At 69.1% G+C, this 87307-nt stretch carries 68 protein-coding genes, 2 tRNA genes and 2 pseudogenes (1 of these 72 cut by a window edge); 40 read left to right on the plus strand and 32 right to left on the minus strand.

Annotated elements, in window-relative coordinates; translation table 11 throughout:
* Positions 1-629, minus strand: the 5' end (the start) of a protein-coding gene (gene eccD / locus NRB56_RS03025; protein ID WP_227837076.1) for a type VII secretion integral membrane protein EccD. 946 nt of this gene lie to the left of the window's left edge; only the first 629 of its 1575 coding nucleotides appear in the window; the start codon lies at positions 627-629; its stop codon lies beyond the left edge, outside the window.
* 72 nt (positions 630-701) lie between these two features.
* Here eccD and eccCa point away from each other — a divergent pair, with 72 nt between their 5' ends.
* The 3 genes from eccCa (at position 702) to NRB56_RS03040 (ending at position 5534) form a co-directional block, all read left to right on the plus strand.
* Positions 702-4721 carry a type VII secretion protein EccCa gene (eccCa, locus tag NRB56_RS03030; RefSeq protein WP_153338880.1) on the plus strand — a complete coding sequence of 1340 codons (4020 nt, stop codon included), beginning with the start codon at positions 702-704 and terminating at the stop codon, positions 4719-4721.
* Positions 4722-4864: 143 nt separating this feature from the next.
* Positions 4865-5179 (plus strand): WXG100 family type VII secretion target, encoded by a 315-nt coding sequence (locus NRB56_RS03035; protein ID WP_019929478.1) that lies wholly within the window; start codon positions 4865-4867, stop codon positions 5177-5179.
* 43 nt (positions 5180-5222) lie between these two features.
* The gene (locus tag NRB56_RS03040) at positions 5223-5534 is read left to right on the plus strand and encodes a WXG100 family type VII secretion target (protein ID WP_153338881.1); all 312 of its coding nucleotides are present in this window, start codon (positions 5223-5225) and stop codon (positions 5532-5534) included.
* Between the two features lie 88 nt (positions 5535-5622).
* Here the strand turns inward: NRB56_RS03040 and NRB56_RS03045 are convergent, their stop codons facing one another.
* The 4 genes from NRB56_RS03045 to NRB56_RS03060 form a co-directional block, all read right to left on the minus strand.
* Entirely contained in the window at positions 5623-7143 is a 1521-nt protein-coding gene (locus tag NRB56_RS03045) for a serine/threonine-protein kinase (protein ID WP_153338882.1), read from the minus strand.
* Between the two features lie 71 nt (positions 7144-7214).
* Positions 7215-8438 (minus strand): DUF7373 family lipoprotein, encoded by a 1224-nt coding sequence (locus NRB56_RS03050; RefSeq protein WP_153338883.1) that lies wholly within the window; start codon positions 8436-8438, stop codon positions 7215-7217.
* Positions 8439-8442: 4 nt separating this feature from the next.
* Positions 8443-9684 carry a DUF7373 family lipoprotein gene (locus tag NRB56_RS03055; protein WP_194290702.1) on the minus strand — a complete coding sequence of 414 codons (1242 nt, stop codon included), beginning with the start codon at positions 9682-9684 and terminating at the stop codon, positions 8443-8445.
* Between the two features lie 14 nt (positions 9685-9698).
* Positions 9699-10910 (minus strand): DUF7373 family lipoprotein, encoded by a 1212-nt coding sequence (locus NRB56_RS03060; protein ID WP_153338884.1) that lies wholly within the window; start codon positions 10908-10910, stop codon positions 9699-9701.
* Between the two features lie 280 nt (positions 10911-11190).
* On the opposite strand from NRB56_RS03060, the gene NRB56_RS03065 reads away from it, so the two are divergent.
* Positions 11191-12303 carry a metallophosphoesterase gene (locus tag NRB56_RS03065; RefSeq protein ID WP_319942467.1) on the plus strand — a complete coding sequence of 371 codons (1113 nt, stop codon included), beginning with the start codon at positions 11191-11193 and terminating at the stop codon, positions 12301-12303.
* A gap of 126 nt (positions 12304-12429) precedes the next feature.
* On the opposite strand, the gene NRB56_RS40010 is transcribed toward NRB56_RS03065, so the two are convergent.
* From NRB56_RS40010 to NRB56_RS03080, 3 genes are all read right to left on the minus strand, one after another.
* A complete protein-coding gene (locus NRB56_RS40010) occupies positions 12430-14127 on the minus strand; it encodes a type VII secretion-associated protein (protein ID WP_153338886.1) in 1698 nt (565 codons plus the stop codon).
* A 68-nt stretch (positions 14128-14195) separates the two neighbouring features.
* Positions 14196-15389, minus strand: coding sequence for a DUF7373 family lipoprotein (locus NRB56_RS03075; protein ID WP_227837077.1), 1194 nt, complete (start codon positions 15387-15389; stop codon positions 14196-14198).
* Between the two features lie 30 nt (positions 15390-15419).
* Entirely contained in the window at positions 15420-16628 is a 1209-nt protein-coding gene (locus NRB56_RS03080; protein WP_227837078.1) for a DUF7373 family lipoprotein, read from the minus strand.
* Between the two features lie 152 nt (positions 16629-16780).
* On the opposite strand from NRB56_RS03080, the gene NRB56_RS38655 reads away from it, so the two are divergent.
* Positions 16781-19501: an FHA domain-containing protein gene (locus tag NRB56_RS38655; protein ID WP_227837079.1), complete on the plus strand. Its 2721-nt coding sequence runs from the start codon at positions 16781-16783 to the stop codon at positions 19499-19501.
* 10 nt (positions 19502-19511) lie between these two features.
* On the opposite strand, the gene NRB56_RS03090 is transcribed toward NRB56_RS38655, so the two are convergent.
* Positions 19512-20960: a neutral zinc metallopeptidase gene (locus NRB56_RS03090; protein WP_153338887.1), complete on the minus strand. Its 1449-nt coding sequence runs from the start codon at positions 20958-20960 to the stop codon at positions 19512-19514.
* Between the two features lie 329 nt (positions 20961-21289).
* On the opposite strand from NRB56_RS03090, the gene NRB56_RS03095 reads away from it, so the two are divergent.
* The 8 genes from NRB56_RS03095 to NRB56_RS03130 all read left to right on the plus strand — a co-directional run bounded on the left by NRB56_RS03095 (position 21290) and on the right by NRB56_RS03130 (position 32830).
* Positions 21290-23887, plus strand: coding sequence for an FHA domain-containing protein (locus NRB56_RS03095; protein ID WP_153338888.1), 2598 nt, complete (start codon positions 21290-21292; stop codon positions 23885-23887).
* Positions 23888-23945: 58 nt separating this feature from the next.
* Positions 23946-26111 (plus strand): hypothetical protein, encoded by a 2166-nt coding sequence (locus tag NRB56_RS38660; protein WP_227837080.1) that lies wholly within the window; start codon positions 23946-23948, stop codon positions 26109-26111.
* A gap of 168 nt (positions 26112-26279) precedes the next feature.
* Entirely contained in the window at positions 26280-26723 is a 444-nt protein-coding gene (gene rplM, locus NRB56_RS03105; RefSeq protein WP_319942468.1) for a 50S ribosomal protein L13, read from the plus strand.
* Positions 26720-27250 (plus strand): 30S ribosomal protein S9, encoded by a 531-nt coding sequence (gene rpsI, locus NRB56_RS03110; protein WP_319942469.1) that lies wholly within the window; start codon positions 26720-26722, stop codon positions 27248-27250. Before rplM ends, rpsI begins: the two co-directional genes overlap by 4 nt.
* 155 nt (positions 27251-27405) lie before the next feature.
* Positions 27406-28773 (plus strand): phosphoglucosamine mutase, encoded by a 1368-nt coding sequence (glmM, locus tag NRB56_RS03115; protein WP_153338889.1) that lies wholly within the window; start codon positions 27406-27408, stop codon positions 28771-28773.
* Positions 28774-28959: 186 nt separating this feature from the next.
* Positions 28960-29283 (plus strand): hypothetical protein, encoded by a 324-nt coding sequence (locus tag NRB56_RS03120; RefSeq protein WP_319942470.1) that lies wholly within the window; start codon positions 28960-28962, stop codon positions 29281-29283.
* Complete coding sequence (locus NRB56_RS03125) at positions 29280-30674, plus strand: hypothetical protein (protein ID WP_319942471.1); 1395 nt, start codon at positions 29280-29282, stop codon at positions 30672-30674. The genes NRB56_RS03120 and NRB56_RS03125 overlap by 4 nt, the downstream gene beginning before the upstream one ends.
* A complete protein-coding gene (locus NRB56_RS03130) occupies positions 30674-32830 on the plus strand; it encodes a hypothetical protein (RefSeq protein WP_153338890.1) in 2157 nt (718 codons plus the stop codon). Before NRB56_RS03125 ends, NRB56_RS03130 begins: the two co-directional genes overlap by 1 nt.
* Before the next feature lie 4 nt (positions 32831-32834).
* Here the strand turns inward: NRB56_RS03130 and NRB56_RS03135 are convergent, their stop codons facing one another.
* Positions 32835-34490: an ABC-F family ATP-binding cassette domain-containing protein gene (locus tag NRB56_RS03135; RefSeq protein ID WP_319942472.1), complete on the minus strand. Its 1656-nt coding sequence runs from the start codon at positions 34488-34490 to the stop codon at positions 32835-32837.
* 100 nt (positions 34491-34590) lie between these two features.
* Between NRB56_RS03135 and NRB56_RS03140 the strand changes: the two genes are divergently transcribed.
* The 3 genes from NRB56_RS03140 (at position 34591) to NRB56_RS03150 (ending at position 37169) form a co-directional block, all read left to right on the plus strand.
* Complete coding sequence (locus NRB56_RS03140) at positions 34591-34917, plus strand: DUF6802 family protein (protein ID WP_153338891.1); 327 nt, start codon at positions 34591-34593, stop codon at positions 34915-34917.
* Between the two features lie 460 nt (positions 34918-35377).
* A complete protein-coding gene (locus tag NRB56_RS03145) occupies positions 35378-35698 on the plus strand; it encodes a hypothetical protein (RefSeq protein WP_153338892.1) in 321 nt (106 codons plus the stop codon).
* Between the two features lie 25 nt (positions 35699-35723).
* Positions 35724-37169 carry a hypothetical protein gene (locus NRB56_RS03150; protein ID WP_153338893.1) on the plus strand — a complete coding sequence of 482 codons (1446 nt, stop codon included), beginning with the start codon at positions 35724-35726 and terminating at the stop codon, positions 37167-37169.
* 687 nt (positions 37170-37856) lie between these two features.
* On the opposite strand, the gene NRB56_RS03155 is transcribed toward NRB56_RS03150, so the two are convergent.
* Positions 37857-38741: an alpha/beta hydrolase gene (locus NRB56_RS03155; protein ID WP_319942473.1), complete on the minus strand. Its 885-nt coding sequence runs from the start codon at positions 38739-38741 to the stop codon at positions 37857-37859.
* 84 nt (positions 38742-38825) lie between these two features.
* Here NRB56_RS03155 and glmS point away from each other — a divergent pair, with 84 nt between their 5' ends.
* The 3 genes from glmS (at position 38826) to pth (ending at position 42246) form a co-directional block, all read left to right on the plus strand.
* Positions 38826-40688 (plus strand): glutamine--fructose-6-phosphate transaminase (isomerizing), encoded by a 1863-nt coding sequence (glmS, locus tag NRB56_RS03160; RefSeq protein WP_153338894.1) that lies wholly within the window; start codon positions 38826-38828, stop codon positions 40686-40688.
* Positions 40689-41022: 334 nt separating this feature from the next.
* Positions 41023-41640 carry a 50S ribosomal protein L25/general stress protein Ctc gene (locus NRB56_RS03165; RefSeq protein WP_153338895.1) on the plus strand — a complete coding sequence of 206 codons (618 nt, stop codon included), beginning with the start codon at positions 41023-41025 and terminating at the stop codon, positions 41638-41640.
* Between the two features lie 21 nt (positions 41641-41661).
* Positions 41662-42246: an aminoacyl-tRNA hydrolase gene (pth, locus tag NRB56_RS03170; protein ID WP_153338896.1), complete on the plus strand. Its 585-nt coding sequence runs from the start codon at positions 41662-41664 to the stop codon at positions 42244-42246.
* Positions 42247-42249: 3 nt separating this feature from the next.
* On the opposite strand, the gene NRB56_RS03175 is transcribed toward pth, so the two are convergent.
* From NRB56_RS03175 to NRB56_RS03185, 3 genes are all read right to left on the minus strand, one after another.
* The gene (locus tag NRB56_RS03175; RefSeq protein ID WP_153338897.1) at positions 42250-42777 is read right to left on the minus strand and encodes a pyridoxamine 5'-phosphate oxidase family protein; all 528 of its coding nucleotides are present in this window, start codon (positions 42775-42777) and stop codon (positions 42250-42252) included.
* Between the two features lie 80 nt (positions 42778-42857).
* Positions 42858-44054, minus strand: a complete 1197-nt coding sequence (locus NRB56_RS03180) for an aminotransferase class V-fold PLP-dependent enzyme (RefSeq protein ID WP_319942474.1) — start codon at positions 44052-44054, stop codon at positions 42858-42860.
* A 44-nt stretch (positions 44055-44098) separates the two neighbouring features.
* Positions 44099-44653: a TetR/AcrR family transcriptional regulator gene (locus NRB56_RS03185; protein WP_153338898.1), complete on the minus strand. Its 555-nt coding sequence runs from the start codon at positions 44651-44653 to the stop codon at positions 44099-44101.
* A gap of 149 nt (positions 44654-44802) precedes the next feature.
* Here NRB56_RS03185 and NRB56_RS03190 point away from each other — a divergent pair, with 149 nt between their 5' ends.
* From NRB56_RS03190 to egtD, 5 genes and pseudogenes are all read left to right on the plus strand, one after another.
* Positions 44803-45774: a zinc-binding dehydrogenase gene (locus tag NRB56_RS03190; protein WP_153338899.1), complete on the plus strand. Its 972-nt coding sequence runs from the start codon at positions 44803-44805 to the stop codon at positions 45772-45774.
* Positions 45775-46000: 226 nt separating this feature from the next.
* Positions 46001-47275 (plus strand): ergothioneine biosynthesis glutamate--cysteine ligase EgtA, encoded by a 1275-nt coding sequence (egtA, locus tag NRB56_RS03195; protein WP_153338900.1) that lies wholly within the window; start codon positions 46001-46003, stop codon positions 47273-47275.
* Positions 47276-47393: 118 nt separating this feature from the next.
* Positions 47394-48734 carry an ergothioneine biosynthesis protein EgtB gene (egtB, locus tag NRB56_RS03200; RefSeq protein ID WP_153338901.1) on the plus strand — a complete coding sequence of 447 codons (1341 nt, stop codon included), beginning with the start codon at positions 47394-47396 and terminating at the stop codon, positions 48732-48734.
* Positions 48734-49312: pseudogene (locus NRB56_RS40400) on the plus strand (class II glutamine amidotransferase); the annotation flags it as partial. The gene egtB and the pseudogene NRB56_RS40400, both read left to right, overlap by 1 nt.
* 599 nt (positions 49313-49911) lie before the next feature.
* Positions 49912-50883, plus strand: a complete 972-nt coding sequence (gene egtD, locus NRB56_RS03215; protein ID WP_153338902.1) for an L-histidine N(alpha)-methyltransferase — start codon at positions 49912-49914, stop codon at positions 50881-50883.
* Between the two features lie 45 nt (positions 50884-50928).
* Here the strand turns inward: egtD and NRB56_RS03220 are convergent, their stop codons facing one another.
* From NRB56_RS03220 to NRB56_RS03240, 5 genes are all read right to left on the minus strand, one after another.
* Positions 50929-51570, minus strand: coding sequence for a DUF2461 domain-containing protein (locus NRB56_RS03220; protein ID WP_319942475.1), 642 nt, complete (start codon positions 51568-51570; stop codon positions 50929-50931).
* A 6-nt stretch (positions 51571-51576) separates the two neighbouring features.
* Complete coding sequence (locus NRB56_RS03225; protein ID WP_319942476.1) at positions 51577-51903, minus strand: hypothetical protein; 327 nt, start codon at positions 51901-51903, stop codon at positions 51577-51579.
* 297 nt (positions 51904-52200) lie between these two features.
* Positions 52201-53181 (minus strand): ribose-phosphate diphosphokinase, encoded by a 981-nt coding sequence (locus NRB56_RS03230; protein WP_319942477.1) that lies wholly within the window; start codon positions 53179-53181, stop codon positions 52201-52203.
* Entirely contained in the window at positions 53178-54668 is a 1491-nt protein-coding gene (gene glmU / locus NRB56_RS03235; protein ID WP_153338903.1) for a bifunctional UDP-N-acetylglucosamine diphosphorylase/glucosamine-1-phosphate N-acetyltransferase GlmU, read from the minus strand. Before glmU ends, NRB56_RS03230 begins: the two co-directional genes overlap by 4 nt.
* Positions 54669-54720: 52 nt before the next feature.
* A tRNA-Gln gene (locus NRB56_RS03240) sits at positions 54721-54791 on the minus strand.
* Positions 54792-55116: 325 nt separating this feature from the next.
* Here NRB56_RS03240 and NRB56_RS03245 point away from each other — a divergent pair.
* From NRB56_RS03245 to NRB56_RS03260, 4 genes are all read left to right on the plus strand, one after another.
* Positions 55117-55731: a TetR/AcrR family transcriptional regulator gene (locus NRB56_RS03245; RefSeq protein ID WP_019929438.1), complete on the plus strand. Its 615-nt coding sequence runs from the start codon at positions 55117-55119 to the stop codon at positions 55729-55731.
* A gap of 245 nt (positions 55732-55976) precedes the next feature.
* Positions 55977-56624: a TetR/AcrR family transcriptional regulator gene (locus tag NRB56_RS03250; protein ID WP_153338904.1), complete on the plus strand. Its 648-nt coding sequence runs from the start codon at positions 55977-55979 to the stop codon at positions 56622-56624.
* A 469-nt stretch (positions 56625-57093) separates the two neighbouring features.
* Positions 57094-60750 (plus strand): transcription-repair coupling factor, encoded by a 3657-nt coding sequence (gene mfd, locus NRB56_RS03255; RefSeq protein ID WP_153338905.1) that lies wholly within the window; start codon positions 57094-57096, stop codon positions 60748-60750.
* A 398-nt stretch (positions 60751-61148) separates the two neighbouring features.
* A complete protein-coding gene (locus NRB56_RS03260; protein WP_153339065.1) occupies positions 61149-61829 on the plus strand; it encodes a MazG family protein in 681 nt (226 codons plus the stop codon).
* A 15-nt stretch (positions 61830-61844) separates the two neighbouring features.
* On the opposite strand, the gene NRB56_RS03265 is transcribed toward NRB56_RS03260, so the two are convergent.
* From NRB56_RS03265 to NRB56_RS03275, 3 genes are all read right to left on the minus strand, one after another.
* Positions 61845-64181, minus strand: a complete 2337-nt coding sequence (locus NRB56_RS03265) for a hypothetical protein (RefSeq protein WP_153338906.1) — start codon at positions 64179-64181, stop codon at positions 61845-61847.
* Positions 64182-64608: 427 nt separating this feature from the next.
* Positions 64609-64905, minus strand: coding sequence for an MTH1187 family thiamine-binding protein (locus NRB56_RS03270; RefSeq protein WP_153338907.1), 297 nt, complete (start codon positions 64903-64905; stop codon positions 64609-64611).
* Positions 64906-64909: 4 nt separating this feature from the next.
* Positions 64910-65386, minus strand: a complete 477-nt coding sequence (locus NRB56_RS03275; RefSeq protein ID WP_153338908.1) for a hypothetical protein — start codon at positions 65384-65386, stop codon at positions 64910-64912.
* A gap of 640 nt (positions 65387-66026) precedes the next feature.
* Here NRB56_RS03275 and NRB56_RS03280 point away from each other — a divergent pair.
* Positions 66027-67472, plus strand: coding sequence for a stealth family protein (locus NRB56_RS03280; RefSeq protein ID WP_153338909.1), 1446 nt, complete (start codon positions 66027-66029; stop codon positions 67470-67472).
* 10 nt (positions 67473-67482) lie between these two features.
* Here the strand turns inward: NRB56_RS03280 and NRB56_RS03285 are convergent, their stop codons facing one another.
* The 6 genes from NRB56_RS03285 to NRB56_RS03310 form a co-directional block, all read right to left on the minus strand.
* Positions 67483-68436, minus strand: coding sequence for a metallophosphoesterase (locus NRB56_RS03285; protein ID WP_319942478.1), 954 nt, complete (start codon positions 68434-68436; stop codon positions 67483-67485).
* Between the two features lie 134 nt (positions 68437-68570).
* Positions 68571-70001 (minus strand): MATE family efflux transporter, encoded by a 1431-nt coding sequence (locus tag NRB56_RS03290; RefSeq protein ID WP_153338910.1) that lies wholly within the window; start codon positions 69999-70001, stop codon positions 68571-68573.
* A 29-nt stretch (positions 70002-70030) separates the two neighbouring features.
* The gene (locus NRB56_RS03295; protein ID WP_153338911.1) at positions 70031-71059 is read right to left on the minus strand and encodes a PLP-dependent cysteine synthase family protein; all 1029 of its coding nucleotides are present in this window, start codon (positions 71057-71059) and stop codon (positions 70031-70033) included.
* Between the two features lie 68 nt (positions 71060-71127).
* A complete protein-coding gene (locus NRB56_RS03300) occupies positions 71128-72819 on the minus strand; it encodes a type III PLP-dependent enzyme domain-containing protein (protein WP_319942479.1) in 1692 nt (563 codons plus the stop codon).
* A gap of 173 nt (positions 72820-72992) precedes the next feature.
* Positions 72993-73982, minus strand: a complete 990-nt coding sequence (locus tag NRB56_RS03305; RefSeq protein ID WP_153338912.1) for an ornithine cyclodeaminase family protein — start codon at positions 73980-73982, stop codon at positions 72993-72995.
* Between the two features lie 13 nt (positions 73983-73995).
* Positions 73996-75096, minus strand: coding sequence for a TauD/TfdA family dioxygenase (locus tag NRB56_RS03310; RefSeq protein ID WP_319942480.1), 1101 nt, complete (start codon positions 75094-75096; stop codon positions 73996-73998).
* Positions 75097-75295: 199 nt separating this feature from the next.
* Between NRB56_RS03310 and NRB56_RS03315 the strand changes: the two genes are divergently transcribed.
* The 7 genes from NRB56_RS03315 (at position 75296) to NRB56_RS03345 (ending at position 81423) form a co-directional block, all read left to right on the plus strand.
* A complete protein-coding gene (locus NRB56_RS03315; protein WP_319942481.1) occupies positions 75296-76057 on the plus strand; it encodes a lytic transglycosylase domain-containing protein in 762 nt (253 codons plus the stop codon).
* A 194-nt stretch (positions 76058-76251) separates the two neighbouring features.
* Positions 76252-77541, plus strand: a complete 1290-nt coding sequence (eno, locus tag NRB56_RS03320) for a phosphopyruvate hydratase (protein ID WP_319942482.1) — start codon at positions 76252-76254, stop codon at positions 77539-77541.
* A 65-nt stretch (positions 77542-77606) separates the two neighbouring features.
* Positions 77607-78245 carry an FtsB family cell division protein gene (locus NRB56_RS03325; RefSeq protein ID WP_153338914.1) on the plus strand — a complete coding sequence of 213 codons (639 nt, stop codon included), beginning with the start codon at positions 77607-77609 and terminating at the stop codon, positions 78243-78245.
* On the plus strand, positions 78242-78805 hold the full coding sequence (locus NRB56_RS03330) for a DUF501 domain-containing protein (RefSeq protein ID WP_319942483.1): 564 nt from the start codon (positions 78242-78244) through the stop codon (positions 78803-78805). Before NRB56_RS03325 ends, NRB56_RS03330 begins: the two co-directional genes overlap by 4 nt.
* Positions 78798-79748, plus strand: coding sequence for a Ppx/GppA phosphatase family protein (locus NRB56_RS03335; protein WP_153338915.1), 951 nt, complete (start codon positions 78798-78800; stop codon positions 79746-79748). The genes NRB56_RS03330 and NRB56_RS03335 overlap by 8 nt, the downstream gene beginning before the upstream one ends.
* Positions 79749-79829: 81 nt before the next feature.
* Positions 79830-81293 carry a peptide MFS transporter gene (locus tag NRB56_RS03340; protein ID WP_153338916.1) on the plus strand — a complete coding sequence of 488 codons (1464 nt, stop codon included), beginning with the start codon at positions 79830-79832 and terminating at the stop codon, positions 81291-81293.
* A gap of 56 nt (positions 81294-81349) precedes the next feature.
* Positions 81350-81423 (plus strand) — tRNA-Leu (locus tag NRB56_RS03345).
* A gap of 81 nt (positions 81424-81504) precedes the next feature.
* Here NRB56_RS03345 and NRB56_RS03350 read toward each other — a convergent pair.
* Positions 81505-81651, minus strand: coding sequence for a hypothetical protein (locus NRB56_RS03350; RefSeq protein WP_153338917.1), 147 nt, complete (start codon positions 81649-81651; stop codon positions 81505-81507).
* Between the two features lie 7 nt (positions 81652-81658).
* Complete coding sequence (locus NRB56_RS03355) at positions 81659-81886, minus strand: hypothetical protein (RefSeq protein WP_153338918.1); 228 nt, start codon at positions 81884-81886, stop codon at positions 81659-81661.
* Positions 81887-82081: 195 nt separating this feature from the next.
* On the opposite strand from NRB56_RS03355, the gene NRB56_RS03360 reads away from it, so the two are divergent.
* The 4 genes from NRB56_RS03360 to NRB56_RS03375 all read left to right on the plus strand — a co-directional run bounded on the left by NRB56_RS03360 (position 82082) and on the right by NRB56_RS03375 (position 84518).
* Entirely contained in the window at positions 82082-82408 is a 327-nt protein-coding gene (locus NRB56_RS03360) for a hypothetical protein (protein WP_194290703.1), read from the plus strand.
* Positions 82389-82904 carry a DUF6879 family protein gene (locus NRB56_RS03365; protein ID WP_153338920.1) on the plus strand — a complete coding sequence of 172 codons (516 nt, stop codon included), beginning with the start codon at positions 82389-82391 and terminating at the stop codon, positions 82902-82904. The genes NRB56_RS03360 and NRB56_RS03365 overlap by 20 nt, the downstream gene beginning before the upstream one ends.
* Positions 82901-83740: a helix-turn-helix domain-containing protein gene (locus NRB56_RS03370; RefSeq protein WP_319942484.1), complete on the plus strand. Its 840-nt coding sequence runs from the start codon at positions 82901-82903 to the stop codon at positions 83738-83740. Before NRB56_RS03365 ends, NRB56_RS03370 begins: the two co-directional genes overlap by 4 nt.
* A 97-nt stretch (positions 83741-83837) precedes the next feature.
* Positions 83838-84518, plus strand: a complete 681-nt coding sequence (locus NRB56_RS03375) for a hypothetical protein (RefSeq protein ID WP_153338921.1) — start codon at positions 83838-83840, stop codon at positions 84516-84518.
* A 144-nt stretch (positions 84519-84662) separates the two neighbouring features.
* Here the strand turns inward: NRB56_RS03375 and NRB56_RS03380 are convergent, their stop codons facing one another.
* Entirely contained in the window at positions 84663-86069 is a 1407-nt protein-coding gene (locus NRB56_RS03380) for a tyrosine-type recombinase/integrase (protein ID WP_319942485.1), read from the minus strand.
* A 145-nt stretch (positions 86070-86214) separates the two neighbouring features.
* Positions 86215-86963: pseudogene (locus tag NRB56_RS03385) on the minus strand (IS5 family transposase); the annotation flags it as partial.
* Between the last annotated feature and the right edge of the window lie 344 nt (positions 86964-87307).

The following is an 87307-nucleotide window of genomic DNA, read 5'->3' on the forward strand; positions in this document are numbered from 1 at the left end:
GCGGCCACCGAGCCGGTGAGCCAGCCCGGCATCGCGGTCGGGGCGGCCAGCAGCCCGGCGCAGCCGGCGAGCATGGCCAGCACCGCGACGACCGCGCCGGTGACCCGCGCGACGCGCGGCGACCAGGCGCGGAAATGGTCGGCGTCGGCGATGGCGACGTTGTACATGATGTCGTCGAACAGCGGCGGCGGCGCCACGTGGTCGGCGTTCTCCAGCATGAGCAGTTCGCCGTCGCGCACCCCGTGCTCACCGAGGCTCAGCGAACTGGAGAACGGGGGACGGCCGATGCGGGCCAGCACCCATTCGGCGGGCTCGAATTGCTCTCCGGTGTGGTCGAAGTCGTTGCTGCGGCTGTGCTGCGCGACCATGTCGACGACACTGGGGATGACCAGCGCGACCGGGACATCGACCGGAATCGCCATGTCGACCTGGGTGTGTTTGGCGAGGATGGTCACCCGGGCCAGGTCCGGCGCCCGCACGATGCCGCGGGCCGGATCCCCGTCCAGATGGTCCAGTCGTGCGTGGGTCACACCTTCCCCCAACTTCTGATCTATCTCGGGTTCTCGTCGGCGTTCGCGCTGTCGCCGACCGGGGCTCACCTGCTGGATGCTGTCCGAACTGTACGTCATCGTGGCTGCTGCCTCTACACTGAGTCCGCAGCACGGCAGTGAAAAGGGGACGCGAAAGGGGGCTTTCGTCCGATGAGCACGGTCCGGTTCCAGCGCCGGCAGCGCCGAGAGGTTCCGCGCATTCCGGGCGGCGAGGTCACCCTGCAACCGCCGCCGGAGATTCCGCGCGCGATCCCCGCGAGCCTGCTGTCGAAGTTGATGCCGTTCGTCATGGTCGTCGGCATGGTCGGCATGATGGCGATCATGTTCACGCACGGTGGGGGCATCGCCTCCAACCCGATGAGCATGATGTTCCCGATGATGATGGTCTTCTCGATGGTCGGCATGTTCGCCGGCCAGGGCGGCCGGGGGCAGAAGGCGGCCGAGGCCAACGAGGATCGCAAGGACTATCTGCGCTACCTCGATCAGGTTCGCCGGGATGTGGAGGAGACGGCCCGGCAGCAGCGCGCCGCCGTCGAATGGAGCCATCCCGAACCGGGTCTGGTCTGGATGCTGGCCGGTACCAGCCGCATGTGGGAACGCCGCCCCGGCGACAAGGACTTCTGCCACGCGCGGATCGGCCTCGGCGGCCAGCGCCTGGCGACGCGGCTGGTCTCGCCGGAGACGGGTCCGGTGGAGGAACTGGAGCCGATCGCGGCGGTCTCGTTGCGGCGCTTCGTCCGTACCCATTCCACGGTGCCGGACCTGCCCACCGCCATCGCGGTGAAGGGTTTCGCCGCGATCCAGCTCAACGGCGACCGCGGCCAGGCGCGGGACATGACCCGTGCGATGTTGTTGCAGCTGTGCATGTTCCAGGCCCCGGATCAGGTGCTGGTCGCGGTGGTCTGCGGTACCGACACCGCGCGCGAGTGGGAGTGGACCAAATGGCTGCCGCACACCCAGCATCCGGAGAGTCAGGACGGGATCGGCACCGAGCGCATGGTGTACGGGTCGGTCCGGGAGATGAACGCGGGACTGGCTCCGCTGCTGCACAACCGGGCTCGCTATTCGCGTAATCAGCCGGCCAACCAGAATCTGGTGCACGTGCTGGTCGTGGTCGACGGCGGACTGCTGGAGGCGGAGGAGGATCCGCTGCGGGAGTCCGGGTTCGAGGGCGTCACCATCATCGATCTGTGCAATTACGCACCGCGCCTTGCGGTTTCGCGCGGCATTCAGATGGTGATCGAGAACGGCGACTGCGTCGGCCGCGGCGCCACCGGCAATATGGAACGTTTCGCGATCATCGATCGGATCAGCGCGCGGCAGGCCGAGCAGACCGCGCGCCGGCTGGCCCCGTATCGGGCCGCGGTGCAGCGCGGCGGCGAGGTCGTGGAGGAGAGCGGCGAGGCCATCTCCTCGTGGGCGCAGTTGATGGGCCTCGGCGACATCGGCGTCTTCAATCCCGAATCCACCTGGCGGCCGCGTTACGGCCGCGACCGGCTGCGGGTCCCGTTCGGGGTGGGGGCCGACGGGCTGCCGGTGTTCATCGATATCAAGGAGGCCGCCGAGAACGGGATGGGCCCGCACGGCCTGTGCATCGGCGCCACCGGTTCGGGTAAGTCGGAATTCCTGCGCACGCTGGTGCTTTCGCTGCTGGCCACCCATTCGCCGGATCAGCTGAATCTGGTGCTGGTCGACTTCAAGGGCGGCGCGACCTTCCTGGGGCTGGAGGGGGTGCCGCATGTCGCGGCCATCATCACCAACCTGGAGGAGGAGGCCGATCTCGTCGAGCGTATGCGCGACGCGCTGGCCGGTGAGATGAACCGCCGCCAGGAACTGCTGCGCGCCTCCGGCAATTTCGCGAACGTGAGCGATTACGAGAAGGCGCGCGCCGCGGGCGCCGAACTCGATCCGCTGCCGGCGTTGTTCGTGGTGCTCGACGAATTCTCCGAATTGCTCTCGCAGCACCCGGATTTCGCGGAGTTGTTCCTGCAGATCGGCCGGCTCGGCCGCTCGCTGCACGTCCATCTGCTGCTCGCCTCACAGCGGCTGGAGGAGGGACGGCTGAAGGGGCTGGAATCCCATCTGTCGTATCGCATCGGCCTGAAGACGTTCTCCGCCAACGAATCTCGGCAGGTGCTCGGCGTGCCGGACGCCTACAACCTGCCCGCCAATCCCGGCGGCGGTTATCTGAAGGCGGACTCCGGGGAGATCCAGCGGTTCCAGGCGGCGTACGTGTCCGGGCCCTATCTCGGCGCCGGTGCGCAGCGCGAGGTGACCCCGGACGATGTCATCGGCGGCGAGATCGACGTCACGGCACGGCCGTTCACGGCCGACATGGTGAATTTCCGGGACAGCGACCGGCTTCCGGTGCCCACGGCGCCGGCGATCGTGGAGGACGCCCAGGACGAGAGCGAGAAGATCTCCAACCTGCTGATGATGGTGTCCCGCATCCGCGGCCACGGCCGGCCCGCGCACGCGATCTGGCTGCCGCCGCTGGGCGCGCCGCCCACGCTGGACGCCCTGGTGCCGCGCGGAATCCTCACCGGCGACGTGAATCCGGCGGCGCCGTTGCGGGCCGTCATCGGCATCGTGGACCGGCCCTTCGACCAGCGCCGCGATCCGCTGCTGGTGGATCTGTCCACGAACGCGGGCAACGTCGCGGTGGTCGGCGGCCCGCAGTCGGGCAAGTCGACGGTGCTGCGCACGCTGATCATGTCGATGGCGCTGACCCACACCGCGGAGCAGGTGCAGTTCTACTGCCTGGATTTCGGCGGCGGCACGCTGACCGCGCTGGAGGGACTGCCGCATGTGGGTTCGGTGGCGACCCGCCAGGACGTGGACAAGGTCCGCCGCACGGTCGCGGAGATGACGACAATCGTGCGGCAGCGCGAGATGCGGTTCCGGGCACTGGGTATCGACCTCTCCGAATTCCGGCGGCTGCGGGCGCTGGATCCGGCGAGCAGCCCGGCGGCCGCGGGCGCGCACGAGGACCCGTTCGGCGACGTGTTCCTCGTGATCGACGGATTCGGTTCGATCCGTGAGGATTTCGAGGCCCTGGAGGGCCCGATCATGAACCTCGCCATCCAGGGTCTGTCCTACGGCGTACACGTGGTCATCGCGCTGAACCGCTGGGCGCAGGCGCGTCCGGCGCTGAAGGATCAGATCATGACCCGGGTCGAATTGCGGCTCGGCGATCCGATGGATTCCGATCTGGGCCGCAAGATCGCCTCGCTGGTGCCGATCGGGCGGCCGGGCCGCGGTATCACCCGCGACGGCCTGCACATGCTGACCGCGCTGCCGCGGATCGACGGCGTCTCGGATCCGGTCAGCCTGGGTCCGGCGGTGGTCGCGGCGGTCCGGACCATCGCGGCCGCGAACCGTGGCCGGCCGGCCACGGCGGTACGCATGCTGCCGGAACGCATGGCCCGCACCGAACTGCTGGAGCTGGTGAATGCGGCGCCGGTCGACGCCGACCGCCGGAGTTCGCGAATCCCCATCGGTATCAACGAATCCGAACTCGCTCCCGTGTTCCTCGATTTCGTCGAGAGTCCGCATTTCCTGGTGTTCGGCGACACCGCCTGCGGCAAGAGCACGCTGTTGCGGAACATCGTCACCGGAATCTGCGCGGTCAATACGCCGGATCAGGCGCGAATCATCCTGTCCGACTATCGGCGCAGCCTGATCGACCTCGCCGGAATTCCGAACGAGGCCGCCTACGCGTCGTCGGCGCAGATGCTGACCACCAACATCAACGATCTGGTGGGCGTGCTGCAGCGCCGGATGCCGGACGCGAACGTGACTCCGCAGCAACTGCGGGAGCGGTCGTGGTGGAGCGGGCCCGACGTCTACGTGGTGGTCGACGATTACGACCTGGTCGCCACCTCCACCGGGAATCCGCTCGCGGTTCTGGTCGAATTCCTGCCCCTGGCACGGGATCTCGGTCTGCACATGATCGTCGCGCGCCGTTCCGGCGGCGCCGCCCGCGCGATGTACGACCCCGTGATCTCCCGGCTGAAGGACTTGGCGAGCGCCGGTCTCATCATGAGCGGCAACCGAGAGGAGGGGAATCTGATCGGAGGTGTCAGGCCCAGTGCCATGCCCGACGGCCGCGGCACGCTGGTGACTCGAAATGGAATTGACCTTATTCAGACGGCATGGACACCGGCATGATGTGCGTATCCTGTGATACGAACGGCGCCGGAACCGTCCGGGCGCTTCGAGCGTCGAAGCATCTGTACGACAGATTCGGGTGACATCACAATGCGTTCCGAAAAGGATCGGATGAATCCCGTTCGAAACCGTTAGGAGTAGCAATGGCCGGTATGAAGCAGACGGAACAGGTTGTCGGTCTGTCGACCTATATGGCCGACAAGCGGGCGGAGATCGACGGCCTGCTCGCGGCCCTCGAGGTCCAGAAGGAAAGTCTGGTGGCGAATTGGCGGTCCCCGGCCGCCCGAATGATCTTCGACCGGGTCATCCAGGAGTATCGGGACGAGGCGCACGCCATGGTGAACGCGTTGCAGCAGCACGCGGACAACGTGAAGGACGCGTCCGTCAAGGTCACCAACGCGGACAGTCTGCTGTCGGATTCGCTGAACAGCGCCGCGGCCTCGCTCAAGGGCCTGTAGAAACCACCGACAGTCGTACTTCATTTTTCGAAAGGTGCTGAAAATGGCTGGAGAAACCACCGGCGAGATCTTCCACAATTTTTCCGCGGTGGACGCCCATTCGATCGATATCCAGGCCACGGCCGGAAAGATCCTGACCGCGATCGAGGAGTTGAAGGACAAGGTCACTTCGGTCGCCGGCACGGATTGGGACGGCTCCGCGAACGACGCCTTCAACGCGCTGCACACGAAGTGGCAGGACCGGTCGAACCAGCTGCAGGAGACGCTGCGCAAGCTCGGCGCCACCGTGCAGGAGGGCAATGCCCACATGCAGTCGACCGACAACGGGAACGCCCAGATCTTCATGGGTGCCTGATACATCGGCGAAGGGGCCACGCGCACCGGACCTCTCGGTGCTCGGGCCCCTTCGTCGTGTCCGGGGACGGGCTCGTGCGCGGCCGGGGCTACTTCACCGATTTGGCGATGGTCGGGACCATCTTGTCGACCAGGGCGGCGGTCGACTGGTCGGTCCACACCTGGAATGCCTGGATGGTGGCCGGATCGTCGACCACCACGATCGTGGCCGAACTCGCGAGCAGCGCGGCAGGCACGCCGCGCAATCCGCCGTTGCCGGCCTGACTGTCGGTGCGCAGCACCATGATCACGTCGGTGTGGCTGGTGTCGGTGAGTCCGGCATACGACAGCTGCCGCGGTGATTTCTCGTCGCCGACGGCCTTGTAGTTGTCGTTGTACCGGAAACCGATGGCCTGCAGGAATTTCGACTGATCGCTGGGCGTGAGATCGACCGAGAGCGTCGAATCCCCCACGTTGAAGGCGGTGACCGTCTTCCCGTCGAATTGCGGATATTTGCTGCGGACCTGGCTGAGCTGGTCGCCGCCGGGGGTGCTCGGCGAACTGCCGCCGCCCTGCACCGCGAAGAAGATGCCGGCGGCCGCGACGACCGCCACCACCACCGCGGCGCCGATGATCCAGGGCCGCCGGGATTTCGGCTTCGTGGTCGACAGCACCGGTTCGGTCCGGGCGAGGCGGGCCGCCGTCTCCGGGGACCGGGGTCCGAAACCGTTGATCGACACCCGTGGATCGGTCGAATAGCCCGGCGGCGGAGCGTGGTAGCCGCGCTGCGTGCCGTACATGGCCGCCTCGGCGTCCCGGACGAATTCGCGGCAACTGCCGTAGCGGTCGGCCGGATTCTTCGCCATCACCTTCGCGATGACGTGATCCAGAGCCGGCGGCAGATCGGGGCGCAGAGGGCTCACCCGCGGCGGCGGATCGTTGAGGTGACCCATCATGACCAGGGCGGGCGCGGTGGCGGGATAGGGGTTCTGGCCGGTCAGCAGCCGGAAGAAGGCGCAGCCGAGACTGTAGATGTCCGAACGGTGGTCGAGTGCCTCGCCGGTCAGCTGCTCCGGCGACGCGTAGGCGACGGTCGCCATGAACTGCCCGGTCGCCGTCAGATCCTGACCGTCCTCGGCCGATTTCGCGACCCCGAAATCGGTGAGGAAAACTCGCTCGTCCTCACCGGCGCTCTGCGACAGCAGGAAATTCGCCGGCTTCACGTCGCGGTGCAGCAGGCCGCGGCGGTGGGCGTAATCCAGGCCCTTGCCGACCTCCGACACGATGCGCAGGGCCCGCTGGGCCGTCATGATCGACGGGCCCTTGCGGGCCTCCTCGGCCGCGTCGGTGCCCTCGACGAATTGCATCGCGATCCAGAGCTGACCGTTCTCCTCGCCACGGTTGTAGACGGCGACGATATTGGGATGATCCAGTCCCGCAGCGAGATTCGCCTCCCGCTCGAATCGCGCGCGGAACTCGGGATCGACCGACAACTCGGCACTGAGGACCTTCAGGGCGTCCCGGCGGGGGAGGGTGGGATTGCGGGCCAGATACACCGTGCCCATTCCGCCGCTGCCCAGGACACCGAGCACCTGATAGCCACCCACGATCGCGCCGGGTTGCAACGGCATTCGGTCCTCCTCGTATTCACGTCAGACGCAAGGAATCTAGCAAGCCGGCCGACCCGGCACGAGTGCGCCGTTCACTTGCCCGGGTGCCCGTACGCGAGCAACTTGTACTGGGCAGCGGTGCGTTGGTAGAGCTCCTGGACGTTGAATGCGTAGATCTTCGCGGCGAAGCGATCGTAGGTCACGAAGCAGGCCGGCGGTGCGGTCCAATCGGTGTCACCGCCCTGCGGCTGTTTGAAACAGCGCACCCCGGGCATGTTCGGCGGACCGTCGATCGGGGCCCAGACATCGTCGTGTTCCTTCGCCAGGGCGGCGACCAGCCGGGCCGCCGCCGCGGCGTCGCGGGTGCGGTACACGTAGGTCGACGCGACGGCGACGGAGTCGACGCCGGCATCGTCGAACGCGGCCTTGACCAGGTCGGGGCGGTTGGTGATGTGCAGCGCCGCCTGCCGCGGGTACACCCCCTGCGGGTCGACTCCGCTCGGTTTCGTGTTCTTGTCGAAAGGCAATGTGCGGCTGAGCATTTCGTCGGTGTCGAGCGGGAGTGAGCCGAATTTGTCGAGCGGCGTCTCGGTGTAGGCCGCGATGGTCGCGTCCCATTTGTCGATGGCCTTCTTCGAGATGTCCGCCAGCGGAGCCACATCGAACGGGATGCTGATCGGATCGATCAGTTGCACGATGAACACCAGGTCGTTCCGCTGATACCACACCGTCAGGACATTGCTGTCGAGAATCGTGGTGGTGACATTCGCCGTGGCCGTGGGATAACCGGGTATGGTCGCCGGCCGGCCCGGCACCACGCCGGACATGTTCCGGATCGCGGCGGCCGCGTGGTCGGCGTCGGTGAAACGCAGTGTGTCCATGTCGAACACCCGGCCCATGGTCGGATCCGTGCGCCGCTGACCGAGAGTGGCCCAGCCCACGACGAATCCCGGTGCGAGAGCGTTGAAATTGTCGTCGACGCCGATTCCCGTGTAGGAGGGGTGACTCTTCACCGTGAGCGTGCGGGTGATGTAGGCCTTCGGGTCGAAGACGTATTTGCTGTCGACGTCGATCGCGAGCGGTACGGCGTTCCCGATCCGGATGGATTCCCGTACGTATCCCGAGGATTCGGTTCTGGTCTTCTCGATGTCGACCGGTGCGACGGGGAAGTTCCCGGAATCGATCTTGGAGATGTCGAGGGCGGGCGGGGCGGCGGCGTCCTTGTGGTCGTCGCCGCAGGCGGTTCCGGTGAGCAGAACGGTCACGGCGGTGATCCCGGCGAGTGCGACACGGGTGACGCGGTTGAGAGGATTCATCGGTTCACTCGCTCCTCGCCAGGATCGCGTACTGGGCGCCGGTGCGTTCGTACAGCGCGGTGGGACTGGGCCTGGCGACCGGGAACCGGTCGACCACCATGGCGACGTAGCGGCCGTACACGACCACACAGAACGCGTCGTAGTCCCGGTTCGAATCCCGCAGGTCCAGCCGCACACAGGTGGCGTCCGGCAGGCCCGGCGGCGGATTCAGCAGGTCGTCGTCCTTACCGGTCCGGGTCAGCGTGTTCTGCAGCCGGAACGAGGCGGCCAGATCGCGGGTCCGGTACAGCACGCCGGTGCGCCGGGCGACCGCGTCCACCCCGTCCTCCCGGAACGCGTTGCGAACATCGATCGGATTGCGCTCGTAGTGCAGATCTGCCGCCGGATCGTAGGTGCCGAAATCGTCGGTGTCGTAGAACGGGTCGCTGTAGTCCTTCGCCTGCGGCGCGGCGCGGCGCATCAGGCCCTCGGGATCCGCGGCGAGGTCGAGCAGATCGTCCAGCGGGGTGGGCTGCAACGTCGCCATCGCGGCCAGCTGCAGGTCGATGGTCCGCTTGGTGAGCGCGGCGAGTGCGGCCTGATCCGGTGCGGGGACCCGGGTGCTGGCGAGCACCACATACGGACCGTGCGCGAGGAAGGCCGTCGCCGAGGCGTCCTCACCCGAACTGGCATGTGCGTCGGGATGATCGGCGATCGTGATCGGATGCCGGCCCGGGTTGCTGTCGTTCTCGATCGTGCCGAACTGATCGGCCGCCTGCCGGGCCGCGTCCTCGGTGGGGAAACGCAGCAGGCCGACGATCACCTTCTTCCGGCTGCGGAGGTTGCCGTTGGTCCGGGACACGTACACGCCCGCCAGTACGTTGAAGGTCTGGCCGATCGGGGCGAAAGCCTTCGGGATGCCGTCGTCCGAGGTCATGTCCGTGCCGGAGGAGATGAGCTTCACCGTCGACGGGGCGCTGTCGTCGGGATCCACATCGAAGGGATGGACGAGATAGCCGAGCATGCGCCGCGCCTCGATCAGCCGGAAGTCCGTCGAATTACGGAATTTCGGTTTGTACGCGGTCGGTTGCGCGGCGAACGAGCCGGTCCGCAGTGTGCCGATGTCGACGGCGGTCAGACCCGGTCCGGCGTGCCCGGTGACGCCGGGGCCGCAACTCTGTACGGAGAGCGCGATGATCACCGTCACGAGCGCGAGAACGCCGATGGCGTAGAGGGATCGCTTGGTGCGCGGTTCGAGGGTATCCACGGTGCCGGCCTCCACTACCGGTCCGTCAGGAGGACGTACTGGGCGGCGATCTTCTGGTGCAGATCCTGCAGGTTCTTCGCCGCCGCCTCCGCCGTGTAGCGATCCACCTGGAGGTAGCACAGATTCATGATCGGGTCGCCCTTGTCGGTGAGGTCCGTGAAGCATTCGACGTTGGCGCTCAAGCCCTTCGGGGCTTCCGCCATCCGCTGGGTCGGTTTGAGATGGGTGGAGGGCTGTTCGTCCTGCCACAGCGCCAGCGCGCCCTTGGAGGTCCGGCTGCGGAAAACGCCGCCGTCGCCGAAGGCCACCAGGTCGACGTCACCGGTTTTCAGGAAGTTCAGGCCCGCGCTCTGCATACCGCTGGCCGCGCCGCGGCCGGTGTAGATTCCGTCGACGTCGGCGCGCAGCGGAATTTCCGGATTCGACGGCAGCGTGCGGCCGAGCAGCCCGTCGGGATCCATGTCGATGTTCATGATCTGATCGGCCGGCGTGGGAACGAACGTGTCCAGCAGCGGCAGTTGGGTGTCGAGCATGGTGTCGGTGAAGGACACCAGCGCGGGCAGATCGGGTGCGGCGGTGTCGTCGACCACCTTGATGAAGACGACGTACCGGTCGTGCACGGTCCAGGAACCGATCGACGAGATCGCCGGCCGCCAATGTGCCTTGCCCTCGGGATGTTTCACCAGATCGACGGGCACGTTGTCGACGTTGTAGGTGAAATCGTCGTTCTCCAGGGTCGGCCCGACGTCCGCGGCGATCTTCGCGCTGGGGAACTCCAGCACCGCGAGGCTCAGCGTGCGGGCGTTCCCGTTCGGATCGGCGGCGGTCGACATGGCGTTCTGCCAGCCCGCGACCAGATCCTTCGCGACATCGTTGAACGTGTCGTTGATGACGAGTTTGCCCATGCCGTGGCGGTTCAGGACCACGTGCTGGGACAGGCCCAGCGCGTCGTCGGTGTAGGCCGGATCGGCCTCCGACGGCAGCGCGACGAAATCGGCCAGCCGCTGCGACTCTCGCGTGCGGGCCTGTTTCAGCGTCTTGGCGTGGCCGATCACCCGGCGCTTCGTCGGATAGTTCCCCACATCGAGATTCGTGGTGTCGGCCGCTTGGCGCGCGGCATGCCCCTGGACCTCGGCGCCGCAGGCGGCGGCGGTCGGCACGAGCAGCGCGGCGGCCAGCAGCAGACCCGCCGCGCGGACGGCTCGGGACCCGGCGACGACTGTCATTTCCCCTCCGGCGGACGGCCGGTGCGCGCGAATCGAGGATTCGGCCTGCCCGGTCCGCTGTGCGGCATGCGCGCCCATGACCCGTCGCTCGTCACGATTCCCCTCCCTCGCCCGGCCTCGGGAGCCGGACCTCCGCGCCCGAGGGTAGCGAACCGGTCGGCTCCGCGCTCGGGGATATGCCCCGCGGTGGCGGTGTGGACGGCTGTGCACAACTCGGCGGCGGCGACCGATCGGTCCGTGCTGCTATCGTCGAAATTCCCCCCTCGATGAGGATGACCTGGTGAAGTACGTCCCCCGTGTGTTGCTGTTCGTGTCGATTCCGGCGTTGTTGTTCGTCGTTCCCTGGTGGGTGCTGATCGGCGCCGCGACCACCGGGCCGGTGTTCTGGATCGGTTCGGCGCTGTTCCTGCTCGCCTGTGCCGCGTTGCCGGCGGGCATGCTGCTCGGGCACGGCCCGGCGGAGTCGGATGCCGCCGTGCTGATCGGTGACACCCTGCTCGGGGTCGGGTGGGTGCTGTTCACCTGGTCGGCGCTCGGCGTGGTGGCGCGCGGGGTGCTGGCCCTGGCCGGGGTGCACGATACGGCCGGGCCGATCGCGTGGGCCGTGTTCGCGGTATCCGCGGTACTGGTGGCGTACGGCGTCTTCGAGGCCCGGCGGGTGCCGCGGGTGCGAACGGTCGAGGTGCCGATCGCGGGGCTCGGGCAGGGGCTCGACGGCCTGCGGGTGGTCCTGCTGACCGACACCCACTACGCGGCGACGAACCGGCTGCGCTGGTCCGAGCGGGTGGTCGAGGTGGTGAACGCGCAGCGGCCCGATATCGCCTGTCACACCGGCGATCTCGCGGACGGGTCGGTGGCGCGGCGCAGTCGTCAGGTCGATCCGCTGGGCAAGGTGTCGGCGGAGTACGGGCGGTTCTACATCACCGGCAATCACGAATACTTCGGGGACGCGCCCGGCTGGATCGAGCACATGCGCTCGCTCGGCTGGCAGCCGCTGCACAACCAGCACGAGGTGGTCGAGCGCGGCGGTGATCGGCTGGTGCTGGCGGGGATCGACGATCCGACCGGCACCGGGCTGGCGGGCCACGGACCGAATATCGCCGCGGCACTGGCCGATTCCCCGGACGTGCCGGTGGTGCTGCTGGCGCATCAGCCCAAGCAGATCGGCACGGCGGTGGAAGCGGGTGTGGCGCTGCAACTCTCCGGGCACACCCACGGCGGTCAGATCTGGCCGTTCCACTACCTGGTGCGACTGGATCAGCCGGTGGTCGCGGGGCTGAGCCGGCACGGCGGCACGCAGTTGTACACCAGTCGCGGCACCGGATTCTGGGGGCCGCAGTTGCGAGTGTTCGCGCCCAGCGAGATCTCCGTGCTGGTGTTGCGCAGCGCCTGACGGCCGTGCCGGGGGCACCTGACTGCCGGTGTCGCAAGGCCGCACTGGCCGGTGTGGGAGCGCCGGTCGGGCCGCGTCGCCGCGTCCGACTTGCCGGTGTCGGGCCGACATCGCGGCGGCCAAAGGCTAGGCGCCGACGTGTACGCTGCGCACGAACCGTTCGCATTCGCCGGCCGCGGCCGGCCAGGAATGCGATTCGTACTGGCAACCGACGCTGACCTGTACGCCGGAATCGACCAGCACCTGCCAGCGCACCGTCGTGCCGTCGCCGGGGTACTCCTCGTACGTCAGGCCGGGGCGGTCACCGAATACGCTGTCGCGCTGCAATTCTCCGACACTGCCCGGTGGGCGCTGGGCGATCTGCTGGTCCAGGGTGGCGGCGACGTCGCCCAGGGTCGCGCCGGGGGACAGCTGCCGCTGGGTAACGGTGATCCGTTGCCGTGCACCGTTGTCCGGGACGAGGTCGACGCGGGCGTCGGTGCGCGAGCCCGGGTGCCAGCCCGGGGGGATGTCCGCTCGGACCAGGTCGAACAACTGGGTACCGGCGCCGGGCGCGGGAATCGGTGATGCACCCGGGGCGGTCGAGAGTCCCGGCGGCGGTGGGGGTCCCGCCGGGGCGCCGGGCGTGCCGGGGGCGGTCGGCAGCACACCGGGGGTGGTCGTGCGTTCGGCCGGAGCGTTCGGTCGCACGGCCGGCGCGGATTCCGGTGCTGCGGCAACCGTTCCGGGAGAACCGGAGGGGTGCTGTTTCAGTGCCGAACTCGCTTGCGCGGCAGGCGAACCGGTGGCTGCGGAAGGCCGGTGCGCCACACCCACCGCGATTCCGGTGACCGCGACGATCGCGACCGCGATCACGGCGGCCGGCAGCAGGACGCGGCGGGTTCGGGAACGGCGCAGCGATGCGGCATGGTCGCGCAATGAGCCGGTGGCGCGTGCGGTGGGAAGTGAAAAGCGTTGCATCGCAGCATTTTCGAGCGTACCCGGCGGCCGGAGGAGATCGGCTCCGGAGACCGTACGGATATCCGCGGGACAGCCCGGCAGCGCTTCCAGTGCGGCCCGCACCGCGGCGCGCGTGTCCGGCGCGATCGGTCCCGTCACGAGAACGTGGTCCGCCCGGGCGAAGTCGGGCAACCGCGCCGCCACCGCGGCTGTCGCCGCGCCGTCCTCGTCGTCGGTGCCCACGGTCGGATCGTGCTCGCACGCCTCGATCCAGGTGCGCGTCCCCGATCGGCCGACGAGGGTGACGGTCGTGGTCAGGGGATTCGCCTCCAGCACGGCGATTCGCTGTCCCGGCCCGCTACTCGCGCCGAGCGACACCGCGCGCTGTGCCAGTGACTCGAGGGAGACATCGGCGGCGATGCGCCGCGCGGCGGTGTCGACCGTGTCCCGGCGGCGCTTCCCCCACTCGGTCGGAACCACCACCGTCAGCCGCCGGCACGGTCCGAGCAGGCGCAGCTGGTCCGGGAGCGCGGCGAAAAGCTCGGCGAACGCCTCGGCCGGGGTCGGCACCGGCGAAAGTCCTTGTGGGGTGACCGGATCGAAGGCGATCCGCTCGGCCGACGCCATCCGGGGCACCGAGACCGCCGGCGACGACGGGCGCAACGGCACACCCACGACGAAGCCGTCACCGGCGGGCATGATCGACGCCGGTCTGTCCCAGTGGGTCGACTCGGCTTCGTGCGTCGTGAACACGTTGTCCCACCGCGTGTTCGGTGTACGAGTGCGCAGCGGGGCGGCGTCCGGCGGGCGTCCCGCGGGCGCGGCCCCCGGGTAGCCGCGGGCCCACAGCCGCGCATCCGTGAGGACGACATCGATGTCCGCCACGCTCGACCTCCCCTCGTCGTGTCGCCGGAGCGCGACGGCCACGCAGCATATACCGGCCGCGCCGGGTGTCACATGCTGTTCGCCAGCAGGGCGTACTGCGCGGCGGTCTTCTGCTTGATGTCGGTCGTGTCGTCGGCGGAGACCTCCGCGACATACCGCCGATACGGCACGTAGCAGCGGTAGGCCGGACCGGTGCCGCTGCGGCTGGTGCGCTGCAGGCAGGTGACGCCGGGCGCCCGGCTGCCGAGCGCCCCGGCGGACCCGTATCCGGTGGTGCGGGCCGCGATCAGAGCCCGGATCAGCCGGTCGGCGGCGGCCTGGTCGCGGGCGCGGATCACCCGGCCGTCGTCGGCCTGCGCGACGGCGTCGACACCGGCGTCGATCACGGCCGCCTGCACGGCCGGTTCGTCCTCGGCCTCCGACACCAGCACCACCGGCGCGTAGACAGCGAAGTCGAGTGGATCGGGCGCCCGGTCGTCGCGGCTGCCGACGACCACCCGGGCGAGCAGGCCGTCCGGATCGACTCGCAGCGAATCGATCCGATCCGTGGGCGTCGACCGGAAGGCGTCCAGCGCCGGGATCTCGGCGTCGAACGTCTGCTGCACCAGGCCGAGCAGCGTTGCCGGATCGGCCACCGGCGCCTGGATATAGGGCGCGAGCACGAATTCGTTGTGCGGGAGGAAGGCGCCGATGGTCGGCACCCCGGGCCGGTAGTGGATGTCGGCCTCCGGGTAGCGCGGCAGGGTGAGCAGTGTGTTCTGGCCCGGCGCCACCAGGAAATCCGCGGTCTCGAGCGCCGACGACGCACGTTGCGCCGTGTTGGCGTCCGGGAAACGGAGCACCAGATTGCGGACGATCGTGGCCGCGGGTCCGGGATCGGTTCCGCCCGGCGGGATCCCGCGATCGGCGCCGACGGTGGCGAATCCGCCGATCAGCTTGTACTGGTCGAGCACCGGCTTGTCGGCCGCCGCGAGGTAGTTACCGGAGTCGTCCTCGGTGTCGGCCCCGGATTCGAGCCCCACGTCGAGCTGCGGATTGATCGCCATGCTGGGCACCACCGCCGCGGACATCCGCATCGCCTCGAGCACCCCGCCGTCGCCGGCGTTCTGCGGATAGCTGTGCCGGTCGACCGCGTAGGTGCCGACATCGAGTGTGCGGACATCCATTTCGGCGGCGACCGGCCGCCCGGGTTGGGTGCACGCGGTCAGGGCGGCCGCGCAGGCACCGGCTGCGACGAGGCGAATCAGCGACGAGCGAACCATCTCGGACCCCGGGGATCTCGGCGGTGCGGGTCAGAAGTTGTTGGCCAGCAAGGCATATGCCGCCGCCAGCCGGTACCGGATGTCGGTGGCGTCGTCACTGCTGATCACCTGGACGTAGCGGTGATAGGGAACGTAACAGCGGTAACGGCTTTCGTGCGCGGCGTCCCCACGCGCGTTGAGCTTCAGGCATTTCGCGCCGGGAACGGAGGTCGGGATGTCGGTGCCGTCGTACTCCGTGCCCGCCGACGCGATCAGGCCCTCGACCAGCCGGCCGGTCGCCGCCGGATCGCGTACGCGCAGTACCGAACTGGTATCGCCGACGGCCAGCGCGTCCAGGCCGGTGTCGTCCACCAAGCGCTGCCGGGTGGCCTCGTCGCCGGAGATGTCGACCATCGCCGGTGCGCCGTAGAAGGCGAACTTGTCCGGATCCGGCACCCGATCGGAACGGTCCTTCACCAGCGTCTTGGCCAGCAGGCCTTCGGGATCCACCGGCAGTGCGTTCAGCCGGTCCGGCGGGGTGGCCTCGAACCGGTCCAGCGCCGGAACCTGGGCGTCCAGGGTCTTCCGCACCCAGTCGAGCAGGTCGGTCTCGTTCGGGGAAGGCCGCTGGATGAACAGCGAGATGACGAATTCCTTGTGCGCCATGAAGGTTCCGACGCTGGCGACCCCGGGGCGATAGTGGATGTAGGCGCTCGGATATTGCGGCAGCGTGAGTTTGCGGTTCATGTCCGGCGCGACGGCGAAATCGGAATCCTCGAGCTGGGTCGCGGCCTGCTTGGCGGCGTCGGCGCTCGGGAAACGCAGCACCAGCGTGGTGACCGCGGTCGCGCCGGGGCCGGGACCGTCGGCGCCGGGTGCGTCGGGCTGATCGGCGCCGGCCGTGACGTAGCCGGTCACCAGCTTGTTCTTGTCCAGGGCCGGTTTGGAGACCCCGGCCAGCAGGTGCGCGGTGGCGTCACGGCTGTCGACGATGACCCGGCCACCCTGCCCGACCGTCAGCGAGGGGTCGATGTGGACTGTCGGCACCACGGCCGCGGACATCCGCATGCCCTCCAGCAGCCCGCCTTTGGCGCCGCCGGTCTGGTCGTAATGGTGCCGGTCGACCGGATACGGTCCGGCGTCGAGCGTGCGGACGTCGAGCTCGCCCGCCAGCGGAGTGCCGGTCACTCCGCAGCCGGTCAGGAGCGCGACCGCGGCGGCACCGGCCAGTACGAGTGGTGTGCGAATCTTGCGGCCCATGGAACCGCCCCCGTTCCTGCTGTTTTCCTGCCCCTGAAATTTACCCGAGCGCGGGCGCCGACGGCGACCACTCGAAATCCGGCGTCGTACCGATGCCCTAACCTGGTTCCTATGATGAGGACGGCGCGCGCCCGCTGCGGGAGCTGATTCGGTTGCTGGATCGGCAGGTCGAGGTTGTTCCGGGCAGGCACGTCGTGGTCCGCGTCGCGGGGGCGGTCGTGCTGGTGGCCCGGCACGAGCCCGGCCCGGTCACCGCGGATTCCACCGAGATGCGGGTGGCGGAGGCGCTGGCCCAACTTGTTTCGGAGGCCGCCGAGCAGGACGCGGCCGGGCCGGGTCGTGCGGTGGCGCGGGCGGCGACCCAGTGGCTGATGCGCGATGCCGACCAGCTGTCCGGTGGGCGGCCGATCCATCTGGGGATCCTGTCCCGGGCCGACGGCGACGGTCTGGCGATCTTCCTGCACGGCGCGGTGACCGCCTTGCTCGCCGGGGAACACGGCATCGACCAGCTCCGAGGCGTGGACGCGGCGTTCACCGTCGACCGGGTGGTGGCGTCGCCGCAGCAGGCCGCGGTGTTGTTCGCCGACGATCAGCCCGGCCGGTTGCCCGAGTTGCCGCCGCAGGGTATCGGCTCGCTGGTCGAGGGCGTGGCCGCGGGGTCGGCGGCGATCGTCTGGTTCGAGCGGGAGCGTTCGCGGGCACGTGATCGAGCCCGGCCGGACGCCGAAATCGGTCAGGCGGAACAGTTTTCGCCGGGTCGGCCTGCCACCGGTCAACAGCCCGCGATCGGGCAGCCGCTGACCGGACAGCCGTCGGTGGTGGGGCCGTTCACGTCGAGCGGGTCGTCGCCCTCGGCGGGGCAGTTCTCCGCTGCGGAGCAGTTCACTCCGGCAGGGCAGCCACCCGGTGCGGGGCAGTTCGCTCCGGTGGGGCAGCCTTCCGGTGCGGGGCAGTTCACTCCGGTGGGGCAGTCATCCGGGGCGGAACAATTCGCTCCGGTGGGGCAGTCATCCGGGGCGGAACAATTCGCTCCGGTGGGGCAGTCATCCGGGGCGGAGCAGTTCACTCCGGTGGGGCAGTCATCCGGGGCGGAGCAGTTCGCTCCGGATGGGCAGCCATATGGGGCGGAGCAATTCACCCCGACGGGGCAGCCACCCCGGGTGGAACAGTTCACTCCGAGCGGGCAGCCACCCGGGGCAGAGCAGTTCTCCCCGGCGGAGCGGGCTGCGGCGGAGCGGTTCGCATCCGCCGAGCAGGCGTCGTCGGCTGGGCAATTTGCTTCGGGCGAGCAGCAATCCGCAGCTGGGCATTTCGGTTCCGCTGAGCAGGAGGTTTCTGCCGGTGGGTTCCCTTCCGGTGGGCAGTCTTCCGTGGCCGGGCAATTCGCTCCATCCGGCCAGCAACCCGTGGCTGGACAGTTCACGTCTGCCGGGCCGCCGACGGCCGGGCAATTCTCCGTTGCCGAACAGGCGTCGGCTGTTTCCGCCGCCGAGCAGGTCTCGGCTGCCGGTCAATCCGTTCGGACCGGGCAGCCGCCAGTAGCGGGACAGTTCGCCTCCGCCGGGCACGAATCCTCGGCCGGTCGATTTCCTTCCGGTGGGCAGCCTTCCGTGACGGGGCAGCCGCCGGTCGCCGGACAGTTTCCTGCGGGCGGGCGGCCGGCGACCTCCGGACAGTTCGAGCAGGCTGGGCGGCCAGTTGGCTCTGAACAGTTCGAGCAGGTCGGGCATCCTGGCGGCGGCGGACAGTTCGAGCAGGCCGGGCGGCCAGGTGGCCCTGGACAGTTCGAGGCCGGACATCCGGGTGGATCCGGACAGTTCGAGCAGGCCGGGCGGCCAGCCGGCTCCGGCCAGTTCGAGCAGGTCGGACATCCAGGTGGCCCTGGCCAGTTCGAGCAGGCGGGGAGGCCGGGTGGTTCCGGCCAGTTCGAGCAGGTCGGAAGCCTGGGTGGTTCCGACCAGTTCGACCAGGTCGGAAACCCTGGTGGCTCAGGGCAATTCGAGCAGGTCGGGCAGCCGGGTAGGTCGGGACAGTTCGAGCAGGTGGGTGAGGCGGGTCGATTCGATCCGGGTCAGCAGGCACCCGCCGGAGAGTTCGGGGTGGCGGGGCAGCGGGCTCCGGCGGGGCAGGTCTCCTCGAGTTCGTTGCCGGTGCAAGGGTTCTCGGCCGGGAGTCAGTTGCCGCCGACGGCGCAGATGGCCGAGGCCGATCATTTCCCGCCGACCGATCAGCTGCCGCAGGACGCGGGGCAGGCCGGCCCGGCCTTCGATCCGTTCCTCGATCCGACCGAGCTGTCGGCGCCTCGGCCGGTGGCGCAGCGCGGGACCAATCCGTCCCCGATGCCGGATCCGGATCTGGAGCGCCGCATCGAGGAGACCGCCAAGGCCACCAAGCTGACCGCGAAGGTGCTCGGATTCACTTGTGCGCGAGCGCACCCCACCGATCCGCGGGCGGCGTTCTGTACGGTCTGCGGGATGCCGGTGGACCAGACCCAGCAGCTGATCGAAGTGTTGCGGCCGCCGTTGGGTGTCCTCGTGCTCGACGACGGCACGACGTTCCCGGTCGCCGCCGACGCGGTGCTGGGCCGCGATCCGGATCATTCGGAGCCGGCTCGACAGGGCTTGCTGCCGTGGAAGATCGAGGACGCCTCCGGGGGAATGTCCCGCGCGCACGCCGAGATCCGGTTGGCCAACTGGGATGTCACGGTCGTCGATCGCGGCTCCACCAACGGGACCCGGGCCCGGCTGCCGGGCTACCGGGATTGGATTCGGCTGCAACCCAATCAGCCGTTGACGCTGGTGTTCGGAGCGGAGATCATGCTCGGCAACCGGATGGTGCGCTTCGAGCCGGCCGCGCCGCCGCCGTTCGGCTGACGGAACCGGTTCAGGCGTAGCGGGATTCGCAGGTCTGGCGGCTGCCGAGCACGCCCGCGCGGAAGGCGTCGACCCGGGAGAATCCGCTCGGCACCGTGCGGCCGTCCACGTCGCTGGCCGCGAGGCCGTCGGTGAGCAGGCCCGATACCGCCTTGTCCAGGTCGCCGACCGATAGTGAGATATCGCCTTGGCCGGCAGCGCGTTTCGGGTCGGCCAGCTTCGCGGTGATCACCCCGGACAGGCAGGCCGCCCGCAGCGCGGGCTTCGGACCGGCCAGTTGCTGGTGGGCGCTCTCCTGTACCGCCAGCGCGTATCTCGACACCAGGACCACGTAGGCGTTGTAGTCGCCGCCGACGTGGGTCGGGAAGCCGTCCCGCTCCGGATCGTCCGGGGCGCCGCGCCGAGCCAGCGCGGGCAGGTCGATGCCGATGGTGTTGGTGGCCGGGCAGTAGGTCACCGGCCGGGTGTCGGCGCCGTCGAGGCAGTGCAGAGTGGCGCCGTGATAGTCGTAGGTGGGCTCCTTCGAGATGGGCAGGACCGCCGCCATCGCCTTGGTGAGTTCCACCAGATTGCTCTTGGAGACCTCGGTTTCGCCGGAGTCGTCGACACCGAAGTTCTGCGGCAGATTCTTTCGGCGGCGGTTGACGTCGCGCACGTCGATCGCCTTGCAGGACTTGGGTCCGTCGGTGAATCCGATCTGCACGGCCGTGACCCGTTCGAACGCCGAACCGTGCACCGCCTCCGGGTCACCGGGATTCGCGTCGCGAATGGCGACCGTGGCGGCCAGCACCTTGTTGAGGCCGTCGGAGGTGTTGATCGTGAAATGCTGTGCCCCACCCTCGGCGACGTGCCGCATGAACACCCCGGCGAAACAGTCCGCCTGCTGCTCCTTCACCAGCACCGGGTCACCGCCGGCGACCAGGTGCGCCATGTTCTGCACGGCGTGGCCGTACTCGTGGGCGAGCACCATCACCACGGCCATCGGGCCGAAGTCGTCGTTCATCATCGGCAGCAGTACGCCGCGATCCCAGCCGATGGTGTTGTCCAGCCGGCAATATGCGGCGTTGATCACCTGATACGTGCTCTCCCCGCAGAATTGGAGGTCGTCGCGCTGCGGCGCCCTGGCGTCCCAGGACCGGAAGGTGGTCAGCGGCGCGAAGGCGCCGTCGAAATTTCGCGCGAAGGCGCCCTGCCAGAAGGTCTGGATGTCGTCGAGGGCGTCGAGGGCGAGCCGGTCCAGGTCGCCGTGATCGCCGCCGACGGCGGTCAGACCGGTGCCGGGGACGCCGGGCCGAGGACCGCTGGGCCCGCTGGTGGTGGGCAATCCGGCCACCTGGAAGGGGTCGTCGTAGACGGACACCGCGCGGCCGCTCACCGTCGACGCACAACCGGACAGCACCGCGACCGCTGCCAGCAGTCCGGCGAGCGCCGATTTCACCTGGCGTTTCGCCACCTTCATCGATCCCCCGGGGCCGAACGTGTATCGAGCACGGCCGTACAGGGCGGTCGGGTGGAACTTCCTGTCCGGGCCAGCGATCAGGCTACGACATATTCCGGTGCCCGGCCTGTCGTGCCGATCACACGGTCCGCGCGATGATCACCCGCCGGACCGTTAACTTCGGCGGCCGGAATCATGAAGAGTCAGGTGAGAGCAGCAAGTAGGCTCCACCTTCGACTGGAACTTCCGCACCTGCCAGCGCTTTCGAGGAACTTCCGGCACCCGGCCGGGAGTCGTCGCGAAATCGCTTGTGGCCTGCGGATATACACCCACTGATAGGCTTCGACACTATGTCACAACCGGGGGCGCCGAAGATCACTGTGCGCTATGAGGGAACCGACCGCACATTCGACGGCGGTCAGCAGATCACGCTCGGCCGCGCACCGGAGGTGACCCTGTTCGTCGACAGCCCGCTGGTGTCGCGGGTGCACGCCACGCTGGTCTGGCAGGGCAGTGCCTGGGTGCTCACGGACAACGGCAGCACCAACGGGGTCTTCGTGGACGCGCAGCGACTGACCCGGCCGGTGTCGGTGGATCGCCCGATGCTGGTGCGGCTGGGCGACGCCATCAACGGCCCGCTGCTGCATCTGGTGCCGCAGACGCCGGCCCGGCCGCCGCTGCGGCCCGATCGGTCGGGCCCGCCCTCACAGCCACAGCCGCACTACGCGCCCGCACCGGGTCGCGGCGCGCCCACGCCGGCCCGGCCGATGCCGCCGCAGCGGCCGCAGCACGACCCGCGGTCCGATCGGCTGCCGCGCCCGGATCCCGCGCGGTACGCCAATCCGCCGCAGCGGCAGCCGGTTCCGTCGAGCTCCGGGGCGTCGGGGCCGGAGAGTTCGGTGCCGACCGGCATGGCCCCGAACATCAACATGACGACGAAGGCCGACACCTCGAATCGGCCGCCGGTCCGGGCCCGGCACTCGACGGCGCCGGTCGCGCGGGCGGACCGGATCCCGGCGGGCGGGCTGACCATCGGCCGTACCAGCGACAACCAGATCGTGGTCAACGATCCGCTGGCCTCGCGCCGGCACGCCCGCCTGATCCGCGGCGACGCCGGGCTGACGATCGAGGATCTCGGTTCGGCCAATGGCACATTTGTGAACGGCCGCCGGGAATCGCGAACGGGGTTGCGGGAACGCGACATCGTCACGATCGGCAACATCGACTTCGTCGTCACCGAGGGCACGCTGAAGCACCGGCAGAAGCCGGTCGCCGAACAGGGCCTGACCGTCCACGGCATCGGATTCACCGTGGAGGGCAACAAACAACTGCTCGTCGACGTCAACATGTCGGCCGGGCGCGGCACCCTCACCGCGCTGATCGGCCCGTCCGGCGCGGGCAAGTCCACATTGTCGAAGCTGGTCGCGGGGGCCGTGCACCCCTCGGCCGGTGTGGTCACCTTCGAGGGCCGCGACCTGCATGCCGAATACAGCGCCATGCGCAGCCGAATCGGCATGGTGCCGCAGGACGACGTGCTGCACCGGCAGCTGACCGTGCGGCAGGCGCTCGGCTTCGCCGCCGAACTCCGGTTGCCGCCCGACACCAGCAAGGAGGACCGTCGCCAGGTCATCGACGGTGTGCTGGAGGAACTCTCGCTGACCGAGCACGCCGAGACCCGGGTCGATCGGCTGTCCGGCGGCCAGCGCAAGCGCGCGTCGGTGGCGCTGGAACTGCTCACCGGTCCGTCGCTGCTGATCCTCGACGAGCCCACCTCCGGCCTGGATCCGGCGCTGGACCGCCAGGTCATGATCATGCTGCGCGAGCTGGCCGACGCGGGTCGCACGGTGATCGTCGTGACCCACTCGGTGGCCTGCCTGGACATGTGCGATCAGGTGCTGTTGCTGGCGCCCGGCGGCAAGACGGCGTTCTGCGGGCATCCGGGTGCGGTCGGCGACTTCCTCGGGACCAGCGACTGGGCGGAGATCTTCGCGCGGGTCGCCGCCGACCCCGATCGGGCTTTCGCGAATTATCGCTCCCGGCAGTCCGCGGTGCCACCGCCGCCGCCCGCCGCACCCCGCGGTGAGACCGGCCGGCCGCCGAAATCCGGTAACTGGAAACAGTTCTCGACCCTGTCGCGAAGACAGATCCGATTGATCCTGGCCGACCGCGGCTACCTGGCCTTCCTGGTGGTGCTGCCGTTCGTGCTGGGCGTGCTGTCGCTGGTCGTGCCCGGTAAGAACGGTTTCGCGCCCGGACCGCTGGTGCCGCTGCCGGACGGCACGATGATCCGCAGCGGCGGCGGGGAGACCCAGCAGCTGCTGGTCGTGCTGATCCTCGGCGCCTGCTTCATGGGATCCACGCTCACCGTGCGCGATCTCGTGGGCGAGCGGCCGATCTTCTACCGGGAGCGGGCCGTCGGCCTGTTGCCGTCGGCGTATCTGATGGCGAAGGTCGTGGTGTTCGGGTCGGCGGCGCTGCTGCAGGCGGCGGTGCTGGTGGCCATCGTGCTGTTCGGCAAGCAGCCGCCCGGCAAGGGGGCGCTGATTCCGTCGGGAAGCGCCGAGCTCTACATCGATCTGGCGTTCACGGCCGTGACCTGCGTGGTGATCGGACTGCTGCTGTCCACGCTGGCCAAATCCAGCGAGCAGGTCATGCCGCTGCTGGTCGTGGTGATCATGTGCCAGCTGGTGATGGCCGGCGGCATGATCCCGGTGACCAACCGGGTGGTGCTGGAGCAGCTGTCCTATCTCTTCCCGTCCCGGTGGGGTTTCGCGGCGGGGGCGTCGACGGTCGATCTGCGCGGACTGTTCTCCGCCGCCCAGCCCGACGCCCTCTGGCAGCACCAACCGGCCTTCTGGCTGCTCGATATCGGTCTGCTGCTGGTCATCACCGCCGTGTTGTCGCTGCTGACCTGGTCGCGGTTGCGGCTGAAGAAGTCGGCCTCATGAGCGTGCTGTTCCCGGCGGCCCCGAGCGCATCGACGCGGCAGCAGGCACACTTATGGCTGTGACGGCTCGAGTTGGGGCGGTACATCTCGGCTGGGATGTAGTGTCCGTGGCCGCAGGCGGCGGTGGCATACCGATCCGCCCGGTCCAGGTGGAAGGAACTTTTACCCCGCCGGCGTACCTGCTGGCGGATTCGACGGGACGCCTGCATACGGCCGGTACCGATGTGCAGCGTCCCGATCTGGGGATCGCCGTGTCCGATGTGCGAGACATCCTGGGGCATCTGCAGATTCGGATCGCCGGTGCGACCTGGCCCGCGGAACTGGTGTTCCGTGCTCGCCTGTACAACCCGCTGGCCGCGGTCGGCAAGCATCTGCGCGGCAAGCCGGACGTGATCGCGCTGCCGTTCCCGGACGACTGGCCGGACGGCAAGGTGGAGGAGTACTGCCGTCTGGTCGAACTGCTGGACGTGGAGACCGAGCCGCTGCCGGAGTCGGTGGCGCTGTCCGGATACATGCGGGCGCTGGGACTGGTGGAGGCACCGCAGCCGGGACGGGCGGGCATGGGCGCGACCGGTGTCTACTCCGACGGCCGGAGTTGCCTGGTGGTCGCGGTGCACGGCGACGACGAGCAGCCCACCGAATCGGTTGGCGTACCGATCTCGCTGGAGGCCACCCGCGACGCGCACGCCGCCGACAACGTGGTGATCGAGGTGATGGCCGCCGCCCGCGCGATGGGCGCCGACACCTCGACCGTGCTGCTGTCCGGAAACGCGTGCTTCAACGACGCGCTGCGACTGGCGTTCCAGAACCATCTCGGGCATCGGCTGCAAATCGCCGACCATCCGATGCACGCGCTCGTGCTCGGTGCGGCGCATCTGCTGGTCACCGACAGTGAGCGCTCCGACGCGTTTCCGCCGGCCGGGCCGCCCGGTGGATCCGGTTCACCCCGGACCGGCGGGGCCGCGCCGGCCACGACCACGCCCGCGAACCGGCCCGATCCGGGTGGCCGTCCCGCGGCCGGGGGCCAGGGTCCCGTCGCCGGTCCGGGCGCCTCCGATCCGGGCCGGCCTACGACCGCGCTCGCGAGTCCGGGCGCGATGGCGGCGATGCACGGGATGCCGATGGCCGCGTACGGGCCGCATGGGGGCGCCGGTTCCGCGCCGCGCGCGCATCGTGTGCCCGGGGCGGTACACGCAGGCGCGGGTGCCGCGCACGGCGGGATCGCGGCGGATCCGACGGTGATGCTGGACCGCGGTGGGATCCCCCGGACCGATCCGTCGGAGGTGACCCGGCGGATGTCGCCGGAGCCGCGACACGGCGCCGCGGGTGAGCCGCGGCCGGTCGGAGTCATCCGCACCGGAGGCGGCGGTAGGCACGCGTTGCGGGACTCCGACGGGGAGGCCGGTGCCGCGGCTCCGGCACCCGCGGAGCTACCGGCGAGCCGGTTCACCAGACCGCCCGCGCTCGTGCCGGACGAGCCACCGACGCAGCCCGATGAGCCGTCGGCGATGCAGCCCCGCGAGGGACGCGGTGAGTCGGCGACCGAGGAACCGGCCAAGGTGCGTGGAGAGTCTCTCGCGGTGACCGGTGAGCGGCCAGCTTCCGTGACCGGTGAGCGGCCAGCTTCCGCGACCGGTGAGCAAGCGGTTTTCGTGACCGGTGGGCGACCGGCTTTCGCGACCGGCGAGCTACCAGCATCCGCGACCGGTGAGCAGCGGTCCGCGGAGGTCGGTGGGCCTGCTTCGGGCGGTGAACAGTCGCCTTCCGGGATCGGTGAGCGGTCGCCCTCGGTCGCGGATGGCCAAGCGCCGCCGGTTGCGGGTGAGCAGTCGCCCGCTGTGGCCGGGGACCGATCGGCTTCGGCCATCGTCAAGCGGTCGCTTTCAGTAGTGGCAGAGCAGTTGTCCTCCGAGAACGGCGAGAAGTTGCCTTCGGTATGGGACGAGGCGCCGCCGTCGGCGTGGGGCGAACTGTCGGATGTCATGCCCGACGGGCTGTCGGCCGTCCTGCTGCCCGAGCGACCGGCCGGGCCGTCGGACGGAGCATCGGCCGTGACCACGGACGAGTCGAATTCGAATCGATCGCCGGCCGTGCCGTCGGATCGGTCGGCGGCCGAACCGGAGGTGACGCCGGGCGAAGCGGGCGAGTCCGTGCCGGATGCGGCCGCTCCCACGCGGAAGATGCCGCTGCCGGAGCTCGGCCCGGAGGATCCGGAGCAGCCCTGACCGGGCGATTGCGGGTGGCAGCACGCCGGCTGGTATCGTCACCTGCTGGCGTGCGGTACGTCGCGGTGTAGCACCGTGCCGTCCCACGGGTCCCCGGGTCTCAACCGGCCGCCGGGATTCTCGACCGCGCTCCCGGCCGGCAGTGAACCGACAGACAAGGGAAGTACTGTGCCTACGTACACCCCCAAGGGTGGTGACGTGACCCGTAAGTGGTACGTCATCGACGCCACTGACGTGGTGCTCGGCCGCCTTGCGGTGCAGGCCGCGAACATCCTGCGCGGCAAGAACAAGCCGACTTACGCTCCGAACTTCGACGGTGGCGATTTCGTCATCATCATCAATGCCGACAAGGTCGCCGTCTCCGGCAACAAGCGGCAGGACAAGCTCCTCTACACCCACTCGCAGTACCCGGGCGGTCTGAAGTCCCGGTCTGTCGGGCAGCTGCTGGAGACCCGTCCCGAGCGAGTCGTGGAGCGTGCCATCAAGGGCATGATCCCGAAGAACAAGCTGGGTAACCAGATCATCCGCAAGCTGAAGGTGTACGGCGGCGCGGCCCACCCGCACACGGCCCAGCAGCCCATTCCGTTCGAGATCAAGCAGGTGGCCCAGTGACCACTCCCGAGGAATTCAACGAGACCTTCGAGGGCGACGCCGCCGCCGAGGTCGTCGAAGAGGGCTACACCTACGAGGCCGAGGCCGACACCGAGGCCGAGGGCGACGCCCCCGCGTTCGCTCCGGGCCCGATCGTCATCGATCGCCCGGTGCAGACCGTCGGCCGTCGTAAAGAGGCCGTGGTCCGTGTCCGCCTGGTTCCGGGTTCCGGCCAGTTCCAGCTGAACGGCCGCACCCTCGAGAACTACTTCCCGAACAAGGTGCACCAGCAGCTGGTCAAGTCGCCGCTGGTCACCGTGGAGCGGGTCGAGGCCTTCGACGTGTTCGCCCGCCTGGTCGGCGGCGGCCCGTCCGGTCAGGCCGGCGCGCTGCGCCTGGCCATCGCCCGTGCGCTGATCGAGGTCACCCCGGAGGATCGCCCCGCCCTCAAGCGCGCCGGCTTCCTCACCCGTGACCCGCGTGCGACCGAGCGCAAGAAGTACGGCCTCAAGAAGGCCCGCAAGGCTCCGCAGTACTCGAAGCGCTGACCTTGCCGCTCGCGGCTGTCTCCATCCGGCGTCCGTGCGGCATCGGGTGGAGTACGGTCGTCACGGCACCTGTACGAGAGCAGGCCCCGGCACCGATATTGGTCGGTATCGCTGGGTGCCTGCTCTCGTGCTGTAACGACCTATAAGGCGAGGTAATGGGACGTTTGTTCGGGACCGACGGAGTCCGAGGACTGGCCAACGAGGGCCTGGGCCCGGAGCTGGCGCTGCACGTGGCCGCGGCGGCCGCGGAGGTGCTCGCGCGGGGCCGTCGGCGGGCCGTCGCGGTGGTCGGCCGCGATCCGCGGGCCAGCGGCGAGATGCTGGAGGCGGCGGTGACCGCGGGCCTGACCGCCGCGGGTGTGGACGTGTTGTCGGTCGGTGTGCTGCCGACTCCCGCGGTCGCCTATCTGACCGCGGTGTACGACGCCTGTCTGGGCGTGATGATCTCGGCATCGCACAATCCGATGCCGGACAACGGGATCAAGATCTTCGCGGCGGGCGGGCACAAGCTCGACGACGCGGTGGAGGACCGCATCGAGGAACTGGTGCGCCGGCGTGAGTTCATCCGCCCCACCGGCGCCGGGATCGGCCGGGTGCTGAGCCAGTCCGGCGCCGACGGCCACGTCGACGATCACTACAGCCTGGCCGGCACGCACGAACGGTATGTGGAGCACCTGATCGAGGCCACCGGCCGCGACCTGAGCGGGCTCAGTGTGGTCGTGGACTGCGCGCACGGCGCGGCCTCCGACGTCGGGCCCGCCGCCTATCGCGAGGCGGGGGCGCGGGTGGTCGCCATCAACGCGGAGCCGAACGGGCTCAACATCAACGACCGCTGCGGGTCGACGCATCTGGACCAGGTTCAGCAAGCGGTCCGCGACCACGGCGCCGATCTGGGGCTCGCGCACGACGGTGACGCCGACCGCTGCCTGGCGGTGGACGCTGCCGGCGAGATCATCGACGGCGACGCGATCATGGCGATCCTGGCGCTGGCCATGCACGAGACCGGTGCGCTGGCGCACGACACCCTGGTCGCGACCGTGATGAGCAATCTGGGCCTGCACATCGCGATGCGGTCGGCCGGAATCACGGTGCGCACCACCGCGGTCGGCGACCGCTACGTGCTGGAGGAGTTGCGCCGGGGCGGGTTCGCCCTCGGCGGCGAACAGTCGGGGCACGTGGTGTTCCCGGCGTTCGGCACCACCGGCGACGGCGTGCTCACCGGTCTGAAGCTGATGGCCCGCATGGCGCAGACAGGCCGCGGTATCGCGGAACTGGCGAGCGTCGTGCAGACCGTGCCACAGGTGCTGGTGAACGTGCCGGTCGCGGACAAGGCCGTGGTCGCGGTCGCGCCGGATCTGCTGGAGGCGGTCGCCGAGGCCGAGCGGACGCTCGGTGACACCGGCCGAGTCCTGTTGCGCCCCAGCGGAACCGAGGACCTGATCCGGGTGATGGTGGAGGCCACCGACCACGATCGGGCCCGTACGCTGGCCGACGATCTGGCGAAACGGGTCGCGGCACTCTGAGTCGCGCCGGCGGGCGACGCACTTGTGAACGTCCCCTTTTCAGCTGATGGCCCGGGGAGTCACAGCTGGATCGGGGGCGGGTTCGGTGTTCGCGACGTATGGTGGACTCGAAATATCAAGCGACAGCGCCGGCCCCGGACGCGGAGCCGGATCTCGCAAACACGGTTTCCGTGAGGGGGAACTACAGTGGATTCGCTGAAGCTCGATCCGGCGGCACTGGCCGCTTACACATCCATCGCGGATTCCGTGTCGCAGCAGCTGTCGTCGGCCGCGGCCGTGGCCGCCGGCGCAGTGGATCCGCAGCGGCTCGCGGGTGAATTGGGCGTCGTGGGTGGTGAATTCGCCACCCGGTTCGCCGCCGCGGTGGCGGAGCACGCCCAGGCGCTGTCGACGGCGGGACAACTGGTCGCCACCTACGGCCAGGTGTTGCGCGGGTACGACGGCGCGGTCCGGCAGCGGGACGAGGAGACGGCCGCGGCCGTCGCGCAGGCCGGGGAGGTGCTCGCGTGACCAGGACGGCTCCCACGAGTGGCGTGGGTTATACCGATCTCGATTTCGATCCGCCGATCGTGGCGCGGCTGGTGCAGCCGTTGCTGGCGTTGCGCGCCTCGCTCGGCAACGGCACCGGCGTGCCCGATCAGGCCACCGTCACGGCGTTGTCGCGCGCGAGCTCCGAGGCCGCGGGCACCGAGGCGCCGCACCGCGACGGTATCCACGCGCTGGAGTCGTCGTGGAGCTCGAACGCCGCCGACGCGGCGGTTCCGGCGCTGCGGACCACCCAGACCCAGATCGGCGACATCTCCGACCGTGGCCCGGCCTATCTGGCCGTGCTGACCGCCGCGCACACCACCAGCGCACGCGCCGCGGGCCAGGTCGACAAGATCATCGCCGACTTCCGCCGCGACGCGCGCACCATCCTGGACAGCGCGCACTCGGCCCCGGACACCGATGCGGTGATCACCCGCGCCACGCAGGCGCTGCGCGATGCCATCACCACGGTGCAGTCGGCGCAGACCGAGATGGACGGGCACACCCGCGCACTCGACGCGATGGGCCCGCTGACGGTGACCAACCCGACCACCAGCACCGTCGGTTATCAGTACGGCGGTTCCGGGCCCGGTAATCAGTACGGTGGTTCGAGCCCGAGCTACCAGTCGAGCCCGAGTTATCAGTACGGCGGTCCCGACCCCTCGTACGGATCCAACGGGTCGAATTCGTATCAGTACGGCCAGAATTCGGTGGTGCCGGCGCAGTACTACAACGGGCCGCCGATGGATCCGGCGCAGGCCGCGCAGTTGCAGTTGCAGCAGCAGCTGATCTCGGCGGGCGTGCAGGTGGGCACCGCCGCGATCAGCGCCGGGGTCGACATCGGCACCCATCTGATCGACAAGATCGCCGAGGTCGGTTCGCACGCCATGGATGTGGTCGCGGGCGAGGTCGACAAGGCGCTACCCGAGCTGATCCATCCGGGCAGCACCACCAACGGCGCCGCCACCGGCAATTCGGGAACCACCAACGGCGGCAACGGCAAGCCGATCATCGACTTCGGTGGTGGTGCGCCGTCGACGTCGGTGACGCCGCCCTCGACGGGGCAGAGCCCGTTGTCCGGCCCGGCCACCGGCGGCGTCGAAGCGGACGATCCGCCGGCGTCGAGCGGTGGCTCGAATTCGACAGCGGCGCAACCGGAACCGAGGGTGTCGAGCCCCGGACCGGCGCGGTCGGCCGCGCCCGAATCGGCTCCCGCGCCCGGCCCGACCGGTGGTGTCGCGATGCCGCCGCCCGCGAGCGGTGGCGATCAGGACCACAAGTCGCGTGACGGTCAGCTCGGTGTGACCACCCCGGCCGAGGCGGTGATGGTCCCGGCCGCCGTCATCGGTGATTTCGGCGACGACGCGATCTGATGACCCGGCCCGATGACGAGCCCGGTGACGGGGACGAGCCCGCCGAGGAGGCGGGCAACCCGTTCGACCTCGGTCTGCCGATGGTGCGGATGCCCGCCCGCCGTCCACCTCGACGGCGGCGCGGTGGGCGTCGGCTGCCCCGGCGACAGCGCCCCGATATCGTCGAGCCCGAGCGGGTCACTCCCGCGGACATCCTCCGTACCCACGATGCGGAGCATCGCCCCGGTTCGGTCTCGATCCGGCCGCACGAGGGCGGCTGGGATCCGACGGATGCCGATGTGCCGTACGAGGTTTCGCCGGCACCCGGCGGCAGTGCGACGCCCGAGCCCGTCGCCGGATCGGAAACGGATGCCCCCGAACCGGCGTTCGTGCCAGATAGGTGGCCGGGGGATGCCCGGCACGGTGAATCGTTCGACCGTTCGACCGAGGCACCGCACGAGCACGCGGGACAGTATTCGGTAGCCGGACGTCCGGCCGCCTTGTCCACGAACGGGTCCGAATCGTGGCACGAGGATCCGGCGGCCGACGCGGTGAGTCGGAGCGTGGGTGACGGTTCCGGCCAAGATGATCCGGTCGCGGGGCGCTCGGCCGGGCCGGCTGCCGACGGGCACAGTTCGTGGCACGGGGATCCGGTGGGCCGGAGCGTGGCGGACAGGTTCGGCGCTGTGGACTCGGAAACCGGTTCGGTGCGAGCGGATTCGGCCGCCGAGGGTTCGGTCGTCGGTCCGGACGAGTCTCTCGACGGGCGGTACGGGGATTCGACAAGCGATCCGGTGAGCCGGGACATGACCGACGCGCAGGCTGATCGTTACTCGGATGATACGGCCGCGCCGCAGTATCCGGCGGATGACGACTCTTCCCCGGAGTCGGTGAACGGGTTTTCCGGTCACCGGTACGGCGAGGCTGTCGGTGTGGGTCCGGACGACGGGACCGAGTATCCGGAACATGCTTCAGCGCAGGGGTATTCGATCGAAGATTCGGACAGCGGGCGCGGCGATGCGGCCGGCTGGGCGGGGCACGAGTTTCCGGATTCCGGGTACGAGGGATATTCCGACGTGACGTCCGATGCGTCGCCGAACGGTGATCGGCCGCACGGGTGGGCCGCCGAGTATCCGGCCGAAGACGACTATGGCTCGCCGGCAACGGAAGACGCGGCAGAGGCGTGGCCGGGGCCCGAATTCGTGGACGGCGGTCCGCAACACAATTATCCGCTGACCGAGCCCGGGCAGGGCTATACGGCGGACTCGCAGCACGGTTATCCCGAGAACGACTCCCGGCGTGGTTATCTCCCGGAGCAGGTGCACGGGTACTCCCGAGCGGAGTCCGGCGAATGGGCGGAGTCCGCGGACGACGAGGACGACGAGCGGTCCGGGGAATGGGAGCAGTGGCTGGATGTGAGTGTGCCGCGGGCGGAACCGCGTCAGCTCGCGGCGCATGTGCCGGTCCGCGGGTACGAGAGCGACGAGTACGAGGATGAGGACCATGTCGTGGCGCCCTCGCTCGTCGATCGGTCCGGGGGGAATGCCGGTGTGCGACTGCGGCATCCGCGTCGCGCCGACCGTAACAGCGAACGCAGCAGCGGTGACAAGCCGATGGCGATGCTGATCATGCTCGGACTCGCGATCGTCGTGGTGGCGGTGCTGCTCACCGTCATCCACACCGCCCGGAACCGCACGCCGAGCACGGTCACCGCGCCCTCGGCGCGAGTGCCGGTCGTCGCGGGCACCGGCGCCGCCGGCACGTCCACCGCCGCCGCGCCGGCGGGGGCGATCGCGGCCGAGGGATGCGAGCAGCGGCACAGCGCCGACGTGACCTCCGGCACCGACCCGGGCGGCACCGGCAGCGGGCCGGATGCCATCTTCGCGTTCGAACGCGCCTACTACGTGCAGCGATCCGGTTTCGCGGCGCGAGCGGTCGTCGCCGACGACGCCGGCGTGCCACCGGCCGACCAGATCCAGCGCGGTATCGATCAGATGCCGAGCGGCACCCGCTACTGCGTGCAGATCACCCGGGCCGGCGATGCCGCCGACACAGGTCAGTGGGAGGTGCGGCTCACCCAGCAGAAGCCGGGCGAGCAACCGCGTACCTTCACCCAGATCATCACCACCCGGACCGCCGGTGCGCGCACCCTGATCACCACGATCGCCGGGGCTTGACCGGTCAGTGCGATTCGGTGAGCCGCCCTCGCTCGAGATGCCAGCGGCGGGTGGCCCGGACATTGTCGAGCATGCGGCGGTCGTGCGTAACCAAGAGCAGTGTGCCGTCGAAGGATTCGACGGCCTGCTCCAGTTGCTCGATCGCGGGCAGATCGAGGTGGTTGGTGGGCTCGTCCAGCACCAGCAGATTCACGCCCTTCGCCTGCAACAGCGCCAGTGCGGCGCGGGTACGTTCGCCGGGGGAGAGGGTGTCGTCGGGCCGTTGCACGTGCTGGCCGCGCAGACCGAATTTGGCGAGCAGGGTGCGCACATCGGCCTCGTTCCAGTCGGGGATCTGCGCGCCGAAGGTGTCCACCAGGGTGGCGTTGCCGCGGAACAGGTTGCGAGCCTGATCCACCTCGCCGATCGCGACACCCGAACCGAGCGTGGCGGTTCCGGTGTCGGGGCGGAGTTTTCCCAGCAGCAGCGCCAGCAGGGTGGATTTCCCCGAGCCGTTCGCGCCGGTCAGCACGATCCGGTCGCCCCAATCGACCTGTGCCGAAACGGGTCCCAGGGTGAATTCGCCGCGGGTGACCGTCGCCGCGGACACCGTCGCCACCACCGAGCCGCTGCGTGGCGCGGCCGCGATCGCCATCCGCAGCTCCCATTCCTTGCGTGGTTCCTCCACGGCGTCGAGCCGCTCGATGCGGCGCTGGGTCTGGCGGACCTTCGACGCCTGCTTCTCCGTCGACTCCTGCCGCATCTTGCGACCGGCCTTGTCGGAGTCCACCTTTCGCGGATCCTTGGTCTTGCGGCGGGCGTTGCGCACACCGTGTTCGAGCCAGTTGCGCTGCATCGTCTGCCGGGCCTCCAGACCGGCCCGGGTGTCCGCGTAATCCTCGTACGCCTCACGCGCGTGCCGCCGGGAGATCTCCCGTTCGGCCAGGTACGACTCGTAACCACCGTCGTAGACGCCGACCTGCTGCTGTGCGAGATCCAGTTCCACGATGCGATTCACGGTGCGCGCCAAGAATTCCCGATCGTGGCTGATCACCATGAGGGGCACCCGCACCGCGATGACGAACTGCTCCAGGCGGGCCAGCCCGTCCAGATCGAGATCGTTGGTCGGCTCGTCCAGCAGCAGAATGTCGAAGCGGGACAACAACACCGACGCCAGCCCGGCGCGGGCGGCCTGACCACCGGACAGTGCCGTCATCGCCGTGTCCAGGCCGTCGGGCAACCGGTCGGTCAGGCCCAGATCGGCGGCCACCTCCTCGGCGCGCTGTTCCAGGTCGGCGCCGCCGAGGGCGAGCCAGCGTTCCAGCGCGGGGGAGTACTCGTCGTCGCCGCCCTCGCCGAGCCGCTCGGCCGCGGCATCCATCACCTGCTGCGCGGTCGCGACCCCGGTACGGCGGGCCAGGAATTGCAGCACCGTCTCCCCGGCGATCCGCTCCGGCTCCTGCGCGAGATAGCCGACTGTGGCATCCGGCGGGCTGAGGGTGATCTGCCCGGTCCGCGGATCGTGCTCGGCCAGCATGCGCAGCAGCGTCGACTTGCCCGCGCCGTTCACGCCGACCAGCCCGATCACGTCGCCGGGAGCCAGCACCAGATCGAGGTCGCTGAACAGGGTTCGCTCACCGTGCCCGGCGGCCAGACCGTGTGCGTGCAGTGTCGTGCTCACCAGAAGAGTCTGGCGGGTGACCACCGCTCGGCTGCGGGCGGGCCACGGGGATGTCACGATAGGGACCGACATCTCGCCGTACCCACCGTGAGAGGGACCCATGATCACCTCGGAGGATCTGCCAGGTCTGGACCTGTCGAGCGTCGACGCCCACTCCGACCTCGGCGGTCTCGGCGCGATGGAACTGCACCACCCGGACCGGGATCTCGGCGGCCCGGCCGACACGGAAACCGTGCACGGCGACCATTCCCTCGACATCTGGACCGACCTCGACCACGACGGCCAGGCCGACCACGTCACCATCGTCGACACCGACGGTGACTATTCGGCCTGGGAGTTCCACCACCACGCGGACGGCACCACGGAATGGGTGCGCACCGATCGCGGCCACCTCGGCGACCCCGGACCGGCGAACCGGAGCCGGTGAACATCGCCGTGAGCCAGAGGCGGAGCGGGATCTGACCAGCGCTCGGCGCACGCGCTTCCCGGCCCGACCGGTGTTCGTTCGTGGGAGAGAGCGATGATCCGGGATCGGGCACTGCTCGCGCGGGACGGCTCCGGATCGGTCCCGCGCCACGGCCGAAGCTGTGTCGTATTTCCGGCACCCGCCGGCAGCACCGTGATCCGGGCCGGTCGGAATGTGAGTGCGCGAGTCACACGGCCGGTACCTCGCCTCCCGGGTGGGTCCGGGCCGCTCGGCCCGGCTCTGCTCGGATCACGAGTATTCATCCCACGTGGCACGGCCGACGGCGGCACGATGGGCGTCGACCGGTCCGGAGCCGGGTGGAACCGAGAGCCTGTCGAGTGCGTCGAAACGAGTACGTGGACGGACGCAGGGCTCGGGTGTGATGGCCGTCGAACTGCACCGAACCGAGACGGAGGTGGCGATGAACGGCGGGGATGAACTTCGCGTCGACCCGACGGGATTGCGGCAGATGGCCGATCGGGTGCGACTGTCCGGCGAGGCACTCGGTCGGTGCGCGGATCCGCTGGGCGACAGTGGATTCGGTACCGGGGTCGCGGCCGGCCGCGACTATGCGGAGCAGGGGGTAGCCCTGCACGCAGGCGTGGAGCGGGTCGCCGAGCGACTGCGGCAGTGGGGTGCGGCATCCGTTGCGATGGCGACCGCGATGCACGACGCCGCTGTCGCGTATGCGGCCACCGAGCAGAGCAATGCGCAGGGCGTCGCCGGCGCCGGCGACCACTGACGAGCATCGGACTTGGGAGGGCGCGATGCCGAATCCTCATCGGGACCCGGGAACCCAGGGCAGTGTCGATGACATCCTGGACTACGGGTCGTACGGGCTGCGATATTTCCTCGGCTTCTACCCGGAGTATTGCCGAGCCTTCGGGCCGATATTTGAAATCGGTTCCAGCACAGACGGTTTTGTGCGCGGATACGACCGGGAACGTGGTATGGACCTGGCGAAGCTCACCGGTCTCCAGCAGAACCTGACCACAGTGCTGTCCGGTGCGAGTGAGCAGTGGGATGCGCAGCGGCAGCTGTCGGCCGGATTGCCCAGCGTGTGGAGCGGTGGCCGAGCGGCGGAGTTGGTGTCCACCGATTGGTCGGATCGGCTCCGTGCCGCCGAGGCGGATCTACGGCACGCGCAACAGGCAGCGTCGGCGATCGGGGCCGCCGTGACGGCGCTGCGCTCGGCGGTCTACGGCAAGGCGAGCGCCGCCCTCGAACTGCTCGAACACGGCGAGCCGACTGTCGGTGGGAAGACCCCCGAAGATGTGCACCGGCTGGTCGACGAGTACCTGGCTCGGCAGTCGAATTCCGTTGGGCACGAGGCGGATTGGCTGGAAGCGACATTCCGGCCGGATGTCGAGAACAAGACGCGGATCTTCACCGAACTCTGTCGGCGGACCGGCAGCGTCATCGGACAGCACTTCGAGCTGGTGGCACAGGCCCTGAACGATCTGCCCGAGTCCCGCGCGCCTTTCGGCACCACCGCCGACCATCCCGATGCCGCTCGTTCACCTCGCGCGGACCGCCGGGCGGACCTTCGGCCCGACGCCTTCCAGGCCCCGGACATCGCGAGCGGGCTGGCCGCTCTGGGGCAGGTGGCGAACGCCGCCGAACCGCTGCTGTCCGACCTCGGTGCGACGATCGGACAGCAGGTCGCGGAACTGCCCGGCCTGGTCCGGCAGGGAGTCGACCAGGCCACCGCCGCGTTGAACCAGTTCCTGGGACCGCATCCGATGCCCGACGGCAGTGTCACGGCCACAACGGAATTCGACCTCGCGGGGCGTCACCTCGAAGTGGGCGTCGCCGGCGGCGCACTGCGCGTGGATCTCACCGACGGTGACGATCACAAGACCTACACCGTCACGCTGGACGACCACGGCAATCCGGTGATCACCACCGAAGACGACACTGTCGGCGCGCCGGCTCCGCCACCCGAAATTCCCTCCGAGACGGATCAGCCCACCTCCGGCGACCCGAAACCGCAGGCGGACAACAATGCTCCGGAAGAGGACAGCACCGGGCAACCTGGTCCGCAGCCGCAGCCGCAGCCGCAGCCGCAGCCGCAGCCGCAGCCGCAGCCGCAGCCGCAGCCGCAGCCGCAGCCGCAGCCGCAGCCGGTTTTGCCTCCCGCCGAGAGCAATCCGCCGACGAGCGTGAGCCCTTTCGACAGTGGCGCCGATCTGTCGGAAGCCGGGCCCCTCTGAGCACTCGACCGCGAGAGAATCGTTCCCATGGACTATGCGGCCGAGATAGAACGCCACGCGGCCGAACACGCTCACCGGATGAGCCTGCTGCGCGACGAGTTGGACGAGATCAAGCATCGGACCGTGGCGAACGACCGAGCCGCCGCCCAGCGGGCCGAAACTGCCCGTCGGGGTGCTTTGGACGCTTCGGCCGCAGCGTCACACCCGGCCGACCCGAATTCACCGGCGCAGTCGGACTCTCGTGTCGCCCCGCGTCCTCGTCCCGGACCCGACCGCGAATCCAGGACGCCACAGCCGGAACCGGATTCGTTGCCGCTGACCGTGCCTGCTGCCGAGGCACCCGTCGACCAGGAAGCATATCGGTCCGCCGCAGTCGAACAGCTCGCGCAGGGAAGCCGGTCTGCCCTCGAACTGTCCACGAACGAGAATCGGCCTGTCGGGGAACCGTCCTCGGTTTCCGAGCGGCACAGCGCCCGCGACCCACACGCGAATCCGCTTGTCGCAGCGGATCGGTCGCGCCCGGCGCCGCACCCGTCGACAGCGGCGGCGGACGCGGAAATCGAACAGGCCAGGCGCCGGGCCGAACTCCGCGCCGCAGTCGCCCGATCGGCGGCCACGCGCCGGGCCAACGAAGTGGTGGAGCCGTCCGATCCGGAGGAGCCGTACTACCGCCCCCGCTGGACCTGACTATTTGCGCAGCAACTGCACCAACTCCACGACCTGGCGCCCCGACAGCCGCCGGCTCTCGTCCTCGATCGCCTCGATCTCGGCCTCGGCGGGGGCCGGGTCCACGGTGCTCGTATGCGGCAGTTTCGCCTCCGGGTCGGCGAACGCCTCGTAGGCCTTGTCGCCGAGCAGTTGATAGGTCAGGTAGCCGACCAGCAGCGCGCGGGTGATGCGCTCGGTTCGCGGCTCGTGTTTGCCCGCGCCGAGGGTCGCGAGGATGCGGCGGCCCGCGACCATGCCGTTGTGCGAGGCGTTGTCGACCGTGCGCAGCACCACCGGTCCGGCCCAGGCGCGGGCCAGCGGGATCGCGTTGCCGTTCACCGAGGCGATGTCGGACTCGCCGGCCACGATCAGCGCGGGCGTGTCGATACCTTCGGCGAGTGGTTCGGCCGCCGGCGCGGTGGGCGCCGGGTAGAGCGCCGCGACGGCCCCGACCGGCCGTTGCGCGGCGGCGATCACCGCCGCGCCCGCGCCCATGCCGTGCCCGGCGAGCGCTACTCGTTCCGGATGCACGGTCACCTGCCCGTCGCCCAGCCGCACCCCGGTGCAGATGTCGAGCGTGGTGAGCAGATCGCCGGCCAGGTTCAGATGTGAGGGCACCGGGCCGCGTTCGGAGTCGGGCGCGGCGGCGACGAAACCCCACGAGGCCAGATGCCGCAGCAGCCGCACGTAACTGCCCGCCCCGCTCAACCATCCGTGCCCGAAGGCCACGGCGGGCAGGTCGGTGCCCCGCTCGGGCGTGAAGACCACGCCGGGCTGCCCCGCGACGGCCAGATTGCCGGCGCGCACCCGGTGCGGTCCGGGGCTCGTCAGGTGGTTCAGGAGCGATTTCACAGACGCCGACACATCCGAAACCTTACCGGCCGGTCAGCGCGAAGCGTCGCCGTCGGACACGGCAATCGAACGCCGCTCCCAGTAGGGTGGTCAACCATGTGCGGAATCGTTGGATACGTCGGGTATCGGGACGCGCTCGGCGTCGTCGTTGACGCGCTGCGCCGCATGGAGTACCGCGGATACGACTCCGCCGGTGTCGCGATTCTGGACGGCGCGGGGTCCATCAGCGTCGAGCGCCGGGCCGGTCGGCTGGCGAATCTGGAGGCCGAACTGGCCGAGGCGGGTACGGCGTTCGCGGGCACCACCGGTATGGGCCACACCCGCTGGGCCACCCACGGCGCGCCGACCGACCGCAACGCGCACCCGCACCGGGACACCACCGGGAAGGTGGCGGTGGTGCACAACGGCATCATCGAGAATTTCGTCCCGCTGCGCCGTGAGCTCGAGGACGCCGGTGTGGAGTTGAGCAGCGACACCGACACCGAGGTCACGGTGCACCTGGTGTCGCGCGCCTACGAATCGGGCCCGACCGCCGGTGATTTCGTCGGCAGCGCGCTGACCGTGCTGCGGCGGCTCGAGGGCGCGTTCACGCTGGTCTTCACGCATGCCGATCATCCGGGCACGATCGTGGCGGCCCGCCGCTCCACCCCGCTGGTGGTGGGTGTCGGCAAGAACGAGATGTTCATCGCCTCGGACGTCACCGCGTTCATCGAGCACACCCGCGAGGCCGTGGAACTGGGCCAGGACCAGGCGGTGGTGATCACCGCCGACGGCTATACGGTCACCGACTTCCACGGTGGCGCCGACGTGCCGACCCGGCCGTTCACGATCGACTGGGATCTGGCCGCCGCCGAGAAGGGCGGCCACGACTACTTCATGCTGAAGGAGATCGAGGAGCAGCCGGTCGGTGTCGCCGACACCCTGATCGGGCATTTCGCCGGCGGCCGGATCGTGCTGGACGAGCAGCGGCTCGCGGACCAGGAGCTACGCGAGTTCGACAAGGTGTTCGTGGTCGCCTGCGGCAGTTCGTATCACGCGGGCCTGCTGGCCAAGTACGCGATCGAGCACTGGACCCGGCTGCCGGTCGAGGTGGAGCTCGCCAGCGAATTCCGGTACCGCGATCCGGTGCTGGATCGGTCCACGCTGGTGGTGGCGATCTCGCAGTCCGGCGAGACCGCCGACACTCTGGAGGCGGTGCGGCACGCCAAGGAGCAGAAGGCCCGGGTCCTGGCGATCTGCAATACGAATGGCGCCCAGATCCCCCGCGAGTCCGATGCGGTGCTCTACACCCGCACCGGCCCCGAGATCGGGGTGGCCTCGACGAAGGCGTTCCTGGCTCAGATCACCGCCAACTACCTGGTCGGCCTGGCGCTGGCGCAGGCGCGCGGCACCAAGTACCCGGACGAGGTGGCCCGCGAGTTCGGCGAGCTGGAGGCGATGCCTCGGCTGGTCGAACGGGTGCTGGCGTCGGCGGAGAATGTGCGGGCCATCGCGCGGCAGTTCGCGCACGAGCGGACGGTGTTGTTCCTCGGCCGGCACGTCGGTTATCCGGTGGCGCTGGAGGGTGCGCTGAAGCTCAAGGAGCTGGCGTACATGCATGCCGAGGGTTTCGCGGCCGGCGAGTTGAAGCACGGTCCGATCGCGCTGATCGAGGATGGGCTGCCGGTGATCGTGGTGATGCCGTCGCCGAAGGGCCGGGCGGTGCTGCACTCGAAGTTGCTGTCGAACATCCGGGAGATCCAGGCGCGCGGCGCTCGCACGATCGTGATCGCGGAGGAGGGTGACGACACCGTGCGCCCCTTCGCCGATCATCTGATCGAGATCCCGGTCGCGCCGACCCTCTATCAGCCGCTGTTGTCGACCGTGCCGCTGCAGATCTTCGCGGCCGAGGTGGCTCAGGCCCGCGGATACGACATCGACAAGCCGCGCAACCTGGCCAAGTCCGTCACGGTCGAATAGGCAGGCAGCGGGCCACCGCGTCCCTTCCGGACAGCCGTGTGAGATGTCTCGCAGTGACCGGCCGCCCATCCCGATGCGCGAAACGGACAGCGGTAGTAGGTTGAGGACAGCACACGCCATCGGGCGGGGGCCGTTCATCGGCGTCCCGGTTGGCGTGCTATTGTTCCCAGGTTGTCTCGGCGAGGGTGAGGCACAGACAGTGTCCTCACCGTGATCGACGTGGCTCGGCTATCCGGTCGTCCCATCGGTCCTTCGTCGGACGAGTAGACCCTTTGCCAGGGCAGACCCTGGCCAGCAGCAGACCGCCCGGATAGCCGTAGGAGTAGATCTAGTCATGTCCGACGCCAGCCTTCTCGAAGCCACCGTACGCACCGAGTTCGGTAAGGGTGCCGCCCGCCGCACTCGTCGTGACGGCAACGTCCCCGCCGTGCTGTACGGCCATGGCGAAGCCCCCAAGCATCTGTCGCTGAACGCGCAGGCGTTCGCCGCGATCCTGCGTGAGCACGGCACCAACGCCGTGCTGAACCTCGAGATCGACGGCACCAAGCAGCTCGCCCTCACCAAGTCGGTGGTCGTGCACCCGATCCGCCGCTACATCGAGCACGCCGACCTGCTGATCGTCCGCCGGGGCGAGAAGGTCGCCGCCGATGTGAACGTCATCCTGACCGGTGAGGCCGCCGCGGGCACCCTGATCACCCAGGAGGCCACCACCATCAGCGTCGAGGTCGATGCGCTGAACATCCCGACCGCGCTGGAGGTCTCGATCGAGGGTATCGAGGCCGGCACCCAGATCACCGCCGGTCAGATCCCGCTGCCGAAGGGCGTCGTGCTCGCCGGTGACGCGGAGGCGCTGATCGTCAACATCATCGCGTCGCCGACCGCCGAGGCGATGGAGGCCGAGGGTGGCGAGGCTCCGGCCGCCGCCGAGCCGGCCGAGAGCGAAGCCGAGTAATTCCGGCACACAGCTGTTTCGATGACCGAATCCGCGGCGCCCGGGCCGGCGCTCGTGGTCGGCCTGGGTAATCCCGGGTCCGAGTACGAGCGCACCCGGCACAATGTCGGTTTCATGGTCGCCGACGTGCTCGCCGGGCGCGTCGGCGGTCGTTTCACCGTGCACAAGAAGTCGGGCGCCGACCTGGTCGAGGCCCGGCTGGACGGGCGCAAAGTGCTGCTGGCCAAGCCGCGCTCGTTCATGAACGTGTCCGGGCGCCCGGTGGCGGCGCTGGCCAAATTCTTCTCGGTGCCACCGACCGAGGTGATCGTGGTGCACGACGAGCTGGATCTGCCGTTCGGCACCATCCGGCTCAAGCGCGGTGGCGGCGAGGGCGGGCACAACGGATTGCGGTCCGTGTCCAGCGCGCTCACCACCAAGGACTATCTGCGAGTGCGATTCGGCATCGGCCGCCCGCCCGGCCGGCAGGATCCGGCCGATTTCGTCCTGAAGCCGTTCGCCACCGTCGAACGCAAGGATCTGCCGGTCTTCGTCGAGGAGGCCGCCGACGCCGTCGAACTGCTCCTGCGTGCCGGGCTCGAACCCGCGCAGAACCAATTGCACTGAGCGTCAGCGCGAAAACGTGAACCGGGTCTGGGTGTAGGGATTCTTCCCGAACGCCAGCACCTTTCGCGGTGCGACGGCGAACACCAGTCCGGTCCGGTTCCCGCCGTCGCGGAAGGCATCGTCACCCACCTCGAAATCCCAGTCCAGCTCCGATTTCCACAGCCGGGCCAGCTGCGTGAGGGTGTCCCGGTCGGTGATTCGCACGGCCTCGCCCTCCACCACCACATCCAGTCCCGCCCGCAGCGTGTTGGTGCCGGTGGTCAGCACGCAGCGCGGATCCGCCGCCAGATTGCGCGCCTTCTGCTCCTGGTCGCCGGTGCAGATGTGCAGCCGGTCGCGATGCCAGATCGCCGGGATGGGCGTCACGTGCGGCCGGCCGTCGGCGCGCACGGTGGACAACCAGAACATCTCCGATCCGGCCAGGACGTCCCGCACCGCCGACCACGGCGGTGGCGCCGAATCGGGTTCGCTGAAACGGGCGTCGAAACTCGCGATCGGTTCCGCTGCGAGCGCTGATTCACCTGCGGGCATGGATGCCGCCTTCCTGTCCGGGACGGGCCGTCGCTGATAGGACGATGCCGAGGGCGCCGACTCATCGGTGCGGAAGAAAATCAGCGGCCCGCCGCTACCGCCGCGACTTCGTCCGTGAAGCGGTCCAGGTCTTCGAAGGTCACGAAGCAGTGCGGCGAGGCACGGATCACCGAATCGAGTCCGCGGGCCGACATGTCGAGCAGGGTCGAGCCGCGGTGGCTGACGGTGACAGTGATGTTCCGTTCGAGCAACCGGTCGCGGACGTCCACGGGCGCTATGCCGTCGACGGTGAAAGAGACTATGCCGGAACGTGTCTCACCCAGGTCGCGTACAGTCACGCCGCGAATCCCCGGGAGGGCGACGCGCAGGTGCGCGGCGCGGTCGGCGATCGCGGAGTAGACCAGGTCGGGGCCCAGATCCAGCAGGTAACGGACCGCGGCGCCGAAACCCAGCCGAGCCGCCACATCGTGCTCCCAGAATTCGAACCGGCTCGCGTCGGGAGCGAGCAGATATTCGTCCGGCTCGACCCACTGCGCGCTGTGCAGGTCCAGGCGTCCGGGCTCCATGGTCGCGGCCAGATCGGGCCGGACATAGAGGAATCCGGTGCCGCGCGGTCCGCGCAGCCATTTCCGGCCGGTGGCCGACAGTGCGTCGACCTCGAGCGCGGCGACATCGATCGGGAGCTGACCGGTCGACTGGCAGGCGTCCAGGAGCACCAGCGCGCCCACGCCGTGCGCGAGCCGGGACACCTCGGTGACCGGATTGATCAGCCCGCCGTTGGTCGGAACATGGACCAGCGACACCAGTTTCACGCGTTCGTCCAGCATGCCGGCGAGCGCCTCGACGTCGAGGCGGCCGTCGGCGGCCGCCGGGATCGCCTCCACCACCGCGCCGGTCGCGCGGGCGCGCTGCAGGGCGGCGATGGCGTTGCTGGCATAGTCCGACTGCGACAACAGGATTCGATCACCCGCCGCGAGCGGCACCGAATAGAAGAAGTCGGACCAGGCCCGGGAAGCGCTGTCGCTCAGCGCGATACTCGCCGGTTCGGCGTTGATCAGCGTCGCGACGGCGGTTTTCACCGCTGCCAGATCGTCGAGTCGTTCGCTCGCCGCGCGATAGCCGCCGATCTCGGCCTCCCGCCGCAGATGCTCGATCGCGGTGTCGAGCACGACCTGCGGTGGTAGCGACGAACCGGCGCTGTCGAGGAACACCGGCGTGGGCCGGGAGGCGTCGGCGTAGGCGGGGATGTCGGCGCGCAGCCGCTGCGGATCGAGCACCTCATCGACAATAGGAGACCGCGGAGCACCCGTGCGGTCGCGGATCAGGTGTCGCAGCTCTCGAGCACGGCGCGGATCAGGCGGGCCGAGCGCGCGGCCATCTCCTCCGGCGAGCAGGGACGATCCCGGTCCAGCCACCACACGACCGACTGCACGAACATCCCGGCCAGCACGGTCGGCACCAGCTCGTCGGCGGTGTGGCCGGGGAAGTGCCCGGTGGTCATGTCGGCCAGCGCGGACCGCATGCGGTCGGCGAACCACGGACTTCCCTTGCGGCCCAGCAGCGCTCGATACAACCGGTGGTAGGTGTCGACGTGCCGGAAGAAGCCGGCCCAGCGTTCGCCGGGAGTCCGGTCGTTGGTGTGCTCGCCGATCATCTCGGCCATCGCCTCGTCGAAGATCTGCTCGACCAGCGCGTATTTGTCCCGGTAGTTGCGGTAGAAGGCGGCGCGGCTGACCATCGCGCGGGTCGTCAGGTCGCCGACGGTGACGCGTTCGAAGCCGCGTTCCTCGATCAGGTCCACCAGGGCCTCGCGCAGCAGGGCGCGGGTGCGGCGGACCCGGACGTTCGGCATCGGAACCGGTTGTGAGCGAGACATTTTCGCCTCCTCGTCTCGTTCGGGACAGTCGGGCCGATCCGGCCCTTGTCCGGCCCGTGGTCACCGATCGACACTGAACGGGCCGTTCTCGATGAGACAAGTTGTCTCATTCCATGCAGTCTGTCAAATTTCGAGGGAGGAGTGTGCCGATGCGTGCTGTGCTGGTATGGCGGTTCGGCGGCCCGGAGGTGCTGACGGTGGCCGAGGTCCCCGATCCGGCACCCGGCCCGGGTCAGGTGCTGGTGGCGGTGCGGCTGGCCGGGGTCGGCTTCGGGGACACCATCGTGCGGTCCGGCCGGTACCCGTTCCCGTTGCCGTGGATTCCGGGGGTCGAGGTGGCCGGGCGGGTGGCGGCGGTGGGTGCCGGCGTCGGCGCGGAACTGCTGGGCCGCATCGTGGTCGCGACGACGGCCGGGCAGTCCGGCGGGTACGCCGAGCTGGCCGTGGCGCCCGCCGCCTACACCTTCCCGGTGCCGGACGGGCTGGATCTCGCGGTGGCGCTCACCGTGTTCCAGGCCGGCGCGGTGGCCCGCGGGTTGCTGAGCACGATGCGCCTCGACCGGTCCGACACCGTGCTGATCACGGCGGCGGCGGGGCGGATCGGGTCGCTGCTGGTGCAGTCGGCGAAGGCCGTGGGGGCGACCGTTCTCGCCGCGGCGAGCGGCGGAAAGCTCACGGCGGCAACCGGGTTCGGGGCCGACGCGGTGGTCGACTACACCGCCGGTGGCTGGACCGATCGAGCCCGGGAGCTCACCGGCGGTCGCGGGGTGGACCTGCTCCTCGACGGCGTCGGCGGGGAGGTGGCGGAGGCCGCGTTCACGCTCGTGGCCGACTGCGGGCGGATCGGGCTGTACGGGTTCGCGTCCGGACGATGGCCTGTGGTGGATCTGGCGACGCTGCGACTGGGACAGCGCGGTCTCACCCTGACGGGCCCACTGGGCGTGGTGTTCCGCACATCGGAGGCCCGGCAACGCGCCGACGCCGAGCAGGCGCTCGCCGCGGCCGCCCGCTCCGGTCTGGTTCCCCGCATCCACGCGACGCTGCCGCTGACCAGGGCGGCCGAGGCCCATCGGGCGTTGGGGGACCGCCGGACCGTCGGCGCGATCGTGCTCTCCACGTGACCGGTGTGTGACCGGACAGTAATAGCGACGACACGTCAAGGTCACGGATCGGACAGATTTTTTGTCAGAGGGCGCGGTTAGCCTGGTTGGACACGTATGACGGAGAGTCCGGATGGAAGAAGCTCGCCTTCCGGTCCGTTACACGCGACACAGCTCGATACGCAGCGCAGCACCAGGAAGACGGGCTGTTGCCGCCGGTTCGGCGGCCACAGAGCGGAGGTTGGCGATGGCAGTGACAGCGGTACAGCAGGCGGCCGAGACCGGTACGGATATCTCCTCTCGCGCCGCGGCCGAGGCGTATGTGGGCGGAGTGTGCTTCAAACAGGGCCCACCGACACTGGTCGGCGCCGAACTCGAGTGGCTCACCGCCGTCGGTGATCCGTCGGCGCCGAGGCCGCAGCCCGCGCTGCTGGCCACCGCCCTGGGGCAGTACGCCCCCACCTCCATCGCTCCGCAATCACCCGCTCTTCCACTGCCCGGGGGCAGTCGCGTCACCGTCGAGCCAGGCGGACAGGTCGAACTGTCCAGCGCTCCGTACGCCGATCCGGTCGAACTCTGCGACCGGCTCCACACCGACACCCGGATGCTGCGAGACCTTCTCGAACCCCATTCCGTCCGCATGTACGCCGTCGCCGCCGACGCGGTGCGCAAGCCGCAGCGGGTGCTGCGGTTGCCGCGCTACGCCGCCATGGAGAACACCTTCGGCCGGCTGGGACCGTTCGGCGCGCTCATGATGTGCAATACCGCGGCCGCGCAGGTCAGTGTCGACGCCGGCACCGACCCGGCCGAGATCGCCGCCCGCTGGAACGCGCTGTACGCGATCGGCCCGGCGCTGGTGGCCGCCTTCGCCTGCTCCCCGTCCCTCAGCGGCGCACCGGAGGGCCCCTGGGCCTCGCAGCGAATGCGCGCCTGGCTGCGGCTCGACAACGCGCGAGTGCGGGCGCCGGGCTCGCACTGGGCCGAACCGGCCGCCGAATACGCCCGCTGGGCCCTCGACGTGCCGCTGTTGTGCGTGCGCGGCGCCGAGAGCCCCGAGTGTGATTGGGCGGCACCGCCCGGCGCCACCTTCGCCGATTGGCTGTGCGGCGCGCTGGACGACGAGATCGGCCGCCGCCCCCGCCGCGAGGACCTCGATTATCACCTCACCACGTTGTTCCCCCTGGTCCGCGCCTCCGGTCATCTGGAGGTGCGCTACCTCGATGCCCAGCCGGGCGACGGCTGGACCGTCCCGGTGCACGCGATCACCGCGCTGCTGACCGATCCCGCGACGGTGGCCGAGGCCGGCCTCGTCGCCGCGGCGACCGTCGACCGCTGGGTCGAGTCGGCCCGGGTGGGGCTGGCCGATCCGGAGATCCGCTCGGCCGCGGTCGAACTGCTGACTCTGGCCGCCGACACCGCCACCGCACCCACCGCCCGCGCCGAATTGCATGCCGCCGCGCGCCGCTGCTCCCACCGCCGCACTCCGACCGGCGACCGGGTGCCGTCGGGAAGCTGGGCATGAGCGCTGCCGGACCGGCGGCGAGGCAGTGTCACCACACCGGTCCTGTCTTCGTGCGCGCACCGCGCGGCGTGAATGCCGCGCCCGCCGGCTCAATTCATCACGGATACGGAGTTCTTTCATGACTGTTCGATTCACGGGGAGCGACCGGGCCGAGACCGAGCGGTTGCGCGGCGAGATCGCCGAGGTGCTGACCCGCGCGCGGGCCCGCACCGCGGGCCTGACCGACTGCCTCGACGAGGCGGATCTCGTCGCGCAGCATTCGCGGCTGATGAGCCCGCTGGTATGGGACCTGGCCCATATCGGCAATCAGGAAGAGCTGTGGCTGGTGCGGGATGTGGGCTCCCGGCAACCGGTGCGCGGCGATATCGACCACCTGTACGACGCTTTCCGGCACCCGCGTGCCGATCGGCCCGCACTGCCGCTGCTGGACCCCGCCGAGGCCCGCGGTTATGTCGCGAGCGTCCGCGACAAGGTGTGGGATGTGCTGTCGGACAGCCCGTTACAGGGTTCCCCGCTCGTCACCGACGGGTTCGCCTTCGGGATGATCGCGCAGCACGAGCAACAACACGACGAGACCATGCTCGCGACGCATCAGCTGCGGACCGGGGACGCGGTGCTGACCGCGCCACCGGCACCGTCGGCGGCGGTGCCGATCTCGGGTGAGGTCGTCGTTCCCGCAGGCGAATTCGAGATGGGCACCTCGACCGATCCCTGGGCATTGGACAACGAGCGCCCGGCGCATCCGGTGCCGGTGTCCGCCTTCGCGATCGACGTCGCGCCCGTCACCAATGCGCAGTACCAGGAATTCATCGCCGACGGCGGCTACCGGCGCCGGGAGCTGTGGTCCGAGCGCGGCTGGGCGCACCGCACCGAGTCCGGGCTGGAGGCGCCGGAGTTCTGGCAGCTCGACAGCGACAACCGTTGGTGGCGAAGGGTTTTCGGCACGATGACGCCGGTCCGGCCGAATCAGCCGGTGGTGCACGTGTGCTGGTTCGAGGCCGAGGCCTACGCCACCTGGGCGGGTAAGCGGCTGCCCACCGAGGCCGAATGGGAGAAGGCCGCCCGCTTCGATCCCGCCACCGGCCGCTCGCGCCGCTACCCGTGGGGCGACGAGGCCCCCGACGAGTCCCGCGCGAATCTCGGTCAGCGCCACCTGGAGCCGGCCGATGTCGGCGCTTATCCGGCCGGCGCGTCCGCGCTCGGGGTGCATCAGCTGATCGGCGACGTCTGGGAGTGGACATCCTCCGGCTTCCACGACTATCCGGGCTTCGCGGCCTTCCCGTACCGTGAGTACTCCGAGGTCTTCTTCGGCGGCGACTACCGGATCCTGCGCGGCGGCTCGTTCGGCGCGGACCCGGTCGCCGTCCGCAGCACCTTCCGCAACTGGGACCATCCCATCCGTCGCCAGATCTTCGCCGGGTTCCGTCTGGCTCGCGACCTGCGAGCGGACGAACGCTGATGTGCCGGCACCTCGGCTACCTCGGACCCCCGGCCGCGGTCGGCTCCCAGCTCACCCGCGGCCCGCACTCGCTCTACACCCAATCCTGGCAGCCCCGGGACATGCGCGGCGGCGGCACCGTCAACGCCGACGGTTTCGGCGTGGCGTGGTGGGTATCGCCCAGCGCTCCGGCCCAGGCTTCGGCCACCGAGGGTTCCCCCGCGGGCGAGCGGGTGGCGAGCCGCTACCGCAACGCCGCGCCGATCTGGGCCGATCCCGCCGTGGACGAGGTACTGCCGCAACTGCATTCGACGGCGGTGCTGGCCGCGGTGCGATCGGCGACGGTCGGCATGCCGGTCGAGCGGGCCGCCTGCGCACCCTTCACCAGTGGTCGCTGGGCATTCAGCCACAACGGGAGAGTCGCGGACTGGCAGCGGGTGCTCACCGAGGTGGCCGCCGAATTCGGTTCGCCCGCATTGCTCGAAGCCGAGGCCCGCACGGATTCCGCCGCGCTGTGGGTGATCCTGCGAGCGCTGCTCGAAACCGGCTCTGCGGCAGTCGAATCGGCGACATCGGCTGCCGTGGGCGCGGCGCCCGAAGTACGGTACGCCGCCGCCGATTCGTCCACCGGACCTCGGGAGGGAACCGGCCGTGAGCCGGGCGGATCGCACCGCGGCGCGTCGGGAGTGACCGTGTCCGGGGACACCACCACCTCGTGGAGTTGGTCGGTTTCGCACAGCGTGCACAGCGTGACCACCCGGCATTCGGCCGCGGCCGGCGAGCCGGCCGCGGCCGGGCCTGCCGCCCCGGGCCACGAAACAGACACTCGCCCGGACGATCTCGCGGCGGGTTCCGCTGTCATCGCGGGCACCGATCCGGCGGAGGCGCTGCGCCAGGTGGTGCTCGCCGTGCTGGCCCGGGAGCCGGCGGCCCGGCTCAATCTGCTGCTCGGGGACGGCGAGACGCTGTGGGCCACCACTCGGCACCACTCGTTGTCGGTGCTGGTCACCGACGAGTTCGCGGTGGTGTCCTCCGAACCGTACGACGACGATCCGCGGTGGCGGGCGGTGGCGGATCGGCAGTTGGTCACGCTGCGGCCCGGCCTGCTGTCCGTCGTCCCGCTGGATCCGGATTCCCCCGGATGACCGGACTTCGCGAACACTTCAGTCCCGACCCCGAACGAAAGGCGTGTCGACCGATGACCGCACCCACGCTGGATATCCACCTGACCGACGACGACCTCACCGCCGCGCTGCGGTCGGATGCCCGGCGCGGGCTGACCTCGGATCCGAAGTGGTTGCCGCCCAAGTGGTTCTACGACGCGCGGGGCAGCGAACTGTTCGAGGCGATCACCGCGTTGCCCGAGTACTACCCGACTCGCACCGAGCGGGCGCTGCTGGAGCGGGTGGTCGGTGATATCGCCCGCATCTCGCGCGCGGAGGTGCTGGTGGAACTCGGCGCCGGATCCGCCGCCAAGACCCGGCTGCTGCTGCAGGCGCTCGGCGCCGAAGGGGCGCTGAAAACCTATGTCCCGCAGGATGTATCGGTGTCGGCGCTGCGCGGGGCGGCCGACGTCGTCAGTGCGGAGTTCCCGGAGCTCTCGGTGCACGGTGTGGTCAGCGACTTCACCGATACGCTGCGGAACCTGCCGAGCGGTGGCCGCCGGATGATCGCCTTCCTGGGCGGCACCATCGGCAATCTGGTGCCGGCCGAGCGGGCGGAATTCCTCGCCGGAGTGCACGAGGTGCTGGAGCCGGGAGAGCAGTTGCTGCTCGGCGCCGGGCTGGTGATCGATCCGGCGATCCTGGTGCCCGCCTACGACGACGCCGCCGGGGTCACCGCCGAATTCAACCGCAATGTGCTGTACGTGCTCAATTCCCGGCTGCGCGCCGATTTCGATCCGGAGGCCTTCGCGCACGTCGCGGTATGGGACGCGCAGAACGAATGGATCGAGATGCGGCTGGAGGCGACTCGTGATCTGACCGTCACGGTGACCGATCTGGAATTGGTACTGGAATTCGCCCGCGGTGAGCAGATGCGCACCGAGATCTCCGCGAAGTTCCGGGTGGACGGCATGTCCGCGGAGTTGGCCGCCGCGGGATTCACCACCGAGCAGGTGTGGACCGATCCGGATCGGCGGTTCGCGCTGTTCCTGGCCGGGCGACGTTGAACCGGGGTCCGGCGGTGCCGTCGGGCCGGGGTCCGGCGGTGCCGCTCAGTCGTGCATGCCCACCACGGCGGTGAGCCATTCGACCAGCGGGCGCATCGCCTGCCAGGACTTGCGGACCTCGGCGGCGGCGCGGGCGGTCTCCAGCCAATCGGGCGCCCCGAACTCCTTGCCGATCGTGATCGCCTTGCGGCGCAACAGATCGATGCGGGGATGGTCGGCGTCGTAACCCTTCGGCCGCGTCTTCAACTGCTCGCCGCCGAGCGTGTAGCCGGCCTTCACGGCCTTCGCCAGGATCTTCTCCAGCTCGGGTCCGCGCACGTCGTCATCGATGGTGGTGCGCAGCCGCGCCAGCTGAGCGGGGGTGGTCGCGTACACGCCCCCGGCGACGAAAAGCCCGGGCGCACCGATCTGTACGTACCAGCCCACACTCGGCCCGGTGCTGACGAAGGCGCCCTGATGGTTCTTGTAGGGCACCTTGTCCTTGGCGAATCGCACATCACGATAGGGCCGGAAGATCTTTGCGGTGCCGAAATCGGGTTCCAGATCCGCGATCAACGCAGCCATGGGCTCCCGCACGGCAGTGTCGTAGACGTGCTTGTGCGCGGTCCAGAACGACTTCGAGTTGTCCGCTTCCAGGTCCTCGTAGAAATCGAGGCCGGCCAGCGGGAATCCGGTGAAACGGCTCACGGGCGCTCAGTCCCGGGGCTCGTCGACGACCTCCATCGCGGCCAGCTCGGCCGGGCGGTCGTCCTCGGCACGCTCCTCGGCCCGGTGGCGGCGGGCGGTCCACTCCTCGGCGAGTTCGCGGTCGATGCCGAGCCGGCCCTCGTCGTCGTTTTCGTGGTAGCGGATGACCAGATCATCCGGCGGATCTTCGATGTACCGCTCGTAGGCGCGCACCTCGTCGGCCTGATCGTCGTCACCGAGATCATCGTCGAGATTCGGTTCGTCGTCGTCCTCGTCGTTCATGTCGAGCACCTCATCGATCAGGAACTCGTCATCCTCGCGCTGGTCCGTCACCGCCACACACCACCTCTCGGGCGTACCGAGCCGACCTGCAGAAACCGCTGCGAATACGTTTCACGCTACCCCTGCACCGCGCCGGAACGCCAAAATAACGCCCCCGAGACCATACCTTCGCCAGGCCCCGACCGCTCCAGCCGGACCACAAGGGTGCGAGTCTTACGAGCACCGTTCGCGGCCGGCTCGTCGTTCAGCGGCCGATCGCAATGCGACGAAGGAGCAAGCGATCGGCCGCTGAACGACGAGCCTTCGGGGCCGCGAACACGCCGAGCGAAGCGAGGCCAAAGACACAGCTCAAGCGTTCCCGTTGAAGAGGCCCGTTACCGAGCCGTTCTCGAAGACCTCGCGGATCGTGCGGGCCAGCAGCGGCGCGATGGACAGGACCGTCAGGGACGGGAACTTCTTGTCCTCGGTGATCGGCAACGTATTGGTGACGATCACCTCCCGGGCGCCGCAGGCCGACAGCCGCTCGGCGGCCGGGGACGACAGCACGCCGTGGGTGGCGGCGATGACCACGTCACCGGCGCCCGCCTCGCGCAGCACACGGACGGCCTCGGCGATGGTGCCGCCGGTGTCGATCATGTCGTCGATCAGGATGCAGGTGCGGCCGTCGACATCGCCGACCGGGCGATGCGATTTCACCTGGTTCGGCACCAGCGGGTCACGGGTCTTGTGGATGAACGCCACCGGGGCGCCCCCCAGCGAGTCGGCCCACTTCTCGGCCACCTTCACCCGGCCCGCGTCCGGCGAGACGACGGTGATGTTGTCGAGGGTGTAGTGGTTGCGCACGTACTCGGACAGCTGGATCAGCGCGTGCATGTGGTCGACCGGGCCGTCGAAGAAGCCCTGGATCTGGTCGGTGTGCAGGTCGACCGTGATGATCCGGTCGGCGCCGGCGGTCTTCAGCAGATCGGCCACCAGGCGGGCCGAGATCGGCTCCCGGCCGCGGTGCTTCTTGTCCTGGCGCGCGTAGGGATAGAAGGGCAGCACCGCGGTGATGCGCTTGGCCGAACCGCGCTTGAGCGCGTCGATCATGATCAGATGTTCCATCAGCCACTGGTTCAGTGGCGCGGGGAAGCTCTGCAGGACGAAAGCGTCACTGCCGCGGACCGACTCCTCGAAGCGAACGAAGATCTCGCCGTTGGCGAAGTCACGCGCGGTTTGCGGAGTGATGTGAACGTCGAGTTCCTTGGCGACCTGCTCGGACAGCTCCGGGTGAGCGCGACCCGAGAACAGCATCAGGTTCTTCTGGTTATCCGTCGAGAACGCGGTCACTCTGTGTTGCCATCCTTCTGCTCGGTTGCCTGACTCGCCCTGTCGTTCACCGCGAGCGCCTTTGCTGCGGCCATCGCCGCCGCGGTTCCGGGTCGGCTCCGCTGCACCCAGCCCTCGAGGTTGCGCTGTGCCCCGCCCGACACGGCCAGCGCGCCCGGGGGAACATCTTTGCGCAGCACAGTACCCGCCGCCGTATAGGCCCCGTCGCCCACGGTCACCGGAGCCACGAACATGGTGTCGCTGCCCGTACGGACGTGCGAGCCCACGGTCGTGTGATGTTTGCGAACCCCGTCGTAATTGACGAACACGCTGGAAGCGCCGATGTTGCTGTGCTCACCGACCGTGGCGTCGCCGACGTAGGTCAGATGCGGCACCTTGGAATGCGCGCCGATCGTGGCGTTCTTGGTCTCGACGAATGCCCCGAGCTTGCCCGCCTGCCCGAGGACGGTGCCGGGTCGTAGATAGGAGAACGGGCCGACGGTGGCGCCCGGGCCGACGGCCGCGCCCGTGCCGTGGGTGCGCACCACGCTGGCGCCCTCGCCGACGATCACGTCGGTCAGGGTGGAATCGGGTCCGATCTCCGCGTCCTCGCCGATCACCGTGTTGCCCAGCAGTTGGACGCCCGGTCGCAGCACGGCGTCGCGGCCGATGCGGACATCGGCGTCCACCCAGGTGGTGCCCGGATCCATGACGGTAACCCCGGCCCGCATGTGCCGTTCCAGGATGTATCGGTTCAGGGTGCGGGCGGCCTCGGCCATCTGCACCCGGTCGTTCACGCCGGTCACCTTCGCCGCGTCCAGCAGGCGTGCGCCGTGCACCGGATTACCGGCCTCGCGAGCGAGTTTCAGCACATCGGTCAGATACAGCTCGTGCTGGGCGTTGGCGGTGGTCAGGCGGCCGACCATCCTGCGCAGCACGGTCACGTCGAAGACGTACACGCCCGAGTTGACCTCGCCGATGGCGGCCTGTTCCGGGGTGGCGTCGGCGTGCTCGACGATCTCTCGCACCCGGCCCTCGGCATCGCGGACGATCCGGCCGTAACCGTTGGGGTCCTCGGGCGCGAAGGTGAGCACGGTGACCGCCGACCGCTCCTGGTAACTGCGGTGCTCGGTGAGCAGCGCGGACAGCGTGTCGCCGTCCAGCAGCGGCACATCCGCGGAGGTCACGATCAGATCGCCGGCGAAATCCGGGGGTAAGGAGGTGAGGGCGCACTGGACCGCGTGGCCGGTGCCCAGCTGCTGCTCCTGGACCGCCTGGGTGATGTCCCGGCCGAGTTCGGTGGCGACCGCGCGAACGGCGGCGCCGACCTGTTCCCGGTCGTGGCCGACCACGGTGATCAGGTGGGCGGGGTCGATCTCGCTCGCGGCATGCAACGCGTGCGCGAGCATGCTGCGGCCTGCCAGGGAATGCAACACCTTGGGAGTTTTGGACCGCATTCGTGTTCCGGCACCGGCGGCGAGAACGACGACGGCGGTCTGCTGTGGCATGGATCTCCCTCGGCTGCCTGTCATCGTTGCGGGTGGGCTGTGTCGGGTGTTGCTCCGCCGCCAGGACTCGAACCTGGACTAACTGAACCAAAATCAGTGGTGCTGCCATTACACTACGGCGGATCACCGCACCGGCGGACCTCGATCTGCCGGTGCGTCACGGCATGCGGGAATGATCCTCGCACGAAGTTGTCCGTACGTCGAACCGCTGTCGACGTGTCGATGACCCACGGTCCGTTCGGCGCGCCGCCGCGGCTGGTCGCACTCGCCGTGGCCGGGCGGGTGACGGTTCGGTTCCGGAGTCGGCCGGTACTTCCCTGAAACAGGTTTCTGGGGTGCCGGGAGGCCTGCCGGAGATGTCTGGAAGAGTTGTCGGTGCAGTCGGACGATTTCGCGGGAGGCGCAAGCGGTGACTTCGGGCGAGGTGGGCCGGACCCCGCGTCCGCGCATGACGGGAACGCAACGGCGGCAACAACTGATCGAGATCGGCCGGGCGCTGTTCGCCGAGCGGGGATACGACGCCACATCCATCGAGGAGATCGCGCAGCGGGCCCAGGTGTCCAAACCCGTTGTCTACGAACACTTCGGCGGCAAGGAAGGCCTCTACGCGGTGGTCGTCGACCGCGAGATGTCCACGCTGCTCAACATGATCACCTCCTCGCTCACCCGCAATCGTTCCCGGGTGCGCCTGGAGCAGGTGGCACTGGCGTTGCTGACCTATATCGAGGAACGCTCCGACGGATTCCGTATTCTCATGCGCGATCAGCCGACTTCCGCTGCGGACGGGACCTATTCGAGTCTGCTGAACGAAGCGGTGAATCAGGTCGCCCACATCCTGGCCGGCGACTTCGATCGCCGCGACTTCGACACCGGACTCGCGACGCTGTACGCACAGGCACTGGTCGGCATGGTCGCCACGGCGGCCGCATGGTGGCTGGACGAGCGGCAGCCGCCGAAAGAAGTGGTCGCGGCGCACCTGGTGAATCTGTGCTGGAACGGTCTGACGCACCTCGAGGCGGACCCCCAGCTCGCCTCCGAATGGCCCAGCGGCACAACGCACTGAGCCGCCTCCGGCGCGCTGAGCGAGAGGGCGTGTCGAGCGGCGGTGGAGGGTGTTAGGGGGGTGGAACTGGACAGTTAACCCATAATTAGCGATAAAGGCTGGTCCGAATGCTCGATTCCGTTGGTGCAGCCCGGTCGGGTGGTACGGTTCACCCATCCTTCGAGTGCTGTTCGAGCTGTGATGTCGGTCTACTTCGGGATGTCGGTCTACTTCAGGATGGCTGGTTGTGATGACAGGCGGATCTGATGGCTAGGCAAGCGCGTGCGGAGATCACTCGCGATTCCGTCCTCGCGGGTGCGGCCGATGTCTTTCTGCGACTGGGTTATGCGAACGCGAGTCTCAGCGAGATCATCGCGCAGTCGAATGTGACCAAGGGCGCCTTGTACTTTCACTTCGGCTCCAAGGAGGAGCTGGCGCGCGCGGTGGTCGACCAGGGCAACGAGCGGCTGATCAGCGCCTGCCAGGGTTTCTTCGATCCGCGGGTGCCGGCGCTCGAGGCCTGCATCGGAATCACCTATGTCGTAGCCGATCTCACCATGAACGATCCGATGGTCGGCGCGATGCTGAAATTGACGCACCAGATCGGCGACTACCGGGGCGCGCAGGGGGAGAACATCGCGAAGACCTGGGGCGAGACGCATCGGGTCCTGGCGGAGCGAGCGATTCAGCAGGGCGACCTCAAATCCGACCTGGACCCGGAGACCATCGGGTTGATCCTCCAGGAGATGACCGCCGGCGTGCACATCACCGCCGTCGGCACCGAGTCGATCGACCAGATGGCGGTGCGGATGGAACGGGTCTGGTACTTCCTGCTGCCGTCGATCGTCCCGGACGAGAAGGTCGCCTACTTCCGCGAGTTCGCGGCGAGAAGACTCCGCCGCTACGTGCCGTGATTTTGCTGTGTCTTTGGCCTCCGCTTCGCTCCGGCGTGTTCGCGGCCCTGAAGGCTCGTCGTTCAGCGACCGATCGCTTGCTCCTTCGTCGCATTGCGATCGGCCGCTGAACGACGAGCCGGCCGCGAACGGTGCTCGTAAGACTCGCACCCTTGTGGTTTCCTCCGCGCTCTGCTTGCGGCTGCCGGTTCGGCCGAGGCTTGATCGCGCGTACGCGCGTGTATGGATACGAGGCGGCCGACGGGATACCGGGTCATTCTTGGTCGGTTGCTCGGGCCGCTGAGTTCAGAGATTCGGCAGGCGGGATTGCTGAGGTCCGGGCGACCGGCGCGGGGTGTTTGTCGGGAGTGGTCGGCTGGATCAGTGTGGTTCCGGTGGCGGTCGGCCCGGCGCGGTGTCGAGGGTGTCCGGGGTGCGCATTACAGTGGATGGGCCGTCCTTATCGCTCGTCGCGTCCAGGAGTCTGCTGATGCCCACCCCTCGTCCACCGTTGGCGGGACTGGCTGTGGTGGCCGGTGCCGATAGCTCGTTGCAGCAGGTCAGGGAGCTGATCGGGCGGTCTTTTGTGCAGTTGGTGGCGCCTTCGGCGATCCGGCCGTTCGTGGCCACTGCCATTGCGGGGGTGTCGGCCGGCGGGGACAGTGCGCAGCGGTCTGTGGTGGTGGTCACCGCCACGGGGCGGGAGGCCGACGATCTGACCGTCGAGTTGTCGGAGATCCTCGGGGACGGGGTGGCGTTGTTCCCCTCCTGGGAGACGCTGCCGCACGAGCGGCTGTCGCCGGGGGCCGACACGGTGGGGCGGCGGATGGAGGTGTTGCGGCGGCTCGCGCATCCGGAGGATCCGGTGTTCCGGGAGCCGTTGCGGGTGGTGGTGACCACCGTGCGGTCGCTGATGCAGCCGATGGCCGCCGGGCTCGGCGATATCGAGCCGATCGTGCTGCGGCGCGGGGCCGAATTCGACTTCGACGAATTGATCGAGCGGCTGGTCGAATTCGCGTACGAGCGGGTCGACATGGTCGGTAAGCGCGGCGAATTCGCCGTGCGGGGCGGCATTCTCGATCTGTTCCCGCCCACCGCGGATCATCCGGTGCGCGTGGAGTTCCTGGGGGACGAGGTCGGTGAGCTGCGGGTGTTCTCGGTGGCCGATCAGCGGTCGCTGATCGAGGTGCCCGTGGAAGGCGTTGTCGCGCAACCCTGCCGGGAGTTGCTGCTGACCGCCGAGCTGCGGGAGCGGGCCGCGGCGGTGGCCGCCGACAATCCGGCGGACGCCGCGCTGGTCGAGATGCTGGAGAAGCTGGCGCAGGGCATTCCGGTCGAGGGCATGGAGGCGTTGCTGCCGGTGCTGCGGCCGGGGCGGCTGCCACTGCTGACCGATGTGCTGCCGGCGGAAACCCATGTGCTGCTGTGCGATCCGGAGAAGGTCCGGACCCGTGCCGCGGATCTGGTACGGACCGGCCAGGAGTTCCTGGAGGCGTCGTGGACGGCGGCCTCGTTCGGCGCCGCCGCGCCGCTGGGCGCGCACGGGCTGGATCTGGCGGCCTCCGCGTATCAGGGGCTGGACGTGGTGCGCGCCGATGCCGAGGCGCGGGGGCTGCCGTGGTGGACGCTGAGCCCGCTGGCCTCCGACGATCCGGCCGAGGTGGTGCTGCCGGTGCTGGCCGCGCCCGCCGCCCGCGGCTCGCAGGAGCTGGTGGCGACCGTGTTCGCCTCGTTGCGGGCGCATGTGGCCGCGGACGCGCCGGGGGGCGGCGGGCGCGCGGTCATCGTGGTGGCCGGGCACGGCACGGCGCAGCGCATCCTGGAGCGGCTCGGTGACGCCGAGGTGCCCGCCGCGCCGCTGGCGCCGGGCGCGGAACCCGAGCCCGGGCGGGTCGGGGTGCTGTGCGGGTCGCTGCACGACGGCATCGTCTTCGACGGCGCGCGGCTGGTCGTCATCGCCGAATCCGATCTCACCGGCAACCGGGTCACCGCGCCGGCCGAGGGGAAGAAGCTGCCGGCCCGCCGCCGCAACCAGGTCGATCCGCTGGCGCTGGCCGCGGGCGACATGGTCGTGCACGATCAGCACGGCATCGGCCGATTCGTCGAGATGATCGAGCGGACCGTCGGCGGTGCGCGGCGGGAGTACCTGGTCATCGAGTACGCGCCGGGCAAGCGCGGGCAGCCGGGCGACCGGTTGTTCGTGCCGATGGATTCCCTGGATCAGTTGTCCCGCTACGTCGGTGGCGAGATGCCCAGCCTGTCCAAACTCGGCGGCTCCGACTGGGCGAATACGAAACGCAAGGCGCGCAAGGCGGTTCGCGAGATCGCGACCGAGCTGGTGCAGTTGTACGCGGCCCGTCAGGCCGCGCCGGGACACGCGTTCGGGCCGGACACCCCCTGGCAGCGCGAGATGGAGGACGCGTTCGCGTTCACCGAGACCGTCGATCAGCTCACCGCGATCGCCGAGGTGAAATCCGATATGGAACGGGCCGTCCCGATGGACCGTGTGATCTGCGGCGACGTCGGTTACGGCAAGACCGAGATCGCGGTGCGGGCGGCGTTCAAGGCGGTGCAGGACGGTAAGCAGGTCGCGGTGCTGGTACCCACCACCCTGCTGGCCCAGCAGCATCTGCAGACCTTCACCGAGCGGACCGCGGGCTTCCCGGTCGTGGTGAAGGGGCTGTCCCGCTTCACCGATCCGGGCGATTCGCGTGCGGTACTCGACGGCATGACCACCGGCGAGGTCGACATCGTCGTCGGCACCCACCGCCTGTTGCAGACCGGGATCCGATGGAAGGATCTGGGCCTGGTGATCATCGACGAGGAGCAGCGCTTCGGTGTCGAGCACAAGGAGCACATCAAGGCGCTGCGCACCCATGTCGACGTGCTCACCATGTCGGCCACCCCGATCCCGCGCACCCTGGAGATGAGCCTGGCCGGCATCCGGGAGATGTCGACCATCCTCACCCCGCCGGAGGAGCGGCATCCGGTGCTGACCTACGTCGGCGGCTACAACGAGAAACAGGTCGCCGCCGCGGTCCGCCGCGAGTTGCTGCGCGACGGCCAGGTGTTCTACGTGCACAACCGGGTGAACTCGATCGACAAGGCCGCCAAGGGGATTCGCGATCTGGTGCCGGAGGCGCGGGTGGCGGTCGCGCACGGCCAGATGAACGAGGACACGCTGGAGAAGACCGTTCAGGGCTTCTGGGAGCGGGAGTACGACGTGCTGGTCTGCACTACCATCATCGAAACCGGTCTGGACATCTCGAATGCCAACACCCTGATCGTGGAACGTGCCGACGCCCTTGGTCTTTCGCAGCTGCACCAGTTGCGCGGCCGGGTCGGACGCAGCCGGGAGCGGGGGTACGCGTACTTCCTGTACCCGCCGGAGAAGCCGCTCACCGAGACCGCCTACGACCGGCTCGCCACCATCTCGCAGAACTCGGATCTGGGTGCGGGCATGGCCGTCGCGATGAAGGACCTCGAGATCCGCGGCGCCGGCAACGTGCTCGGCGCGGAACAGTCCGGGCACGTCGCCGGGGTCGGTTTCGACCTGTACGTGCGGCTGGTCGGCGAGGCGGTGGAGGCGTACCGCGCCGCCGCCGACGGCCGCCCGATCACCACCGACGAGGAGGTGAAGGAGGTGCGCATCGACCTGCCGGTGGACGCGCACATCCCGCCGGACTACATCGCCAGCGACCGGCTGCGGCTGGAGGCGTACCGCAAACTCGCTGCGGCGGTGGATGATTCGGCACTGGCTGCGGTGGTGGAGGAGCTCGTCGACCGGTACGGGCCGCTGCCCGTCGAGGTCGGCCGGTTGGTCTCGGTGGCCCGCCTGCGCCTGCTGTGCCGCGAGTACGGTATCGCCGAGGCCGGCGTCACCGGCACCACTCTGAAGATCTCGCCGTTGCAGCTGCCCGATTCGAAACAGTTGCGGCTCAAGCGAATCTACCCGTCGGCGACCTACCGCCCGACCACCGGCGTCGTGCAGGTGCCGTTGCCGCGGGTGGAGGACAGCGTCGGCGCCGCCCGCGTCCGCGACGTACAGGTGCTCCAGTTCGTCGCCGATCTGCTGCTGGCGCTGGACGGAAAGGCCCAGGGCTCGGTCGATCTCGCCGTCGCGACCGACGTGCCGGCCGCGCGATGACGGAGGTCGGCCGCCACCACGCCGGACCCGGTCTCCGTGGCGCCGAATCCGATCCGGGTGGCGCCGGATCGGGCGGCTACGTATCCGGGACGAATCCCGGTGCGGCCGCGCGGGATGCCGCTGCCCCGGGTGTCGGCGCAGCCGGCGTACCGGACGACGGTGCGCCGGCCGTACCGGACAGCGGAGCGGCCGCGACCGAAGCGAGTCTTGCCGTGCCGGAATCGAAATTCGGTGCCGGTGGCGCTCCCGGCGCGGATTCCGGTATGTACGATCGGGCGTCCCCGGACCGGCCCGGACCGGGTGCGGGTCCCCGGTGCCGCGCGCCGGGTGATCCGGCACCGCCGGCGCCGAGCCCGGTGCCGCTGCCGATGCCGGCGGCCGAGGATTACCGGGTCGCGATGGATTCGGCGTCGATGGCCCGCAGCCTCGCCGAGGCGGTCGACGTGATGGACCGGCTGTGGCAGTTCGGCGGCTGGGAGGTCACCCAGACCCACGACTCGTTGCGGCCGTATCTGCTCGAGGAGACCTACGAACTGCTCGACGCCATCCAGGCGGGCGATGCCGACGCCATCCGCGAGGAACTCGGCGACCTGTTGTTGCAGGTGCTGTTCCACTCCCGGATCGCCGAGGCCGCAGGCGAATTCACCGTCGACGACGTGGCCGCGACCCTGGTGGCCAAGCTGGTGCACCGCAGCCCGCACCTGGACGGCGCGCCGGCCGACCCGGACGCCGACGTCGAGGCGAAGATCGCCGCGCAGGAACGCGCCTGGGAGGAGCGCAAATCCGCCGAGAAGGCCCGTCGCTCCTGCCTGGACGGCATCGCGATGGCCCAGCCGGCCCTCGCCCTCGCGGAGAAGATCGGTTCCCGTGCCACCGCCGCCGGGCTGCCCGAGGATCTGATCCCCGAGGATTTACGCCTGATCAGGCTCGGCGGGCCGGGTAGCGCGGAGGAACGACTGCGCAAGGCCACGCTGGATTTCGCCGCGCGGATCCGCGGCGCGGAAGATGCCGCCGAGGTCGCCCGGGGTGCGCGTGCGCCGCTCGCCGCGGCCGACTGGCATGCCCACTGGCCGCGCTGAGCCGCGTCCCGATAGCTAGCCGTTGTTCAGCGCGTCCACGACCGCCGCGTGCGAGCTCGCCCACGCACTCATCACCGCCGGGTCGCCCGACCAGTGCTCGCCGGGCGGCACCAGCGCGTTCCACGGTGTTCGCTTCGTACCGGTCGCCCACAGATCGGTGTTGGTTGCGGCGGAGATGGATCGTCTGGCATCTCGCAGCAGCTGTGGATCTTGCGGGTTCGCGACGTATTTGTTGACGGAATCCAGGATTTCCTCCGCATGCCGAGTACCGATCGCGTCCATCATGCGGGTGGCGTTCACCTGAGAGATCCCGTTCAGCACGGCATCATCCGCGGCGGAGACCGTACCGCCGCTGGCGACCTTCTGGAGGAAGCTGATTTTGGTTTCGGTGGGGTTGGCGAAGTAATCGTTGACCCATGTGCTCTGCGGCCCGTGCGAATTGCCGTGGTCGAGTGTGACACCGCCGCGATATGTCCGATGGAAACGGAAGGCGGTGGCCTGCAATGTGGCGATCGCCGCTGCGGCGTCCGGTGCTTCGCCCACGCCGGCGACCATGTCCAGCGCGGTGGCGTTGACGCGGTGCACCGCGGACACCACATGTCCGAGATTCTTGTTGGACAGCGTCCAGCCGTTGGCATCGGATTCGACGATCTGCCAAGCGCGAACCGCCCGGTGGATGGTCTCGTCGCCGTAGTGTGCCTTGAGCAGTGCCGCCCGGGCATCCGCTGACTTGCCGCCGACGTCCATCAGACCCTGCAGCGACACGGCCGCGCCGAGCAACGACCTCTGGCTGGCGCCACCCGCGAGAATCGAGCTGCCGCCGCGCCCCTCGACCGCGGCGAGGGCGGCCTTCCAGTACAGCGGGCGATGCATGTACGACTGCGCATAGTCGCCGTCGGGCCCGCCGACTCCGTCGGCGCCCCAGAATCCCCACTGCCCGACCTGGGAGCGCTTCTCCATCCGCGCGTTCGGCCGCAGCGGATTACGGGTCCGGCCCCACAGGAATTCGGTGATGGGTGAATTGCCGATGGTGGAGGCGGCGGCGAAGATCGGCAGCATGCCCGCGCCGAGCGAATGGTTCGCTCCCATCGTCCCCATGCCGATCGCTCGTGCGCTTCCGCTGCCGCCGCCCGAGCCACCCTTGGTGCCGGCGCTCTGCACCGCCAGCGCGAACCGATTGGCGATCCATTCGTTACCGCTGTGCAGACTTCGATTGAGTCGTTTCAATTGGAAGATCGCGATGATCTCCAGGACAGCGCCGATGACGAACACCACCATCACCTGATCCCCGGCGGCGTCGAACAGGTCGCGCAGGATCAGCACATAGACGCCGAGGAAGATCGTGAACGCCGTCATCCGGGCGGCGGCCACGAAGCCGTCGACGATGTTGCGGATGAGGAAGGTCTGGGTCGGGCCGTACACGAAACCGCCTGCGGCGAAACCGAATATCGACATCAGGCCGTGGTAGATGGTGTCCAGTGCCGCCCAGATCACCTTGATCGCCAGCGTCGCGCCGAACAGCAACAGAATCGTTCCGGACAGCAGGAGCAGCACCCCGGTCGCGATCTGCTCGAAACCCGGATTGTTCATGGTTTCGGCGGCAGCGGTGTCCCCGCAACCGCCGATGCCCTTCTTCACCTGGTTCTCGTTGCCGGCCGCCACGCCGGCCGACCACATGGCGCGGCACCCGGCCTCGGTGTCGATCACATGGCCGAAGTTCCACACCTGCAGCGGCCGCCGGGCGAAATTGTCGGTGAGGGTGGCCTGCATGGTCGCGACCATGTTCGTCGGATCGACAGTGGCGTTGCCGTTCAGGCCGGCGGCCACCTCGATGCCGAGGTCACGGCCCTGGGCCACCAGGCCGTTCGAGGACAGCACGTCGGCGAGCGGCTCGGACAGGAACAGCGGCCCGAGGACGCCGACCATCACCATCGTCGCGGCCTGGATGGTGGCCTTGGCGACGTAGCCGCGGATGACGAACCAGGCCACGAAGAACGCCCCGATCGTGGCGGCGGTGATCAGCATCGCGGGCGTGGTTATCTGCCCGGTCAGGCTGTGACCGACCGCGAGCAGGGCCTTGGATATCAGGTTCAGCCACGCGAAACTCAGCGCGTAACCGATCAGCCAGATCGCGGTGATCACGATGATCTTCCAGCCCGCGAACTCCAGGCCCAGCACGATCGACAATGCCGTGTTGCCGGGGTGCAGAATGCTGCCGTGATCGGTGGCGAAGAGATAATTCGAGGCCTGTACGCCGGAGGAATCGGCGACATGGGTCCAGGAGAGCGCGCTGCCGACCGAGGAACCCGCGGTCCGCTCGCCGGTGTCGGCGGCCGCGGCCGTCCCCAGCAAACCTGGAAATACGAATAACACGAAGAGCCCGGCCGACAGTCCGGCCGTCCACCGCCGTCGCCGCGTCGCCAGTACCCAGGCGCGTGCGCGCCGAAGCATTCCGGGCAATCGCAGGCATGCCGGATCCCACGGACCCGATTTCCTGTTGTTCACCGCTGCAACCTGATTCGTTTCCGCCCGTACCGAACCAGGACATGACACCGGCAAGTACGCGCTCGAAGCGGGTATTCCTCAGGGCTGCTCAACAGTCCCCGGAATGACGCTTCAACGCTACTGGCGCGGCATGAACGAGCGGGCTCCGGTCAGTGAACTCCACACTGCGAAAATTACGGAACCAGTTGGTATTTCGCTCCCGAAGAGCCCGCCCGTGTTCATCTCCGGTTCGCTGTCGGGCGTGGTATGGGCGCACCCGGGCCGGGAACGGTACCTAGCCCTCGGCCAGGTACCTTTCCACGCTCTCCACCTTGCTGACCAGGCCGCCGGTAACACCCGGGCGAATGTCGGCCTTGATCACCAGGCTGCAGCGGGGCGCGACGGCCATGACGGCGTCGGTGGCCTGTTTGATGACCGCCATCACCTCGTCCCATTCACCCTCGACGGAGGTGAACATGGCGTTGGTCTCGTTGGGCAGGCCGCTGGCCCGGACGACGCGGACCGCCGCGGCGACGGCCCGTCCGACATCCTCGCCCGCGCCGAGCGGGGTCACGGAGAACGCTGCGATCATTCGGTCAATCATCCTCGCCGGCGAGGCGGTGCAGGGTGTCGACCCGCGCTTGCAGATAGCGCAATTCCGATTCGTCGAGAACGGCCCGCCGGATCCCGCCGGTGACCTGGAAGGCGGACTGCCGGTGATCGTCGATGACGTCCACATCGATCGCGACGGCCACGTAGTCCTCGGCGCCGGGCATCGGGTCGGCGACCACATGGGCAAGGCCGCGGGCGCACAACGCCACATCGCCGTCCGCGAGCAGCAGCAGCGCGACGTCCGGGCGCTTGCGCAACCGGGCCAACGATCCGCGATCGTATTTGAGGCTCAACAGGATTCGCCGATCCCCGGCGCGCACCGGCCAGGAGACGGGGATCGCGTGCGGTCCGGGATCGGTGGTGATCAGCACTCCGATCGTGTCCAGCGGCCAGTGCGGTAGGGCATCCAGCTCGGGGTGCGCTGTCGAGGGCTGTTGACGTTCCTGGGCTCGGGCTACCATGCGTCACCTCACGGTCGGCTCACGCGGCGGGCTGGGCCACGCGTAAGTGCAGTGTAAGCCGTTGTGTCACATGCCCGCTCGAGGTAGGGGGTGCGAGATCGAGAATCGCCGATGAATCCGGTGTGCACGAAAGTGGCCGACATAGTATCAGCGTTGGTGAGCCTAACCTCGGTCGAGGGCGCCGACCGGGCGTCGCCGGAGGTTCGGCGCGGTTCCGTTACCGTCGTGAAAAAGAGGTGTGACCTGCGCTGGCTCGGGTTGACTAATGGGCACCCCCGGTTGCATCATTCGTAACAGTTCCCCGACCGCTCGTGGTCGGGCAGGTTACCGGCCGATGGCCGTCCGGTGAAGCGAGTCGTCCATACCGTTCGTGTGCGTGTCCGCGCCGAGGTGCAGGTGGTACGGCCGCACAGCAGCAGGATCCGTCGACGCATACGCGCGTCCGGCCGTGAGTGAGGTGAGAACTGATGGAGCTCCGATTCGATCGGCGACCGTCCGGCATGCAGCCGCTCGGCGAGCAGCGATTGTGGGCGGCGTTTCCGAACAGTCACCCCGCGCGGCCGATCCGGTCGCGCTGACCCGGTGTTTTCCAGCCCTCCGCCGTCTCGGCGGCGGGTATTCGCCCGCGTATGCAGGAGAGATGGTGATGATGGATTTCGATGCGATGAGCGCGATCGGCCCGGCGGCCACGACCACGGCTACGGCCACGGCGGCGGTGCTCGACGACCTGCGCTGGCTGCGGACCGAGCTGACCGCGGCGGAAGTGCCCTTCCTGCTGGTGCGGGACGCCGACGCGCGGCCGGTGCTGGCGGTCGACGCCGCGCAGCGGCCGGCGCTGCGCCGGGTGCTGGGTGCGGCGATCACTTCCGGATTCAGCTGTAACGAACTGCGTCACAACGTTTTCCGGCTGGGGCGAGATCTCGACCCGGCCCACCACGTGGAACTCGAGCTCTGGCGGTACCACGGCGACACGGTCGAGTGTCCGCGCCCGAATGCGTTGACCCGCAGCGTCTTCGACCTCGCCGACGTCGAGTACACGACCGTGCTGGCGTTCGACGCGGGCTGGCCGACCCTGGCCGGCATGTTCGATCCGCACCCGGCCGATGTCGGGTTCGACATCGACATCGTCTACTCGTGGGTGGACGGCTCCGATCCCGAATTCCGTGCTCGCCGTGCGGGAATGATGGCCCAGGTGGTGGTCGGCGAGGGCGACGCCGCCGACGCCCGCATCCGCCAGATCGACGAGTTGAAGTACGCGCTGCGTTCGGTGCACAAGAACGCGCCGTGGATCCGGCGCATCTTCATCGCCACCGACTCGCGGGTGCCGCACTGGCTGGCCGACGACCCGAAGGTCACCATTGTCCGTGCGGTGGACCACTTCTCGGACGTGAGTGTCCTGCCGGTCTTCAACTCGCACGCCGTCGAATGCCAGCTGCAGCACATCGAGGGATTGTCGGAGCACTTCCTGTACTCCAACGACGACATGTTCTTCGCCCGGCCCGTGCGGCCGTCGATGTTCTTCACCCCGGCCGGCATCAGCCGGTTCGTCGAGGCGGGCACCCGCATCGGCCCCGGCCCGAACAACGAGCGGCGCAGCGGTTTCGAGAACGCGGCGCGGGTGAACCGGGAGCTGCTGGCGCGGCGGTTCGGACATGTCATCACCCGGCATCTGGAACACACGCCGGTGCCGTTGCGGCGCAGCGTGCTGCTCGAGATGGAGCGGGAATTCCCGGCGGAGTTCGCCCGTACCCGGGCGAGCCGGTTCCGGTCCGCCACCGACATCTCGGTCACGAATTCGCTGTACCACTACTACGCCGCTTTCACCGGCCGCGCGGTACCGCAGGAGGCCGCGAAGATGCGCTATGTCGACACCACCTGCCACGCCGGACTGGCTGTGCTCGACAACCTCGCCCGGCGCCGCAATGTCGACTTCTTCTGCCTCAACGACGGCAGCTTCCCCGAGGTCGCGGAGGCCGAACGAGTGCGGGTCGTCTCCGAATTCCTGGAGGGCTACTTCCCCGAGCCGGCGCCGTGGGAGCACGGCGCCGACCGGCGGCAGCTGGCCGTGGAACCGGGCGCCGCGTGAGACCGGCCCGCTAGGCGACGGTCTCGCCGTCCGCCTCCCGGGCGCCGGTACGCCGCTGCACCACATGCGGGATGCCGGACGCCGGCGGGATCACGATGCCCGCTTCGGCGAGCCGCTCGGTCGTCTGGGCCGCGGTGGCCGGACGGCCGACGGTAGGGCCCTCGTCGATCGGCACCACCGAATGCATCACGGTATCCGGATAGATGTGCACGTAGTTGAAGCCCTGGGCGCCGTCGCGGCCACGCTGTCCGCCGACCTCGACCGCCAGATCCTGGGTGTAGCAGGCCGACGAGGCCACCGACACCGGGATCCCGGCGAAGGTCCCCGTGGTGGAGAAGTGCAGATGCCCGGACAGGATGCTGCGCACATCGGTGCCGTCCAGCACGTCCGCCAGCGCGCGCTGGTCGCGCAGCTCGACCGTGACCGCCAGATCCTGGATGTACGGGATCGGCGGGTGGTGCATGGCCAGGATCGTCCCGAACGGCGCCGGTTCGTCCAGGACCGAACGCAGCCAGGCCAGCTGCGCGGCGGAGATCTCGCCGTGGTGCTCGCCCGGGATGGTGGTGTCCAGGGTGACGATCCGCAGCCCGTCGAACTGGTACACCCGGTCCAGGGGTTCGGCCGAGCGTTCCTCGTCGAGCAGGTGTTCGCGGAAGGTGGCGCGATCGTCGTGGTTGCCGTTCAACCACACCACCGGCGCGTCCACCGCCGTCGCGAACGGTTCCACCAGCGCGCGCAGCTTGTCGTACGCGCGGGCCTCGCCACGGTCGGTGAGGTCGCCGGTGAAGACGATCGCGGTCGGGGTGATACGGCTGGCGAGGGCCCGCTCCAGCAGCCGGCGCAGCCGCCGCTCGGAGTCGACCGCGCCGTACAGTTCGCCGTCGCCGGCGATGAAGTGGGTATCGCTGAAGTGGAACAACACGTGATCCGGTTGCGGATACTCCGCGACTCTGGTGATGTGCACCGGACTCCTCCCGGGGCGGGCGTACGTCGTGACGTCGAGCTCCGGGCCAGAATAGCGAAGCCGTCCTGCTCGGTATGCCGACGGCCGGTGACGAGCCGCTTACCGGCCGATGAGAGTTTCGTGCCGGTCGGCGATCACGTCCCCGCGCTCGAACTACCGGCCAGCACCCGCGGTGTCGCCTGCTCCCGGTGCCGGAGCAGGGCGAAGTAGCGGCGCAGCATCAGCGTGGCCGTCGCCGCCAGGCCGGCGGTGAGCCCCCACCAGACACCCGCGGCGCCCAGCCCGGCCGGGCGGGCGAGCAACAGTGCTGTGGGCAAGCCCACAGCCCAATATCCGACCAGCGACAACCGGAACCCGGCCCGTGTGTCCTGCACCCCGCGCAACAGGCCGTTGCCGATGTTCTGGGCGGCGTCGAAGAATTGCAGCACGATCGCGATCAGCAGCAGCCCGTGCGCGAGTGCCACGGTCTCGTGATCGTCACCGGCGAGGAACGGGCGCAACACCACATCGGGCAGCGTCGCGTAGACCACCCCGACCAGCGCCGCCACCACCGCGGTCTGCCGCAGCGCCAGCCAGGCCAGCCCGTGCGCGCGCCGGTACTCCGCGCGGGCCACGGCCCGGCTGACCAGGATCGAGACACCGTGCGACAACCCGATCGCGACCTGGAAGACGATGTACACGAGCTGGTAGACCACGTTGTGCGCGGCCAGCGCCGCCGGTCCGAGCGAGCCCATCACCAGCGCCAGCACCGAGAACATGCCCGCCTCGGAGCCGTAGGTCATCGCGATCGGCAGGCCCAGCCGGACCTCGGCCCCGACGGTGGCGATGCGCACGGGCCACATCCGCAGCGGCAACGTGGCGCTGAGAATCGGATCGCGGCGGACCATCACCCAGAACACCAGGCAGGTGATCAGGAAGACCAGTGAGCTCGCGACGCCGATGCCGGTCAGGCCGAGCTCGGGGAGGCCACCCCAGCCGTGCATGAGGCCGAGGGCGAGCGCGGCGTTCAGCGCGACCGACCCCAGCGTCACCAGCAGCAGCGCCTGCGGTCGTTGCATGCCGACGGTGTACTGCCGGATCACCTGGAACCACAGGCACGGCAGCAGGCCGGGCGCCAGCGCGACCAGCATCGGCCGGGCCTCGGCCAGTACCGCCGCGTCCTGGCCGAGCCACGGCAACGACCAGCCCAGTCCGACCAGGATCAGCGCGCCGAGCACGCCCGCGGCGGTGGCGATCAGGAATCCGGCACGCACCACGTCCCGGATCTCGCCGGCGGCGTCCGGGCCCGGATCGTCCGGATGTTCGCCGGACCGCAGTTCCGCCCGGCTGGCGGCGGTCGCGACCTGATTACCGGTGGCGGTGACGAGACCGACGCACATCGTCCGGATCTGGTTGAACAGCGTCAGTGCCAGACCGCCCGCGGCGACCTGGGTGATGCCGAGCGAGCCCATCAGCGCGATGTTCGTCGTCGACACCGCCACCTGCGCCAGCTGGGTCAGCGCGATCGGAGTGGCCAGCGCCGTGAGGCGCCGGCCGTCCGGCCGCTCGTCCGGGTCGGCGGTCATCGGGCCGTCCCCCCGGCCGCGGATCGAGTTCACAGCGCGCCCACCAGGTTTCGGGTGGCGGGTGCGAAACGATCCAGCAGCGCGCTCACCTCGCGTTCGGTGGTCTCGTCCAGCAGGTCCCGGTCGTTCATCCAGTCGTCGTCGAAGACGGTGTCGAGGTATTTCTCGCCGCCGTCGCAGACGATGGTGACGACCGTGGAGCCGGGCGGGAAGTCCGCCAGCCGGGTGAGCGCGGCGTACACCGAACCACCGGCGGACCCGCCGATCAGCAGGCCGAGTTTCCGCGCCACCGCGCGTGCCGTGGCGAAGGCCGCCACGTCGGTCACCGTCAGCCCCTCGTCGAGCAGGCTGTAGTCGACGGCGGTGCCGACCGTCGCGCCGGGCGGTGTGCCGGTGCCCGACTGCCAGTACGGCCCGCCCGGGCCGCCGAACGCGATCGAGCCGACCGGCTCGACGCCGATCACCCGCGGCCGGCCCCCCCTCTCCCGCAGCCGCCGGGCCGTCCCGAACAGCGAACCGCCGGTGCCGACCGCGGACAACAGGATGTCCACCCGGTCGAGATCCTTCAGCAACTCCTCGGCGACCGCGTAGTAGCCGAGCGCGTTGGCATCGTTGTTGTGCTGTTCGGTGAAGTAGCCGTCGGCGTCGGCCGTGGCCATCTCCGCGGCCAGATCCTCGCGGGCCGACGTGGCCAGCGCATCGTCGCCGTCGTCGGCGACGTAGACGAGTTCGGTGCCCATCGCTCGCATCGCGCGCAGTTTGTCCTTGCAGGCGTGGTGGTCGACCACCGCGGTGAACCGATAGCCGCGCTCGGCGGCGACGACCGCCAGTCCCAGTCCGGTGTTGCCGGACGTCGACTCGATGATATGCCCGCCAACCCCGAGCAAACCACGGCGCTCGGCATCGAGCACCATCTCTCGGGCCATCCGGATCTTGGCCGTCCCGGTCGGGTTGAACTGTTCGAGCTTGAGCAACAGCCGGGTTCCGGTGTCGGTCGTCGCGAGCTCGAACAGGGGGGTCTCGCCGATCAGGTCCGTCACGCGTGTGACGAGCGGCATTGCGGGTCTCCTCGGTTTTCGGATCGTGAATGCGGAAGGTGCGGGAGAAATACCCCCGGGCCGGTGTGTCACCCGGCGTCGAGCGTCCAGCGGAGCCGGCCGTCCGGTGCGTCGTGCAGCACCACCTTGGGCGGGATCGGTAACTCGTGGAACGCGGACTCGTTCGAATCCATCTGGTAACCAGCGGTATTCGGGTACACCAGCAGATCGCCGGGTACCGCGGGCCGCGGCAGCGGGATACGCCGCCAGCTGAGCATGTCGGATTCCAGGCAGGTCGCCGCACCGACAACGGTCCCGGTCACCGGGCCCGGCCGGCTGGGCCAGGGCACCGGATCGGGCAGGTACTCACTGGCGAACCACTGCTCCGACAGGCTCAGGCTGGTGCCGTCGACGGTGAGCAGCTGATACGAGATGTCTTGCGCAATGCGCGTCTTCGCGCCCTGCACCCGGAACACGGTGCTGCCCACGCGATCCAGCAGCGCCCGTCCCGGTTCGATCGCCGGGCGGATGTTGTTGTCCCGCAGCTGTTTCGCCAGACCGCCGTGCGTCAGGACGGCGGCGAGCATCAGCGCTCCGGGCGTGGGGCAGTGATACGGGTAGTAGGAATCGAATCGTTTGCCGCCGTGGAACCAGTGCGGTCCTCCGTCGGCGGTGAACCGGACCCAGGCGTCGGCGGGCACGTAGTCGACCCCGAAACCACCGCCGAGCGAGATGGTCGATGCCGGATGCCCGTAATCGCGGGCCCGCAGACAGCGCTCGATCAGGCTCGCCGCCAACTCGGATCGGGGCACCGGCTCGTAGCCGGACAGATGAAAACTGAACCCCTCCAACCGGATCGGGACGAGTTGGGTCCCGGCGACCGCGTGATCCAGCTCCGCATCGGTCATCCCGAACCGGCTGTCCGATCCCGGTGGCCGGACCCGCAGCAGCACCCGCGCCGCGATTCCGCCGGTCACCAGCCGGTTCAGTTCGTCGGGTTCGTCGACCGCGATCAGCGCGCCGTGCCGGGCCGCCAGCCACAGCAACCGGTCGGACTTCGCGGGACCGGTCACCATCAGGTCTTCGCCCCGGATGCCCTGCGCCAAAGCGGAACTCAGCTCGCCGATACTGGCGACGTCCGCCCCGGCCCCGTGTTCGGCGCAGGCCCGCACCACACAGCCGGCCTTGTTCGCCTTCTTTCCGAAATAGATCGCGCCGTCGATTCCGGCCGCCGCGAACACCTCCCGGAACGCCGCGATATTGCCACCGACCCGTGCGGGGTACATGACGTGGAAGGGCCTGCCGATCGCGAACGCGATGTCGCCCAGCAGATCCGGGTCCGCGAGCAGCCGCCGCTCCCACTCGTCGACGTGCGCGGGCATCGGCGCCGCGAGATACCCGTGCGCGGACGCCCGCTCGCCGGGCGCCGTGGACGGGCCGAATTGTGCTGCGGCAGTGTCATTCTCGGGCTCGACGTCCACCGTATCCGGCTCGGTTGTCTCCGGGGCCCGGGTTCGTGCCTCGGGTCCGTCGTAGCGGGAGACCGGAGAGATGCTTTCCGCCGCGACATCTTCGGTGTCAGTTTCCGCCGTGTCATCCGGCGACGTGCCGACGGCGTTGCCGGGCTCGGCGATCGCCGCAACAGTGGTGGCGGTTTCTCCCCGGCCGGCTCCGGCCGGGGCCGAGGCAGGGGGTGTGGTGGTACCGGGTGGGGCGGAGATCGGCAGGGTCGGCATCATCTCCGGCCGCCCGGCGGCCTCAGCGTTCTCGGCGGCGGGCACCGCCGAATCGGCCTGTGGGTCAGTGGCTGCTACCGGCACGTCCGTCGGCGGGGTCGGCCTGCGGCGAGCACGGGGACGGTGGGATGCGGGTGCTGTCGTGGTCGCGCTGGGTTCGGTCCGGGGCGTGGGGTCCGTGTCCTCGGTCTCCCACAGCGAGAACTGGGCGGCGGCGCTCAGTCCCACAGGGCGACCTCCGTTCCCCGTCCCTCGGCGATGGCGCGCTCGGCCAGGGCATGGGCGACCGCGATATCGGTCAGGACCAGGCCGCTGTTGTAGACGAACACACGGTCGGCGTCGGAGGTGCGGCCCGTGGCCCGGCGGCCCAGGATCTGCGGGAGTTCGGCGTCGACCGGGCGCAACCGGCCGTCCCGGTCCACGAGGTCGGTGCCGGTGAGCGCCATCTGCTCGGCGCTGGTGGCGACGACCCGGTCGGCGCCGGACAGCGCCGACGGCGCCAGCCCGTAGCCGACCAGCACGGCCACCGAACCCGGTGCGAGATCGTCGGTTTCGACGGAGACCTTGGTGCCGGGACCTGCGGTGGCCAGCACCACGTCGGCGGTGCGGGCGGCCTCGTACGGGTCGGCGACGGTCTCGAGCTCGAGGTGCGGATGATGGACGGCGAGATGTTCGTACACGGCCTTCAGGCCGTCGGGGTGGGTCCCGTGCACCATCAGCCGGTTCAGCTGCGGGTTGGCGGCAAGGAGATGCGGGAGGGCGTTGCGGCCCTGGGTGCCCGTGCCGATCAGCAGAACGCTGCGCGCCCCCGAGCGGATCGTCTCGCGGACCAGCAGCGCCGACACCGCGGGGGTGCGCAGCGCACCGACCCGGGCGCAGTCCATCATCGCGATCGGCATGCCGGTGGTGTCGTCGTAGAGCGTGATGGTGGTGTAGTAGCGCTTGGTGCTGCGATCGTGCGCCGGATCGAATTTGTACGAGGTCTTCATCGCGACCACCCGGCGGCGCCCGTCGCGTCCGAGCATGGCGTACGCGACGGACCAGCCGTCCGGGTGGGCCACACTGAGCTTGCGGGGATTGTCCGAATCACCCGACGCCAGTGCGAGATACGCGTCCTCGACGGCGCGGTTCACGTCGCCGGGGGTGATGGGGACATCGGCGAGATCGCTGCGGGACAGCACGCGGAGCGGAGTCGGTCGGGTGCTCATCGGGTTCCTCGGTTCACTGGTTAGGGACGACTTGCGGTACAAGGGTTTCGCCGCGGAAGGGGGCCACCGTGCGCTGCCCGTAACCGCTTTCGCCGGATTCGGCCCGATTTCGTTGCGGCAGGCGAATGTTCACCCGCTTCAGCCAGCGGTCGGTGCCGTCGTAGCGCGGCGCGAACGGCACCCGGCCGTGCACCACCACGTCGTTGTCGACGAGGAGCAACTGGCCCGGTTCCAGCACCGCCGTGCGGGCCACGCGCTCCAGTTCGGCGCTCAATTGTGTGTAGGCGTCCCGGAATTCGGCATCCGCGCGATCCAGCGGCGTGTAGGCGGGGTCGTAGCGCAGGGTGGGACCGGCGGCCAGCGTCGCGATCGGGGGCGTGGGATGATCGTCGAAACCGTCGCCGTAGGACACGTCGGGAAGGATGGGCAGCGTCGCGTCGGCCAGCCGGTGGCGGTGCGCGGTGCTCAGTGTCGCCTCGCGCACCGAGGACACCGTGGTGCCCACCGCATCCGGATTGCGCAGGCAGCCCAGTAACAGCAGGTGCGCGCGGTCGGGGTGGAAGGCGTCCTCGGTGTGCGGGGACAACAGCGCCACGCTGCTCGCGCCGGACTGCTCGTGCTCGTGGCCGGGGGCGGGGACGATGTTGTTCACCAGCCGGCCGCTCTGCTGCCCCTGCCAGCCGAACGGCTCACCGGCGCAACGGGCCAGCAGCAGCATGGTGACATCCAGCCGGAACGAGGTCGAGCGCCGATCCCGCTCACCGCTCCAGGCGGCGGCCTGCCGCCAATCGCCGGGCGTGGGGCCGAGTTCCGTGTCGTGCAGCGGCAGCCGGTCGATGATCGCCACACCGGTCGCGGTGGCCGGCGGGCGCAGCGCCACGCGGACGCGCTCGGGCACCGCGCGCACGCGGGCGTCGAGGAGACCGATCAGGCGCGGATCGGTGAGTGTCGCGGCGGTCCGCTCGCGCGTTCCTGCCATATCTTCGATTGTGACCGCGATCTCGTCGGCGAGGTCGCGAACGGCGATCGCGTCGGCGGTTGCCAATATTCGGCGTTCCAGTTCGGCCGGTGCTTCTCGGTGGTGGTTCTCACGTTCGCGGAGAACGTTTTTCACCCATCGATCCCTTCTTCGCGAGAGTGATGAAGCAGGCGGTGGAGACTCGGCCGGGAGCTGCGCCCGCCCGATAGATTAAGCAAGCCTAACCTAATGTACGGGCGAGGCAAATAGCCACACGGTATCGCCCGCGGCCGGTGCGGCGTGCCGCTCGCCACCCGTGCGTGCCGAAGCCGCGCCGAACACGCAAGATGAACAGGTGCGTTCCGTCCTGGCCCGGCGCCGGGCTCCGCTGTCCATCCCGCGTGGTGCTGCCCGCGCAGCCCTGCTCCCGATCCTGATCCTCGCGCTGTTCGGTTGCGGCACTTCGAATCTGCCGCCGATCCCGGACGACATGCCACCCGGTCCCGGCGTCGCGGTCCCCGTGATCGATCTGGACATGCCGGGCCGCAGCGCCGGGCAGCTGGGCGAGTGGGCCGAAACGCAGTCCGGCCCACTGGGAATCCCGGTGGTGGCGATGGAGTCCTACGGCTACGCGGCCGCGGTGCTGGCCCGCTCGCGCCCGGATTGCGGGATCGGCTGGACCACCCTCGCCGGCATCGCCGCGGTGGAGAGCAAACACGGTAGTCACGGCGGCTCGCACCTGGACGCCGACGGCGCGGTGCGGCCGCCGATTCGTGGTGTGCCACTGGACGGTTCGCCCGGTGTGGCGCGAATCGTGGACGAGGACGCCACCGCTCGCGCGGGCAGCCCGGTGTACGTGCGGGCGATGGGCCCCTTCCAGTTCCTGCCGGAAACGTGGCAGCACTGGGGTGTGGACGCCAACGGCGACGGGATCGCCGATCCGGACAACATCGATGACGCCGCGCTGACCGCCGCGCGCTATCTGTGTGCCAGCGGTGGCGATCTCACCACCGCCGACGGCTGGCAGCGAGCGTTGCTCACCTACAACCAGTCCGGCGCCTACATGGCGAAGGTGCGCACCCGGGCGGCCGCCTACAGCGTCGGGCGCCGGGCCTGACGGCGAGCGGACCGGTTCGCACCCCGTTCGGGCATCGAGAGGGGTGCGGTTGCGGGCATGGGGTGCGACAACCAAGTGCCAGGCGTACGGGCGGTCCGGTCTGGGTTAGGCTCGACGCGCACGGAGACCCGTGCTACCTGCTCATGAACGGCGGTGGGCGGGGACCGGTCTGCAGCCGAAGGAGTGTCGTTTTCGTGGCCATCATCGAACAGGTCGGAGCGCGCGAGATCCTGGATTCGCGCGGAAACCCCACCGTCGAGGTCGAGATCGCTCTCGACGACGGCACGCTGACCCGCGCGGCGGTGCCGTCGGGCGCCTCCACCGGCGAACACGAGGCCGTGGAGCTGCGCGACGGTGGTGACCGCTACGGCGGCAAGGGTGTTCAGAAGGCCGTGGAGGGCGTGCTCGACGAGATCGCCCCGGCCGTGATCGGGCTCGACGCGGTGGAGCAGCGCACCGTCGACCAGGTGCTGCTGGATCTGGACGGCACCCCCGACAAGTCCCGGCTGGGCGCCAACGCGCTGCTGGGTGTGTCGCTCGCGGTGGCCCGGGCCGCCGCCGAATCCTCGGGGCTGGAACTGTTCCGCTACCTCGGCGGGCCGAACGCGCATGTGCTGCCGGTGCCGATGATGAACATCCTCAACGGCGGCGCCCACGCCGACACCAGTGTCGACGTGCAGGAGTTCATGATCGCCCCGATCGGCGCGCCTACCTTCAAGGAGGCGCTGCGCTGGGGTGCGGAGGTCTACCACGCCCTCAAGGGCGAGCTGAAGAGCAAGGGCCTGGCCACCGGCCTCGGTGACGAGGGCGGTTTCGCCCCCGATCTGGCCGGCGGTACCCGGGAGGCGCTGGACCTGATCGCCGCCGCCGTCGCGAAGACCGGCTACCAGCTCGGCACCGATGTCGCGCTCGCGCTCGACGTGGCGGCCACCGAGTTCTACACCGCGGGCCAGGGTTACAAGTTCGAGGGCTCGGTCCGCACGGCCGACGAGATGGCCAAGTTCTACGCCGAGCTGCTCACCGGCTACCCGCTGGTCTCCATCGAGGATCCGCTGGCGGAGGACGACTGGGACGGCTGGGTCTCGCTCACGGACCAGATCGGCGACAAGGTGCAGCTGGTCGGCGACGATCTGTTCGTCACCAACCCGGAGCGCCTGGAGGACGGCATCGCCAAGGGCGCCGCCAACGCGCTGCTGGTGAAGGTGAACCAGATCGGCACGCTCACCGAGACTCTCGACGCGGTCGAGCTGGCCCACCGCAACGGCTACAAGACCATGATGAGCCACCGTTCCGGCGAGACCGAGGACACCACCATCGCCGATCTCGCGGTCGCGGTGGGCAGCGGCCAGATCAAGACCGGCGCCCCGGCGCGCAGCGAGCGGGTCGCCAAGTACAACCAGCTGCTCCGCATCGAGGACGCACTGGGCGATTCCGCCCGGTACGCCGGGGACGTTGCGTTCCCCCGGTTCACCTTCGGGGAGTAGTACCGTCGGAACCTGTTGTGTCGGGCTGACTTCGGCGTGTCACGAACGATGGAGCGGTGGGTGAGATGACTGAGCGACGGGCACGCGGTACCAGTCCGGCCGGACGCGGTGACCGCGGCTCGTCGCGGTCGGCCCGGCCACGGCAGGAACGCACGGGCACGGCGGCGGCGCGGACCGCGGCGGGTAATCGCGCGGCGCAGCGCCGCACTGCCGCGGGCAAGACCGCCGGCACGGCCCGGGCGGGCGGCCGCGGCCGGGCGGCGAAGCAGCGCGGCGACCGGACCATCTTCGGGTTGTCCACCGGTCGCGCGGTGATTCTGGCCGCGGTGTTCTGCGCGCTGGCGCTCACGCTGGCGGTGCCGATGCGCACCTATTTCAGCCAGCGGGCCGAGGCCACCCAGCTGAAGCAGCAGCGCGTCGAACTCGAACAGGATGTCGCCCGGTTGCGGGATCGCCGTGCGCAGCAACAGGATCCGGCCTACATCCGCTCCGAGGCGCGGGATCGCCTGCGGCTGGTGCTGCCGGGCGACACCGCCTATGTCGTGCAGGTGCCCGGCATCGAGCAACCGGCCGTGCCCACCCCGACGGCCCCGCCTCGCCCACCGGACCCTTGGTACACCCAGCTGTGGCGGAGTATGTCCACGCCACAACCCGTTTCGGCGGCGCCCGCGCCTGCCCCGACCCCCGAAGGAGCGCCCCGGTGACCGGCGGTACGAGCGCGGTACAGCCCAGCGAAGCCGATCTGGAGGTCGTCGCACGGCAACTGGGCCGGCCGCCGCGGGGTGTGCTCGCCATCGCCTACCGCACACCGGACGGCAAACCCGCCGTGGTGAAGACCGCCCCACGGTTGCCGGACGGCACTCCGTTCCCGACCCTGTACTACCTGACCGATCCGCGGCTGACCGCAGAGGCGAGCCGGCAGGAGGCCGCCGGGCTGATGCGCGGCATGACCGAACGCCTGCACCAGGATCCGGCGCTGGCCGCGGCGTATCGCGCGGCGCACGAGAGTTATCTGGCCGAGCGCGACGCGGTCGAGGTGCTGGGCACCGATTTCAGTGGCGGTGGCATGCCCGAACGGGTGAAATGCCTGCACGTGCTGATCGCGCACGCCCTGGCCAAGGGGCCGGGAGTCAATCCGCTCGGCGACGAGGCGGTCGCCCTGGCCGCCGACACCGGCCTGCGCGGCACCGCGGTGCCCGCCGACTGGCCGTCCTACGCGCAGTACCACCCGGATTCGGGGGAGAGAGGTTCCACTGATGAATGACCGGGTGGCCGCGGTCGACTGCGGCACCAATTCGATCAGGCTGCTCATCGCGGACGTCGGCCGCGACGGACGGCTCACCGATCTGCACCGCGAGATGCGTATCGTGCGGCTCGGCAAGGGCGTCGACGCCACCGGCGAACTGAATCCGGAGGCGATCGAACGCACCCGGGTCGCCCTGCACGACTACGTCGACCTGATGCGCGACGCCGGTGTCGCGCGGGTGCGCATGGCCGCCACCTCGGCCACCCGCGACGCGCGCAACCGCGAGGACTTCTTCACCATGGCCGCCGCCGAATTGGGCCGCGCGGTGCCGGGCGCGCAGGCGGAGGTGATCACCGGCGACGAGGAGGCGCGGTTGTCCTTCGCCGGTGCGGTCGGCGAGTTGAATCCGGACGAGGGCCCGTTCGTGGTGGTGGATCTCGGCGGCGGTTCCACCGAGGTGGTCCTCGGCGACGAGAGCGGCGGGGTGCAGGCCGCGTATTCCGCCGACATCGGCTGTGTGCGCATCACCGAGCGGTATCTGCACGCGGATCCGCCCACCGGCGAGGAGGTGGCCTCGGCCCGGTTCTTCGCGGCCGAGCGCCTGGCCCAGGCCTTCGGCGTGGTGCCCGTCGAACGCGCCCACACCTGGGTCGGCGTCGCCGGCACGATGACCACCCTGGCGGCGGTCGCTCTGGATTTGCCCGAATACGATTCGGAGCGTGTCCATCTCACCCGGCTGAAGCTGGATCAGGTCCGTGACGTCTGCCGCCGACTGGTCGGCATGACCCACGACGAACGCGCGGCGCTGGGCCCGATGCATCCCGGCCGGGTCGACGTGATCGGCGGCGGCGCGGTGATTACGCAGGTCCTGGCCGATGAGCTGGCCCGCCGCGCGAACGTCGCGGAGTTGATCGTCAGCGAGCACGACATCCTCGACGGAATCGCGCTGTCCATCGCCTGAGCCCGGGATATCTGCGATGCCGGCATCCACCTCGGACAGCCGTCGAATTGCCTGAAGTGCCTGACGGGAGGGGTCTGGGTCATGACAGGAGCGGTGACGCGGGACCTCGGCCCCGCACGGACAGTCTTCGGGCATCCGATCGGTCTGGTGAACCTGTTCGGTATCGAGCTGTGGGAACGGTTCTCGTTCTTCGGCATGCTCACGATCCTGGGTTACTACCTGTACCACTCAGTTCGTGACGGCGGCCTGGGCCTGTCCCAGCCGACCGCCACCGGCCTGGTCGGGGCCTACGGCGGCCTGGTGTATCTGTCCACCGTGCTCGGCGGCTGGGTATCCGACCGACTCCTCGGGATGGAACAGACGGTCTTCTACGGTGGCGTCGTCGTGATGCTCGGCCACCTCGCCCTGGCCCTGATCGCCGGTCTGACCGGCGTCGGCATCGGCCTGGCCCTGATCGCACTGGGCAGCGGCGGCGTGAAAGCCAATGCCTCGTCCCTACTGGGCACGCTCTACCCGCCCGGTGACACCCGCGCCGACGGCGGCTTCACCCTCTTCTACCTCGGCATCAACCTGGGTGCCTTCGCCGGCCCACTCGTCACCGGCCTGCTGCACTCGACAGCCAGCTTCCACTACGGTTTCGGCGCCGCGGCCGTCGGCATGGCCTGCGGCCTGGTGCAATACGCGCTGTCGCGCTCCAACCTCGCCGGCCACGGCCGCGAGGTGCCGAACCCGTTGCCGCACCGCGCGATCGGCCGGGTGCTGGCCGCCGCCGTCACCGCGCTGCTCGTGGTAGCCCTCGCGGCGAAGGCGGGCGCGGTACGCCTGGACAACCTCTCCCCGGTGACCACCGTCGTCCTGGCCGTCGTCTCGATCACCTATTTCGCGATCCTGCTGACGAGCCCGCGGGTGACCCCGATCGAACGCACCCGGGTCCGCGCCTTCATCCCGCTGTTCGTCGCGAACGCCCTGTTCTGGTCCCTGTTCCAGCAGATCTTCACCGTCCTGACCGTCTACTCCGATCAGCGGATCGACTGGAGGTTGTTCGGCTGGACCGCCCCCGCCAACTGGATCGGCTCCGCCGAACCCCTCTGGGTCATCACGCTGTCCCCGTTGTTCGCCGTCCTCTGGACCCGACTGGCCGACCGCGCCTCCGGCACTCCCCGGAAAATCGCCTACGGCGTGATCGGCATGGGCACGGCCTTCCTGCTGTTCGTCCCCCTCGCCGGCTTCGAGGGCAAAACCGTCCCCGTCTGGCTGGTGTTCCCGATCCTGGGTGGATTCGCGATCTCCGAACTCCTGCTGTCCCCGATCGGCCTGGCGGTGACCACCCACCTCGCCCCCGAGGCCTTCCGTGCCCAGATGATGGCCCTGTACTTCTTCTCGGTGGGCATCGGCACCTCGATGTCAGGGGTCCTGGCACACTACTACTCCCATGAGCACGAAATCGCCTATTTCGGCCTGACCGGCACGCTCACGATCGCAGTAGGTATCGTCGTCTACTTCCTCGCCCCGCGAGTGAGCAGCCTGATGAAGGGGGTTCATTGAGCAAACAATCGGACAATTCCGAGACGGACGTACGACTTAGGTAGGCTGACCGGCACGCCCCCGTAGCCCAATTGGCAGAGGCACCGGACTTAAAATCCGTCAAGTCTGGGTTCGAGTCCCAGCGGGGGCACTAGGAAGACGCAGGTGAGCGCCTTGCGGCGTGGTGGGGACAGGTCGGTGGGGGCTGTCACCCCGGCACGGCCCCGGCAGGCTAGCGGGGTGGCTGGTCCTCAGCCTCGATCCGGCGGCGGATGGCCTCCACCGTGCGGTCCTGGGGGACGCGCTCCGGCCAGAAGATCGCCAGGACCAGCACAGCCAGCGGCACGCCGACGGCCGCGATCAATCCGAAAGTGATCATCGTGTTGTCACCGCACTTCGGTATCGGTCACGGATTCCGGATTCACGTCGATCACCGGGCCGGATATAGCGCTCGCCGCCTCGGCCTGGAACTCCTCCGGGCTGACGGGCCACCCGTCCTCACCGACAAATGACCACGAGCCGTCACTGTGGTGGAGGTACGCGCACTGCCCGTCCTGCGGCGCGATGGCGAACTGTTGCGAATCTTCGTTGTTCCATCGTGCGGGCGTGTTCATGTCCACCCCTTGCGTTGTCCGGCTGGCTAGCACCTACCGCCGAGGCGGCGAACACCCGGCGGTAGGGCTGGTTGAACGCTATTTGTATGCTCGGAGCCCGAACCAGGAAATTGCGCAATATTGCGCCGAAAGGGCGTTCAGTGGAGCCCCGGCGGATTGATGATGAAGGGGTTCACCCACGTCAGAGGAGGCACGATGGAACTGGAATGGCTCGGCGGCGACAGCACAGACGGGCAGTCGCCCACGCTTTTCCGCAGTGATCGCGGGACGTACGTCACGCAGGGCTGGCGCACCGACCGGCCCGACACGATCGAGATCCCGCACCGGCTGATCCGGCATCTCGTCCCGGGAACGTGCCTGGGCGCGCTGCTGCACGACACCGGGCACGGCACGTTCCTACTCACGGGCGAGCCGGTGACGGATGCCCGAGCGCTGGAACAGATTCGGCCGCCGGACCACGAGACGGCGGTGGAGGTGCCGATCGGCGCGGAGCGGAGACGCGATGCTGCACCTCGCGTTTGACGATCTGGCGCAAGCGTTTCGGACGCACCGCCGGGCCTTCCACCTGGAAGTACGCGACGACTACAGCGGTGTAGCCGGAGAAGCCGACCGGGTGCAGCGGTTCCGCAATGGCGAGCCGCAGGACCCGGCGGCGAGCGCCCGTTGGCACGCGCTCATGAGGGAAGTCACCGCAGCCGGGTGCACCGTGCAGCGGGTCCGGGTGATCACCGAACCGCACGGCGACTACACCCGGTTTGCGGTTGGTACGGCCGACGCCAATCTCCAAGTGGGCGAGGATATTCGGTGGCTGCCCCGGCGGGATGCACCGGCGGATCTGCCGGATGATGACTGGTGGCTATTCGACGACAAGTTGGCCGCCTACACCGTGTTCCAGCGGGACGGCTCGGCGTTGCCGGGCTGGGTGGCCACCACCGATCCGGCGATTGTCCGGCACTATGCCGATGTTCGAGATCGTTTGTGGGCCAAGGCAATACCGCACGGTGAGTACGCCAAGTGACCAACGTCGGTGAGGCGCGCCGCGACCTGGGAGCCCGCCTGCGCGGGTTGAGGGTTGCGGCGCGCCTGCGTGGGTACCAACTGGCCCAGCAAGCGGGCTGGCACCCCGCCAAGGTGTCGCGGATTGAGCACGGTACCCAAGCCGTCAGCGAAGACGACCTGGCCGCGTGGTGCCGCCTCACCGACGCTGAGCGCGAACTACCGGATCTGCTGGCCACGCTGCGCAATATCAGTGCGGCGTGGATGGAGTGGCGGCGCATCGTCGGCCACGGGTACAGCAACCACCAGCGGCGGATCAGCGGAATGGAAGACCGCAGCGAGCTACTGCGTGGCTACGACCCGCAGGTGTTCCATGGGCTACTCCAGACGCCAGGCTACGCGCGGGCGCTGATGGCCGCGGGCATGGAATTCTTGAACACCACACGAGACCTGGACGAGGCCGTGGCCGCCCGCATGGAACGACGGCGGGTGCTGCGCGAAGGGCGGCATCGGTTCTACTTCCTGGTCGGCGAGCAGGCCCTGAGCACCACCGTTGGAGATGACGCCGTGATGGCCGAGCAGCTCCAACATCTCATAGAGCTTACGGCGTTGCCCCGCTTGGTATTTGGAATCGTCCCGGCGGGGAGCGCGTACTTCCGCCGCACGACCGATTTCGTTCTGTACGACCAACGCAAGGTGTTGGTGGAGACCATCACCGCCGAATCCGCCGTAACGCAGCCGCGCGAGATCGCCTTGTATGAGAAGGTATTCACCCGGCTGGCCGCACAAGCCGTCCACGGCGATGCTGCCCGCGCGCTGCTGGCCTCGGCGTTGGAGCGGCGCGTGGCCGGGGCGTAGCGGTGTCGGTAGACAGTGGCAGAATCTGCCCGTGCCCCCGGATACTCCGATACCTTCCCCGACGCCCCCGGTGCCGATGCCGCCCACTACGATCACTGTGAACGTGCCGCCGCAAATTATTGAGATCGCCCAGAAATCAGCGGTAACTTGGGTGACATGGTTACCTCTCGCGGCGAGCGGCCTGGTGCTCATCGGCGCGATGGTTACGTTGTACGTCAGCAACCGGACGAATCGTGCGGCTATTGCAGCGGCGGACGACCGGGAGTGGATTAAGTGGCGGCGAGAGCAATTGGTTTCTATCTCAAATGAGATACTGACCGCTGCTCACCAGGCGGGAACCAGGCTTCGAGGATTCAGTCTTTGGGGATCTGAAGGGGAGGTGCAGATCGTTGAAATTAATAACGAAATGGCCGCTATTCCCGATCTTGCTCGCAAGCTTGAACTTATTGCTGGCGATGCCTTTAGTCGTGAAGTAACAGCAATTCATAGGTCCGTCGCGCTATGTTGGATATTCGCCTCTGAAAATTTCAAAACTGTACATCAGAGTGGGCGGGTGGGCATGGCACAAGCGAATACCGAAATGTCGGAGATGACAGAGAGCGTCGGCCAAGCCTGCCGGGATTTCACCGCATCTGTTCGGGCCGAACTAAAATCGGCAGGCTTGGGTCAGAACGTCACCCCGCCGAGCGCCGACGGAACGGAACCACGTTCGTCGGAAGGGTCGGCGCCTCCTCCGCCAGAGCCGGAGCCGGAATCGCCTGCGGCGGAACCGGAGTAGAGCGCGGCGGCTCGGGGAGATTGTTGCCGGTACCGCCTTCTTCGTCGGGAATCCAATTGCCGTAGGTGTTCAAGGTGAGCGTGAAAGTGCTGTGCCCCAACCACTTTGACACCTGTATGTAGTGCGTGCCCGCCATGAGTTGCATCACCGCGAAGGTGTGCCGCAGGTCGTGCAGGCGTACGCCGCGCGTCGCGGGGATGGCGGGCTGTGCGGGACGGGTGGCCGAGGCGGGTTGCGCCGGTACGGCGGGAGTAGTGGCGGGCAACCCCACCGCGACGAGCGCCGGGCGGAAGATGGTGTCGTAGAACGCTCCCATGGCCATCGGCTCGGACCAGTCCAGCGGCACGGCGTAGCGCTGCCCCGCGGCTCGGTGCCCGCCACCGTTCTCGCGGCTGGGCCACATGGGCGCGGTGGGCTCGGCCGCGCGTGGGTGGTGTACGGCCGGATCACTGCCCGGTCCGCCGTGGAGGTAGGCGTACATCCGGGCGGCCAGCCAGGGCGGGAGGGGCACGGTTCGCTTGCTGCGCTTGGACTTCGGCGTACTGGTGACCCATGCGGCTCGCCGGGGGTGCCGGTGTTCTTGCGGGACTTGGTCCGGCGGATGTGCACCGTGCAGCGGATTGTGTTCGGCGCGAGGGAATCTGGCGTCTGTCCGAGCGCGGTGACTGGGGTCTTTCGCGTGGGCTTGCCGGGGCGGAGAGACTTACCGGCCGGGGCGGTGTGGAACTCCAGGTCGTGCACTTCCAGCCCGGCGTTCTCGCTGGCCCGGAGGCCGGTGTACGCCAGAAAGTCCACCATCAGCGCATACACCGGGTACGCCGGTAGATCGGGCTGGCCTGCGGGTATGCCTCCGCCGGCCACGGCTGCGCTCAGCCGTGCGACTTGCTCAGCAGTGAGCGGGTTGTGCTCAAATTCCTCGTGGTCGCCGGTGGCGCGGTTAGTGTCGTAGTCCACCCGGTCGGCCGCATTAGAGGGGATGGCGTCGTGCCGGAGCGCGTACTTGAGCACCCGGCGGAACGTGCCCCAGGCGTGCTTCACGGTGGCGGGGGAGAGGACGTCGCCCTGTGTCCCTTGCCGGGACTGCTGCCGGACGAGCGCGGACAAGAACTCCTCACAGTCCCGAGGCGTGATGGCCGCAATCGCTTTGGCGCCGAACCGCTTCAGCGCGTACCGCTGGAGGATCTGTTCGTACCCGTCCAAGGTGGATTGCTTCAGACGGCCCTGCGCCACCTTCACCTGGAGACTGTCCAGCCAGGCCCGCGCGTAGTAGCCGTACGGCAGATCCCCCGCCTTGCGCGCGGTGGCCAGCGCGCTGGTTCCGGTGGTGTGGCGTGCGGCGTTCAGTTCGTCGCGGCGGGCCTCAGCCGCTTCACGATTGGGGTAGGTCTCCTGCTGCTGCACTTGTTTCTTGCGACCCCCGGGACGGGCCGGGTCCGCTGGGATGGGCAGCCCGAACTCATCCCAGGCAGGCTCCTTCCAGATGACGACGTAGGACTTCACCGGCTTGCCGTTCCGGCGGTCCTTGGTCTCGTACGGCTTGATCCAAGCCATGTCAGGCCACCTTTCCGAGCGTGGCGTTCCGGGACAGCGACCTGTCCTGTCTCAGCCAAAGTGGCGCAATAAGACCGTGTCTCACATGGATGCTCTCGCCTTGGCGAGCTTCTTGAAGCCGGTGAGTGCGGCGGCGAGGGTAAAAGAAGCCCAGGTAGTGAGTTCCTTTGCGGTCGTAGCGGATTGCCAGCCGGTGGTACCCGGTCAGCCACGAGATGGTGCGCTCGACCACCCACCGGTGCCGGCCGAGACGCTCGGTGGACTCGATTCCCTTGCGGGCGATACGCACTGCGATCCCGCGCTCGCGCAGCCACCGTCGCAGCTCCGCCTGATCGTAGGCCTTGTCGGCGTGCAACTTGGCCGGCCGCCGCCGCCGTGGTCCACGCCGGGACCACACTGTCGGGATCGCTTTCACCAGCGGTTTCAACGCTTGCGAGTCGTGCACGTTCGCACCCGAAACCGCCACGGCCAGAGGAATACCCGCGCGATCGGTCAGCACATGCAGCTTCGATCCTAGCTTACCCCGGTCCGTTGGATTCGGGCCGGTCAGGCCGCCCCCTTTTTCGCCCGCACGCTCGCCCCATCGGCCACCGCCCGCGACCAATCGATCAAACCGTCCCCGCCCAACTCGTCGAGCACCGCCAGATGCAACCGCCGCCACACCCCGGCCTTCGTCCACACTGTGAACCGGCGATGCGCCGTGGGTACCGTCACCCCGAACGACGGCGGCAACATCCGCCACGCACAACCGCTGGTCAACACGTAGACCACCGCCGTGAACACCGCCCGCTGATCCACCGGCGACACCCCACCACCCTGCGGGCGCGCCCGGAACTCCGGCAACAACGGCTCGACCAACCCCCAGAGCTCGTCCGGCACCAACCGCAGCGACAACGCATCAACCACGACTGAACATCATGCAGCACAACCGAACCCGACACACACAAAACGAATCACACCCATGTGAGACGTAGTTTAAAACTGCTGTGAACTGTGCCTCGCCAGATTAATTGAGATTTCAAGACAGTAGGAGTCTCGATAACGCTGGCGCATACAGAGTCTCCTGAACGACCAACTGCCGGCAAGGACGGCAACTTCGGCCCGCCGAGCACTTAGAGCTCCTAACAGGTTCGGTCGGCTTGCGCTGAGACATGTTGTTGTGCAGCATGTTTCGTTGTGGCAGCACCTTGGGTCGTGAACGACGAGTTGTGGTCGGTTATCGAGCCGCTACTACCGGT

It is taken from the genome of Nocardia aurantia, from assembly GCF_009604425.1.
GTDB classification, from domain to species: domain Bacteria; phylum Actinomycetota; class Actinomycetes; order Mycobacteriales; family Mycobacteriaceae; genus Nocardia; species Nocardia aurantia.

Coding starts and splice junctions, on each gene's coding strand:
- eccCa (WP_153338880.1), top strand. CDS start 702: ATGAGCACGGTCCGGTTCCAGCGCCGGCAGCGCCGAGAGGTTCCGCGC.
- NRB56_RS03035 (WP_019929478.1), top strand. CDS start 4,865: ATGGCCGGTATGAAGCAGACGGAACAGGTTGTCGGTCTGTCGACCTAT.
- NRB56_RS03040 (WP_153338881.1), top strand. CDS start 5,223: ATGGCTGGAGAAACCACCGGCGAGATCTTCCACAATTTTTCCGCGGTG.
- NRB56_RS03045 (WP_153338882.1), bottom strand. CDS start 7,143: ATGCCGTTGCAACCCGGCGCGATCGTGGGTGGCTATCAGGTGCTCGGT.
- NRB56_RS03050 (WP_153338883.1), bottom strand. CDS start 8,438: ATGAATCCTCTCAACCGCGTCACCCGTGTCGCACTCGCCGGGATCACC.
- NRB56_RS03060 (WP_153338884.1), bottom strand. CDS start 10,910: ATGACAGTCGTCGCCGGGTCCCGAGCCGTCCGCGCGGCGGGTCTGCTG.
- NRB56_RS03075 (WP_227837077.1), bottom strand. CDS start 15,389: ATGGTTCGCTCGTCGCTGATTCGCCTCGTCGCAGCCGGTGCCTGCGCG.
- NRB56_RS03080 (WP_227837078.1), bottom strand. CDS start 16,628: ATGGGCCGCAAGATTCGCACACCACTCGTACTGGCCGGTGCCGCCGCG.
- NRB56_RS03090 (WP_153338887.1), bottom strand. CDS start 20,960: ATGAAGGTGGCGAAACGCCAGGTGAAATCGGCGCTCGCCGGACTGCTG.
- NRB56_RS03095 (WP_153338888.1), top strand. CDS start 21,290: ATGTCACAACCGGGGGCGCCGAAGATCACTGTGCGCTATGAGGGAACC.
- glmM (WP_153338889.1), top strand. CDS start 27,406: ATGGGACGTTTGTTCGGGACCGACGGAGTCCGAGGACTGGCCAACGAG.
- NRB56_RS03130 (WP_153338890.1), top strand. CDS start 30,674: ATGACCCGGCCCGATGACGAGCCCGGTGACGGGGACGAGCCCGCCGAG.
- NRB56_RS03140 (WP_153338891.1), top strand. CDS start 34,591: ATGATCACCTCGGAGGATCTGCCAGGTCTGGACCTGTCGAGCGTCGAC.
- NRB56_RS03145 (WP_153338892.1), top strand. CDS start 35,378: ATGAACGGCGGGGATGAACTTCGCGTCGACCCGACGGGATTGCGGCAG.
- NRB56_RS03150 (WP_153338893.1), top strand. CDS start 35,724: ATGCCGAATCCTCATCGGGACCCGGGAACCCAGGGCAGTGTCGATGAC.
- glmS (WP_153338894.1), top strand. CDS start 38,826: ATGTGCGGAATCGTTGGATACGTCGGGTATCGGGACGCGCTCGGCGTC.
- NRB56_RS03165 (WP_153338895.1), top strand. CDS start 41,023: ATGTCCGACGCCAGCCTTCTCGAAGCCACCGTACGCACCGAGTTCGGT.
- pth (WP_153338896.1), top strand. CDS start 41,662: ATGACCGAATCCGCGGCGCCCGGGCCGGCGCTCGTGGTCGGCCTGGGT.
- NRB56_RS03175 (WP_153338897.1), bottom strand. CDS start 42,777: ATGCCCGCAGGTGAATCAGCGCTCGCAGCGGAACCGATCGCGAGTTTC.
- NRB56_RS03185 (WP_153338898.1), bottom strand. CDS start 44,653: ATGTCTCGCTCACAACCGGTTCCGATGCCGAACGTCCGGGTCCGCCGC.
- NRB56_RS03190 (WP_153338899.1), top strand. CDS start 44,803: ATGCGTGCTGTGCTGGTATGGCGGTTCGGCGGCCCGGAGGTGCTGACG.
- egtA (WP_153338900.1), top strand. CDS start 46,001: ATGGCAGTGACAGCGGTACAGCAGGCGGCCGAGACCGGTACGGATATC.
- egtB (WP_153338901.1), top strand. CDS start 47,394: ATGACTGTTCGATTCACGGGGAGCGACCGGGCCGAGACCGAGCGGTTG.
- egtD (WP_153338902.1), top strand. CDS start 49,912: ATGACCGCACCCACGCTGGATATCCACCTGACCGACGACGACCTCACC.
- glmU (WP_153338903.1), bottom strand. CDS start 54,668: ATGCCACAGCAGACCGCCGTCGTCGTTCTCGCCGCCGGTGCCGGAACA.
- NRB56_RS03245 (WP_019929438.1), top strand. CDS start 55,117: ATGACGGGAACGCAACGGCGGCAACAACTGATCGAGATCGGCCGGGCG.
- NRB56_RS03250 (WP_153338904.1), top strand. CDS start 55,977: ATGGCTAGGCAAGCGCGTGCGGAGATCACTCGCGATTCCGTCCTCGCG.
- mfd (WP_153338905.1), top strand. CDS start 57,094: ATGCCCACCCCTCGTCCACCGTTGGCGGGACTGGCTGTGGTGGCCGGT.
- NRB56_RS03260 (WP_153339065.1), top strand. CDS start 61,149: ATGGATTCGGCGTCGATGGCCCGCAGCCTCGCCGAGGCGGTCGACGTG.
- NRB56_RS03270 (WP_153338907.1), bottom strand. CDS start 64,905: ATGATCGCAGCGTTCTCCGTGACCCCGCTCGGCGCGGGCGAGGATGTC.
- NRB56_RS03275 (WP_153338908.1), bottom strand. CDS start 65,386: ATGGTAGCCCGAGCCCAGGAACGTCAACAGCCCTCGACAGCGCACCCC.
- NRB56_RS03280 (WP_153338909.1), top strand. CDS start 66,027: ATGGTGATGATGGATTTCGATGCGATGAGCGCGATCGGCCCGGCGGCC.
- NRB56_RS03290 (WP_153338910.1), bottom strand. CDS start 70,001: ATGACCGCCGACCCGGACGAGCGGCCGGACGGCCGGCGCCTCACGGCG.
- NRB56_RS03295 (WP_153338911.1), bottom strand. CDS start 71,059: ATGCCGCTCGTCACACGCGTGACGGACCTGATCGGCGAGACCCCCCTG.
- NRB56_RS03305 (WP_153338912.1), bottom strand. CDS start 73,982: ATGAGCACCCGACCGACTCCGCTCCGCGTGCTGTCCCGCAGCGATCTC.
- NRB56_RS03325 (WP_153338914.1), top strand. CDS start 77,607: ATGACTGAGCGACGGGCACGCGGTACCAGTCCGGCCGGACGCGGTGAC.
- NRB56_RS03335 (WP_153338915.1), top strand. CDS start 78,798: ATGAATGACCGGGTGGCCGCGGTCGACTGCGGCACCAATTCGATCAGG.
- NRB56_RS03340 (WP_153338916.1), top strand. CDS start 79,830: ATGACAGGAGCGGTGACGCGGGACCTCGGCCCCGCACGGACAGTCTTC.
- NRB56_RS03350 (WP_153338917.1), bottom strand. CDS start 81,651: ATGATCACTTTCGGATTGATCGCGGCCGTCGGCGTGCCGCTGGCTGTG.
- NRB56_RS03355 (WP_153338918.1), bottom strand. CDS start 81,886: ATGAACACGCCCGCACGATGGAACAACGAAGATTCGCAACAGTTCGCC.
- NRB56_RS03360 (WP_194290703.1), top strand. CDS start 82,082: ATGGAACTGGAATGGCTCGGCGGCGACAGCACAGACGGGCAGTCGCCC.
- NRB56_RS03365 (WP_153338920.1), top strand. CDS start 82,389: ATGCTGCACCTCGCGTTTGACGATCTGGCGCAAGCGTTTCGGACGCAC.
- NRB56_RS03380 (WP_319942485.1), bottom strand. CDS start 86,069: ATGGCTTGGATCAAGCCGTACGAGACCAAGGACCGCCGGAACGGCAAG.